This is a genomic window from Enterococcus sp. UD-01 (assembly GCF_044909655.1).
In the GTDB taxonomy this organism is placed as follows: Bacteria; Bacillota; Bacilli; order Lactobacillales; family Enterococcaceae; genus Enterococcus_L.
This window is the reverse complement of the sequence record NZ_JBIYEU010000007.1, coordinates 1-115,343: the sequence shown is the minus strand read 5'-3', so window position 1 is coordinate 115,343 and position 115,343 is coordinate 1. Positions and strand designations below refer to the sequence as shown.

The following is a 115,343-nucleotide window of genomic DNA, read 5'->3' as shown; positions in this document are numbered from 1 at the left end:
GAATCGACGGCGTTGTGATTACGCATGGTACAGATACGTTGGAAGAAACGGCTTATTTTTTAGACATTACGCTGGAAAATCGTTTGCCTGTAGTGTTAACCGGAGCGATGCGTTCAAGCAACGAAATTGGTTCTGACGGCTTATATAATTTCATCAGTGCCGTCTGGACGGCTTGTTCACCAGAATCAGCAAACAAAGGAGTACTGGTGGTGATGAATGACGAGATTCACACCGCACGCTATGTAACCAAAACCCATACCACAAATGTAGCTACGTTTCGTACACCCACCTTTGGCCCAATTGGTATGATTGCCAAAGAGAAGACCTTTTTTGCCAGTGAAGTAAGTCCACAAAAGGTTTGCGACATCCACACAGTTGCTGGAAACGTACCTTTAATTAAAGCTTATGCCGGTATGGATGGTAGTCTGTTTGATTTGATTGCTAATGATCAAACGGACGGGGTAGTGATTGAAGCACTGGGTGCTGGCAATCTGCCACCGGAAACACTGCCGGCAATCAGTCGATTGCTAGAAAGAGCCATCCCTATTGTTTTAGTCTCTCGCTGCTCCAACGGCATCGCTGAGGATATTTATGATTATGAAGGCGGCGGCGTAAATTTGAAAAAAATGGGCGTTATTTTCTCTCGCGGTCTAAATGGACCAAAAGCTCGAATTCGCTTAATTGTTGCTTTAAATAGTGCGCTTAGCTTGAAAGAACGTCATGAATTTTTAAGTGAATAGAATAAAATCAATAAAATTAAGATAGACGAGAAGCTGCGGAAAGTTATGTTTATACAAATGACTTTTGGACGCATTTCTTGTCTATTTTGTTTTAAAAACAACTGTTGCAATCAAAAAAAGAATGCTATAATTAAAAAATAAAAGGAGTTTCTCGTTATAATTTAATTTTACAGATCGACGGTTTAGTGCGCATGGACGTTTCTTGGTTTTTTTGTTGAAAAGATGAAAGTAAAATGAGAAAAATGTTGCATGAGTGAAGTGGCTGGCTTTTAAAAAGAACGAGAGTTATTGAAAGGAGAAATGTATGAAAAAAGGTAAGGTTTTTTATGGCTGGAAAATTCTAGTTGTGTGCACCTTGATTACGTGTTTGATGGTTCCGCCAGTTGTCGGAGTCGCCAGTCGTTTTGTCGTACCAGTGACGGCGGATCTAGGCATTTCCAGAAGTACCTTCGCGATGAGTAATACAATCGTGCAGGCAATCGGAATATTCTTATCTCCGTTGGTTTCAAAAAAATTAGCTGCGGGAGATTTAAAGAAAATTCAAACGCTTTCGATTGCCGGCTTCGCAGTAGCTTTGGCTTCCTATGGCTTTGCGCAAAATGCGATTAGTTTGTATATCTCATCATTTTTTGTCGGGTTGTTTTATATCCCGTCTACTTTTTTACCAGTAACCTTTGTGATTACCAACTGGTTTGAGTTGCATCGCGGCTTAGCGATGAGTATTGCCATGGCTGGGATTGGCTTGGGCGGATTTATCTATAGTCCCGTCGTGACATTTTTACTGACACAGGTCGGCTGGCGGGGAACCTATCAGGTGATGGGCGCTGCGATTGCGGTGATTGTTCTGCCTTCCGTCTTTTTTATCATTAGAAAAAATCCTTCTGATCTGGGCATGGAACCATTAAAAGGCACAGCATCTGCAAAAGAAGAAGTGACTGTTTCAAAAGCAACAACGATGACCATGCAGACTGCCCAAAAGAAATCATTCTTTTTCTTATTTTTAATTGGTATGCTGCTTAATGGCATTATCAATAACGGCGCAATTGGAAATTTTGCTCCGGCGATGGAAGATAAGTTTGGTATTGGCGTTGCGACTGCCGTTGTTTCATTGTATTCATTAATTGGTGTTGGCGGGAAAATCTTTCTTGGCTGGCTCAATGATAAATTTGGCTTAGCTGTCAGCATTATTTTTGGCTGTGGAGCATTTGGCGCCTCGTTTATCTTTTTAACTTTAGGCAACGGCATCACTTCTGCCTATTTGATGGCGCTAGCCTTTGGATTAGGCTTAGGAATAGGAACCGTTACACCGCCGTTAGTGACCTCGGCTGTTTTTGGTCAAAAAAATTACGCGCAGGCTTACGGAATCGGCAACAGCTTCCTGCAAATTGGGATGGCAGTCGGGTCGTTGTTAATCGCGTTTTCCTTCGACCAAACAGGCTCCTATGATTTCGGTTGGTTTTTACTGTTGGCACTAACGATTTTAACAGCTATTTGCTGGTTGTATGCATATAATCGCTCAAAGATTTTTCAAGAAACGACAGGTGAGCTGCAGCAAACAAAAGCTGTAGAGGTAGAGTAAAAGAAAGGATGAATCAGATATGTCATTGAAAGAAAAGCTATTTCAGACATTGAAACAAAAAGAACCGCGCATGATTGAAATTAGACGTTATCTTCATGAAAATCCTGAACTTTCATTTAAAGAATATCAGACGGCCAAGTATATTGCTGATTTTTATAATGGCAAGGATTGCTCGGTTCGAACAGGTGTTGGCGGCAATGGCGTTGTCGTCACGATCGACAGTGGTAAACCAGGACGTACCGCGGCTTTAAGAGCGGATTTTGATGCTTTACCTATTCAAGAGGATACAGGTCTGCCGTTTTCCTCAAAGGTGCCGGGCGTTATGCACGCATGCGGTCATGATGCACATACTGCATATATGTTGATTTTAGCTGAAACCTTGATTGAATTAAAAGATGAATGGTCTGGAAAAATTGTTATTTTACACCAACATGCCGAAGAGCTTCCACCGGGTGGAGCAAAGAGCATGATCGCTGATGGTTGTTTAGATGGAGTAGATAATGTGTTTGGGCTGCATTTGATTAGTAATCTAAAAAACAGTACGGTGTATTATCACGCTGGTGCTGTTCATACTGGACAATCAAGCTTTAAGATTGATCTTTACGGCAAGGGCGGTCATGGTGCGATGCCGCAAGATACGCATGATACGATACTAGCTGCATCTGACTTAGTGGTGAGCTTACAGTCTATTGTTAGTCGCAGAGTAGATCCTTTTGATATGGCGACACTTACCGTTGGTCGTTTTGAAGCATCCGGTGCGCCGAATATAGTGAATGCGCACGTCCTGTTGGAAGGCGATATCCGTACCTTGTCGGCTAAGGTGCAGCAGCTGATTGAAGTAGAGTTTAAGCGTGTGCTTGAAGGAATCGCTACAATGTATAATGTGACGTATAACTTGGATTATCGGCATAATTATCCGGTGACGGTTAATGATGAAAAGCTGACGGCTTTTGTCGAACAAAGCTTGAAGTCTGCAAATATTCCTGAGATTGAAGCTGTTTTGGATTCTGGAGCGCAGGGACCTTCGGAGGATTTTGCCTATTATGCGAAAGAGCGGCCAAGCTGCTATTTTCATGTAGGTGCAGCGGCAAAAGACGGTACCTTTTATCCGCATCATAACCCTAAATTTATGATTGATGAAAATTCAATGCTGATTGCAGCAAAAGCTATGGGGAATGTTGTTGTTGATTATTTAAATGAATAATTAGAAAAAAGCGTGAGCTTCAAGTCAAACCGACTCAAGGCTCACGCGCTAATTATTTTTGGTTTCTTGTTTTTTACCGGTAATTTGTAAATTGTAAATCAATTGGCAACTCTAATTTTCTTAGTAAGGCAATAACGCTTTGAAGATCATCGCGGTTTTTACCAGTTACGCGGATTTTATCTTCTTGGATTTGCGACTTTACTTTCAAGCCGGAATTTTTGATCGCTACGTTAATCTTTTTAGCATTGTCTTTATCAATGCCGCTGATGAGTTCACCATATTGGCGGGCGGTTCCGCCAAGCGCTTTTTCACTGTCTGAAAACTGAATATTTTTGATTGGTACGCCTCGTTTGACCAGTTTGCTAAATAAAACGTCTTTGACTTGCTCTACTTTATAATCATCTTCTGCAACGACCACTAATTGATTGTTTTCCAGCTTAATGTCTGCAATGGAGCCTTTAAAATCAAACCGATTCTTGATCTCTTTCATGGCGATCTGCATAGCATTTTTAACTTCTTCCAGATTTAATTCAGATGTTACATCGAAACTCGCTTCTTTTGCTGCCATTCGCTAACCTCCAGTATTATTTCTTACTTTTATACTACCATTAAATAATAAAGAAACAAGTCTAAACTGCTGATTTTTCCACTGCTCTACAAAAGATAAAAAAAGGCAGCGAAATTCATTAAAAAGCTCCTCATTTAAAGGACTTTTGCTTTTCTTTTTAGAAGGAAGCTGTTATTCTAATTCGGGGTCTTTTTTATAGAAAGAAACGATGGGGAAAATGGAGGAGTCTAAATGAGCAGATGGATGCTTTCGTATAAACAAAGTGAAACAGTAAAGAAATTCATTGTTATTTTTATAACCGGAATTCTGGTTGCTTTAAGCCTGAATTTTTTCTTAATTCCAGCCAATGTTTTTTCTGCGGGAATGAATGGCGTAGCACAGGTGATTGCGGCTTTATTATATACGCATTTGGGCATTACCATTGACACGGGCTTATTTATTCTTTTATTGAATTTACCAATTTTTCTGTTAGGGTTTCTTAAGCTGGGCAAAGAATCAACGATTTACAGCTTTTTAAATGTCGCTTGGGTCTCTATCACCACGATAATTATTCCGATTCATGTAGTAACTGAAAATCCGTTGATGAATGCCATTGCCGGCGGGGTGCTGATCGGTATTGGTGCAGGCTTGTCTTTGAAGCTGGGCTTTACTACAGGCGGAATGGACATCGTCTCACTGGTTCTTTCGAAAACAACAGGGAAGACAGTGGGCAATTATATGTTTATGCTAAACGGCATTATTGTATTGATCGCAGGCTTTGTCTTTGATTGGGAAAGTGCGTTGTATACGATTATTTCGATTTATTGTATGACACAAGTGGTCGATATGATTCATACCAGTCATCAAAAGGTGACGGCGATGATTGTCACTGTGCAGCCGGAAATCGTTACTCAGGCGATTTCTGAAGAGTTAGTAAGAGGAATGACGCTACTGCCGTCAGTAGGTGGTTATTCTGGAGCGCAAGGTCAAATGATTATGATGGTGATTACGCGCTATGAATTATATGATTTGGAGCAAATTGTTCATGAGGTCGATGAGAATGCCTTTATGAATATCGTTCCTACTCATTCCGTTTTAGGACGCTTTGCAAATGAGGATGAACAGCGCATGCTGAAAAGTACAGGGAATTTACCTGAAATAAAACAGCCGAAAAAAAAGCAGCGATAATGTTAGGCGTTCAACAAAATCAAAGCAGTTTGTTCCTAAATATATAGGACAGACTGCTTTTTTGTAATAAGATAAACAAGCATTTTTTATACAAAAAGCAGCATGTGTCAGTAAAATTGTGAAAGCTTAGACAAAAATTTTCTGAAAAAAGGAATTTTAGTAGAAAAGTACTAAAAAGTCTGCTAAAATATAACTGTTGGTTAAGGATACCTTAACAAATAAAGTTTTTTTAAAACTTAGGAGGAATTTTATTATGCCATTAGTATCAGGAACAGAGTTTCTTAAAGCAGCTCGTAAAAGCGGCTACGGTGTTGGCGGATTCAACACAAACAACCTAGAATGGACAAAAGCGATTTTGACAGCTGCAGAAGCGAAAAAAGCGCCAGTTTTGATCCAAACTTCTATGGGTGCTGCTAAATACATGGGCGGATACCAAGTATGTTACGATTTAGTGAAAGACTTAGTTGACTCTATGGGAATTACTGTACCAGTAGCACTTCACTTAGACCATGGTGAGTACGAAGATGCATTAGAATGTATCGAAATCGGCTATACGTCAGTAATGTTCGACGGCTCTCATTTACCATTTGAAGAAAACATCGAAAAAGCGAAAGATGTTGTTGCTAAAGCACACGCTAAAGGCGTTTCTGTTGAATGTGAAGTTGGTTCAATCGGCGGCGAAGAAGACGGCATCATCGGTTCTGGCGAATTAGCTGACATTAACGAATGTGTACAAATGGTTGCAACTGGTATTGACTACTTAGCTTGCGGTATCGGTAACATTCATGGCGCATACCCAGACAACTGGACAGGATTAGCTTTTGACCACTTACAAGCAATCTCTGAGGCTGTTGGTGATATCCCATTGGTATTACACGGCGGATCAGGTATTCCTTTAGAACAAGTTCAAAAAGCTATCTCAATGGGCGTTTCTAAAATTAACGTGAACACTGAATGTCAAGAAGTATTTGCAGCAGCAACACGTAAATACATCGAAGAAGGCAAAGACCTTGAAGGTAAAGGCTTTGACCCACGTAAATTATTAGCCCCAGGAACAAAAGCTGTTACTGAATTAGTAGAACAACGCATCGAATGGTTCGGTTCTGCTAATAAAGCATAATGAATTTCTAATAATTAAAAAACTGTCTGCATAATACATGCGGACAGTTTTTTTGTGTTGCAAATAATAAGTGCTCTTTGCTACTAATAGTCATTTATTTTTACTGATTCACCGTTTTTATGTTTTAAAAACATTAGTTTTAGACAGAAAAATGAAAAAAGCCTGAAAAGAAAACGTCTGTTACCTTTTTTATTAATCTTTAATGTGTTAGAATAGTCTGGGTATATTATAAAAAAATAAAACTATTTGTTTTACATAGATAGGTGAGAAATTTAAATGAAAAAAATTGTAATTAACGGCAATCGTCCGTTATCAGGGGAAGTTTCTATCAGTGGTGCCAAAAATAGTGCAGTTGCCTTGATTCCAGCCGCTATTTTAGCTGATTCACCAGTAACTTTAGATGGTGTACCTGATATTCAAGATGTTCACTCTTTAATCGAGATATTAGAAATTATGGGTGCCAAAACCACCTTTAAAGAAAATACGTTAGTCATTGATCCAACAGAAATTGTTTCTGTACCAATGCCTAAGGGCAAAATTAACAGCTTGCGGGCTTCTTATTATTTTATGGGCTCCTTATTAGGAAAATTCGGCGAAGGCGTTGTCGGACTTCCAGGCGGCTGCTATTTGGGACCACGTCCGATTGACTTGCATATCAAAGGCTTTGAAGCGCTAGGTGCTACGGTGACGAATGAGCATGGCGCGATGTATTTAAGAGCAGAAGACGGTCTTGAAGGAACCAGAATCTTTATGGACATGGTTTCGATTGGCGCCACCATTAATGTCATGCTGGCGGCAGTCAAGGCCAAAGGAAAAACGGTTATCGAAAATGCGGCTCGTGAGCCTGAAATTATTGATGTAGCTACTTTATTAAATAATATGGGTGCCAACATTCGCGGTGCCGGTACGGATATTATTCGGATTGAAGGCGTGGAAAAGCTGCATGGCTGTCGTCATTCCATTATTCCCGATCGTATTGAAGCAGGGACTTATTTAGCTCTTGCCGCGGCTATCGGCGAAGGTGTTAAAGTCCGTAATGTTATTTTTGAACACCTTGAAAGCTTCATTGCCAAGCTACAGGAAATGGGCGTAAAAATGACTATTGAAGAAGATACAATCGAAGTTCATCCGTCTCATGACTTAAAAATGACCACCATTAAAACCTATCCTTATCCGGGCTTTGCTACGGATTTACAACAGCCGATTACGCCATTACTATTAAAGGCTAAAGGAACAGGTGAGGTAATTGACAGCATCTATACACAGCGGACGAAACATATTCCCGAGCTTGTGCGTATGGGTGCCGATGCTTCGATTGAAGGAAATATGATTGTTTTAAACGGTCCAGCTAAGTTGCACGGTGCAGAAGTGGTTGCTTCTGACCTTCGCGCAGGCGCGTGTTTAGTGACTGCGGGTTTAATGGCTGAAGGGACAACAACGATCTACAACGTGGAATACATCTTACGCGGGTATGACCATATTATCGAAAAATTAACTGCGTTAGGCGCAGATATTGAAATGATCGAAACAGAAGAAACAGAGGTGACTAAATGAGCGACTATTTAACAATGGCCGAGCTTGAAAATAGTACGTTGAAAGACATTTATGCTTATGCAAAGGAATTCAAGATCCCTTACTATAGTCAAATGAATAAAAAAGAGTTATCTTTAGCTGTGATTCGGGCTCAGGCTGAAAAGCAGGGCTTCTTCTTCATGGAAGGGATTTTGGATATTGTTTCTCAAGACGGCTATGGTTTTTTGCGTCCAATTAATTACGGACCTAGTGCAGAGGATATTTATATTTCTTCTTCTCAAATCCGTCGTTTTGGGCTGCGTAATGGGGATAAGGTAGCTGGTAAGGCTCGTCCGCCCAAAGAATCAGAACGTTATTATGGCTTGATGCACGTTGAAAGCGTTAATGGCAAAGATCCGGAAGAAGCAAAAGAACGTCCGCATTTTCCAGCCTTAACACCGCTTTACCCCGATAAACAAATCAATTTGGAAACGACACCTGGTCGTCTGGCTACGCGCATGATTGATATTTTTGCACCGGTCGGCTTCGGTCAGCGCGGCTTGATTGTAGCTCCACCAAAAGCCGGTAAAACAAGTGTTTTAAAAGAAATTGCTAATGGCATCACAGAAAATCATCCCGAGGTTGAATTAATTTTGCTGCTAATTGATGAACGTCCGGAAGAAGTAACGGATTTAGAACGCAGTGTTAAAGGTGATGTTGTGTCTTCTACCTTCGACCAGCAGCCGCAAAACCATACTCGCGTATCTGAATTGGTTTTGGAAAGAGCGATGCGCTTGGTTGAAGACAAGCGTGATGTGGTTATTTTAATGGACAGTATCACGCGTTTGGCGCGTGCTTATAACCTAGTGGTACCACCGAGCGGCCGTACGCTAAGCGGCGGGATTGATCCAGCAGCCTTTTTCAAGCCGAAGCGCTTTTTCGGTGCGGCCAGAAATATTGAAGAGGGCGGCAGCTTAACTATTTTAGCGACAGCTTTGGTTGATACAGGTAGTCGGATGGACGATGTCATTTACGAAGAATTCAAGGGAACTGGCAACATGGAGCTGCACCTATCACGTGATTTAGCGGAACGCCGTATTTTCCCTGCGATTGATATTAAGAAATCAGGCACCAGAAAAGAAGACCTGCTGATGTCAGCGACTCAGCTGGAAGAAATTTGGAAGCTGCGTAATCATATGACAGGCGATTCTTTAGAATATACAGAGCAATTTGTCAAATTTTTACGCAAAACAAAGAGCAACGAAAAATTCTTTGAAGACTTTCAAGATGTTTCTTTTAGTAAACAACCAAAAAGAAATCTAAAAAGATAATTGCATCGATAATCAAATCATGCTATTATATTACTGTTGTATACCGACAAAATAACTCTGATGCAGCAAATGGATCAGGGCAAAGGAGCGAAAAGACTATGAAACAAGATATCCATCCAGAATATCACCCAGTCGTATTTATGGACTCAACAACTGGTTTTAAATTCTTATCAGGTTCTACGAAACATTCTGAAGAAACAGTTGAATGGGAAGACGGCAACACATATCCTGTGATCCGTGTCGAAGTTACATCCGACTCTCATCCATTCTATACTGGACGTCAAAAATTCACACAAGCAGACGGACGTGTGGACCGTTTCAACAAAAAATACGGTCTCAAAGACGCAAACGCTGCGGAATAATCAAAACATTGTTTTTAACAGACTGCAATTATTTGCAGTCTGTTTATTTGTTATTTTTGAGTGATAAAGAGGGATCTTGCTTTCTTTTATGAAAGAATTGTAAGTACCAACCGTTCGCCGAAAGCAGGTAAAAGACTGGTAAATATTGAATTAAGTAACGCGATCGTCCACCTTCAAAAAGCAATAAATATAAAAAGCTGCCTAATACTGTTAATTTTAAGGTGAAAAGGAGTGGGCTACATTTAAGCCAGCGATCTTTTTTTCGGATTGTAAAAAGCAGACCGATTAGGGTGATGATCCACAGTAAATGCATGAATAATCTCAGCATTTTTACTCTTTCTCCTTGTTGATAATAGGAGTCTCTCAAAAAAAGAGTAAGCGGGTTTTTTGAGGCTGGTGCAACTTGTGGCGTGCCATCGCGTCCCCAACTGAAATCGCCTCTGCTTGTATTGAGAAGGTGCTTTTGCGATAAAAATTTTAAGTAACCAATAAAACCATATTTTTCTAAGCGACTGATAATTTGTTTTTTGGCATAGGCTACTTTTTCTTCTTGTGTTGAAAATCCATTCGTTGCATCGGTATCGGCCTGATTAAAACCACCGGTTCCTTTTAGTCCCATCATAACAAAATGCTGCCACGGCTTGGCTTTATTCTTATCAATAATGACAATCGTTTGTTTACTTTCAAAAAAAGAAAATGCTTTTAATGTTCCAGCGAAAACAAGAAAAAAGCAAAGCACAACAGTCAATAATGGAAGTATTTTTTTTCTTGAAAAAGTCTGTAAGGGATCAAGGAACACAATGATTAAATAAGCAATCAGAAAAACAACAGACGAAGGTTTTAGTAAAAAAGCAATAGCAGTCATTATACTTAATATGGGAAATAAAATAAGCTGTTTTTGTTTGCGAATATAAGAAAATAAATAAAAAATTGAACTGATAATAGGCAACATAATTGTGTCTGTATAAGGAACCAAAATCCATGGAGACAAGCCCAAAGAAAAAATAGCTAAATAAAATGAAAGATAACCAACTTTCTCATTAAATAAATTTTTACCAGCTAAATAGATAAAGATAAAACCAAGATCCATAAAAATAATATTAAGTGATTGCCAATAAAACCAAGAAGTTCCTATAGTTGGGTGAATTAAATTTCCTAACTTGCTGAGCATCAGCATGAAAAAAAAGAAAAAGCTGTTATTAGGATTGGTTGATAAATAGTCACTGGCAAGTGTTGTTTGCCCCAATTCAGCCACCCCATTATGAATTCCACCAACATCCCAGGAAATGGGTACACTGATAAAATAAAGAATAGAAAATTGAAGAATGACTATTAAGACAAAAATCCACTTAGCAAGAGAATCATAATGGTTTTTTAGCCAGAGAAATATTTCTTTTAATTTTTGAAGCACCCATTGAGGGGAACGCCATAAACAAAAAATACTGCTGACTATTACGAAGAAAACGAACAGTTTAAAGACTAATGAGCCCAAAGAAGCAAAATCTAAGATTTTACTCTTAAATGTTCCGTATAAAGTATAGAGAATGACGACAAAGAAAATATAATTTAATAATTTAAGTAACTGTTTTTTCATGTTATACTCCTTTTTGATCTGTTACTTTTTAGTATAATTCAAGTTTATTAAGAATCAAACTAGTTTTACTGTGCAAGATTATTTTAGTTCGGTATTTATGGACTAAGTTTAGCAGCAAAGCAAAGAAACAGACAAAATAGAATGAACATGTTATGATAATTTCACTTACTAAAAGTTAGTTAAAAAGATGAAAACAGGTGAGAATATGCATTCTATTTTTCAAGAGGGTTCAAAAAAAGGTAAAAAGCTGATTTTACTGCACGGCACAGGCGGCGATGAGACTTCATTAATGGATATTGGACGTTATTTAGATGAAGAAGCCACTTTGCTGTCATTCCGCGGTACCGTTCAGGAAGAAGGCATGAATCGTTTTTTCAAAAGAAACGGCTTAAATCAGTTCGATTATGAGAGCTTGGAACAGGAAACGGATCGCTTGCTCCGGGAAATTCAGCAAATTAGTCAGGAAAAAGCAATTCCGATTAGTGAGTGGGTAATGGTTGGTTACTCTAACGGTGCCAATATTGCTGCGCATTTGTTATTGGAAAGAACTGCGGCTTTGAGGCAGGCGATTTTGTTTCATCCAATGTCGTTAGGAGTGGATTCTCAAGATTTTTCATTAAAAGACAAACAGGTCTGGCTATCAGTTGGTGCTAATGATCCGATTGTTCCAAAAGCTTCAGTAGATAAACTGGTTGAGCAACTGAAAAAGCGTGATGCTAGGGTTTCTATTTTTAAAAGTCAACAAGGACATCAAATAACGCTGGACGAATTGAACGATGCGAAAAAGTGGTTGAGCCAGATGAAGTAATTTTTAGAAGCGGAATATTTGTAGCGGTATAAAAATGGTGATATGCTTTCTATGTAATATAAAATTATTAGGAGGGATTTCACATGGCAGATTTAGACGGACGCATCAATGATGCAAAAGATAAGGTTGAAGGAACAGCAAAAGAAGCACACGGAAAAGTAACGGACGATAAAAGTAAAGAGCTTGAAGGCAAAGCACAATCAACTTTCGGTGATGCAAAAGGCAAAGCTCGTGATGCCGGTGATGATATCAAAGAAGGCGCTGAAAAATTAGGCGACAAAATCAAAGAAGGCTTTGAAGATATCAAAGAAAAATTCCAAAAACATGACGATAAATAATAAAAATAGAAACAAGAAATGAGCGGTCACATTCAAGTGACCGCTCGTTTTTTGTTTTTTAATGTAAGGAAGAAGTCATTAATTCTTTTAAAGTCGGCATGTCATGCACTTCGTATTTTTCTTTGAAGGCTTGAATTTCGGCTTCGCTGAATTTTTCCGGATCTAATACCAGCTCTTCAACTGGCAAAGGTCTAGCGTTTTGGATTTTAATGTCAATGACTACTGGACGTTCGCTTTTTTTAGCTGCTGTAAAGGCTGGCTCCAGTTGCGGATATTCTGTAATCGTAAAGCCCAAAGCTCCCAAAGCCTCACCTGCTTTTCCATAGTCAGCTCCTTGTAAAAAGACACCGAATTTTTTCTGTTCCGTATCCTCTTGCTCCGCTTCGATAAAGCCAAAAGAATCGTTTGAAAAAACAACGTTAATGATCGGTAGCTGATATTTGACTTGTGTGATGATATCCTGCATGACCATTGCAAAGCCACCATCTCCACTTAAAGTAAAGACCTGCTGATTAGGATAGCTAAGCTGAGCGGCGATCCCGCCTGGAATTCCGTTGCCCATCGTAGCGAACCAGCCAGAAGTCGTGAACTTTTGGTGTCCGTTTAAATCAAGTAGACGAATCGCATGAATGGTTGTATTACCTACATCTGTGACAAAAATCGCATCCTCTTCGGCAATCCGCTTAATTTCTTTAAAGACAGGCTCGGGACGTAAAGGTTGATCTTTCCTTTCGTTAAAGCCTTTTAGCCAGTTCACCCAATTTTCTTTATTTACCTGATTAGCATGAAGCCACTTGTCGGCAGGACGGGCTTCACCTAGATCAACCATGCGTTTCAACGCTTCTTTAGCATCACCTAAAATAGCGACGTCCGTTTTGTGACGACGGCCAAGTTTGGCTGAATCAATATCAATTTGAATAAATTTAGCGGTTGGATTGAAAAAGTTTGCGGCAAAGGGAAAGTCACTGCCGGCAAAGACAATGAGATCCGTTTCCGCTAACACTTCGTTGCCGGGTTTAGTCGCAACACGTCCGGCAAAGCCAAGGAAATTTTCATAAGCATCGGGCACAATTCCTTTGGCTAAAACGGCGGCAACTATCGGCATAGAGAAATGTTCAGAAAAGGCTTTGATTTCCGGCCAAGCACCGCGAGTTCCTTGTCCAATGTAAAGCACTGGTTTTTCAGCAGCTTCAATTAGAGGAACGGCTTTTTTTATGTCTTCATATTCCGGCATGACTAAACCAACCCGGTGATTCTTAGCGGTCGAAATTTCCTGCAGCGGAATATCCTTTGTGCCAAAATCAACCGGAATCGTTACTACTGCCACGCCTTTATATTGATAAGCAGCTTTAATTGCTTCATCAACGATGTGGGGCAGACTTTCAGGAGTCATAACGGTACGGTTATAAACACTGACGTCCGCAAACATTGGATTTTCATTGAATTCTTGAAAAGAATTATAATTCATGGCAGTCGAAGCTACCTGTCCCAGCAGAGCTAAAACCGGGACGTGATCCATTTGCGCATCATACAATCCGTTAATTAAATGCGTTGCTCCCGGACCGGCTGAACCAAAGGCCACACCGATTTTTCCCGTTAATTTGGCATCAGCAGCAGCGGCCAGCGCTCCGACTTCTTCATGCCGAACTTGGATATATTTAATTGTTTCACGCTCCTGATATAAGGCATCCATCGTTGAGTTGAAGGAACCGCCGGGAATCCCGTAAAGGTGGTCCACACCCCAACTTTCCAATACTTTGACCATTGCAATGCCTGCATTGATTGTTTCTGTCATTAGGCTCACTCCGTTTCTTTATTCGCTTTCAATTTAAGTATACTCTTTCCCAACAGCTGAACCAAATGAAAGCATTCTTAAGTTTAATATAGTCATAAAATCATGAATATGATACAGTTGTTATAGAATGATTGTCGAAGGAGAGGAAAATGGATGTTTAGTGACTGGCTCTTATCTTTAGAAGCTTGGCAGCAGGCGTTGGTCGGAACTGGTTTTACTTATTTGATGACTGCGTTAGGTGCAGGTTTAGTTTTTTTCTTTAAAGAGATTAAAAGGGATATTTTAAATATGATGCTGGGCTTTGCTTCTGGTGTGATGATTGCGGCCAGTTTTTGGTCTTTGCTGGATCCGGCGATAAAACAAGCAGAAGAAAACGGTAGTATTGCTTGGCTTGTGGTAAGTTTTGGCTTTGGTCTCGGCGGATTGTTTCTGTACATCGCTGATAAAACCTTACCGCATATGCACTTTGGACCAAATCATGAAAAGGAAGGCTTGCCCAGCCATTTAAAGCGTACGATTTTATTAGTTTTTTCAATTACCTTACATAATATTCCGGAAGGCTTAGCAGTTGGCGTGGCTTTTGGCGCAGCCAATTCTGCAGAGGATCCTCAAAAAGCAGTACTGGCCGCCATATCAGTAGCTTTAGGAATTGGCATCCAAAATTTTCCGGAAGGTGCGGCAGTTTCGATTCCACTTCGTCAGGAGAGCTTAAGCCGGAAAAAAGCGTTTCTATATGGTCAAGCCTCCGGTATCGTGGAACCGATTGCAGGGATCTTAGGAGCGGTTTTAGTAACGAAGGTAACCATCATGCTGCCCTATGCATTAGCTTTTGCGGCCGGAGCCATGATTTACGTTGTGGTCGAGGAATTAATTCCGGAAGCACAACAAACCGCCAGCAGTAAACGACATTTCGCTGTGTTTGGTGTTATGCTAGGCTTTATCATTATGATGATTTTAGATGTTGCTTTGGGTTAAATAAAAAAACGAGAAACTGTTGGCAGCAGTTTCTCGTTTTTTTGATTAAAGGATGCGTTCAAAAGGATCTAAGCTGATGCCTTTTTCTAAAACGATTTTTGCATATTCTTGTGCAGAAAAGAGTGAATGATCTTTATAATTTCCACATTCTTTGGCAGAAACAGCAGGAACAAAATCTGTTTCTACAATGAAATTCAAGACCTTCACTAACGCGTCACGGATTTCTTTTGGCGAATGCTGATTCCACATAATCATGTAAAAACCAGTCCGGCAGCCCATTGGTGAAATATCAATGATGCCTTCCAAATGATCTCTTAAGTTGACCGCTAATAAATGCTCCAATGTATGAACGGCAGCTGTGGGTAATTCATCTTCGTTAGGCTGTAAGAAACGTAAATCATATTTCTCAATTAAGACATCGCCATTTTTTTCAGTACCGGCTAGACGAACATATGGTGCTTTAACTGTATTGTGGTCTAATTCAAAACTTTCAACACGTGCCATGTAAATTCACTCCTTCAATTTAAGTAAACATCGTTATTAACTATAACAAACCCTTTTTAAAAGTCAATAGACTTGAATAAATGAGGTGAGTAAGTAAATTGATTTTATTAACTTATTGTTAAAAAGACTTTTGAAAAAGGGTGCTAAATGTTATTATATAACTAATAAAAGTTAAAAGGGAGTTAATTTATTATGAAAAGAAAACTACTATTTACAGTTTTTGTCTTATCAACAATTATTTTAATAGTTTACAAGATGACTTTTAATACTTTACCAGCATCTTCTGTATCTGCAGATGAAAAACAACTTAATTCAAAAAAAGTAAGTAGTGTACCTCTCTCAAAAAATGTTTCACAGGATAAAACGTTATCTTTAAAAGAAATGACCGCTGAAGAATTGTATAATTTTTTCGAACGTATGGACTTGGAAGGAATGATGAAACAACTGGAATTGTATGATGACTCCGATGTGGTGGTTGCCTTAAGCGATAGAACTTTACTTAAAGGAGAGGCTCTAGCTGAAGATGGACAAATCATTCGTTCAGAGACTAGCATAAATAGAATAACAATCAAAGAAATAAAGCAGTTGCTATTGTCTCATCAAAAAGAATTGGAAGCATTAGTTGAAAAGGAATTTTAAATAATTGTATTGAAAGATTTATTTTTATTTTAAATAATTAATATAACAAGGACTTGCCAATCCACGGTAAGTCCTTATTTGACTATTTATTAAATAAAGCTAAAAGATAAACACTATACATATTTTTTGTTTATGAAAATTTTATAATCGTTTTATTTGTAAGAAAGAAAAAAATCTGCGAAACTCTAAAGTAGATTGATCAATCAAAAAAATTCTGAGGAGGCATTGTAGTATGTTTTATCACAAAAAAGAATTACAGTTTGAAGCAAAACCTGAAAAGCCCAACCCGCTAATCGCTAAGTACTTGCAAGAACTGATTGGTGGTCAATACGGAGAAATGAGTGTCGCCATGCAGTATTTGTTCCAAGGCTGGAGTTGCCGCGGAGAAGAAAAATACAAGGATATGCTGATGGATGTGGCAACTGAAGAAATTGGCCACGTGGAAATGCTGGCAACGATGGTGGCACGTTTACTAGACGATGCACCAGTGGAAGACCAAGAAGCAGCGATGGCGAAAGACCCAACAATTGCCGCTGTGATTGCTGGGATGAATCCGCAGCAGGCGATTGTCGCAGGCTTAGGACCAAGACCGGCTGACAGTATGGGCAATCCATGGAGCGGTGGCTATATTGTAGCTAGCGGTAATTTATTAGCGGACTTTAGAGCTAATTTAAATGCAGAATCACAAGGACGTTTACAAGTAGCAAGAATTTATGAAATGATTGATGACCGAGGAGTGAAAGATTTACTTTCAGTATTATTAGCTCGCGACAGCTATCACCAAAATCTTTGGGCTTGTGCAGTTAAAGAGCTGGAAGAAGCAGAGGGGTCTATTTTGGTACCGAGCACCTTCCCACGTGATAAAGAAAAATTGGATATTGCTTATGATTTCTATAATTTATCCGAAGGTGAAGATAGTAAAGAAGGCTCTTGGGCAAAAGGCAAAGCGCTTGATGGAGAAGGCGAATACAATTATGTGTCAAAACCTGAACCAGAAGCTGAGGCACCAAAATTAAAACCAGCACCACAAGCAATGCATGGCACACCGCCAATGAAATAAAACAAAGTCACTTAATTTTGGAGAAGAGGGCGGAACAGAGCTGTTCACAGTTTTGACCACTCTCTTTTCCTCAAATCTTTACGAAAAAAGCTGAAGGGATTTAATTATATGAAAAAGAAAATAGGATTTTTGTTTGTGTTCTTCTCGCTGATTTTGGTACTTGCTGCTTGTGGTAGTGGTAGTAAGGACAATAAGAAAACAGGGGCAAAAGAAGAGGAGAATGGGCGTGTGACTCTAGATTTTTGGTCATTTTGGGGCTCTGGGGCACGCAAAGAGGTAATTGAAGACATTATTGACGATTTCAATCAGTCACAAGATGAAATTACAGTGAAGTATACGTATCAGCCATGGGGCGATATTTGGACAAAATCATTGTCAGCGATTACAGCCGGAAATCCACCGGATGTCATTGTACAGGATATTAACTCTGTCGCACAACGAGCAGAAGCCCAACAGGCAACTTCACTGGAAAAATATATTGATGACGATACGAGTAAGCAGTTTTATCCGCAATTATGGGAAACAACCTTATACAAAGACCAATCTTATGCACTACCGTTTAATACGGATACTCAGGTCATTTTTTACAATAAAAAATTATTGAAGGATGCGGGCATTACAGAAGAAAATTTGCCGCAGACCTGGGACGAATTAGAAACAGTAGCTCATAAGCTGGATCAAAAAAAAGGCACTGACTTTAGCCGAATTGGTTTTTATCCTTTATGGAATCTAGGAATTGATGTATGGGCGCTCAATGCTGACAACGGCGTAAGCTGGTTTGATAAAGACGACAAAGTAAAAATTGATACACCGAACAAAGTAGAGGCCTTAGAATGGATTGAAAAGTGGCAAAAATTCTACGGCAAAGACACGATCAATCGTTTAGAAGCGGATTTCGGTTCTGGCGTTTCTGATCCATTTTTATCAGGAACCGTTGCAATGAGAGCACAAAATATTAATTATTATTCAAATCTAATGGAAAATGCACCAGAGGATTTTGATTTTGGTGTGATGCCTTTACCTGAAAAGGAAAAAGGCTCAGGGCACTGGTCATGGGGCGGCGGTTTTGTTCTGGAAGTTCCTTACGGCGCAGAGCATCCGAAAGAATCCTATGAATTTATGAAATATTTAACCTCTGAAAAGGTTCAGGAAAAATTCGGCGAAAAAAGCTTTGATATCATGGCCAATAAAACGGCCAATGAAAATTTAGTAGATAATAAAAACTTGTCTGAAAAAGGACAAATGATTTATAAAATGGCGGATGACAACTTCCCGAATACCGTCATTACACCAGTGCCACTAACGGCACCGGATTATGATTCGTTAGTAAAAGAGCAGTTGGATCAAGCCATGATGGGCACCAAATCTCCAAAAGAAGCATTGGAAGATGCTCAAAAAGCAGTGACGGATTTAGTGAAACAAAACGAAGGAAAATAAAAACTAGAATGAGTTAGTGAAAGGGGACAAGTATGAAAGTTAAAAAAACAACCATGCGCAAAAAGAAAGAAATGCTATGGGGCTACTTTTTTATTGCCCCTTTTCTTTTGGGGTTTATCTTTTTTATGTTGGGGCCAATGCTTTTTTCTTTTGTTGGTAGTTTTACCGATTATAACTTAACGTCAAAAATGAACTTTATCGGTTTGGCGAATTTTAAGCGTATGTTTTTTCAAGATCAGTTGTTTTGGAAGTCATTGTATAATACCGCTTATTTTGTTTTATTTAATGTTCCGCTGACGACAGCGTTTAGTATTTTTTTAGCAGTCATTCTGAATCAAAAACTGCGGGGAATTTCATTCTTTCGGACGGTTTTCTTTTTACCTGCTGTGTTGTCGGGCGTCGCTGTTTATATTTTATGGATGCAATTATTATCGCCTTCAGCAGGACTGATTAATACGATTTTAAGCTGGTTTCATATTAAAGGACCAGCCTGGCTGTTTGATCCGGCTTGGACAAAACCAGCGCTGATTTTAATGAAGGTTTGGGGTTCAGGTGGGGCAATGCTGCTGTATTTAGCCACTTTACAAAATGTTTCGCCGGCACTTTATGAATCTGCAGAGATTGATGGTGCGGGCACCTGGCAACGTTTTAAAAATATAACTTTACCGTTAATTACGCCGATTATTTTTTATGATGTGATTACGTCAACGATTGGTTCTTTTCAAATTTTCCAAGAGGCCTATGTGATGACAAAAAATGGGACAGGCGGGCCGTCAAATTCCTTGCTGTTTTATAATCTACATATGTGGAATAAAGCCTTTGTTGCTTTTGACATGGGGTATGCCATGGCCATGTCGATGATTTTGTTTTTCATCGTTATGCTTTTAACCTTTATCAATTTGAAATTAGCCCCTAGATGGGTTTACTATGCAGGAGGCGAAAAGCAATGATTCAACCTATCTCTAAAATCAAGCAAACGCCTGCTACCAAACAATTTCGCAGTCAGAAAAAGATGGATCGAATGAAAAAAATCATCAGCTATGTGTTGTTGACAGTCGTTAGTGTACTTTTAATTACACCGCTGCTTTGGATGGTGTTCACTTCGGTAAAACCGATGGAAGAAATTGTTCGTTTTCCACCGACCTTCTTTCCTGAAACCTTTCATCTTGATAATTATTTGCAGGCGATTCAGGCGTTTCCTTTTTGGCAGTATGTGAAAAATACGCTGTTTATTACTGTTTTAGTAGTAATAGGAAATGTTCTTTCCAATTCCTTTATTGCTTATGGGTTTGCAAAATTATCTTTTCCAGGCAAACGCTTAATGTTTGCTTTAGTGTTGTCAACGATGATGGTACCGGGATTTGTAACGATGATTCCTCAATATGTACTGTTTTCTAAAATCGGCTGGGTAGGCACGTATCTCCCTTTAATTGTACCGGCGTTTTTCGGTAATGCCTTTAATATTTTTCTGATGCGCCAATTTTATTTGTCCATTAATGACGAGCTGATCGAAGCAGCAGAAATTGATGGTGCCAATCATTTATATATTTGGAGCCACCTAATGCTTCCGTTAACCAAGCCTGCGTTAATTACAATTGCGATTAATTCTTTTAATGGCGCTTGGAATGATTTTTTAGGACCGTTACTTTACATTCAAGATCAAGAAAAATATACGCTGCAAATTGGTTTGCAGGTTTTTCAAAATCAATCCACCACACAATGGAATTATTTAATGGCTGGTGCTACGTTAGTTCTTTTGCCGACGATTCTTCTCTTCTTTTTTGCACAGCGCTACTTTATTGAAGGAATGGATTTAACGGGTGGATCGAAAGGGTGAGAGCATGGCTAAAAAAGTGAATCATTGGCTTTATAAAGGAACCTTGTGGCTTCCCAGAATTATTTTGCTAAACGGTTTGTGGCTGCTTGGAGCGCTGCCTTTGGTAACGGTGGCGCGCGCTACCCGAGCGGTTGTACAGCTCGTGGACAGCTATTTATATGAGGAATTTAACACTCCTTCTGTCTGGCAGGATTTTTGGACGATATATCGCAAAGATCCTTTTGGCATAAAAAGATTAGACGGGCTTTTCTCAGCTTATTTTGTTTTAGCGTTAGCAAATTTGTGGTTTTTTGGTCATTCAAGCGGAACGTTGGCTGCCTTTGTGTGGGCATTTTGCCTTTTTCTGGTGATTATTGGTAGTACACTTTTTATGGTTCAGGCCGTTTTAGCTAACCGCTCTAAACAGCCAGTTCGTTTTTTTACGGCTTTTATTTATGCAGGACATCATAGTAAAAGACTGGTGCTTCATTGGCTGGTTACTGTAGCCTTTTGTTTTGGGCTTTTTATTATCGGGAAGCTGTTTTTAGTATTGGGCGGCGTGCCACTAATTATTTATCTTAATTTGAGCCTTTTAAAAAATAGACCAAAAACAGCAATAGTAACGGAAAAATCATAAAGGGAGTGGAGCAATGATTACCCATTACAAAATTACCGAAAGAGGCGTTATGCAGGGAGAAGAGCAGAATTACAATTGGCTCTTGGTTGAAAGTCCTTCGGAGCAAGAAATCGCTATTTTGAGAAAACAGTTTGATTTACCAAAAGATATTTTTGAAGCCATTCATTATCCGGAAGAGGTTTCCCGTTTCGAATATTTGCATTCTCGTGTATTAAATGATGCTCTCTCACTGATTGTATTAGATTTACAAAAGGAAGCAAAAGGCTACGTGGAAGAGCGGCTGCAACCAGTGTCATTTGTTCTTTCAGAAAACATATTGATTACGATCACCAGCGGGCAGTCTGATTTGGTGCAGCGAATTATTGCGTATGAAGAAAAAGAGATTAACAATACAGCGAAAATTGTTGCGTTTTGCTTGCTGTTTATCTATTCAGATTACGTCGCTGAATTAAGAGCATTGAAAACTGTGATTGATGAGTTGGATCAATCAGCGCGAAAAACGACGGAAAATGAAGAATTATTTCGCTTGGCTGATTTAGAACGCAATATAATTTATATTCAGCGAACGGTAGATGATCAGCATGAAACCATGCAAGAGCTTTGGCAAAATGAACTATTTATTCAACGAGTGGCTGATCCGGAGTTGATTTATGATATTCAAATTAAAAATCGTCAGGCGAGTAAGCTTTCGCATATCTATCGGGATTTAATTGAAACGGTAGGTGGCTTGTTTACGGATATGATGGATAATAATTTGAATCACTTAATGAAATATTTGGATTCCGCCGCGCTGGTCATTTCTATTCCTGCTTTGATTGCGGGGATTTGGGGCATGAATACGGGCGGTTTACCGGGTGAAGGCTCAGCTGTCGGTTTTTTGCTGGTGATTGGTCTTGCATTGGTGCTGGCCATTATCGCTGCTGTTTATTTGAATAAAAAAGACTTTACCAAGTGAAAACTGTGAATGGCTAGGACATAACTTATAGAGGTTATAGCCTAGTCTTTTTTTAAATTTTATTATTGGTCTATGCGTGCTAAAATAAGAAAGGCAAATCATGTCAAACGGATTTTGGAGGATTAATAATGGAAGAAAAGAAAATGAACGGTATGTTTGCCGTCCTTGCTGCCTTAGCAGCAAATATATTAGTTGCTATCAGTAAATTTGTCGGTTACGCCTTTAGTGGTAGTGCTGCTATGCTAAATGAAAGTATTCATAGTGTAGTAGATTGCGGCAACCAGATTTTGCTTTTATTTGGGGATAAACGAGCGAACCGCGGACAAAGTGAGCTTCATCAGTTTGGTGAAGGTCGGGCGAAGTATTTTTTCAGTACCATTGTGGCGACAATGTTGTTTTTTGGCGGTGGCGCATTAGGGGTTATGGAAGCAATTGAAAAAATCCTGCATCCTGCTCATGAGGTAGAAAATGTTGGACTGGTGATCGGTATTTTACTTTTTGGCTTAGTGGTTGAAGGCACTTCATTGCGTGTAGCGTTAAAGGAAATTCGCGAACTAAACGTTGAAAAGCTTTCGATCCCTCGTTTTCTTCGGGAAAGTCGCCATAGTGAAATCTTAATTATTTTTACTGAGGATTTTTGTGCAGTGATTGGCTTGCTGCTTGCGCTGGCGGGAACGCTGCTTACTATGGTGACGGGCAATGCATTATTCGATGCGGTCAGCGGCTTGTTGATCGGTTTATTATTGATGTTTGCGGCAATCTTTTTAGCAAGAGAATTTTACAGCTTAATTGTAGGTGAAAGTGTGACTGCTGCTGATTTAGCCAAAATTAAGCAGGCTTTTCAACGGGAAGAGGTTGCTCGCTTAATTGATTTAAAAACCATTCATTTAGGTCCTGAAGAGATTTTAATTGCCGGTAAAATTGACGTAGCAGCTACCTATGAACCGGTTGCTTATGATGTGATTAATGCGATTGAAAAGACCATTCGCCAAGTGCTACCGTATAAAAAAATGTACATTTATATTGAAGTGGATGAGTATGACAGCCAGTATAAAAAGAATCAAACCAATTAAATAAGCGTGTTCAACTAAAAGCAAAATGCAAACGAAGCGTCGGCATAAGTATGCTATAATGCTACTTGGCAGATAGAGTGCCAAGGAAAAGTAGACAGCAGAGGAGGAATTTCTTATTGGACACAACAATAGAAATCTTTGGACATAAATTAGCAAGTGGTTTAATGAATGCATCTGGCGTTCATTGTATGACTCTAGAGGAATTAGATCAGCTGGCGGATTCGCAGGCAGGCGCCTTTATCACTAAAACCGCAACACTTGCACCGCGCCAAGGCAATGAAGAACCGCGCTATTTTGATACACCATTAGGCAGTATTAATTCTATGGGCTTGCCGAATTTAGGGATTGATTATTATCTTGATTATCAGATCGATAGACAACGGCGTTTTCCGGAAGAATTGCATTTTTTATCTGTGGCTGGTATGAATTACGCTGAAAACCTCGCTATTTTAAAAAAGGTACAGGCAAGCGAATATACAGGAATGACAGAATTTAATTTATCTTGTCCTAATTTGCCTGGCAAACCGCAAATTGCCTATGATTTTGAACTAACAGAGCAGTTATTGACGGAAGTTTTCGGCTTTTTCACGAAACCATTGGGAGTCAAATTACCACCATATTTCGACTTGGCTCATTTTGACGATATGGCAACAATTTTGAATAAGTTTCCACTAGCTTATGTTAATTCAATTAACAGCATCGGCAATGGCTTGTATATTGATGTGGAGCAGGAAGAGGTTGTTATTCGTCCGAAAGGCGGATTCGGCGGGATTGGCGGCGAATATGTTAAGCCGACTGCACTGGCCAATGTACGTGCCTTTGCACAACGCTTGAAGCCTGAGATTAAAATTATCGGGACTGGCGGGATTCTTACCGGTAAAGATGTTTTTGAATATTTTCTATGTGGGGCTTCCTTAGTGCAAATCGGGACACAGCTTCATCAGGAAGGCCCAAAAGCCTTTGAACGAATCAATCAGGAGCTGCTGGCTATCATGAATGCTAAAGGCTACCAAACAATAGAAGAATTTAGAGGAAAACTAAAAGAAAAATAATAGTAAATATATCAAAACAGCTGTCTTTTCGAGACGGCTGTTTTTTTATTAAAAAAGGTAGTTTGAGTAAAACAAGGAATTACTATATAATAAGTTAACTTTAACAGACAAAGAAAAAGAAAGGCGCGAAATGAAAAGAAGAAGCAAATATGTGGCACTTATCAGTATTTTCTGTGTGGTAGGATTTTGGTACCTGCATAGAAATCCGCAGGCTGCCGTTCGTACGACGCTTTTTTCAGCTGGCTTTTTTAAAACTAGTTGGCAAGCGGACATAAAAAGAGCGCAGGGCTCCTGTTATCTGGTAACGCCGGCACCAATTGAGACAGAAACCAAGGCAGCATTAGTCAGCTATCAGGTAAAAAAAGTTGGCTGCTTTTATTTTGCGGAATATTATGGAGAAGCTTAGCCTAGATTGTGAGAGAATGAATGTCGAAACTTGTTTTTAGCATACGTCATTTTCGTTTCTAATAAAGGAAAAACCTAAAAAATCATTTTACTTCCTATGTAGTAATAATCAATACTATGGTAAAATAGAAAAAGCAACTTTCTTCAGGAAGATGAGAGGAGAACATAAGTATGAAAAAGTATAATGTTGCCGTGGTAGGCGCGACAGGTGCAGTGGGCACAAAAATGATTGAGATGCTGGAAGCAACGACACTCCCTTTAAATCAAGTGAAGCTTTTGGCCTCTAAACGTTCTGCGGGAAAAGAACTGACATTTAAACAACAAACACTTACAATTGAAGAGCTTGTGCCGGAATCTTTTGAAGATGTGGACATCGCTTTATTTAGTGCGGGCGGCAGTATTTCAGCCAAGTTTGCCCCGGAAGCTGTCAAACGCGGTGCAGTGGTTATTGACAATACAAGTCATTTTAGAATGGATCCGAATGTACCGCTGGTTGTTCCGGAAGTGAATCCTCATGCGTTGAAGCAGCATCAGGGAATTATTGCTAATCCTAATTGCTCTACCATTCAAATGATGGTGGCGCTTGAACCAATCCGCAAGGTCTATGGCTTAGAACGTGTTCTTGTGTCTACCTATCAAGCAGTCAGCGGCGCAGGCATCAAAGCAATCGAGGAATTAAAAACACAAGCGACTGCCTATATTAACGGAACACCGGCAGAAGAACTGCAGGCAGATATTTTACCTTGCGGCTCAGATGAAAAGCATTTTCCGATTGCGTTTAATGCTTTGCCTCAGATTGACGTATTTTCAAAAGATGATTATACGTATGAAGAATGGAAAATGGTTAATGAAACGAAAAAAATCATGGAAGATGATTCAATTAAGGTTTCAGCAACTTGTGTGCGAATTCCAGTTCTTTCCGGTCATTCAGAATCTGTCTATATTGAAGTCAAGGAAGCTGGAGCAGATGTTGCCAAGATCAAAGAGTTAATCGCAGCAGCATCGGGAGCGGTTTTACAGGATGATCCGAGCCAGCAGCTTTATCCGCAGGCTTTAAACAGTATTGGCAGAAAGGAAACCTTTGTGGGACGGATTCGTCAGGATCTGGATATTACAAATGGATATCATCTGTGGGTTGTTTCCGATAATTTGTTGAAAGGTGCAGCATGGAATTCTGTTCAAATCGCTGAAACCTTGCATGACATGGACTTAGTAAGAGTATAAAAAACTGGAGGTAGGTATGTATGGATTTAAAAAATGCAACGATCATTACGGCAATGGTGACACCTTTTGATGAAAGTGGCGCAATTGATTTTGCCAAGCTGCCTCAATTAGTGAAGCATTTGCTGGATAATCATACAGAAGGCATTATTTTAGCGGGAACGACGGGCGAGTCGCCTACGTTAACTCATGACGAGGAAATTGAATTATTTAACGAAGTGATTCGGTTAGTCGACGGACGAGTACCGATCATTTGCGGCGTTGGAACAAATGATACGCGTGATTCTGTGGAATTTGTAAAAGAGATTTCAGCTATTCGTGGCATTGACGCGGGGCTGGCAGTGGTTCCTTATTATAACAAACCCAATCAAGAAGGCTTATATCAGCATTTTAAAGCCATCGCAGAAGCGAGTGATCTGCCGATTATTTTATACAATGTTCCTGGCAGAACTGTAGCGAGCCTTGATGTAGCAACGGCTTTACGCTTAGCTGAATTGGAAAATATCATTGCAATTAAGGAATGTTCCGGTCTTGATGAGCTGACTGAGTTGATAGAAAAGGCGCCAAAAGACTTTTTAGTGTATACTGGAGATGATCCGTTAGCTTTTACAACGAAAGCTTTAGGCGGACAAGGGGTTATTTCAGTCGCCAGTCATCTTTTTGGTACACAAATGTATGAGATGTTCCAATCCTTGGAGCAAGGCGATGTGAAAAAAGCGGCGGCTATTCAGCGCCAATTACTGCCTAAAATGAACAGTCTGTTTTCAGTACCTTCACCGGCGCCTGTAAAAGCCGGTTTGAATCAGCTGGGCATTGCTGTCGGTGGTTTACGTTTACCTCTTGTACCTTGTACACCTGAAGAAAAAGCGAAAATTTTAAGCATATTAGATCTTTGATCTGATGATGAGAATATAGAGAGGTGAAGTAAGTGAGTACAATAAAAATCGTTCCATTAGGCGGCGTTCGTGAAAATGGTAAGAATATGTACATCGCAGAAGTGGAAGATGAAATTTTTGTACTGGATTGTGGATTAAAATATCCAGAAAATGAATTATTAGGTATTGATGTGGTCATTCCGGATTTTACGTATTTGGAAGAAAACATTGATCGAGTAGCAGGAATTTTCCTGACACATGGTCATGCGGATGCTATCGGAGCGTTACCCTATTTATTGGCCAAAGTTCATGTACCGGTTTTCGGTACAGCTTTAACGATTGAGCTGGCAAAATTAACTGTCGGCGATCATGCAGACTCTAAGGATTTCGATGATTTTCATGTGGTGGATGCGCACACAGAGATTGATTTTGCGAATGCAACGATCAGTTTTTTCCGTACGACGCATTCGATTCCGGATTCTATCGGGATTAGTTTGAAAACCAAGGAAGGCTCAATTGTTTATACCGGGGACTTTAAGTTTGACCAAAGTGCGATTCCGATGTATCAGACTGATTTTGGTCGTTTGGCTGAGATCGGTAACGAAGGCGTATTGGCTTTATTAAGCGACTCTTCAAATGCGGAAAATCCAGCGCAAGTGGTTTCTGAATTACAGATTGCCGACGAAGTTTTTGATACGATTCGTTATTGGGAAGGTCGCATCATTGTGGCTTGTGTTGCCAGCAATTTGCAAAGAGTTCAGCAAGTGCTGGATGCAGCACATCGTTCTGACCGCAAAATTGTTTTAACTGGTCAGGATTTCCAACGTATTATTAATACAGCCATCAAATTGGACAAATTAAAATTACCAAGTGAAGACTTGATTATTCCTGTCAAAGACATGAAAAAATATCAAGGGGATCAATTGGTGATTTTAGAAACCGGAACGATGGGTGAGCCGATTAAATCTTTACAAAAAATGGCAAATCGCACACATCGCGTAGTAAAAATTCAAGAAGGCGATTTGGTTTATATTACGACAACTCCAACCACGGCAATGGAAACTGCTGTTGCCAAAACAGAAGATATCGTGTACCGGGCAGGTGGTGTAGTCAAACAAATCTCTGACAACATGCGCGTTTCCGGTCATGCGAATCCTAATGATCTACAGCTGATGCTGAACCTGATGAAGCCAAAGTATTTTATTCCAGTGCAGGGCGAATATCGCCAGTTAGCGGCTCATGCTGATTTAGCCCATGAGTTAGGCATTGCTTATAAGAATATTTTCATTACAGGACGCGGCGATATTCTAGAGTATAGTAAGAAGAAAATGACGGTTGCTGGTAGCACAACGGCTGACAATATTATGATTGACGGGATCGGTGTGGGTGATATCGGCAATATAGTGTTACGTGACCGCAGAATCTTATCTGAAGATGGGATTTTTGTTGCCGTAGTGACAATTAATCGTCGTGAAAAACGAATTGTTTCGCCTGCAAAAATTACGTCAAGAGGCTTTGTCTATGTGAAAACAAGCAAGGATCTAATGAAGGAAAGCAGCAATATTGTTACGGAGATCGTGTTGAAGCATCTTGAAAGCAGTGATTTCGAATGGAGCAAGCTAAAGCAGGACATTCGTGAGCAGCTAAGCCGTTATTTATTTGAACAAACCAAACGTCGTCCGGTGATTCTCCCGGTTATTATGGAAGCAACACAGCGTAAAGGACGTAAAAATAATTAATAGTTGATAGAAATAGTGTGCCGGCAACTTTTTCGGCACGCTTTTTTATATAAAAAAACACTATTTTTTACAGAAGCAGCTTTTTTAGATACAATGAAATCAATAGAGTAAGGAGGTATCAAAAATGAATAAAGAGCACGAAACTCGTTGGATTCGGTTTCTTGGGGGCAGAAATTTGTTGTTCACGCTAGTGGCATTGACGCTGCTGGGCGTGGTTATTTTTATTTTCCACCAAGTTGGCTTTATCTTTGAACCGATCGGAGTTGTCTTTAAAACAATTATTGGACCAGTTATTTTAGCAATGATTTTATATTATTTATTTAATCCGCTGGTCAATTGGCTGGAAAAGCACAAAGTAAAAAGAATTTACGGCGTTTCAGCTATTTTTATTGTCTTGATTGCTTTGATTGCGGTAGGAATCGTATTAGTTGTACCAATTTTACAAAAACAGGTGGAGGGCTTGATTCAAAGCTTTCCGCAATATATGGATGATTTGAACAAAATGGTGAGCGATCTTTTCCATAATTCGGCTTTGGAAAAACCATTGGCCAATACATTAAGCAATATTCAAAAATGGTTTGATCATATTTCTGATGGCATCGGCAGCTATCTAAGTAAAGCAGTCGAAGGAGCATCCACTGTCTTTTCCACCTTGACAGGCTTTGCCTTGGTGATGGTGACAGCGCCGATTATTACTTTCTTTTTATTAAAGGATGACCAGAAGTTTTTTGCTTTCGTGTTAAGTATTATTCCGCCGCGGTTTAGACAAGATGCTAAGGAGATCGGAGCGACGATGAGTAGTCAGGTAGGAGCCTATTTAAAGGGACAAATTTTGGTATCCATTGCTATTGGTATTTTAACCTTTATTGGCTTTTGGCTGATTAAAGTACCATACTCTGGCACATTATCGATTATCGTTGGTGTGACTGCGGTTATTCCTTATATTGGTCCGGTGATTGCCTTTATTCCGGCGGCGATTGTTGCTTTGATGGTTTCGTTTGGCATGTTTATTAAAATGACGATTGTCTGGATGATTGTGCAGATGTTAAATGGTCATTTGATTGCACCGCAAGTAATGGGAAAACGCTTAGTTGTTCATCCGTTGACGATTGTCATTGTGTTGCTTGTAATGGGCGACCTATTAGGCATGTTTGGGCTGATTTTCGGTATCCCGATTTATGCCATTGCTAAAGTCTTAGTCACGTATCTTTTCCGGAAATTCAAGCAGCGCTATAACCATTTTTATGGTGACAGCGGGGAATATGAAGATACTAAATTTTCCAAAGAAGAATATTTGGACGAGTAAAATAACTGTTTATCTGTCACTACAGCATTTGTAGATGGCGGATAAGCAGTTTTTGCTTTTAAATGAAAAAAATGATTCGTATCTTTTGTAATACTTTTTTGTAGGCGTTACAATTTAATTAAGGTACAAGATTAAGTTAGAGGGAGGGAAGCAAATGAAACGATTTGCGAAGGTTATTTTAGCATTAGTGATTTTGGTGCTTTTTTTAGGAACATTGGGCTTACTGAGTCAATTAATTGAGATACCCGGGGTTTCTATGACCGTAGATCAGCTGTTATTTGATTATCCGTGGCTGTTTTACTTCTTTGAAGGCACCTTGCTCATTTTAGGTAGCTTGTTGGTTATTTTATTAGTGGTTGCTTTATCTGTTTCTGGACAAAGAAATCGTTTGATTTACAAAGACGGTAAAAATCGTATTGAAATCCCGAAAAGTACCATTAGAAAAATTGTGGAAGATACGTATGCCAAAACGATTCATCCAGATAAAACCAAATTAAAGATTAAAATAAAACCGCAAAGCGTCTATGTTGATTTAAAGGTCGGTGTCCGTAGTAAAGAACGTTTTCAGCCGATTGCCGAAGATGTGAAGGAGCAAATTCAGCTGGCACTTGCCGACGCTTTAGAAACGGTTGAGTCTCACGTTGCAGTTCATTTAAGCGAAGAAGAATCAATGCAAAGCAGTAACAGATCACGAGTAGTGTAGGAGGTGGCAGCAATGAATTCAGATAAAAAGCAATGGCTAAACAATCTTAAACCGTACCGCTTCCGGATTATTTGGACTTCTTTATTTTTCCTGCTGGCGTTACTATTTATATCGATCGGCTTTTGGAAAACAATCGTATTACTTATTTTTGCAGCAATAGGCTATATCATCGGCAAAATGCGCGATGAAGATTTAGATATTTATTCTTTATTGGATTCCGTTCGAGCAATTCTAGGCAATTAATTATTTTTGTAAAGGGGTAGATAGTTATGGCAGAAGAAGTACAAAACAATGGAGCAGGATTAAAAGCAAAATTGACCTTTGATGATGTTGTATTGAAAAAAATCGTAGGTATTGCCATCTCTGAAGTAGACGGCATTTTAGGCTTAAGCGGGAATGTCTTTACCGACTTTGCCGATCGTTTCAGAGATAACGAAGATATTACGAAAGGCATCAATGTCGAAGTCGGTACCAAACAAGCCGCTGTTGATGTTTCTGTAATTTGCAAATACGATGTGGATGTTACACGAGTGTTTGAGCAGTCCGTTCAAAAAGCCAAAGAAGCTATTGGGCATATGACTGGTTTAGAATTGGTAGAATTCAACATGACCGTTGATGATGTCATGACTCGTGAACAATATTTAGAAAAATATCGCGGCAAAGACAGTGACGACAAGCAATAATTATTCATTCGTATCCCTCCAGATCCGATAGAATAAACAAGTGAGGTGTCCTTTACTTAAAAAGTGAAGGGCATCTCACTTGTTTATAGTCAAATAAATGAGTAAAGCGCCGGTTGATTAAAAGCAATGTGCTATAATAAACATACTATTTAAATCATAAAAACGGCTTTTCAGCAGAGCGCTAAGCGTTGCTTAAAGAGAGAATTGAGGAGGGAAGAGGATGGAAGAAATCGTTATCCTTCATACGAATGACCTGCACTCGCATTTAGAGAACTGGCCAAAGATAAGGCGCTACTTAAAAAACCAAAAACAACAATACACACAAGAAAATAAAACCGTCATAACCGTTGATTTAGGTGATTTTGTGGATCGCTGGCATCCACTGACAGAAGCCACTGATGGGCAGGCGAATGTTGCATTGATGAATGAAATTGGGTATGACGCAGCCACAATCGGCAACAATGAAGGCGTAGGTAATTCCAAAGAGCAGCTGAATCATTTATATGATAAACGGAATTTCGATGTGCTTTTAGGAAATTTATTTGATCTTGAGACAGGTGATTCCCCCAATTGGGCACTGCCTTATAAAATTATTGAAACGAAAGAAACCACAGTTGGCTTGCTGGCTTTGACTGCTCCATTTCCGCTGACCTATCGACCAAACGGCTGGGATATTCGGTCGGTGGATCAATGCTTGCCGCAACTGATCCAAGAGGTACGTCCTAAATGTGACATTTTAGTTTTATTAAGTCATTTAGGGATCGATACAGACCTTAAAATTGCCAACGATTATCCTGAAATCAATGTGCTGCTGGGCTCTCATACTCATCATTTATTCCAACACGGAGAAAAGGTGAATCAAACCCAGCTGGCTGCTGCTGGAAAATTTGGCTATTACGTGGGTGAGGTTCATTTACAAGTGGCGAATGGTCAGCTGCGGCATAGTGAAGCAACAGTGACCGCAACCAGCAGCTTACCTGAATTAGAGCAGGATGCTGCAGAAATTCAAAGCTACCTTACATCAGGCCATCAATTGCTGCAGGCCAAAAAAATAGCGCGGCTGCCTTATGATTTAGCGGTTGATCTGAATGACGAGCATCCGTTGATGATCACTGCGTTAAAGGCCTTAGAGGAAAAGGGTCGAACAGAAGCTGCTATCTTGAACAATGGTTTATTTTTAACGAATATCCCTGAAGGACTTGTTGATCAGGATCAGCTGCATGAAGCCTTACCGCATCCGATGCATTTAATTCGAGTGACCTTGTCCGGAGCAGATTTACAACGCTTGTTACAGGAAATGGAAAAAAACCGGCACTTTTTACGAAAATTTTCAATTAATGGGATGGGCTTTCGCGGGAAGGTTTTCGGGGAATTGTATTATGACGGTCTTGCCTACGATCGAATCAAAAAATGCGGTACTTGGCTAGGTCAGCCGATTGATCCTGTGAAGAGCTATACGTTTACGACAGTGGATCATTTCATGTTCATTCCATTTTTTCCGACGATTGAATTGGCTGGTGCTGTAGAATTTATTTTTCCCGAATTTATCCGTACCGTAGTAAGTGACTATTTAAGCGCATACTACCCAATCCAATAAAAACAAGGTATAATAAAACAGTAGGCGGTGAAAAAATGACAGAAAAAACAAAAAAAACACAGAAATCAACCAAACCGGTTAAAAAAGAAGAAGCAGATTTAACAGCAGAAATTACCGCTGTTTTAGAAGAAATAAAGGATGAGCCTGTTAAAGAAAAGAAAAAGGGCGAAATTGTCACTGTTTTAGATGATAGCCATTTAACAATTGGCGATCGTCAATATCTTTTAGTAAAAAATCATCGGGAAGCATTTGATGCAGAACGATTAGGGGAACGTTTTAGTGATGTTCTTTCAAAATATGATTATATTGTGGGCGATTGGGGCTACGATCAGCTTCGGCTAAAAGGCTTTTTTAATGAAACAAACCGCAAAGCTGCTCCTGATCAAAGAATTGATACGCTGGAAGATTATTTATACGAATATTGTAACTTTGGCTGTGCTTATTTCGTTATTGAACGAATTGGCGGCAAGCGTGAAAAGCAGCAAACTCGCCGCAAAAAGAATCACAAAAAGACGGGAAATCGTCAGCAGGCGCATACTGATGAAAAACGAGCGCCGATAACCAATAAACCAAAACCAGTAATTAAAAACCGTAAAGACAACGAACCAAAAAAAACGGTAGACAAAAAGCCGAAGACTGAAAATAAAGGGCGTTCTTTCACGATTCGCCAACGTGAGGAGTAATAAACTGTGAAGCAATATCAAGGCTATTTAATCGATTTAGATGGAACTATTTATTTAGGAAAAGAAGTCATACCAGCAGGGAAACGCTTTGTAGAGAGGCTTCAAGCCCAAAATCTTCCCTTTTTATTCGTGACAAATAATACAACTAAAACACCTGCCGCTGTAGCTAAACGTCTGGCGGATGAATTTGATATCCATGTTTCTGATCAAGCCGTTTACACAGCAAGCTTAGCAACGATTGATTTCATGAAAGAAACCAATAAAGGAAATCGTGTCTTTGTCATCGGCGAATCAGGTCTAATTGATTTGATCCTCTCTGCCGGCTTTGTTTGGGATGAGCAGCAGCCTGATTATGTAGTCATCGGCTTAGATACTGATGTTACCTATGAAAAAATGGCGCTGGCAGCTTTGGCTATTCGCAAGGGTGCGCTGTTTATTGGGACGAATCCTGATAAAAGTATTCCGACCGAGCGCGGTTTGCTTCCCGGTGCCGGTTCTTTTATTTCCTTAATGGAAACTGCAACACAGGTTAAGCCGATCATGATCGGTAAACCTAATGCAGTTATCATGAAAGAAGCATTGAAGGTACTTGGAAAAAATAAAGAAGAAGTATTAATGGTCGGTGATAATTATGAAACGGATATTCAATCCGGCCTTCAAAACGGTATTGATACTTTACTTGTTTTATCAGGCTTTACAGCGAAAGAAGCGGTACCATCTTTACCGAAACAGCCGACGCATATCGTTGATTCTCTCGATGAATGGACGTTTTAAGATGAAAAACAAATGGATTTGGGGAGAACGTGTCGGTTTTTTGTGCTTGTTCCTGACTATTTTAAGCTTAACTATTACCATTACAATCAATTTTCGGCCGTTATATCTTTGGGATATCAATCAACTGCATCTATTGGATTATGTTGCTATGGATCGCGCTACTTTGGTGAAAAACTTTGGACAGCTGATGAGCTATTTGAATAATCCTTTTAATCAGACCTTAACATTGGCTGACTTTCCAGTTTCGGCCAGCGGTGCCTTTCACTTTTATGAGGTGAAACGTCTTTTTCTACTATGCTATGGCGTTTTGTTTGTGACAATTATTCCCAGTATTTATTTCATCTTTCGTCTGATGAAAACCAATCGTCTTTGGCGCTTGATTCGCCCTTTTGAATGGGGAATGATGATACCGATTCTTTTTGCCGGCGTAATGGCACTCGGCTTTGATCAATTTTTTGTTGCCTTCCACAAACTTTTTTTTAACAATAATGATTGGTTATTTGATCCAGTTACTGATCCGATTATTAATGTATTACCGGAAGAATTTTTTATGCATTGCTTTATTTTGTTTTTTGTTTTGCTTGAATTATTCTTTTTCGTAGGGATTGTAGTGGGAAAACGGTCGTTGAAGAAATTATAAGTCAAAATGTAATAAAGAAAGACTGCGGCATTTAAGTGTTTTTACACTGAATGTCGCTTTTTTGCGTAAAGAGATTAGGCGCCTTTTGAAAAAGTAAATAGAATTTATAGTTAATGATTGACATTATTATCAGGTACCTTTATAATAGTTTGTAAGGTACCTGTTAAATAAACCAATGGAGGAATTTTTTATGGAAGAACAATCATTAATGGAACAGTTTCAACGGTTACAAGGACGGTTGCATCGGTATTTTATGAAACGTCGCAGAGAATATGGTCCGTTTGGCAATCCCCATAGAGGACAAGGACGCGTGTTGAATTTGTTAAAGCTAAAGCCTGAAACCACTCAAAAAGAATTATCGTATTTATTGGACATGCGGCCTCAATCGCTAGGAGAGTTGTTGGGAAAACTGGAAAAAAAAGAGTATATTATTCGAGAACCGCTTGAAAGCGATCGTCGCGTGATGGTTATTCGTTTGACAGAAGCAGGCAGAGCAGCAGCAGATACTAGTCAAAAAGATGAAGAAACGCTATTTGATGTGTTGTCAGAAGAAGAACAAGTCTTTTTAAAAGAAGTACTAAATAAATTGTTGCAGGCTTTGGAAGAGGAACTACCGGAAGACGAGCATTTTCATAAAGACTTCCGTCACTCACGTGGACCTGGCGGCGGCTTTCAGCGCGGCGGTCGAGGAGGATATGGCAATTTTGATCCAACGAAGGACCCTAGAAGAGGAAAATTTGGATTTGGTCCCTTTGATCGACGATTTGATGATGAATTTAGTGACTTTTAAATAGTTCACTTTACTTTGGCTAAAATAATTGAATAAGCATTCAAGAAGAAAACTGTAGACAAGTACGTTCAACATTCAGAAAATAGAGTGTTGAACGTCTTTGTCTACAGTACGGGATAAATTATGAACTATTTATTGGGAAAATAGCTGATTTTTGTCAATTGCATTGTGAGAATTACCAAGTAAAACACACTTAGAAACGAACGATCGACAATGCTAGGTAATGATCAAATTCAAAACAGCGAATTATAGGTCAAGAATGATAAGAGGGGATATATTAAAGGTTAGTAATAAGAGTAAAAAATAATGGTTTTGTAGAAAAACACTTATGTTTCAGTGATAACTCAGAGAAAACGTGATAAAAAAGTATTTTCAAAACTAATTTTGGGCAGTATGTATACTAACGAGAAAAAATATATTGTTTAACAGATAATGTAGAAAGATGTGCATAATTCTATGACCTAGATAAAAGTATGTTATTAGAGACCTAGGTATTAATCAAACAATAGAAAGAAACATTTACGTTATTGGACTGGACATAGGAACCGGGTTGGATATTATTAGTGAAATTCTATTCTTAAATGCTTATTTACTTCTCATGCAATGGTAGATGTATCTTTAAGTTTAGGTCATCCTTCTTTTCATTTTAATTTTACCCAAATGTACATAGAAAATATTTTTTTACCGATATATTAAAAAGGATGCGTAATATATATAGCATATCCTAAGGTTTTTAATTTATTTTAAAAAAATATCATTCATTTTGTGGTAAACTATTGTAAAAAAAGAAGGTGAGTAGTATGAAAATTAACAGTAGTTTAAGTGTCGCCGGTGGTGTATCAGCTCAGATGAACAAAGCTGCAAGTGGCTTTTCTTCCGTGGCTGCTGCGGCTACAACCGCCAATAGGACAAGTGTTTCTGGTAATACTAATGCAAAAAATAGTATAACAGCTGTTCATAGCAGGGGACAACGCTTGGCCAATGCAATTGCTCGTGATGGCAATAAGATTCATTCTGTGGCCAAAGAATTTGCGGCGATGGATCAAAAAGTAAAATTCAACATTAGCAGTTCCTCTTTAGGAGGAAAATTCTAATGAAGCAAGTGGATAGAGAAGCAATAATCAAAATGGAGTTAATGCAGTTAGAAATAGCGCAAGAAAGCAATCAAAGAGAAATTCGTAAGCTTGATGAAGCTGAGTATGAGTATAATAGGATTCAAAATTTAGAACGGCACTTTTACCAGGAACTTCTTCAAGCCAACCAAGGAGCAGAAAAACAGCACTTATTTGCTAACTTGGAAGCAGAATCACGCTATTTACAACAAAAGCAGCAGCAACGACTTCAGGAGCGACAAGCTGAACTTCTAGCGCAAAAAAAGGCATTAATAACGCAAGAAGACCAGCTATATATGGAAAGAAGAAAGCTGCTGGATCCGGAAGTAGGTGCTGATCAATGAGCATAAATTTTTTTATTGGTGAAGTAAATAGCCAAAGTGCCGCTGCAAAGAAAATGGCGAATGAATATATCCAGTTTTGTGGTACATTAAAAGATAGTGTCAGTCATTTTATGAGTGCGCCTTTATCCGGTAAAACCTATGATTCTGCTAAGCGATACTTTTCAGCTGTTTATCCTTCATTGGCCAGTAGCTTTATTCTGGTTTGTGAAGCATTGATTGAAGCGCATAGCAAGTTTCCAGCGGAATTTCAATCGCAAGTGGACACATGCGATGTCATTGAGGATCAGCTAAAAGCAGTAATTAATCAAGGACAACTAACGCTGCAGAACATGGCACAACGATTGGATCGAGAAAAAGAACCGAATCCATTTTTAGAACAACGGTACATGCATGTGCAAGCAGCGATAAGGGAGAGTGAAGAAAAGCTACAACGGTTGTATGCTTTTCATGCCAGCTCTCCGGGACTGTTTGCTGAATTTGAAGCACAACTGGCCAACCTAGATGCAGGTCTGGCTGAAGTAGAAAAAGGAGCGGCTTGGAACGCTTCTTCTGGTACGTTTGATCTTGGACGTATGAATTTATCATGGACAAAACCAATTACTAAAGCCTGGGATAAACGACAGAAAAAGATAGATGCGAAAATCAAAAAATTTAAGGAAGAAAACGAACAAATCGGTTATCAATTTGATGAAGCTGGTAATTTAATTGGTGTTTTTGTAAATGGTGAATTTGATCCGGAACGAACCAGGCAAGTACAGGGCTTAATCCAAAAACGTGATATTGACAGTTTAAGAGGTCTGGGATCGGGTTTCATTGACCAATGGGCGAATAACAATGGAAAATCTATTTTGAATGAGTTATTCGGTGAACGACAAGTGAATCCACATTTGGCCGATACAAGCGGTTATGCGACCGGGCAATTCATTGCGGATTTAGTTTCTATGGCACAAGGCGGTGCCGAATACGTTGGCGGCTTTTTATGGATGTTTGGCGGAACTTCTGCCAGTTTGGCCGGCGCACCTGTTACCGGTGGCGCAAGTACAGCTACTATTCCAGCTATAAACACAAGTGGCTTGGCATTATCCGGACATGGTGCAGGTGTATTAAGGAGTGCTTGGGATAGTTTAGGTAAGGGATATCTTGGTAATATGAACCATATGGTTGGTGAAAACGGCACTCAAACAACCAGTAAGACAACCTGGAAAAATGGTAAGACAGAAAGAATTGATGTTGAAAATCCTAACCCAGGCAAACGTCCAGGAGAAGTCCATTATCATGAACCAAATAATAAAAAGTGGAGATTTGACATTGAATCAGGAACTTTTGTAGATCCTAAAACAAGAGTTCCTGCACCACCTAAAATTCAAAAAAAATTAAAAGATAAAAACATTATAAATGGAATAAGAAAAGGATTGGACGTGCTTGGAGAATGAAAGAAGTATTAAATACAAAAATGCATATGGTTGCAAGAAACGCTAAGTTATCAGAAAATAATCATATTACTTTTTCACTGAATAAATTAGATCAATTTTTCAATATAAAAATTCAAAGTATTTTTGATTGCATATTAATAGTTGATGATGAGGAAATCGTATTAGATAAAGAACAATTCACAGAAGTAATTAAAATGTATGGCGATAAAACGGGGTACGAAGCTTCGAATAATGAATTAAGAATAATTGATTATATTGATGATAGAAATATTTCTAAAGAAAGCCAATATCTGCTTGGAAAAAGTTTTATAAAGAATTTAAGTAATAGGATTTCTAAAAAAATTGTCTCTTATTTCAGTTTTGACGATGAGCTTTTAACAATAAGATTTCATATATTCAGGGAAAAAGATGGTTTATGGCTCAATGAAGATTTGGAACAATTTGAAGAAGCTACAGGCTATTTCATTTCGGACTGAGCCTGTTTAATCAATTAGCGGAAAGAATATGCCAAAACATGATTTTAAAGTGGTTCCTTATAAAGCAGATTTATCTTTTGAAGAGATCAAATTCACGGAAACAGTAACAGTTGATGATGACATTATCTTATATACAATCGATACATTAAACTGGATTAAAGCTGCTTGGAATTCAATAGATAACCTGCAAGTTGGTTTAAACTATTATGGTGGCACATTTTTTTATAGTGACTCACTTGTAACGTTTAAATCAATACTGACAGGTTGGGTTTCAATTTTTGAACATGCTACTGAAGAATTTAAATTAGCAAATTCAATGGAGCCAGAGAAACTATTTAAGAAGCAAATAGTACTTGAAGAATTCAACAGTGTAATTCATTTATGTGATGAAGCTTTAAAAGAAGAGAAAGTTTTAGTTCATTATGGAATATAGAAGTATTAACAGTAGGATTTCTTGAATCCAGGGAAAACGATGGTTAGCAACTTTCTGACGGTTAAGAATGGCATGTAGAGGTTACTAGCTACTCATTTTTGTCTGAGCATAATATTTAATTGAACTCTAGAGATATATGATTCTCTAGAGTTTTTTTCGGGTTATCGCTAAATCTTCTTAGTTGAAATAAATGTAGTCCAGAATTTCAAAAAACTATATTGTTTAGATAGATATGAAGTTCAACTAAATAAAGAATAATATACTGCTTACAAGACGTCATGATGTTAATCATGGCGTTCAGATTTCGTCTACAGTCTGCAAGTGGCTAGGACAAGCGTTTAACTCCGAGAACCAAGAGAAGGTATGTTCATCATCGAATCACTACGATCTTCGTAGACAACCGCACCAAGTAGGTACTGTCAAACATCGAATCGCTTTGCTCTTCGTGGTTGTCAGCAATTTCGGCTTATTTCCGAAGGCCTTCAATTCTTAGTGCTTTAGCACATAGAGATTGATGCGATCGACGCGTAGCTAGAGTTGCTTTTGCTTCCGCCATTTATTCGCTCTCTTTTTTTCGTTCTATCTAGTTACTAAAACTAGTTTGTATAATTTTGATAAAAGTGTTAAACTGTTTTTGTAAAAAGAAGGAGGAGCAATATGGACGAAATAAAAGCCTCTTTAAAAAGCTGGGGAACAGAACTAGTTGATGTTCATTTGCCAAGATGGCATGAGCTGCCTGAAATCGAGTTGTATATGGATCAGGTAATTACCTTAGTGGAGCGATATCTATCTCCTATTATTCCAAAAGAAAAGCATACTTTGCTCACTTCTTCAATGGTAAACAATTATGTAAAGCTTGATTTGATTCCTGCACCAAAAAAAAAGCGTTACAATCAAAAACATTTAGCTTTTTTAATTGCCATCACTTTATTGAAGCAAGTATTGACCATTCCGGAAATTAAACAAGGCATTTTATTCCAAGGTGCAGCAGTAGGCATCCGTGAAGCTTATAACTTGTTTTGCGATGAACAAGAAGCGGCGTTGGCTGTCGTCGTTGCTCAAGCATTGGAAACTGAGCCGGTTGCAACATTTGATCAGCCGATTCCTATTGCTTATATGGCTGTTAGAGGCGCCACGATATCTTTTGCAACAAAGCTGTTTGTAGAAAAAGTGATTGAATTGGAACAAAAATATTTAGAAGAAAATGGAGAGCAAATAAATGAATAAGGCAAAGATTGCACTTTTAGTAGATTCAGGAACGGATGTTCCAAATGAATTAATTGAACAATATGGCATGTATATGATTCCCTTACAGATTATCTATAAAGACCGGATTTATACGGATAAGGTGGATATTACGCCGGAAGAAGTTTATGAACGGTTGTCAGAAGAAGTTCCAAGTACATCTTTACCGGATGGTGAAACGATTACTAGAATTTTTGAGCAAATCAAACAAGATGGTTATGAGAAGGTAATAGCCGTTACTATTTCCAGCGGATTAAGCGGAACTTTTAACGTGGTTCGTTTGATTGCTGAAGAATTCACAGACTTGGATACGTTTGTACTAGATACTAAAAATATTGGCATCGGCAGCGGACTGCAGGCCATTGAAGCAGCAAAGCTAGTTGAAGCGGGTGTCCCTTGGGAAGAACTAAAAGAGCAGTTATCCAGAAATGTTGCGAAGGCCAAGGTATTTTTCAACGTTGCCACTTTAGAATACTTGCAAAAAGGCGGCCGTATTGGTTTAGTGGCTTCAATTTTGGGGAATGCCTTAAAATTAAATCCGATTATCTCGTGCAATGACGAAGGGATTTATCATACCGTTGCTAAAGCGCGCGGACGTAAAAAAAGCTTAGAAAAAACCTTTGAAATCGTCAAAAACTTTATTGGTGAACATCAAAAATTTTCATTAGCTGTTGCACATGGACAAGCGCTGGAAGAAGCAGAAGCTTTTTTTGCTAAGTTAAAAGAACATTTTCCTCAAGCTGAGAAGATTTATTTTGGCACGATTAGTCCAGCACTCGTAGTGCACACAGGACCGGGTCTGCTGGGGATTGGGATTCAGTTATTAGATTAAAGAAACGTAAAGAGATCGAGTCAAAACTTGAGGTGCGCCCTAAAAGTTGTACGTAGATTAATCTGTTATTCGGCTGGTATGAATTCGGTATTGAACCGGACTCATACCAGTCAATTTTGCTTTTACTGCACGAAAGCAATTATTACTTGAGCTTCGTGAAACGATTGTTATGGAATTTGAAAAAGTAAAAAATCATTTAGAACTTTTAGATAATAAAATTTATTTGTATGAACAACTTGAAAAAGAACAGTGAGGGTAAATCAAGAATCCTAAAAAAGTGTAATGCTTTTGGGTTAAAGATGAAACAGTGGACAAAATGAGGTATAATAAGGGAGAATATGGATAAATAAAGAAAAAGAGGAGTTTCTTATATGAAAAAAATTCTAGTTGTAGATGATGAAAAGCCAATTTCAGAAATTGTAAAATATAATCTTACAAAGGAAGGCTATGAAGTTTTTACTGCTTATGACGGCGAAGAAGCGGTTGAGCAAGTGAAAGAGGTAGAGCCAGACTTAATTATCCTCGATTTAATGTTGCCCAAAAAAGACGGTTTGGAAGTGGCCAGAGAAGTCCGCAAAACCTATGATATGCCAATTATTATGGTAACGGCGAAAGACTCAGAAATTGATAAGGTTTTAGGACTTGAACTCGGCGCAGACGATTATGTGACAAAGCCCTTTTCGAATCGGGAATTAGTTGCCAGAGTCAAAGCTAACCTGCGCCGCGGGGCTTCAAGTGTCAAAGAAGCTGAAGCGAGTGCGCAGACAGAACTAACGATCGGTGATTTGACGATTCATCCAGATGCGTATATGGTATCAAAACGCGGCAGTAAAATTGAGTTGACGCATCGTGAATTTGAATTACTCTACTACTTGGCAAAACATATCGGTCAAGTAATGACGCGGGAGCATTTATTACAGACAGTCTGGGGCTATGATTATTTTGGCGATGTCCGTACAGTGGATGTGACTGTTCGCCGCTTAAGAGAAAAAATTGAAGACAGTCCGAGCCATCCAACATATCTCGTTACACGCCGCGGAGTGGGCTACTATTTGAGAAATCCTGAACAGGAGTAGTGATCTATGAAGAAAAAAGTTCACTTTTTTCAATCGGTAAATTTTAAAATTGCTTTATCCTTTATTTTGCTGTTACTGATTACCATACAAATCATTGGTGGTTATTTTATTCGCGAAATGGAAAACACCACGATTATCGACTATAAAAACACCGTCGATTCTCAAGTAAAACAGCTGGCTAACACCTTGAGTACAAAGTTGAGTGCGAAAGATCGGGACAGCACCGAAATTGATGCCGACTTAAAAAAGACATTAAGCGATTATTCTACTGAGGAAACAATTGAAGCTCGCGTGGTTGATGACAAAGGAATTGTGAGAGCAACCAGCGACTTGAACAAGCAAGGAGCAGTCAGCAAGAAGAATGATTACCGTGATCTAAATGATTTTACCATGAAAAAATATCCTGCCATGGATAATGATAAACGCGTATATATCAATGTTCAGCCTATTCAATCCCCGACCGGCGAAACAGTCATCGGGGTTCTTTATGTTAAAAGTGACATTGAAGGCAAATATCAGGAAATTACAGATACCGCCAGAATTTTCTTCACGGCTTCTTTAATTGCTGGAGCGATTTCGATCATTGTTACCTTATTGATTGCCCGTTCAATTACGCAACCGATCGGTGAAATGAAGGAACAAGCCCTGCGCATTGCCAAAGGGGATTATACCGGCAAGGTTCAGATTTACGGAAAAGACGAGCTGGGACAGCTTGCGGAAACCTTTAATCAGCTATCCGAGCGTATCGAAGAAGCACAAGAAACGATGGAAGCAGAACGAAATCGTTTGGATAGTGTGTTGGCTCATATGACGGATGGCGTCATTGCGACGGATAGACGCGGCAAAGTCATTACGATTAATGAAATGGCGTTGTCTTTATTGAATGTAAAGGATGAAGATGTGATCGGAACGTCACTACTGGAATTATTGGACATTGAAGCAGATTACACCTTACGTAAGCTTCTGGAGGAACCCGAAGAGATTTTAATCGATCGTTCCTTGTCCTCTCTTGAGGAAGACCAGATGATTATTCGCGTAGATTTTGCAATGATTCGGCGTGAATCCGGCTTTATTACCGGACTTGTATGCGTCCTGCATGATGTTACCGAGCAAGAAAAAAATGAACGAGAACGCCGAGATTTTGTATCAAACGTTTCTCATGAATTAAGAACGCCGTTAACCAGCATGCGCAGCTACATTGAGGCGTTAAGTGAAGGAGCGTGGGAAAATCCTGAAATTGCTCCTAACTTTTTAAAGGTCACTTTAGAAGAAACGGATCGCATGATTCGGATGATTAATGATCTGCTAAATCTTTCCCGCATGGATTCCGGCAATAGTGAACTGCAACTGGAATACGTAAACTTCAATGAACTAATCAATTTTGTGCTAGATCGTTTTGACATGATGGTAGAAGCCAACGAGAAGAAATATACGATTCAGCGTGAATTTACCAAACGTGATTTATGGCTGGAATTGGATACAGATAAAATTATTCAAGTACTGGACAATATTTTAAATAATGCAATTAAATATTCTCCTGATGGCGGAAAAATTACCTGCCGTTTATTGGAAACCCACAATAACGTGGTTTTTAGTGTAACGGATGAAGGGTTAGGGATTCCTAAAAAGGATATTAATAAAGTCTTTGATCGCTTTTATCGTGTAGACAAAGCCCGCGCTCGTGAACAAGGGGGAACAGGACTTGGGCTGGCGATCTCCAGAGAAGTGGTTAAGGCTCACAATGGAACAATCTGGGTGGAAAGTCGCGAAGGTCAAGGGTCTACCTTTTATATTTCCTTACCTTATGAACCGTATGAGGAGGATTGGTGGGAATGAAAATATGGGAAAAAATCATTCGCTTTGGCTTAGTTTTTCTGGTAATGCTTAGCCTTTATTTTTCAGTGAATATCTGGATTAGTCCTTCCAAAAAGGGGCAGACCTTAAAAAGTGATTCACAAGTGGATACAACGGTTGTCAATGAACGAATGGATACGGATGTCTTTCTGCCGTTAAGCTTAGTACGCATGCAAGACGGCAAAGCAGAGCTTAACAATAGTGAAAATTTGATAACCAATATTCAAAATGAAATTAAGAAAAGTCATTTTGATGCGTTGACGCAAGTCGTTAATGGAAACGCCGAGCAATTTGAAAAGTATTTAAGCATGGAACGCGGTTTTGAGCTGTTGTATGAAGGTCCCTTGTTGCTTAGTGAATATGATAAAATTTATCATTTGGAATTAACATTAAGCAGTGAACTTAGAAATAAAGAGATCATTTTCACCTGCATACAGGTCGATCTGACGCATAATAAATTACGCTTTTTAGATTTTGAGCACAAAAATATTTATGAAACAGCCATCTCAATTGATATTGAAAAAGTCTACAATCTAATGAATAAAGTCGGGACACAATATAATCAAATATATACCCAAGAAACACTGCAGAATCACCACTATTTTTTAACAAATGAGTTGAAAATGAAGAAATACAGTTATATTTTGGCCTCACAGCCTGTAACGAAGTTTCGTACGGCGTTTTTCTCCAACACAAAAAATGTGCAAACGAATGAAGACAGCAAGGATCTCTCTTATTCTAACGGAAATGAACGTTTAACGGTAAACGATGAGTTAAAAACGGTTCGCTTCAATGGTACTCTGGAAAATCGCAAATTAACGGCGACTATTTATTCGGACAGTTTTAATTATATAAAAAAATTAGGCACCAGTATGGGCAATCTGCGCTATTTTGACCGTACCAAGACGGAAATAAATTACCGGACATTTGTAGAAGGTTATCCCGTTTTCAGTGAGAATGACAAAGGTCAGGTTAGTGTCACAATTGGCGCTGATAAGGCGGAAACCTCCAGCGTTTCTATTAGAACCAGTGTGGATACGATTCAAGTACCAATTCCTTCAGAAGAAGAAGTGACATTGGCAAGTACGGAAAGTGTGTTGGATCAATTGGTTTTATATGGTGCTGATCAAAATAAGATTGACTCAATGGTTATCGGTTACACTTGGCAAAAGATTGAAGAAACGACTCAAGTAGTTGATTTAACTCCAGAATGGTACATTCGCTATGATGACAAGTGGTATCCAGAGCGTGAATTACTGGAAAAACTGGCGAATTTGGAGGTGGAATAATGGACTTCAAACGAATTGAATGGATCTTTTTTGTAGTTTTTTTATTCTTGAATGTCTTTCTATTCGGCATTTATCAAGCTGGAGTTAAAGAAGAAAACAGCGTAGCTTTTTCTGATCAGACGGACAGTATTGAAAAGCGTCTGGCTAAAGATGGCATCACTTACAAAGGACATCTTTCTAGTCAAAAAAAAGAAGGCTATTATTTGAGTGCCGAACAGACGAATTTTTATGAAGCCATTCAAAAAGAGCAAGAAACCAGAGACCGTAATTTTTTTAAATCAGGCATTGAAATTGTTGATAACTCTTTGACTGTTTATCCGCAAATGAATACTGCCAAAACAAGCTATTTTATTGATGAAAAAAATATCGATAAATCCTTAGAAGCTTTTTTCCAAGATCACGATAGCGTTCTTTATGGTAATGAATATGTTTATATGCCTAACTTCTCTACAGTTGAAGGGGAATTTCCTGAAATTATTGCTTCACAAAGCTATAAGAATATTCCTTTCAAAGATGATACTGCGCAAATATCTTTGAAGCTTGAAGATCCGGGAGAATCAGTGGGTATTCGCAAAATATACAAATATACGCAAACCCATATTGAAGCGATTGAAGAGCTGCGTGATAAAATGGATCTCTATTCTCAACGCGATGCGATTGAAAATTTATATGTTAATAATAAAATTCCAAGTAACGCAAAAATTACCTTCATGGATTTAGCTTATGCAAGGATTTATAAGATACGAGAGAAGAATGTTTATGTACCTGTTTGGTTTATTGGCATTAAATCCAGTGAAAGTAATTTGCAGATTGAACAGGTGAATGCTATGAATAATACAATAATTACAAATAATACGGTACCAAAGGTGGAAAATCACTAAGCTTGGTTGTATAATAAGTAGCTGTAATGAAATGAAGGGAAGAGATGAAACAATGAGTCAAGAAAAGGCTTTTAACATTAGCATTCTTGCTAGCGGCAGTACAGGAAATTCCCTTTTTATTGAGACAGAGAACAAAAAGCTGCTTGTCGATGCCGGCTTGAGCGGGAAAAAGATCACTTCCTTGTTGGCAGAAGTAGGCCGTAAGCCAGAGGAATTGGATGCGATTCTTGTCACTCATGAGCACCGCGATCATATTCATGGAGTAGGAGTTTTGGCACGAAAATATAAACTGGATGTATATGCCAATGAACAGACTTGGTCTGCAATGGATCCGATGATTGGCAATGTGGCGGTTGAGCAAAAGCATATTTTCGAAATGGGTAAGGTTTTAACCTTGGGAGATATGGATATCGAAAGCTTTGGTGTATCTCATGATGCAGCTGCGCCGCAGTTTTACCGTTTTTATAAGAATAACCGCTCCTTTGTCATGTTGACAGACACGGGCTATTGTAGTGATCACATTCGCGGAACGATTAAAGACGCAGATGCTTATTTGATCGAAAGCAACCATGAATTGGAAATTTTGCGTATGGGGCCGTATCCATGGAGTCTAAAACAGCGGATTTTAGGCGATAAAGGACATTTGTCCAATGACGATGGGGCTTTAACTATGGCAGAGGTTATCGGGAATCATACTAAGCGAATTTACTTAGGCCATTTAAGTAAGGAAAATAATACCAAAGAACATGCGCGCATGGCTATGGAATCTATTTTGACTGAAAAAGGATTAGGGGTAAATGTTGATTTCAATGTTTACGATACAGATCCGGACGCAGCATCGGAATTATTTTCAATTTAATAAAATATTGGGGAAGAATGGAAGACATTGGTTTTCTACTTCCCTTTTTTAGTGCAATCTTATGGATACCTTAATAAAAATTACCTTGTAATTTTAAAACTAGTGCAGTATAGTTAACTATATTTTTGAATGTTGGGTTCGTATTTATCTATAGATACGACAGTGCGGGAGGAATTCGATGTTTCAGTTTTTACCTCATTCTGTTTTACAGATGGGCACCATCTTTTTATCTATTGTTATTGAGGCCTTGCCGTTTGTCATGCTGGGATGTGTTATCTCGGGCGCGTTACATGTTTTTTTAACGCCGGAACGCGTAAAGAAATTATTGCCAAAAAATAAATTATTATCTATTTTAGTAGGTAGTACACTCGGCTTCTTCTTCCCATCATGTGAGTGTGGGATTGTGCCAATTGTGCATCAATTTGTAAAAAAAGATGTGCCGACCTACACGGCATTTGCCTTCATGATTACAGCACCGATTATTAATCCGATTGTACTTTTTTCAACCTATATTGCTTTTGGGAATACGGTGAAATTTGTAATTTGGCGCGTTTTAGGAAGCTTGCTGGTTGCCTTAGTGGTTGGCATTTGGCTAGCCTATATCAATAAGGAATCAATCTTGCGTAAAGAAGCTTTTCAAATAGATTCAGCACAAGAACATGAGCATCACCACGAGCATGCGCATAAAAAAGCAAGCTTTTGGCATAAATGCTGGTCAGTGTTGACCCATGGAATTGACGAATTTTTTGATACCGGTCGCTATTTGATTTTCGGTTCATTTTTAGCAGCGGCTATGCAGACCTATTTGCCGACCGGAGCTATTCTACAATTAGGCCGGACGAAGCTTTTAGCGATTCTAGTGATGCTGATTTTAGCTGCAACATTGTCTCTTTGCTCTGAAGCGGATGCCTTTATCGGCTCTTCTTTATTAAGCTTGTTTGGCAATGGACCGGTTGTCGGCTTTTTGGTTTTCGGACCAATGGTAGATATCAAGAATTTATTGATGATGAAACGCTATTTTAAAGGAACATTTATGTTGAAATTTGTGGGCATTGTAACCCTGGTTGTCAGCTTATACGCCCTTTGTGTCAGTTAGGGGCTCATTTTGCTGTGAAGTGCAGCAAAAGAATCAAGCTTCACAGGTCATTTTTTAGAATAGAGGTGTTTCTATGTTACGTTTTTTGATTTTAGTGGGGTATACGATCTTAATGATGTTTTTACAGGTTTCAGGTCGGTTGAATCAATATATTAATGTGCATTATCGGTATTTAGCCATTCTGTCTATGGTGATTTCTTTTGTTTTGGCGCTGGTTCAGCTCATTCTTTGGAATAAAGAAGGAGCAGAGGAATCTCATGACGCCCATGAGCAGCACGAGGATCACGATCATGGATTGAATAAGCCTTATCAGCGGGGAATGGCGTATCTTTTGCTAGCGCTACCTTTAGTGGTTGGCTTTTTGTTTCCGACGGTTAGTCTGGATACTTCAATTGTTGAGGCTAAAGGGTTTAATTTTCCCTTAAGTAAAGAATCGGTCGGAGATCCGGAAATGAAAACACAGTATTTAAAACCGGATACCAGCATTTATTTTAATAAAACAGATTATGATCAGCAAATGAAGCAAGCCTTAAAAAAATATATTAAAAACGATCATGTAACTATTACAGATGAAAATTATTTAGAAGTAATGGAACTAATTTACAATTATCCAAGTGAATTTATTGGAAAAACAATTACGTACAAAGGCTTCATTTTTAATGCTGAAAAAGATGGAGAAACGGATCTATTTGTCTTCCGCTTTGGCATTATTCATTGCGTGGCTGATTCTGGCGTATTTGGGTTATTAACACATATGCCTGAAGGTCAAAGCTTTAAAAATAACGAGTGGGTTGAGGTAACTGGAACTATTCAATCCGATTATTATGCGCCCTTTAAGCGAGAATTACCAGTGGTAGATGTAACAAAAGTCAAATCCATGACAGAACCAAAAAACCAATATGTCTATCGTTCCTTTTAGTATAAATAAAAGGATGAGCCAAAAGTCGTTAAGGCTCGAGCAATAAAAGAACAGACAAAACTAATTTTTTAGTTTTGTCTGTTCTTTTATTATTATTGTGTCCACTGAAGGAGGTATTCGAGTTCGCCTGTTTGATCTAATTGTTCTGCTGTTTTCCTGAATCCTTGATTAAAATAAAAATGAACGGCTTTTTCATTTTTGGCGTAAACCGTCAAGGTTAATTGGGAACAATCCTGTTTTGCCTGCATTAACAGTTGTTGACCAATCCCTTGACTGCGATGTTCCTTTTGCACGAAAATCCCCGCAACAAAGGTGTCGACTAGTCCTAAAAAACCAAGAATCTGCTCTTCTTTTAGATAAACGTAAAGATCAGCTTGAGGTAATTCTTCTTGAACAAGTGCCAGTTGTTCCTGCCAATAGCTAGCTGGAATAAAGGAATGAACTTCAACATTTGCCTGAAGCCAAATCTCCAGCAGTTTTTCCATTTCTGGTTCAGTTATGGAACTTAATTTTTTAATCATCCTGCTGCTCCTCTTTTTGACGTAAAAGACTGGTAATATCGCGCTTTTCGCGGAAATTACGAATATTATGATTTAAAACCTCGGAAAGGACTAGACCCAAGGCGATAGCGCCAGCGATCATAATTGCTTGAACCGCTGAATAAATCGCTGTTTGATAGTTGCCGTTTACCAAGTTTCTAACGGCCTGATAAGCTAAACCGCCGGGCACTAACGGGACCATTCCCGGGATATTGAAAATAGTTACCGGTAATTTCAGCGTTTTTGAAAAAATAAAACTCACGGCTGCCACACTTAATGCACCCAATAAAGAACCTAAAGCGGCATTAGCACCTATTTGACTACTGATCCAATAAACCATCCAGCCGGACGCACCGGATAAGCCGCAGGCATATAATGAGCGTCGTGGTACATTGGTAATAATTGCGTAAGCGGCAGAAGCTAAAAAGCTAAATACAAAATGCACACCTAATTGCAGCATCATAATCATCATTCTCCTTAAAGTAATTGAAACACAAAGGCAATCCCAAAGCCGATCATACAGGAAGTCATCATTGCCTCTGTACCTCTGGAAACACCAGATAGATAATGACCGGCAAGTAAGTCGCGCAGCGCATTGGTCATTTGCACACCTGGAACAAGCGGCATAACGCAGCCAATGATAATCATATCCTGATTCACGCCTAATCCGGCTTTGGTACTAAGTAAAGCGGCACAGCCGATAAACAAGGCCGCTAAAAATTCAGATAAAAACTTAATACGCAATATTTTTAAGCTGAAATAATACAGCATATAACCTAAGCCGCCAATCGCACACGTCAGCAGTAAATCAGACCAAACACCGCCAAATAAAATCATGATCGTTCCGCTAACAACGGCAGCACTGACAAAGCGCAGCCACAAAGGAAAAAACTTTTTCTCCTGCTCCAGTACTTTCAAATGCTGTAAAAGCTCTTCAAGAGTTATTTTTCCCGCTACGTATTCTCTTGAAAACTGATTAATGTTGGAAACTTTTTCAAGATCAATCGAACGATTGACAATTTGTACCATGCGAATCGTTGACGTCCCGTCCAGACCTACGAAAAGCCCAGTCTGTGTTACATAGCTGACCAGCTGATAATTACCAGAAGCTAATGCAATCCGACTCATTGTATCTTCCACCCGGTACATTTCGGCATCACTTTCCAGCATAATTTTGCCGGCCAAAAGACAGGTTTCCAAGACTTTTTCTATAGCTATATCACTCATTAGACATTGCCTCACTTTTTGATTCTCTCTATGCTTTAGTATAGAGGAAAATTGGCGGAAAAAATAGCAGAAAACAATAATTATTCAGCAGGAATATTTGAAAGCAATTGTGAGAATTTTTTGAAAATAATCATATCTCTTTAACGATACTTGTCGTATAATAAAAAATAGAACGTAAAAAAGGGGTGTTGCTAATATGATTTTATTAGGCTCGTTTGTCAATGGTTTGACAATTTTCGTAGGCAGTTTACTTGGAGGTGTGTTAAGAAACATTTCCGAGCAAATGAAAGACACAGTAACCAAAGGAATTGGATTAGGCGTTACAGTGCTAGGCATTCAAATGGCGCTTAAAACTTCTTCTTTTATTGTTATTTTAATTAGTCTTTGTTTAGGAGCCATGGTGGGTGAGGCTTGTAAAATTGAAGATCGAATGAACGCATTTGGATTGAAGCTGGAAAAACGCTATGCTAAACCTGGCAGTAATTTTGCGGAAGGCTTTGTGACAGCTTCTTTGATTTTTTTGATTGGCTCAATGGGCATAATTGGCGGCATCGAAAGCGGCATTGCCAATAATCATCAGACCTTGCTTACAAAGGCAGTAATGGATGGCTTTATGTCTATTATGTTGACAGCGACCTTAGGTGTGGGCGTTTTATTTTCTGCTTTTCCTGTTTTTATTTATGAAGGAATAATTGCTGTTTTAGCGAGTGTTTTAATGCAATATGTGCCTAAAGAATTACTTGACCTGCTACTCACCGAAATTACTTCAATCGGCGGTCTAATGGTTTTAGGAATTAGCCTGAACGTAATAGGTATAACTAAAATTAGGGTTTCTAATTATTTACCTGGGCTCTTAATTTTAATTGGCGTTGTAACTTGCCAGTACTACTTTTTTTAAATAAATAAGTCAAAAGATGACAGACAGCTGTCATCTTTTTTGTGTTAACCTGTTTTTACCATAGGAGAAGGAGTGACATACATGAGTATTCAATTAACAGAAAAAGTAATTAACGGAAAAAAGATTCGAACCAATAATCAGCGTACAAACGAAATTGCTACCTTATGGAGTGAAGTTCCAACCATGCAACTTCAAGGAGAACTATTCGCTGTCTATTCTAACTATACGAGTAATCATACAGAAGATTATGATTTGTTGGTTGGAAATGAGCAGGCGAAATTTGAAGAAGCAATAATTATAAAAGCTGGAGATTATCTGAAGATTCCGGTGTCAGATCCGACCCCAGCTGGAGTCGCTCAGGCTTGGCAAACGATTTGGTCAGATGTAGCTGTGGAACAAAAACGGACCTATCAGACTGATTTTGAGCATTACCGCGAAGACGGAACTATTGTTATTTATCTTTCGATTTAAATACTTAAGCAGCATAAAACAGTAGCCTGTTTTGTGCTGTTTTTTATGCAAAAATAAACATAAAAATCTGTATAAAATGTATAAAAATTAGTTTTAGTTGGGTATTTTTAATAAAAAACCGTTGACTTATCAAAAAATAACTTTTATAATGTGTAAAACAAAGCAAACATGGCTAAAGAAAAGGTGGGAAAAGAATGAAGGTATCAATTATTGGCGCAACAGGCTATAGTGGGTGTGAATTAATCCGCTATCTTCGTTATCATCCAGAAGTTGAATTGACCTCAATTCATAGTAGTTCAACAAAGGATGAAGCTTTTTCAGCCTTCTATCCACATGCAAAGCAGCTTTGTACATTGCCTTTAGAGACCATTGACCCGGAAAAAATAATGACTGTCAGTGATTTGGTATTTTTTGCAACGCCGTCTGGTATTGCCAAAGAGCTGGCGGCGTCATTTGTCAGAGCTGGTTTTCCAGCTATTGATTTATCAGGGGATTTTCGTTTAAAAACTCAAGGTGCCTACGAACGATGGTACGGTCATAGGGGAGCACCTTATGAGCTAGTACAGTGTTTTGATTATGGACTGGCTGAATTTCGCCAGCACAAGCAATCTAAATGGGTGGCTAATCCAGGCTGTTATGCGACTGCTGCTGAGTTATCCTTAGCGCCTTTACTCAAAGAACAGCTGATAGAGCTGGATTCGATCATTATTGATGCTAAGTCAGGTTTTTCTGGTGCGGGGAAGAATTTAACACAAGCCACTCATTTTACCGAAGCACATGACAATATGACGTTATACAAAATGAATCAGCATCAGCATATTCCAGAAATTATCCAGCAGCTTAAAAAATGGGCACCTGAACTTGAGGCGATTCAGTTCTCAACTTCTTTGATTCCTGTAACCAGAGGAATTTTTGCAACAACGTATGTGAAGGCGAAGCAGCCGATTTCTGACGAGGAATTGATTGCTGTTTATAGGAATTGCTATGACGATAATCCTTTTGTCCGCGTGCAAGCTGTTGGCGTTTATCCCACTTTAAAACAAGTCGTCGGCTCAAACTATTGCGATATTGGTCTCGCCTATAATCCGGCAACAAATATGATTACAATAGTAACTGTTATTGATAATTTAGGGAAAGGCGCGGCTGGGCAGGCTATTCAAAATTTGAACCTTTTAGCGGGTTTTCCGGAAGTATATGGACTGGATCAATTACCGCTGTATCCATAAAAATGAAGGAAGGTAAAACAAATGCAGGATGTTATTGTCATTAAACTTGGGGGAGTTGCCAGCGATAATTTAACAGAAACATTTTTTAAACAAATTTCCGCTTGGCAAAAAGAAGGGAAAAAGATTGTCGTAGTTCATGGCGGTGGTCATTATATTTCTGAAATGATGGAGCGTTTAAAGCTTTCAGTTCAAATTAAAGCTGGTTTGCGTGTGACCACAGAGGAAGCCTTGACGATTACTAAGATGGTGCTGTTGGGACAGGTCCAGCCGATGATTACCGCCTATTTTCAGCAAGCGGGGTTTTCAGTGGTCGGTTTAAATGCTTCCAGCAGTCAGTTAATCACAGGCGAATATATTGACCAACATACTTTAGGTGCGGTAGGTGAGGTGGTGGAAATTGATACAGGGTTACTTGATGATCTACTTAGTACGGCTCATCTGCCTGTAGTGGCTCCGCTTGGCTTAACAAAAGCTGGCGAATGGCTGAATATCAACGCTGATCATGTAGCCTGCAAAATAGCGGAAGCGATGGAAGCCGAGGCTTTGTACTTATTGACGGACGTACCAGGGGTGAAAAAAGCAGACACTTGGCTGAAGCAGCTAACCCCTGTGGAAATTACCCAGCTTAAAGCAGCTGATGTGATCAAAGGCGGCATGCTGCCTAAAATAGAAAGCGCCCAAACTGCTATTGAAAGTGGTGTAAAAAAAGTCCATATTACCAACCAAATCAACAAAGCAGGAACAATCATCCGAAAAGAGGAGGTACAGGTATGAGCTATTTATTTCCCAATTATAGTAGAAAGTCGATTGAATTAATTAAGGGCAAGGACAATCTACTTTTCGATCAAAACGGTAAAGAATATCTTGATTTTACCAGCGGCATTGGTGTAATGAATTTAGGCTACAACGATGCTGAATTGAATCAGATTTTAGCAGAGCAAGCAGCCAAAATCTGGCATACACCGAATCTATATACAAACCAGCTTCAAGAAAAACTTGCGCAAAAGCTGGCCAATAATCAGGAATACGTCGCGTTTTTCTGTAATAGCGGCACAGAAGCGAATGAAGCGGCAATCAAATTAGCCCGTAAGGCAACAGGAAAAAGTAAAATCATTACCTGTATCAACTCTTTTCACGGTAGAACCTATGGGGCAATGAGCGCCACTGGACAAGAGAGTATTCATCAAGGCTTTGAACCGTTAGTTCCTGATTTTGTTTATGTTCCGTTTAATGAACTGGCGCCACTCACTCAGGTTTTAGATGATAAAACAGCCGCTGTTATGCTTGAATTAGTCCAAGGAGAAGGCGGCGTTCTACCGGCAGAACAAGCGTGGGTGCAAAAGGTTGCTGGTTTGTGTAAAGAACAGGGGATCTTACTAATCATAGATGAAATTCAAACCGGTATTGGGCGCACAGGCAGTTTTTATGCATATGAGCAATATCAAATTGAACCGGATATAGTTACGCTGGCAAAAGCGTTGGGAAATGGTTTGCCGGTTGGTGCGATGCTGGGTAAGAAAGCGTTGGCACAGGCTTTTGCGCCAGGTAGTCATGGCTCAACCTTTGGCGGCAATAAACTAGCGATGCAGGTCGCTGAAAATGTCGTGACTCGTATTAACACGAAAGAATTTTTGCAGCAAGTACAGCAAAAAGGCACATTATTATTAAACGGTTTAAACCAAATTGCAGCCCAAAGCACACAGGTGCAAGACGTTCGCGGAATTGGATTAATGCTTGGTATTGAGCTAAGCAGTTCCGAACTATTGACCGAAGTGATGACGCAACTGGAAGCAGCCGGCCTATTAACGCTGCGAGCTGGGTCAAAGGTATTGCGATTATTGCCGCCTCTAACCATTAAAGAAGCGGAAATTGAACAAGCATTGCAGCTATTTTCAGCTGTTTTGACTAAGGAGGGATAACATGAGTCATTCATTATATGGAAAAAGCATTTTGGATTTAACAGAAATGACCAAAGCAGAGCTGCTGTCAATTATTGAGTTAGCCGTGGCAATTAAAGCGCAGCCGGACGATTATCGGCAGGCCTTGGCTGGTAAAATTTTAGCAATGATTTTTGAAAAAAACAGTACGCGAACTAGAGTATCTTTTGAAGCTGGAATTATTCAACTAGGCGGGCAAGCGATTGTATTAGATTCCAAAAGTACGCAAATGGGACGCGGAGAACCAGTGAAAGATACTGCGAAGGTTTTATCCGGCTACGTGGATGGTATCATGATTCGGACGTATTCTGATCAAATGGTGCAGGAACTGGCAGCTCAAGCAACGGTTCCTGTAATCAACGGCTTAACCGATCACCATCATCCTTGTCAAATTCTAGCTGATTTTCAAACTATTTATGAAGTGAAAGGTAAATTAGAGGGCTTAAAATTAGCTTATATCGGCGATGGGAATAATATAGCGCATTCCTTTCTGATTGGTGGTAGTCTCGTTGGAATGGATATTGCGATTGCAACGCCAAAAGGCTATGAACCTAAGCCGGAATTTATTGAAATCGCACAAAAAAATGCAGCTGTTAGTCAAAGTAACATTGAGATTAGTCATAATCCGGTCAAAGCAGTTGAACAGGCAGATGTTTTAGTGACGGATGTTTGGGCGAGTATGGGGAATGAAGCAGAGCAAAAGGAACGTGAAGCCGTGTTTCAGGAGTTTCAAGTCAATCAACAGCTGGCTGCTTTTGCTAAAGAGGATTATCTCTTTTTACATTGCCTTCCGGCTCATCGCGGAGAAGAAGTAACCGCCGAAATCATCGACGGCACTCATTCCGCAATTTATCAGGAAGCAGAAAATCGCCTGCATGCGCAAAAAGCTTTATTAGTTACTTTAATGCAAAAATAATTCGTATAGATACAAAAAAGTGAGACAAAAGCAGTTAGCTTATCTCACTTTTTTGTGCCTTCTGAAAGCTGTACATCGTCCACTGATTTGTCGTGTGGTGTTGTTGCAGTCCCAAGTCGAACTGTTTCAAATGTGTGTAAAAAGCTTCCGAATCGCGATATTCCGGCAAATAATAATTGATTTTTGTTGTTTCACAGGCTAAAAGTAACAGCCCTTTAGTCTTTAAAATACGTGAAATTTCTGTCAATGCTTGATCTAAATCCTCCCAATGAAAATGGGTTTGAAACGCCGTAACTAAATCAACACTTTCACTTGAAAAGTCTAGCTGCTGCACATTCATCACTGCAAATTGTAGGTTGGGATAGTGTTTTCCAGCTTCCTTTATGGCTGTTGGAGCAAGGTCAATTCCGGTGATTCGTGCTGGCCGAAAGGTCTGATGCAAATAATTTGTAGAAGCACCATTGCCCACTCCAATATCAAGGATGACCAATTCTTTTTCCAGCGAAAGAAAGTGAGTGCTCCATTGAACCAGAGGCAGATATACCTTATTCCATAAACGCATCATCATAAGGCCAAGACGACCGCTTGGCTTTTTTGATTGACGAAGCAAAATAAAAAACAAGCCAATAAAGAGAATGAAAAAGCTGCTAACAATAAAATACATAAAAACTCCTTTACTCTTACTATACCACAAACTCTCCAAAGAGAAATAGAAGGCTATGTAGGTATTAATTTTAGCAATATTCCAGTTTTTCACTCGATTTAAGAGAATTTTAAATTTTATAACAGAAAATGTTAAGTTTTGTTTGTAGTTTTGGTTAGTTTTTAGTAGAATGAAGCTGTATGAATAGAAGAAAAGTGAGGTGTAGATAAATGGGTTTTACAGATGAAACTGTACGTTTTGATTTTGATGACAGTCGTAAGAAGGAAGTAAGTGAGACTTTAGCTACTGTTTATAGGGCTTTAGAGGAAAAAGGATATAATCCGATCAATCAGATTGTGGGCTATTTACTTTCTGGAGACCCGGCCTACATTCCTCGTTATCAAGACGCTCGAAATTTGATTCGTCGTCACGAACGGGATGAAATCATGGAAGAGCTGGTTAAATTTTACTTATCCAGTCAGGGAATTACCATTCGATGAGAGTAATGGGACTAGATGTCGGTTCAAAAACAGTCGGAGTGGCTGTTAGTGATCCGTTTGGCTGGACCGCACAAGGTGTGGAAATTATTCGAATTAATGAAGAACAGGAAGAATTTGGCTTTGACCGTTTACAAGAACTCGTGAAAGAATACGAAGTTACTCACTTTGTCGTCGGATTACCTAAAAATATGAATAATTCGATCGGGCCTAGAGCGGAAGCATCTATGGCTTATGGTAAACGAATCGAAGATTTATTTCAGATTCCAGTGACGTATCAGGATGAACGTTTAACGACAGTTCAGGCAGAACGGATGCTGGTGGAACAAGCCAATACTTCAAGAGGAAAACGGAAAAAAGTCATTGATAAAGTAGCTGCTGTCATGATTTTGCAGAATTATTTAGATGGAGCCGCCAATAAAAAATAAATGACTTATAATAAGTGAACATAAAAGGAGAGCAAAAGAATGGCAGAAGAACATAACCATACTCACCACGATCACGACCACGATCATGAAGGACATGAACATATTACTTTGGTGGATGATCAAGGCAATGAAACACTATACGAAATCCTATTAACCGTCGATGGACAGGAAGAATTTGGTAAAAACTACGTATTGCTTTATCCAGCTGGCGTGCCGGAGGACGAAGACGTGGAATTACAAGCCTATGCTTACATCGAAAATGATGAAGGAACTGAAGGCGAGTTGCAACAAATCGAAACAGACGCTGAATGGGATATGATTGAAGAAGTCTTTAACACCTTCATGGCTGAAGAAGAAGAATAGAGTTTAAAAGTGAGCTAAGTCCTTGATATATAAGGACTTAGCTTTTTCTTTTGTTTTAATAAATGCCACCCGTTAAAAATTTAAGTGTTTTACTGTCTTTTCTTTTGATAGATGGCTGTATGTGTCCATACTCGTTTTTATTGAAGCGTGGCGCAATCCGTCGTGCTTGCACTAGCTTTCAATAAGAGGTTGGGTATGTCCTGTGAACACCTATAAACGATATATCGCATTTTTCTATGATCGTTCACAATCTTTGATAGATACTTTGATGAGTAACTATTTGATTGTAGCCATCGCAGAAAATAAGTTTTGGATCAGTAATTCCAATAGTTAGCATATATTTGCGTTGGTTCATTTGTTATTTCCTAAGAATTTTCAGTGTTGTATCATCAAGAGTGAACTTTGTTAAATTGTATTTGTTTTAGGATCAGAAATTTTATAGCCATGTTTTGTTTGGCTTAATATTTTATTAAGATATTTAATCTGCAACAAACATTATAAAACATGAATTGAAGCGGATTGAAAGGAATTTAGGTTCATTTATTCTTGAGTATAAAGATCAAAAAGAGCAAGAAGAAGCTGAAAGTAATTTTGAGCAATTAAAGAAAATCACGCTCAATAAGCTTGATAATTATGATGAGCGAGCTATTTTAAGTAAAGAGTTTAAGAGATTGAACGATTACGATTGAAAAAATAGATGGCTAAAAGGAAATAAAAAATCAAAAAAATGCAGATTAATTTTCACAGAATCACAAGCCGTAGTAAAATAAAAACAGCCTCATTGATGTGGGGCTTTACATAGCACTATGGGAGAATATCTGAAGAAATCAAGGAGACAAAAGTAACCGATTTCTGTAATAATAAGAAATATCTTGCTATTTAATGTAATAAATAATATACTAAGAATTATTAACAAATTATTGACATTTGGAAGTTGGGTGTTTAGTATTAAGCAGATAGCCAGTTGTGATAAATCGATCCCTATAGGAATTACTAAACCAGTTTTGGTTCAATCGGAAAATGGCGAACATTTTGTTATGAAGTATATTCATGATGATTGCTCTGGTAAAATATTATTTAATGAGCTGGTCGCTTATAGATTAGCTTGTCTGCTTGGAGTACCTATCCCAGAATCACATTTGGGAGAACTGAACTTTAATAATGTTAGGCATTCTGAGATTTTACGCCCTTCAATAGGAAAAGAATCAACTGTTTTCTTAAGTAGTTATATAAAAGGAAATACAGATATAACGCCTGTTATTTTAAAATATATCAACAATCAAGAAGATATTCCCAGGATAATTCTATTTGATCAAATTATACAGAATGAAGATAGAGGATGTAATAAAGGAAATCTGTTTTTTGATAGAAAGCAAAAAAGATTGGTAGCAATTGATCATTCGCACGTATTCAAACTTGGAGAGATATGGGATGAAAAAAGTCTTAACAAATTAAGCAATAATTCTCCATCACTTGTTGACACAGTTCAGTATAGGGGGTATGGTATGTTAATTCCTTATATCAAAGGACACAGTCCATTTTATACAGTAGAGAACAGAATAAGGTCTTTGTCAAGAAAAGATGTAGATGATGTTTTTAAGGGAATTCCTAGCGAATGGGGCATTTCTGATAGCGAAATAGATGCAGTAAAAGGTTTTATTGTTACCCAATTTGATCGTGTACATGATATAATTGTGTTGATAAAGAACCAATTTAACTTATAGATGAGGAGTTGTTGTCACATGAAAAAAGTAAATCTATTCTATTCAGTTTGTCAATATATTCCGAGTCTTATTAGACAAGAATCTATTAATTTCGGAATTGTTGTTCATTGTCCAGAATCTGAATATAGTGAGTTTTATAGAACGAAGAATTTTAATAGAATCAAGCATTTTGACGATGAATTTGATATTGATTATTTAAATATGATGGCGGAATCGTTAGACTATACATTTAGTATTGATCGTTTACACGAAGACGAATTCCAAGATGCTAGTTTGTTTAATGATATTAGAGACAGTTCCTTCATTGATGAAAGAACAAAGTTCTATGCAAATGAATTCAGATTTTTACCTACGCAACACCTCTCAACGACTCAAGAAGAGTTGTGTCAGGATATAGAGGAGTTGAAACAAACATTTCTATACTATGATCAACCTAAAGGTGAAAGAATATCAACTCAAGAAGTTAGAAAACTACTTTCTAAGCAGTATAAGATTGTGAAGTTAAACAAGTATATAAGTAAAACTACTTTTAAAGATTTCGCTGACGAACCGGTATTTGATTTTTGTTATAACGATACTGTGATTAAGGCTTTGAGTTTTGACTACGTCCGTGGTAGAGACTTGATTAAGCAAACAAAAATATTATCACAAGATATAATTGATAACATTGAATATTTGAAGGGAAAAATGGTACAGATTGTTGTTGACAATGAAGTGAATACAAATGAAGAAACGATAGTAAAATCAATCAATAAATTTTATAGCATTAGTAAAAAATACAATATAGATATTGAAGTTGTGCCCTTAGCAGAGTATTCAAATATGTTAATTAGTAATGGTTTGAAGTGATGTTTCACACCGACCCTAACCGGTCGGTATTTTTTATGCAAAGAGCCCGCCACACAGTGAGCTCTTGGTAGTGAAGGAGGGCTGTTGGCTCAAGAAATGAAATTCAGTCCGTTGGGAATGGAGTAAATGCTGGAATGTTTCATCATTTAATTTGGTATATAGGTTATAAATAAATTATATTTAGTGGTATTTTTCAGATTGACTTAATATAGATATTTTTGCTTATCATTGGTATGATTAGATAAAAAAGGAACTGAACTTAAAAGGCTAATGAAAGCGAAGAATCAACATGCCAGGAATTAATTATGCGCACGTAATTGAATTACCTCAAGCATGGATTGCAAAGGATGAAGCCATAATCTATTTTAAGTATAAATTACATCGACTATTGTTTCAAAAGTTGTTAAAGGAATTTAAAGATGGTTCAGGCTATAGATTGGTAACGTCAAATATGTCTATCATAAATATCAAATTGTTTGTCGAATTTTTAGTAGAGTTTGACAAGAATAAATATAGCGCCTGACGCTAATGAGAATATTAGTGAATGCCATTAAGAAAATGTTTAATGATATACGATGATTGTCTATGAGTATTTTCTTCTTGCAAGTCACTAAATGACGATAGATAAAACATTATGAAATGTTATCCTCATTCATGAATGAGGAAGAAGATTAAATGAGAGCTTGAAGCACAATATATTAAGAGTTTAGCTCTTTTTATTAATGATTTTTGTCGAGCTAATTATAAAGTATTAGTTAAGCTGGTAATAAAGAAGATTCACTTACATCAACTATTCAAAAATTGAATATGTCTACAGATTTAACTATTGCAGTCATCAACTGTCTTTAAATCTACATATTAGACTAACGTTAATTCCATGAGCGAATGAATTGCATGATCGCTCGATCAGGCGTAGGATAAAAATGTAAACGTTATCTTATTGGAAAGCTGGGATGGGCATGGAAAAAATTTATCAAGCAAGTACGGCAGAAGGCGCCATCGATTTTATCAATATGCGTGATTTGGAAATCGCGGCAGAAGAAGTAATTCCCAAAGGTGGTTATGGATATATCAGTAGTGGTGCGGGAGACATTTTTACTTATCAGGAAAATGAACGCGCCTTCAATCATAAACTTATTATTCCTCATGTCTTAAAAGACATAGAATTACCAGATACATCACTGACCTTTGCCGGTGAGACTTTGTCAGCACCGATTATTATGGCACCAGTGGCCGCTCATGGGTTGGCTAATGTCGCAGCGGAACGAGCGTCAGCAAAAGGTGTTGCACGTTTTGGCACGATCTATACGGCGAGTTCTTATGCTTCTTGTACGCTGGAGGAAATTCGCGAAGCTGGCGGGCAAGAAGCACCACAATGGTTCCAATTTTATATGAGTAAAGACGATGGTATCAATAAAGAAATCTTAGCGATGGCTAAACGCAATGGAGCAAAAGCAATTGTTTTGACAGCGGATGCAACGGTGGGTGGCAATCGTGAGACGGATCGACGCAATGGCTTTACATTTCCCTTGGCGATGCCAATTGTTCAAGCTTATCAATCCGGAATCGGTCAAACGATGGATGCTGTTTATGGTTCATCAAAACAAAAATTAAGCCCACAGGATGTAGCGTTTATCGCTAAAGAATCAGACTTGCCGGTTTACGTCAAAGGCGTTCAATCAGAGGAAGATGTGGAACGAGCTTTAGGTGCTGGCGCGCAGGGAATTTGGGTTTCTAACCATGGCGGACGTCAATTGGACGGCGGTCCAGCAGCTTTTGATTCTTTGCAAATTGTGGCAGAAGCAGTGGCAGGTCGAGCACCGATCGTCTTTGATAGTGGCGTACGGCGGGGACAACATGTTTTCAAAGCGATTGCATCTGGAGCCGATCTGGTAGCGATTGGTCGTCCGGTGATCTATGGCTTGGCCTTAGGAGGAGCGACCGGTGTACAGCAAGTCTTTGATTTCTTTAAAAAAGAATTAGAGATGGTCATGCAATTGGCGGGCACTCAAACAGTCGCAGACATCAAAAAGGCTGTTTTGCGTGGGAACCATTATTTATAAGACTAACGGAAGAGAAGCGTTGGAGCAGTTTGCTCAAGCGCTTTTTTATTTGATATAACAATCAGTAAAAAAGTGTATATGATTTTATAATTGTTTCAAAATCATATACACTTAAAAAAGATCATAAGAAAAAGGAGCGGATTTGATGATTCCAAAAATCATTCATTATTGCTGGTTTGGCGGCAATCCATTAGGAGAACAGGAAAAGAAATACATCGATACCTGGAAGAAATATTGTCCGGATTTTGAGATTAAGCGCTGGGATGAATCAACGGTTGACTTGGCAAAATTCGGTCCCTATCTAAAAGAAGCTTATGAACAAAAAGAATGGGCCTTCGTCTCTGATGTGGTACGATTGTATGCTTTAGTCACTGAAGGCGGTATTTACATGGACACTGATATCGAAGTCGTTAAACCCTTAGACGAGCTATTGACATTGGATGCCTTTATGGGCTTTGAAATTGAAACCAAGATTTCTACCGGAATTATTGGTGCAGTTCCTCATCATCCGTTTATGGAAGAATGGTATCACGACTACGATGATCGCAAATTTGTGCGGGCGGAAAAAACAGAAGATGTTGTTACAAACGTGATTCGAGTAACGGAACTTCTCCAAAATCACGGACTGAAATTGAACAATCAGCGGCAAAATATTCAAGGCGTAGAAATTTTCCCGCAGATGACTTTTTCTCCAAAAAGCTACATCACTGGAGAAGTGCAGGAAGATCCAAGTACGATGGTGATTCATCAATTTTCAGGATCATGGTTATAAAGAGCATAAATCAAAGGGCATGGCGGTGTAAGACTGCTATGTCTTTCTTTGATTTTGCAAGTGATTGTCGAGGCGTGGTAGAATATTAAGAAGACAAACAGGCACTCAAGGAGGTTTCTTATGAAATATGAATGGCGCAAACAAGAAAAAGATTTTTATCTTCCAAAAAAACCAACAGTGATTACTGTACCAACCTATCAATTTATCAGCTTAAGCAGTAATGGTGATCCGAATCGTCCGGCTTTTGGCGAGGAAGTGGCCGCTTTATATGCAATTTCCTATGCTTTGCGGATGGGACTGAAAAAAGGCATCTTAGGTACAGAACCTTTTGAGTACACAGTCTTTCCTTTAGAAGGTGTGTGGACTTCAGTCAATAAACCAGACGGGTTGCTCAATAAGGATGAGCTTATCTATAAAATTATGATCCGCCAGCCTGATTTAGTGACAGAAACAATGTTCCAAGAACAACTTCTAGCAGTCAAAAAGAAAAAAGATAATCCTAATTTAGATAAACTAATTTTTGAACGCTATGAAGAAGGCTTGTGTCTCCAAGCTTTGCATGTTGGCTCGTTTGATACAGAAGCAGAGACGTTTGCCAAAATGAGTGAAGTTTTAAAACAAGAGCAGCTTGTAATGCGACCAACGATGGATAACTTTCAACATCGGGAGATTTATTTGTCCGATCCGCGTAAAGTAGCGCCGGAAAAAGCCAAAACAGTTTTGCGCTGGACAGTCGAATAGGGAAAGGAAATAAATTTTGAAAATCGTCGTATAAATTACCAAAGAAACTGATTTTTGTCTAGCTACACTTTTTTGGTCAACATATTAGACTTTGTTTAAATAGGAATGGATTAAATGTCTTTTAAAATGTTTTTTATTAAAATAGCTAAAGCTGATAAATGTTTTTTTGTTAAAAAACATTTATTTTTTTTGTTCTTTTAAAAATTATTTGAATAGTTTATAGTTGTAATAGCAAAAAATGAATATTTAGGAGAGCTATTATGTTATTACTTTTTTCAATGTATGTTTTATTAATTCCGTTTTTTATTCTTGAATTATCCCCCATATTTATTTTTTTAAAGAAGACCTTAACCAAAAGGGAAGTCCTTATTCTAATTTTATGTAAGCTGGGATATGAATTATTTTTACTTGCGCATTATCATCTGCCTTTATTTGAATCATTTCCTTTTGCGCACAGTATTTATATTTTTGTATTGTTAATACCACTCTATTACTTTACTAAAAATCTAATTTTGGCAGCTTTGCTAGTAGATTTGAGTTTACTGATTAAAGATGTTTGCCAAGCTATTTATGAATATTTTGATCACATTTTTTATGGTTTTATTTCTACACAAATCCCATCAGAAAGAATTTCTTATTATGTTTATTCAATTAGTTGGCGCTTATTAGTAGGTGTGAGTATTATTCTTTTTTCCTTAGCTTTAATGAAATTATTGAATTATTTTGAAATTATAAAAAAAATACGTGAGATACCTATGGATATTATCAATATTTGTGTCGGAAGCATTGTGATTTTGTTAACGATTTGTATGGTTGAAATTGGTGTTTTCTTTATATTTACCGATTATAGATATTTATTATGGCAGCAGTTGGTAGGAAGCTTAGCTTATTTTATTGTTCCTTTGCTGGTCATTTGGATTAGTGTTTATTCAGGTAAATATTTTAATGAAAGACAAACGAGTAAGCAAGCGATCATTCACGCGCAGGAACTTGAACTAGCAAGTTTGGAACTAAGAAAATTCAAACATGATTATACGAACATGCTAGTAGGCATGCAGGAGTATATTAAACAAGGCAATATCGAGGGCATGAAGGAATTTCACGAAGCGATTAAAGAAAATCTGAATCAAATAGAAGTTCAAGAATCATCCTTATATTTTCAATTAACGAATATGGATTCGGCAGGAATGAGAGGCGTTGTAAGTAATAAGATAGCTAGAGCTAAAGAAGATAATATCTCAATTTCTTTGCATATTCCAGAAAAAGTAAAGATAATCAATAGTAAAGATGAATTAAGATTAGTACGCTATTTGGGTATTCTTTTGGATAATAGCATTGAAGCTGTGGGGAAATATACTGACGGTCGGATTTCTTTGGGCATTTTTCAGGAAGAGGAAAAATTGGAGATAGTAGTTATAAATAATCATATAAAACAAGAAAATTTTATAGCTATGCAGCATGGTCATTCAACTAAAGGCAAAGGACGTGGCTTGGGTTTAAAAAGTATTATGGATTTTTTCCGAAAAAAGAAAAATGGCTATTTGGAAATTGATATAAAAGACGATACATGTAAAATTACTATGGTCTATTATATGCAAGAAAAAAAGAATTTAGGGGAGAACAAATGAGTCTTTGGAATGTGTATATCATTGAAGATGATTATTTTCAAAAAAAGAGGTTAAGTCAAGCAATTATGGAATTGTATGGCGATAAATGTAACATTTGTGATGATATTGATTTTAATCGTTTTGAAGAATTTATACAGGGGCAAGTATTTACTAAGCAAGATATCTTTTTTTTCGATATCGATTTTAGTGATTTAATCACAGGCATTGATTTAGCTGAAAAATTGAGAAAAAAGAGCTTGGATTGTTCCATCGCTTTTTATACAGCTTATCCTGATAAAAGTTTGGAAATTATTTATCGGAATATCTTGCCGGTAGGTATTATTTCAAAAGAACACCGAAATATCAGTAATGATCTTAAATCGATTATGGACAAAATTAGTTATTATAATTATCAACAAGAAAGCGACTACTTATCTTTTTGTCTCAATGGGAGAACACTTAGAATAAAAACAAATGATATAAATTATATTGAGACGAACAAAGAAACAAGGAATTGGGTAACTTTCAAACTAAAAAATAGTGAAAAAATGATAAATATAACAATGAAACAATTACGTGATGAAATAGACAAGAACTTTTTTTATAAAGATTTGCGTTCTTATATAATTAATTTTAAAGAAATACAAGAGATTCATAAAAAATCAGGATATATTCATTTTATTGATGATCAAAAACTTTATGTTGGAAATAAGATTATTCAAAAAGTGATAAAAGCTTTCGATCTTTGGTTAACAACCAATTCATAAATTTGAGGAAAGATCTTTTGTAAAGAGCTTGCTTAATAGGCAGGCTCTTTTTTGTTGTAAAAATGACTGAGAGATTTTCTCTGAAAAGGTAATAAATATTTTGAAAACATCATGGTTAAAAAGAAGCAAATAAATAAAAATAATTAATATTAATTAATATTAATGAAAAAAATGAGTGAAAGGTGTCAATTTATGAGTGAAAGGTGAAAAAATATCGTGAAAAAAATTATATTATGTATATACCAAAGCAAGACAGGAGGAATAAACGAATGCTATTAAGAAAAATAACTAAATAATTTCAAATTGATTGTAATAAAAAATAAAAAGTGCTGAATTTTCTTAATTAAAAACAGAAAAGGAGGGAAAAGGATGTGTAAAATCAGTGTCGTCAATATATCTGGTGCAATAAAAGAACCATACATAGAAGCGTTGCAAAAAGATAACAATGAAGTTGTTTTAGTAGATTTTTCAAAAGATAGAAGTACTTTTCTATCAGAAGCTGATGTGGTGATTATCTATGATGAGTTTCAAGAAAGAGTGAGCGAGACCTGTAAATTAATCATGTCTATAAAAGAAAAAAAAAACGTATTTATTTGGACGCTTTCACGAAAGCTCAATGAAGTAAACAGCCTGGTTTACTTAGAATTAGGAGTAAATGGCAATCTTAAAGAATGTGAGAATCCAACAGAGCTGCAACTAATCATTCGTAATTTGGTAAAAAGACAAAATGCGGCTACTCCGTCTGCGGATTTAAATTATTCAAAAAATCTACAGATCAATGAATGTAATCAGAGTGTGACGATTTATGGAAAAAAGGAAGTTAGTCTAACTAAATTAGAATTAAAAATTTTACTTGTTTTATATAGAAAAGCTGGTAGAACAGTAGATTACGAAATCCTGTCAGAAATCCTTTGGAGAGAAAAAGGGTGTGATTTAAATAAGGCCGGCATCGCCAATATCATTTGTCATTTGAGAAATAAAATAGAAATTGATGTTAAACATCCTCAATTTATTTTAAATGTTCGATCAAAGGGATATATGTTGAGATTATCGTAATCATATAGCTCATTAAACAAGCTTATATTTATTCAGTTTAAATATAAAAGGGATATTTTAAAGATGAATCGAGATAAAAGTAAGGAGGATCATCTTGAGAATAAAAAGGAGAGTATTATCATTTTTAGCATTAATTATATTCGTAATTGCAGGTTTGTGTATCTATTTAAAGAGCACTTCTCCTATTTCAGCTGAAGGAGGGCTAAACTTACAACAGGATTTTTTAATCTACAAGGAAACCGCAAGCACAAATTTACAAACGGCTAGGTTTTATCAACCAATGGCTTCAGGCTATCGCAGCTTGGCAGGGGCAGGCTTACAAATAACGACAACAAATAGTGGCTGGACTGAACTTCCCGGAGCAAGTGGAGAGCCTTTTGACGGAATTCTTGGAGCGGTAAATAAATATAACAGCAGTAAAGGTTCTTATATGTTTACTTTTAAACCTCAAGCATCAGATGTTATAGAAATTCGTTATAATGGTGCTGGAGAAATTAATGGTCAAAAAGTGGATATTACAGTCAAGTTTTACGATTTTAATATGACAAATACACGTACCGATACTGGCGTCGGAATCGAAATTGCCAAAAACCTCTTCAACGGATATACGTTTTGGAATATTCGGGAATTTACACAGGAATGGGTATTTTTTAAAGCAGGAACGGATACACCGCTGGGGGTTACCAACAATAGTTACATCACTATGAATTCATTAAATCAATACGAATATGTGAAACCACTTAGCAATCTTACGAATCCTTCCTATGATACTGCGACAAATATTAGTTATGTCACAAGTGATGTTACTTCTCAAAGTGTCTATCGCGGAATGAACGAAAATTTTGCAGATCAATTGGGAGCCGATACCTTTACTAGAAATTCTGTTCAGTTTCAAATCCAGCAGGGAGCTCCGTTTTTTGTTTTACGTGTTGGAACAGATAAGCGTATTGGAACAACCCCAGGCACTTCTGAAGCATGGAATGCTCCATCAAGTGGAACGATTCGTATGCCAACACCGAAAACTCCTTCTAAAAGGGTCTCTGATAATGATCAATCTTTAGTATCAGAAAATACATTGAGCACAATGACAGAGTCTTTCAAATATACACTTTATCAACCGACTCATAGTTTAGGAAATGAACTGCTGACTTATTACTCAGCTTTTGAGTTTACCGATACTATAGATCCAGCTTTGACGCTGAATCGTAGTGGAATCAAGGTATACAATACTGCTAATCAAGATTTAACCAACTATTTTTCGATTTCTGGAACCGGTAATAACCTTAAAATGGTAGCCAATGCTAATTTATTGAATTCGTTGAACTTGTATAATACCGTGATTAGAATTGAAATTCCGGTAACAGTAAATCAAACATACTACACTGCGAATAAATCCAGATACGTAAATGGGAAAATACCTAATATTGGCACTTTCAAGGTTAACGACAACAATACGAATACAAATCAGGTTTTAACCTTACCGCCTAAAAGTGCATTTAATAGTTTTGAACTAAAAAAGGTAGATGCTACTAATACCAGTCTCGGGCTTAATGGAGCAGAATTTATTATATATTTAGCAGATAATAACTGGAAAAAGCAATTAACTTCCGGAAACTTGACAACGGTTGGAGGGAAAATAACTTTTTCTAGTGATAGATTTTCTGAATTTACTAACTACATCCTCTATGAATCGAAGGCGCCATCAGGCTATCAAAAAAATCCTACAGAATACCGTATAACAGTGTCCAAAATAGGGACAGTTACGGTTCTTAATGGAGATTCTTATATTAGTGCAAGTAATGTAAACAGCTCAGGTGTTATTAGCATCACTATGAAAAATGAAAAAAGAGTACCTAAGCTTGAACTGACAAAAGTAGATGAGACCAATACGAGTACGTTGTTGAACGGAGCTAGGTTCTATTTATATAATGCAGATGATAGCTGGAAAGCAGTTAGTACATTTGGAACGAAAATTACTGAAAGCGGCAAAATCACTTGGAATTTAGGGAGCGGGAAAAAATTTCTTTTAAAAGAAGTTGCTCCGCCTAATGGTTATAAAGCGAATGCAACGATTTATCGAATATCCGTATCGGATACAGGTGTTGTGAGCATCTTAAATGGGGATAGTTATATTAGTTCTCAGAATGATGATGGGACTGGGTTGATCAAGGTTACTGTTAAAAATAGACGGAATATTTATAATATTCGGGCAATAAAGAAGAATTCATTTGGAGCCAGTCTCGAAGGTGCTCGTTTTCAACTCTATTCTGTAGTTGACGGTATAGAAAAAGCTTTAGGATTGCATGCCACAAATGCAGAGGGAAAGCTTACGGATATTAATTTAGGACCTGGTACGTATCGAATTCAAGAGACCTTGGCTCCATCTGGTTATGCATTGAATAACAAAAAATATGAATTTACAATTTCAACTGTTGGGAAAATTACGTTTAGTAATAGTGACAGCTACGTAAGTGAAATAACAGATGCAAATAGTAATAATGTGATTAGCTTTACGATGAAAAATCAGCGTGATAAGTATCATATTAAATTAACGAAAACAGATTTAAATGGAACGAAATTGGCCGGTGCTTCATTCAAACTAGCCGACCGCTCCAGTGGAGACAATGTATGGATTGGCACACATACGATCGGCAGCGACGGAACCGTTCAAATTAATAACTTAGCACCGCGGGAATATGCGCTGCAGGAAACCAGTGCGCCCACAGGCTACAAATTAAATAACAAGATCTATATATTTACGATCAAGGAAGACGGTTCTGTTGTATTTGACAATGCAGATGAGTATATTGGCGAAACAAAAAATACAGATGTCAATGGCGTGATCGGGATTACTGTTAAAAATGAAGAAAAAGTTTTTAATATACAAGTAATCAAACAGGAGCCTTCGGGTACTGGATTATCAGGAGCGAAATTCCAGATGTACTCCGTTGTCGATAATGTTGAAAAAGCGTTAGGAAAACATACAACGAATGCGGAAGGGAAAATAACAAATATTAATCTAGGTATAGGTACCTACCGCATCCAAGAAACAACGGCTCCGACAGGCTATCAATTGAACAATAAAAAATATGAATTTACGGTAACAGAGGATGGAAACATTCGTTTCACCAACGGTGACAGCTATGTAACAGGAATAACGAATGCCAACAGTGAAAATATCATTCGCTTTACAATGAAAAATAATCGTGAAAAGTACCACCTAAAACTCACAAAAACCAATATGGGAAATACTAAATTAGCCGGCGCATCGTTCAAACTGGCCGACCGCTCCAGCGGAAATAATGTATGGATCGGTACACACACGATTGGTAGTGAAGGAACCGTTCAAATTAATAACTTAGCACCGCGGGAATATGCGCTGCAGGAAACTAATGCGCCTACAGGTTACAAATTAAATAACAAGATCTATATATTTACGATCAAGGAAGACGGTTCTGTTGTATTTGACAATGCAGATGAATATATTGGCGAAACGAAAAATACAGATGCTGATGGCGTGATTGGGATTACAGTCAAGAATGAGAAAAATGACTATGATTTGGAAATTACTAAAATAGATAAGGCTGATCCAAGTAAGAAATTGGCTGGAGCTGAATTTGTATGGTATACCCACAACGGAACGAACTATGTGCATACATCTGTTGTTAAAACAGACGCATCTGGAAAAATAAAGATTTTAGATTTATCTCCAGGCAAATATAAACTTTATGAGTCTACTGCACCAGAAGGCTATCAAACGCCTAAAGGGAAATTTATAGAGTTTGAGATAAAGGAAGATGGAAAAGTCGTTTTATTATCGTCGCAGGATGATGTAAATGCAACAAATGCCAATAGTAATCGAGTCATTGGCTTGACAGTCAAGAATAAGAAAATTCAGGAATTACCGAAAACTGGAAGTATAGCTCTTTCGGTAGTAATTACTCTTGGTCTGTTATGTATATCAATTGGGTTTTACTATTTTTACAAAAAAGTAGAAATTGAAAATAATTATATTTGATAAGGAGAAATACAAATGAAAAAAAGCAAAAATTACAAAAAATTAATGGTAACCTTGGCAACGACAACAATGCTGCTGCCACTTACCACAGTACCAACACTTTTCGTAGGAAATGCTACGATTGCTTATGCAGAGGAAAGTACCGCTCCAACCGTACAAAATTTAACGATTCAAAAGGTAATGTATACAGGAGCAAAGCCTGATATCAATAATACTGGTGAAATCATTTCATCATTACCGACTGGCGTAACTAAATATCAGCCTCAAAAATATGGAGACGTAGAATTTACCGTTGTGAACATTACTGAGTTTGTCCAAGGGAAAACAAAAGGAGAAGTGCAAACGATTCTTAACAACCTTACACAAGAAAATTATTCTGAATGGATCAATACGAATAGAACAACAGTCCATGGCTCCGGAATAGCTAAGGCACTGGTTAACAGTGAAGGAACTGCAGTCGTAAATGGATTAAAAACTGCATCAGGCGGACACAATTCTGTATTTGCAGTGTTTGAAACAAAAAGCTCTAAAGGTTTAATCGGCCAAATTGCACAGCCGATGGTTATCACATTGCCTATTCAAAATACAGCTGGAGACGGATTTAATTCAAATGTATATGTATATCCCAAAAATGAAGTAAAAGATTTAGAGCTTGAACTTGTGAAATATAGCGAGAAAATAGCAGCTGGAAACAAACTGGCGGGTGCAGAATTTGATGTTTACCGAGGTACTCCAGGCAGCGGCACAAAAATGAATACAGCACCATTAATTTCAAATGCAAATGGAAGTGTTAAAGTAACTGGGTTAACGATTGGAGATTATTATCTGGTAGAAACAAAAGCACCGGCAGAGCACGCGATCAGTGGTTCTGCATTGAATAATACAAATAACAAATTAACCTTCTCAATTGGCGCAAATGGTGTTGACGAATCAACGCTTCATATTGATTATATCAACTACAAAAAGCCGAAAAGTGAAAAACTTGTTGAAAATGGTACAGCTCCGCAAACAAATGAATCATCATTTAATATCGGAGATGCAGTAGAATATTCAAATACTATCAATGTACCCACTGATATTAATGGCGGCAGTTTAATGAACATCGGTTCAGAAAAAACAACATTACCTTACCACATTTTCAATTATACGGATAAACCTGGAAAAGGCTTGACTTATTATGGTACGAAAAAACCAACCAATAAAGTGACAAATACTGGAACAAATGCAGGAATCACAGTTGCCGGAAAAGATAAGGACGATAAAGCAGTGACGCTGGCATTAGGAACGGATTATACGTACAAGGATATTGAAGAGAACGGAAAAGTTACAGGATTTACGATTGACTTCATCATGACTAACGGAAAAGTCAGCGACAACGTAGCAAAGCTAGCTGGCGGTAGTATCCGAATTGATTATACGATGATTTTGAACGAAGAGGCTGAAGTGGGCAGCGCGACAGGATTACTGAACCATTATGATCTTGCGTGGAATAATGATCCAACATCAAATGCAGATACAGATACAAAACACGAAGAAGGAGAAGTACCAGTTCACACTGGCGGAGCGAAATTCGAGAAAGAGGATAGCTCCACAAGAACAAAGCTAGCGGGTGCAGAATTTGTGTTAATTAAAGAAGGGAAATATTTTGCGGGATTCACAGAAGATACTGACCAAGACGGAATCAAAGAAGCCAAGTGGGTAACCGCAATCGCAGACGCTCAAAAGCTGACGTCAGGCTCAGACGGTTCATTTGAAGTTGCAGGCTTGGAATACGGAACATATAGCTTAAAAGAGGTGAAAGCACCATCCGGCTATGCGTTATTAACAACAACGAAAGATTTTACAATCAGTAAAGATACTTATGTAGGTACCGTCGCGACAATCACCAATACGAAGCAGTCAGAACTGCCAATCACGGGTTCTACACAATTAATCATTGCAGTCGTTGGTGGTGTGCTGATGGTCACAGTTGCGGGAATTTATTTCAAAAAACGCCAAGAAGCCTAATCAATTGCGCGAATAGTATTAATGATGAAGATAGTTAGAATGAGAGGGAAAAAAATGAGCGCAAAGACAAAGAAAAGAAAGAAAAAAAGAAAGCCGAATAAGCGAAAAAAACGAGTGCTGGATGTGTTTTTTCTATTATTTACTTTAGTTGGTATTGCCATGTTGTTATATCCCTTTTATTCTGACTATCAATTGAAAAGATCTCAAACACTAGAAATCCGTTCTTATGAAAAAAATATTCATTCGTTAAGTAAGTCGGAAAAAGAGCAAAGAAAAAAAGAACTAGCTTCTGAGGACCAGCAAAAAAAAGATGGAAACGCAGAGGTTACTGATCCTTTTAATGATGGATCAAATACCTTCGATTTAAAACAGTCAATGCTGCCTGAGATTGTCGGTGTGTTGGAAATCCCCAGAATCAACTTAAAGGTTCCAATATATCCTACTTCAAATGAACTGGCGCTAGAAAAAGGTGTTGGCGTTCTTGAAGGAAGCTCTTCACCACTGGGGGGAAAAGGGAATCATTCAGTTATTACAGGGCATAGAGGGCTTTCTTTGGGCCAAATGTTTACAGATCTACCTGAATTAAAAAAGAAAAATCAATTTTATATAAAAATTTTAGGCGAAGTGCATGCTTATGAAATCGACAAAATAACAACGATCATACCTACTGACCTAAGCCAGTTTAATAAGGAAGAAGAAAATGATTTAATCACTTTAGTGACCTGTACACCGCTGGGAATCAACAGTCATCGTTTATTAGTACGAGGTCATAGAGTACCGTACAATCCGAAGAAAAAAGATGCGCCTTATTTCTGGACATTAAAAACTATTTTAATCTGTGCTGGAGCTGGACTGCTCGTATTATTTCTATTAATAATTCTTGTTTTTAAACGTGGAAAACGAAGAAAAGCGAGATCTTTTAAAAAAGGAGGGAGGAAACATGCAAAGAAAATTAAAAGGTAAGTATTTTCTATTGTTGCTTTTTTGCTTCATTAGTATAATTCCCTTTGCTCAAGAAACTTATGCGAAAGAAACTAGCGATTCATTACAAGTCGTTCTTCATAAATTAGTCTTTCCCAAAAATACAGTTGTCATTAATCATGAAGGAAAAAAGCTTCTCAAAGAGGATTTACCAAAAGCGGAAGGACTAGATGGCGTTCAATATAGTGTGTATGATATTACTAGTGAATTGAATCAGGTACTTCAAAAAGGTGAAACTAGTTTGGAGAATGCTCATAAGGCTTTAATTATTCGTGATTATAATTTTTCTTCATTAAAACTAATTGGAACGATGATAACAAATCATGTCAATGGAGAAGCTGGAATTGCCATGTTGAAATTGCCGGTACAAAGTGATAAACAAGCATTTCTAATTGCGGAAACCATGACACCGGAGAATGTAGAGGTTGTTTCAGATCCATTGATCTTGATTACACCAGTTTTTGATCAGTATGGGACTAAAATGTCGGAAATTCATCTTTATCCTAAAAATATTTTTAGCGAATCCTCTGCGAAGCCAAAGTTACCTTCAACGAACGTCAACAATTTTGATGATACAGAAACAACAATGAACAGGCAGAGCATTTTTCCTTCAACAGGAGAAATCATTCAGTCACCGATCTTTATTATGGGTATGTTGTTGCTTTTAATGTCAGTTGGTCTAAGTATCGTAGTAAAAAGAAAGCACAATAAATGAAGAATTAAGGAAAAATTCGGAATGTAAAATATATAAGGACGGTCTCTCTCTATTATGAGAGTAGGACTGTCCTTATTGTTGTAAATAAACAGAAGTAAACTATTGAAGATTCTGTTCCTGCGTACACAAGCGGAGCACGTTTTTAGAAATAGCCTGCAACGATATAAGCTAATGCACAAAAATTGGTATCAAATGAATAGTAATTAAACTGGTATAGAAAAAAGGCGATGATCCTTTAACGAGTGTTTGAAGAATCACTGCTTTTAGTTTGATCAGCTTTTTTATTTTCCCGCCAACTTTTTCGCTTTTTCCGTATTGGCAAAATGAAGCTTGGCATATTGGCTAAGTAATTCTATTCCGCCTTTTTTTAGCAGCTGTGCTGCGACTTTATCAGAGGCAGTACCGGCACCGGAAGGGACCGTTACTCCCAACTCCTTGGATTCTTTATCCAGCTCTTCTAAAAAAGCAGCGCGGCTAATAATCGAAGCAGCAGCTACAGCGACGTGATATTGCTCGCCCTTTGTAACAAAATAAAGCTTTTCACTTACTTGATTTCGTTCGCTTTTTACGTATTTTTTATAGTTCGCTTCCGGCGTAAATTGATCGATTAAAATCGCTTCTGGCTTTACCGGTGCTAGCTCATTTAATAGTAGATAGATTGCTTGATTATGTAAAGCGACCTTCATATGAACTGCATTATATTTAGGTTGAATTTGATTATACTTTTCAGGCTCAACAATCAGTAATTTATAGGGAATTAATTTTTTGATAACCGCTGACAACTGGCGGATTTGAGGATCTGTCAGCTCCTTAGAATCTCTAACACCAAGAGCTTTCAGCTTTGCGATCATGGTTTTGTCCACATAAGCTGCGCAAACAGTCACTGGTCCAAAATAACTGCCGTTGCCTACTTCATCACTACCTAAAACAGAAAGCTGACTAAAATTAGCGGGTAATGTGGTTGACTTTTTGGACGTTCCTGCTGTCTTGCTTTCAGCAGTTCCCCATTTTGCGGCTTCTGTTTCTGCCGCGGGTCCTTGAAATACAACTTTACCTGAGGTATAGGCAGTGATGGTCGTGCTACCGACTTTTGCTGCAAATTGAGCGTAAGGAATGGTTTTATTTAGCTGATTTTTAGTATAATAGGCCTGCATTTTTGCCATCGTGCTTTTATTGACTTTTATCACTTGAACCTGTGCCATGAAATAGCTCCTTTCAACGTTTCCCATCTATAGTAAAACAAAAAAAACGAAAAAGAAAGCAGGAAATAAAAAGAATTATGCAAGAAAAGCAGTGATTACTAAAGAAAAATTGCGTAAATTTGAGTTTTCTGAAAATCTATGATAAGATAGACAATAAGTAATGATACTAGTCGGAGTGAGCGGATTTCTGCTCACTCTTTTTAATGGAGTTGGGTGAAAGAACCTGCTTTATTAACCTAGTCCTCATTCATAATTTCTCGAAGGAGGCGAAAATTTTGAGTAGTGTTGTGGAAACTGTTACCGAGTTAGTCACACCAATCTTAGAAAAACAAAATTTTGAACTTGTGGAAGTCGAGTTTGTCAAGGAAGGAAAAAGCTGGTTTTTGCGTGTCTTTATTGACAAGGAAGGCGGCATTGATATTGAGGAATGCGCGTTTGTCAGTGAACAGCTGAGCGAGCGGCTCGATAGCATTGAGCCCGATCCGATTCCGCAAGCATACTTTTTGGAAGTGTCCTCTCCGGGAGCTGAACGTCCGTTGAAAAAAGAACGCGACTATGAACAGGCAGTGGGACAGTACATTCATGTTTCTTTGTATCAATCAGTTGACGGTGAAAAGCAATTTGAGGGTACCTTGAAATCAGTAGATGCAGACCAGCTGACTTTAACTGTAAAAATTAAAACCAGAGTCAAAGAGTATACATTCGAGCGCAAGAATATTGCCAAGGCTCGTTTGGCCATTCAATTTTAACCATTAAAAAACGACACAAAACTTTTAGCTTTTGCTTGTCACGAGCTGTACAAGTTAATCATCAAACGATTAACCAGCTACGTTCAACGTTCATATAAATAGTAGGAGGAAATAATAAAACCATGAGCAAAGAAATGTTGAATGCATTGGATGCATTGGAAGCCGAAAAAGGGATTTCTAAGGAGATTGTGATTGAAGCACTGGAAGCAGCTTTAGTTTCCGCATACAAAAGACATTATGGGCAAGCCCAAAACGTTGAGGTAGAATTTGACGGGAAGAAAGGCAATATCCATGTCTATGCAGTAAAAGAAGTAACAGAAGAAGTAATGGATTCTCAATTGGAAGTATCATTGAAAGACGCTATGGCAGTCAATAAAGCCTATGAATTAGGTGACAAAATTCGTTTTGAAGTAACACCGAAGGACTTCGGTCGGATTGCGGCGCAAACAGCTAAGCAAGTCATTTTACAGCGCGTACGTGAAGCGGAAAGAAATATTATCTACAACGAATTCAGTGCCTATGAAAATGACATCATGCAAGGTATCGTGGAAAGACAAGATCGTCGCTACATTTACGTGAATCTTGGTAAAATCGAAGCTGTTTTGTCTAAACAAGACCAAATGCCTAATGAATTTTATCAACCGCATGATCGGATTAAGGTCTATGTTTCCCGCGTTGAAAATACGTCAAAAGGGCCGCAGGTTTTCGTAAGTCGCAGCCATCCGGATTTATTAAAACGTTTGTTTGAACAAGAAATTCCGGAAGTTTATGACGGCATCGTTGAAATCGTCAGCATTGCCCGCGAAGCAGGAGACCGCTCAAAGGTATCTGTCCGCTCAGCTGATCCGAACATTGATCCGGTAGGTACCTGTGTAGGACCTAAAGGACAACGGGTGCAAGCGATTGTCAATGAATTAAAGGGTGAAAATATGGACATCGTTGAATGGAACGAAGATCCAGCTATTTTCATCAGCAACGCCTTAAATCCGGCACAAGTAGTTGACGTAATATTCGATCCTGAAAATCACAAAGCCTGCACGGTCGTTGTACCAGACTATCAATTATCATTAGCGATTGGTAAAAGAGGACAAAATGCTCGTCTTGCAGCAAAACTGACAGGCTTTAAGATTGACATCAAACCAGAATCAGAGATGGAAGAATTTTACGCACAGCAAGCAGAAAACGAGGCGGCAGCTGAAGAAACTTTTGAAGATGTGAATACAGATACTGTTTTAACTTCAGATGAATATGAAAATATTGAGTTCGAAGATAAATCAGTGGAAGAAGAATTCTAACGTTTTGGAGGTATACAATGAAAAAAAGAAAAATCCCAATGCGTAAATCTGTTGTTTCGGGTGAAATGAAGCCCAAAAAAGAATTAGTCCGGATTACTCGTTCTAAAGAAGGAGAAGTCGCGATTGATCCCACTGGTAAATTACCGGGACGAGGTGCTTATGTAGCACTTGAACCACAGGAAGTACAAGAAGCCTGGGACAAGCATGTACTGGATCGTGTCTTAGAGACAAAGTTATCGGATGATTTTTATCAAGAATTACTAGATTATGTTGAACACCAAAAAGCACGTAAAGAGCTGTTTGGCAATGAATAAAGAGAAAGTTTTACACTTATTAGGTTTGGCTATGAGAGCTGGAAAGTTAGTAACAGGAGAAGAGCTGACAGTCGCCGACATCCGCAAAAACAAAACCAAATTTGCGTTTGTTGCTTCTGATGCTAGTGAAAATACAAAGAAAAAAATTAAGGACAAATGTTCTTATTATAACGTTTCTTGGAACGACTCATTTGCACAGTCGGAGATCAGTCAGGCGATCGGCAAAACGCGGATGGTCATTGGCATAAACGATGCTGGCTTTGCAGCGAAGTTTCGGGAATTAATCAAAGGTTAGGAAGGTGATTGCATGGGGAAAAAAAGAATTTATGAATTAGCAAAAGAAATGAATCAATCAAGTAAAGACGTGGTAGAAAAAGCACATGCACTAGGTATGGATGTGAAAAATCACATGGGCGCGATTTCTTCAGAGGATGAATCAAAACTTCGTCAAGCATTTGGAGGAAACAAACCGGCAAAACCACAGTCAAAACCAGCAAATCCAAAACCAGCTAACCAGAATGGCAATAAATCAAACCAAAATCAACGTGGACAGCAAAATAACGGACAACACAATCGCCCACAGCACAATAATCAAAATCAAAACCGTCCGACACAACAAAGACAGCAAACGAACCAAAAACAGCACAACCAAAATCGAAACATGCAAGGAAGCAGCCAAAATATGACCCAAAACCAAAATCGTACAAATCAAGGACAAAACCGTCCGCAGCACAATCAAGGCAATCAAAATCGTCCACAATCAGGACAACAAACGAATCAAAACCGCAACAATAACCAAAATCAAAATCGTCCAGCGCAAAATAACAGCCAAGGAACGAATAACCGGCCTGCGCAAAGTAATACGCAAAATCGTTCAAACCAAGGGACGGCTCAAAATCGCAATAACAACCAAAGCCAAAACCGCAACAATAACAACGGCAATCGCGGCAATAGTTTTGGTGGCGGACAAAACCGTAACCGTAATGGCTACAATAATCAAAACCGCAACAAATTCAATAAAAAAGGCAAAAAAGGCAAGTACCAAGAATCAACTAAACCAGCAGTACCAGCACGTAAATTCCGTGAATTACCAGATGTTTTAGAATATACTGAAGGAATGAACGTGGCGGATATCGCGAAAAAGATTCACCGCGAACCGGCAGAAATCATCAAAAAATTATTCATGATGGGTGTAATGGTGAACCAAAACCAATCATTGGATAAAGAAACAATTGAGTTATTAGCTGTTGATTACGGCATGGAACCACAAGAAAAAGTGCAAGTGGATGTAGCAGATATCGATAAATTCTTTGAGCCAGAAGCAGTGATCGAAGAAAATCTAGTGACTCGTCCGCCAGTTGTTACCATTATGGGACACGTCGATCACGGAAAAACAACCTTGCTTGATACTTTGCGCAATTCTCGTGTAACTTCCGGCGAAGCTGGTGGTATTACCCAGCATATTGGCGCTTACCAAATTGATATCGAAGGCAAACCAATTACCTTCCTTGATACACCAGGACATGCGGCCTTTACCAGTATGCGTGCCCGTGGAGCCGGCATCACAGATATTACCATTCTGGTTGTCGCAGCCGACGATGGCGTAATGCCGCAAACGATTGAAGCGATCAATCACGCCAAAGCAGCTGAAGTTCCGATCATCGTAGCAGTAAATAAAATTGATAAACCAGGTGCCAATCCTGATCATGTGAAACAAGAACTAAGCGAACATGGCTTGATTCCGGAAGAATGGGGCGGCGACACTATTTTTGTTAACATTTCTGCGAAGTTTAACCAAAATATTGATGAGCTATTAGAAAATATTCTGTTGATTGCAGAAGTAGAGGATCTAAAAGCCGATCCAACTCAACGTGCGATTGGTACAGTTATCGAAGCACGTTTAGATAAAGGGAAAGGTCCTGTTTCCACTCTTTTAGTACAGCAAGGAACCTTAAAAGTCGGTGATCCAATCGTTGTCGGTAATACCTTTGGCCGCGTGCGGGTAATGACCAATGATATTGGTCGTCGTGATAAAACCGCTGGACCAGCTACACCAGTAGAAATTACCGGTTTAAATGATGTACCGCAGGCTGGTGATCGTTTTGTTGTCTTTGAAGATGAAAAAACAGCGCGTCAAGCTGGGGAAGAACGTAGCAAACGTGCAGTATTGGAACAACGTTCTGCCAATAACCGTGTAACCCTAGACAACTTGTTTGAAAGCCTGAAAGAAGGCGAACTGAAGGATGTTAATGTTATCATCAAAGCAGATGTTCAAGGAACAGCTGAAGCCTTGGCTGCTAGCCTTCAAAAAATCGATGTGGAAGGCGTTCGCGTGAAAATCGTCCATTCCGCTGTTGGAGCAATTAATGAAAGCGACGTAACACTTGCCGCAGCAAGTAATGCGATTATCATCGGCTTTAATGTACGACCTACACCACAAGCTAAACAACAATCAGAACAAGAAGAAGTGGATATTCGTTTACACCGCATCATCTATAAAGCAATCGAAGAAATTGAAACAGCGATGAAAGGCATGCTTGATCCTGAATTCGAAGAAAAAATCACTGGTCAAATGACAGTGCGTGAATTATACAAAGTATCAAAAGTTGGTACAATTGCCGGCTGTTATGTTACAGAAGGCTCTATTTTCCGCGACAGTGGTGTCCGTGTGATTCGTGATGGTATTGTTATCTTCGAAGGTAAACTTGCCAGCTTGAAGCGTTTCAAAGATGATGCGAAAGAAGTAAAACTTGGTTTTGAATGTGGCGCAATGGTGGAAAACTTTAACGATCTTAAAGTGGATGATGTCATTGAAGGCTTCGTAATGGAAGAAGTTAAGCCGAAATAATAAAACGAAAGAAGGAGAAACCACATGGCAAATTATCGTGACCGTCGAGTAGGTCAAGAAATCCTGCGTGAAGTCAATGATATTTTGAGAAAACGCGTGAGAGATCCTCGTGTACAGGATATTACGATCACTGATGTCCGTGTGACAGGCGACCTACAGCAAGCGACGATTTATTATAGTTTATTATCTGATCTGGCTTCCGAACAAACAAAAGCTCAACAAGGGTTAGATAAAGCCAAAGGATTGATCCGCAAAGAGCTAGGACAGCGTTTATCATTGTACAAGACGCCTGAACTGATTTTTGAAAAAGATGAATCCATTCAATATGGCAATCACATAGACGACTTGATTCGTAAATTGAATCAAGGAGAATGATTAAGAGCGGTTGAGCCAAAAGTCGTTTAGGTTCGAGCAATTGGAGTAAAAGACGAACAATATGTTTTTTATATTGATCGGATTTTATGAAATTGCCGAAGAACCTGACTTTCGGCCGCCGTTTATTCGTAAGTAGTGGGCGGGACAAAACTGTTTTTTAGTTTTGTCCCCCCACTTTTTTTGTTGCGCTGAATAAAAGTAATGTTTGTAACAATAAAAGCGTTTTGTAACTAAATTGAAAATAATTGTAACCATTTTAACGTTTAGAGCATAGAAAATTATGGTAGGATTGATATGGTAAGATTTTTATGAGTAACTGGAGGGGTATAAGTGAAGCACAAAAGTCTAACATTATTAATCACAGGGATGATGACGGTTTCAGCTACAGTAGCACCAGCTTGGGCGCTGGCCGAATCCGCTGATAAAAAAATAGAGCAACAAGATAAAGAAATTACGACATTAAAAGATAAACAAAAAGGCATCAGTGCGCAAATCAGCAGCTTGGAAGAAGAAATATCTTCTATTTATGACAAAGGAATTGAGCTGAATCAACAAAAAACTACTTTAACTAAAGAAGCACAACAATTAAAAAAAGAAATCGTTTCTTTAACAGAACGAATTAATAAACGAACAGATGCCATTCAAAAGCAAGGTAGAAATGTTCAAGTGAATGGTCAAGGTTCTCAAATTCTTGATATGATTTTAAATGCAGATTCGATTACCGATGCGGTCGGTCGTGTACAGGCGATCTCTTCAATTTTAACTGCAAACAATGATTTAATTGAACAACAAAAAGAAGATAAGCAACAGGTCGAAGATAAAAAAGCGGCAGTCCAAAAGAATCTAGCGGCTGTTGAAAAAGCAACCAAGCAGTTGGAAGAAGAAAAGTCTACGTTAGTTGCTAAACAAGCGGATCTCAACGTTTTAAAGGCAGAAGTTGATTCTGAAACTGCTAGCGCTGAAAATTCAAAAAGCGAATTAGTGAAAAAACAACAGGAAGCATTGAAAAAAGAGCTGGCTGCCGCAAAACAATCAGAAAAACAACCAGCATCTAGCAGCAAAGAAGAGAAAAAATCAGCAACAACTGAAACAACAGAGACTAGCTCAGAATCGGCCTCTCAACCTGCTGACCAAGCGCCTGCTGAATCGGTGCCGGATAGTTCTCAACAAAGCACCGATCAGAGCAACACAGGTAATCAAGGCAGTACGACACCATCAGATACACCTGAAACACCCGTAACGCCCCCAGCAACGTCTGGAGACGATACTTTCCAAGCCTTAAACGCGTTACGTGTCGCCAACGGCTTAAATCCTGTCAGCTGGGATGCTGGTCTAGCGGCAGCAGCCAGCAGTCGAGCAGCAACTATGCTGGACTATCAAGTACCAGCGGATCACTGGAATAGAGGAGATGAAGTGATCGCCTTTATGTTTGCGCCGGGCAACTCGGTGATTATGGCTTGGTACAATGAAACCAATATGATTTCGCCGTCCGGAGCAGGACATCGAAATTGGGAATTAAACCCAAGCATGACACGTGTTGGCTTTGGCTATGCAGGTGACGTAATTGTCGGCCGTTCGGCTTAAGCAAAGAATAAATGGATTTACAAAAACAGGGTGAGCCAAGAATAGGCGCACCTTTTTTGTGTCTTAAAATACGTAGCAAATACTTGATGCCCGGCTGTTTCTCTATAGCGGACCCTGAAAATATGAATTTTCATTTCGTTCTGTGTTATAATAACCAAGTTAGCAATTTTAGCAGCGGAGGTCTAAATAGATGGATGGTATTTTACCTTTATGGAAAGAAGCAGGCATGACAAGCCATGACTGTGTTTTCAAATTAAGGAAAATTTTACATACAAAAAAGATTGGTCATGGCGGTACGTTGGATCCGGATGTATCAGGAGTATTGCCGATTTGTGTCGGTAAAGGAACCAAGGTCATCGAATATATGGTGGATTCTGGAAAGACTTACGAGGGTGAAATTACCTTGGGCTTTTCTACGACTACAGAAGATGCCGGCGGTGAAATTGTTGGAAAAACAGCATTAACGACTCCTTTTTCTGTTGAGGAAATTGATCAGGCGATGGCGAAAATGACGGGGGAGATTACGCAAATTCCGCCGATGTTTTCCGCGGTAAAAGTAAATGGCAAGCGACTTTACGAATATGCAAGAAATAATGAACAAGTAGAACGTCCTATACGTAAAGCAATGATTTATTCCTTTCAGCGAACCAGTGAGCCTGTCTTTGATGCAGCTAATGGAACCCAGAGCTGGCGCTTTAAAGTGGTTTGCGGCAAAGGAACTTACGTTAGAACCTTATCCGTTGATACAGGTGCTTTGTTAGGGGTGCCTGCACATATGTCTTATTTGACGCGTACAGCCAGCGGTGGTTTAAGAGCAGAGCAATGTCTGACGTTGGAGCAAGTAGCGGAAAAAATGGCTGATAATAGCAGTGAAGAGCTGTTATTGCCGATTGAAATTGCCGTAGCACAATTTCCGCGGATTGATTTATCAGAAGCTTTATATCAGAAGGTTAAAAATGGTGTTTTCTTAACGCTCAAAGAGCTTTCTTTAACCGAACAGCCGGAAACGTTGGTCGCCTTGTTTTATCAGGATCAGGTTGTGAGTTTGTATATGATGCATCCAACCAAAAAGAATGTGTTGAAACCAAGTAAAGTATTAAGAAATAACTAAAAGAAAGAAGATTTTACTATGCAAATTATTTCAATTAGACATCCTTTTCAGAAAGAGCAAATCCCTGCCGATGATGTAGTAATGGTTCTGGGCTTTTTTGATGGAGTCCACCGCGGACATCAAAAGGTTATCCAAACAGGCAAGGAAATCGCAGAAAAGCAAGGATTAAAGTTAGCTGTCATGACCTTTAATCAGCATCCGTCAATTGTTTTTCAAAAAATTGTTCCTGAAAATATGAAATATTTGAACAGCTTGGCACAAAAAGAACGATTAATGGCTGATTTAGGTGTGGATATTTTATATGTTGTCGATTTTACCTCTGCGTTTGCTCATTTAGCGCCGCAAGAATTTGTCGATCAATATATTGTAGGGTTAAATGCTAAAGTTGCTGTTTCTGGCTTTGATTATACCTATGGACCAAAAGATATTGCCGATGTGGCACATTTACCGCTTTATGCAAAGGAACGTTTTGATGTCGTAACGGTAAGTAAAGAAGAATTGGACGGCGTTAAAATTAGCTCAACGCGCATTCGCGAGCTAATGGAGCAAGGTCGGATGGAAGCAGTCACCGAGTTGCTCGGCTACGTGTATGAAACAGAGGGAACGGTGGTCCATGGCGATGCCAGAGGCCGTTTGCTTGGATTTCCTACAGCAAATATCAAAGTCAAAAGCACTGTACGTTTGCCAAAAGTAGGTGTTTACGCGGTTCAAATCCAAATCGGCGATACATGGTACGTCGGCATGGGTTCGATTGGACACAATGATACCTTTGGCGAAGGGCGGGAATTAACGGTTGAAGTCTATATCTTAGATTTCCATCAAGATATTTACGGAGAGCAGGTAGTTGTCCGCTGGAATCATTATTTGCGCGATCAGGTAAAATTCAATGGAGCTGAACCACTCATTGCACAATTGAAGCAAGATAAAGCAGATACGGCCGCTTATTTTGCGTAATTAATAATGAATAAAGCTGTAGTCCTCGGAAATGCAAAGAGCCGACTACAGCTTTTTCATTTTGAGTATGGAATGTTTGAAAAAATTTAGAGAAATTATTAAAAAATCAAATTTTCTATTCTTAAAAGTGATGGAAAACGGTATACTAGTAAGAAATAAATGAAATGGGTTTAAAGGGGAGCTGTATGGAACAAAAAAAGAAAAAAGCAAAGTTGACTCGTCCTTCCAGTAAAAAGGAGCTTAGAATATCAACGGTCTGGTTCTTTTTGTTAGCTGCTTTTGGTGGTGCAGCATGTGCTTACTGGTTATATTGGTCCTGGGATTATCAAGACAACTCTGCTCCGTCATATGAAGGCTACCATTTGACTGAACAGACTTTTGATTCATTGATAAAAAAGCAATTTACGTCAGCCGAACCAGTAGTAAAAGGAGTGAAAGTGAATGAGCGATTTGCAGAAGGTGAACTAGCCTTAGCTGCTCGCCAGCGTTATCTGAAAGCGCCAGCCCAGCTACCTTTTTTTAAACTGACAGATGTGGCCCAAAAACAAACAACGTATACTGCAATAGCGGATTTATCCAGCTTGAAGCACGTAGAAAGGGTAGAGTTTCCAGTTTGGGGTGATCCAGACGGAACGAATGATTTACAAATTTATCAAGGCAGCTATGAGCTAGCCACAAATACTTGGCGGTGTGAAATTCCGATTAAGCAGCATAAAGAAGCTGGTCATTATCAGGTGAAAATTAAAGTCACTAGAAAAAATGGCGCTACTGAACAGACAGACTTTGGTGAATTTGTGATAGAACAACCAACAATCACTGCAACAGTAGATGGCGCGCGTGCGGAAAAGGGTCAATTTGATATTATTGGAAAGGCCACAACAGCGGCTGATATCGAAAGTTTGTCTGTACCTGTATGGACAAAGGAAGATCAAAGCGATACGAAAGCCTACCGTGCTAAAATTAAAGCAGACGGCACATATAGTGTGCATGTTGACTATGAGGACTTCGATTTCACAAGTGGTCTTTATTATGGCAAAGCAAAACTATTGAGTGCTAATGGATTAACAGCTGAAGGTGAAGCCGGCTCGGTCGCCATTGAAGTCAGCCGACCAGTGCGGATGCGTCTTTTACATGATGCAACCTTGTTTAAGGATCGAACCCTTGCTAAGGCAATCAGAAAGCTTCCCGTTAATAGTATGGCTTATGTCAAAGGAATTGTTTACAATGACAATCAGAAAATTTATCGCACAACAGATGGCTATATTTCTGCTGAAAACATCGATGTTAACGAGATGATGGAAGATATTCGCACGATTTCTCATCGTGGAAATCACCAAGTAGCACCCGAAAATACAATCCCAGCTTTTCAACAATCCAACGGTTGGGGAGTTGAAACAGACATTCGTTTAACCAAAGATAAACATTGGGTTGTTATGCATGATGCAACAGTTGATCGCACAACCAATGGTAAAGGCAAGGTTAGAAATTTAACCTTGGAGCAAATTAAAAAATTGCGAATCGATCAGGGAGCCAATAAAGAGAAATACACAGCAGAACAGTTGCGAGTTCCAACGCTGGAAGAATATTTGTCAGTAATAAAGATGAAACAGAGTGTTCCCTTTATAGAAATCAAAGACGAAGAGATCGCTGCTGCTGATTATGATCGATTAGCCGAATTAATTCGAGCCTATGATTTAGCTGATCGGGCAATCATCATTTCTTTTGGCTATAATAATCTAGTCGAGATGCGTAAGCGTCTGCCCGAAGTGCATGTTCAGCTCCTCGTTAGAGATCTGACAGATCAGTTGATTGATCAAGTGAGTACTTTTGGTGAAAATGCTGGTTTAAACATTAATTATGCCAGCGTTGCCGGCAGAAATGATTTGATTGCTAAAGTGCAAAGTAAGCACTTAGCGGTCAGTCTTTGGGGTGTTCCTCAAAGTGAATTTAAAAAGATGGAAGCCTTAGGTATTAATAACCTGACCACCGATTATGAATAATTACCGGATTTCACTGGATTAGCTAGTAGCTATCATTCAGTGAAATCTTTTTTTGTTGAGATCAATCATCATACGTTACTCCTTTTTGAAAAAATTTATATTTAATAAAAAGTGAATGATACCAAAGGTCTAATTGAGAAACATTCTCATTCTAACACAAAAATAAAAAAAATCAATCTTGAATTTATCAATATGTGGTAGTAATATTATTCCTGCAACACAATATATAGTGTTTGCGAAGGAGGCAGCTTATGGACAATTTAACCATCATCTATATTAGCTTAAGTGGAAATACGACAGATTTTGTTGAACGCTTGAGTAACTATTGTAAAATGGAGCGCGGGATCAACGTGACATCCATCAATATAAAAGAATACAAGGGAGAATATTTGATTCGCGAGCCTTTTGTAAGTATTCTTCCATCCTATCTGGAAGGCGGCAACGGTATTCACAATGGCTATCAAGAAATCCTAACCACAAAATTAGGTGATTTTATTGCAGCGAATGATAATGCTCAATATTGCTACGGCATTATTGGTAGTGGCAACCGCAATTTCAATAAACAGTTTTGTTTAACTGCTTATCAATATGCAGAGCGATTTCAGTTTCCAGTAATCGATGAGTTTGAATTACGCGGGAGCGATGACGATATTATTCGCATAGCAGACAGCATTATTACACAGCGCAATGCATTTATTGACAAGCAGGAGGCAGAGTAATGGAGAAGGCAACAAACAGAAAAGAATACTTTTATCTAAATAATTTGGTCAATATTCCGGTAGATGGAAAAATTCAGCTACAGCATGATCAAGAAGCACTCAACGCTTATTTTTCTGACGAAATTTTACCTAAGACCGTGACCTTTTCTACGTTAAAGCAAAAGCTGACTTATTTAGTAGAAAATCAGTATATTGATTTGGAGGTGTTAAAGCTTTATCCAAGTCAAAACATAGCGGAGGAGTATGATTTTGATTTTATCAAAGCCTTATTTCAACGCATTTACAACGCCGGTTTTCAGTTCAAAAGCTTTATGGGCGCCTACAAATTTTACTCCCAGTATGCTTTGAAAACAGATGACCAGCAACAATACTTAGAGCGCTTTGAAGATCGCATCGCTTTCAATGCCTTGTACTTGGGCAATGGCGATCGTACGTTAGCTTTGGAATTGGCGGATGAGCTGATTCACCAGCGCTACCAGCCCGCGACCCCAACCTTTTTAAATGCTGGTAAAAAACGTCGTGGCGAAATGGTTTCCTGCTTTTTGATTGATTTTGCAGATTCAATGTTATCTATCGGCCGCGGTGTCAACGCTGCGTTACAGCTTTCTCGAATTGGTGGGGGAGTCGGAGTGAACTTAAGTAATTTGCGAGCTGCTGGAGATCCGATCAAGGAAATCATCAATGCATCGTCTGGTGTTTTACCTGTAATGAAAATTTTAGAGGATTCATTTAGCTACAGTAATCAGCTAGGGCAGCGCAATGGCGCTGGTGTGGTCTACTTAAATGTCTTTCATCCCGATATTTTAGCCTTTTTAGCTACAAAAAAGGAAAATGCTGATGAAAAAATTCGAGTAAAAACCTTATCATTAGGCTTAGTAGTTCCGGATAAATACTACGAATTAATTAAAACCAACCAGCCAATGTATTTATTCAGCCCTTATTCCGTTGAAAGGGAATACGGTCAACCATTTTCTTATATTGACGTCACCAAAGAATATGACAACTTAGTGGCAAATCCTAATATTACTAAAACAAAAATCAACGCCCGCGAATTAGAGCAAGAAATATCCCGATTACAGCAAGAATCTGGTTATCCTTATATTTTAAACATTGATACAGCGAATCGAACCAATCCGGTTAACGGTAAAATTATCATGAGTAATTTATGCTCTGAAATCCTACAGCCTCAAGAGCCGTCTACGTTAAATGAAGATTTATCCTATGACCGAACAGGAACAGACATCAGCTGCAATCTTGGCTCAAGCAATATTGTAAATATGATGAAGTCAGCTGATTTTGGTAAATCCGTAGAATTAGCTATTCGAGCATTGACGACTGTCACAGATTTAAGCTCTGTCAAGGAAGTTCCAACTATTCAAAAAGGGAACGATCTATATCATACTATTGGTTTAGGTGCGATGGGTCTGCATACTGCATTGGCACTGGAACAGATTGAATACGGCTTGCCAGAATCCTTAGAATTTGTTGAAGCGTATTTTTTAGCAGTCAATTATTATTCATTAAAAGCAAGCAATCAAATTGCACGGGAAAAAGAAGCAGTATTTCACGATTTTGCGAAATCTACTTATGCGGACGGCACTTATTTTGATTCTTATTTGGAAAGTGAATTTGTGTTTCACAGTGATAAAGTAAAACAACTCTTCCGTCATGTGAAATTACCTACAATCAATGATTGGCAAAGCTTGAAAGAAGACATTCAAAAAACGGGCTTATATCACCGCAACCGCTTAGCAGTAGCGCCAAACGGCTCAATTTCTTATGTGAATGAAACGAGTGCTTCTTTGCATCCGATTACTCAGCTGATTGAAAATCGTCAAGAGAAAAAAGTGGGTTCTATTTTCTATCCGGCACCTTACTTGTCGAACGAAACAATTGATTTTTACAAAACAGCGTATGACTATGATCAACGAAAAATTATTGATGTCTATGCAACAGCGCAAAAGCATATTGATCAAGGGATGAGCTTAACACTCTTTATGCGTTCAAAGCTACCGGCAGGTCTTTATGAATGGAAGCAACCTGATCAGCCTAAGCTAACAACCAGAGATTTAAATCGTTTGCGCAACTATGCTTGGAAGCAAGGCATTAAATCACTTTACTACGTGAGAACCTATACCGAAGACGATGAATTCAGCAGTGTCAATACGTGCGAAGCATGCATGATTTAATGGAGGGAAAAAGATGAGCTATCTACATTATAAAGCAATTAACTGGAATGAAATCGAAGACGAGCTAGATCATGCTACTTGGGAAAGAGCGACTTCTTTATTTTGGCTGGATACACGAATTCCTGTGTCCAATGATTTAACCGACTGGCAGGCATTGACAGCGAAAGAACAAGAAGTATTAAATAAAAATGCCGCAGCGCTGGCCACCTTAACGACATTTCAATCATTGAACGGGTATAAGGTAATCAAAAATAGTCCGCATACCCAACAAGAATCGGCGATTTACAACAATATTCAATTTATCGAAACAGTTCATACCAAAACCTATAATGCCTTATTAATGGCCTTTAATTCATCTGAAAAGGTAGAGGAGCTGCTGCAGTGGGCAGATGAAGAGACTCAGCTGCAAAAACGACTAGACTTAATTCATGATTTATATGCTGAAGAATCTATTTTGAAAAAACGCCTGGCTAACCTGTGCTTGGAAGGAATTTTAATGTATAGCGGCTTGTATTTGTTCCTGCATTATTGGACTGAAAAACGTTTTACGAATGTTGCGGAAATGATCAAATTAGTCGTGATGAATGAATCTCTCCATTGCCAATATTTGGCCAATAAGCTGCGAATTTCTTTACAAAAGCTGGATGAAAAAGAGCAAGAGACGTTTAAAGAATGGGCGTATACAACAATTAATTATTTTGTTATCAATGAATTAGATTTGATTGATATGCTTTATGCTGAATCGGAGTATGGAAACGAAGCAGAAATTTTAGTCCAGCAGGCTGCGAATAAAGTCTTGACAAATCTTGGTTTTGAACCTTTGTTTGCAGGTGTAGAGTCAGAATTGGCGACTATCCAAAATCTGTTGAGTAAGCTTACAACGCATGATTTGGAACCGCGTAAAAGCTTAGCTAACCAAGTTGAAACTGATCAAATGTCTGATGAGGACTACGATTTTTAAAAAGGAGAAGATAATATGCAGCACCGTGTAATGAACTGGAATAAAATAGAAGATGAGCTTGATGATTACGTTTGGGATAAAGCAACCTCCCAATTTTGGCTGGATACGCGTGTACCGATTTCCAATGATTTAGCTGACTGGCGCAAGCTGTCGCCGGTTGAGCAGGAAGTCATCAAAAAAGTCGTTGGCGGCTTGGCTTTATTGGATACCTTACAGTCCGAAGAAGGTGTCAACGCTATGCGGGATCACGTAAGAACCAGAAAAGAAACAGCGATTTTGAATGACTTTTTGTTTATGGAATCTATTCATGCCAAAAGCTATGGCACAATCTTAATTTCACTGAATACAATGAAGGAAATTAACGAAGTGTATGATTGGATGAATAATGATCCTAGAATGCAATACAAAGCGAAGCGCATTAATGATATCTATCAGTCAGGCTCACCGCTGCAAATTAAAATTGCCAGCATCTTTTTAGAAGGTATCTTATATTATAGTAATTTCTTTACGCCGCTGTGGTATCGCGGTTCCAATCAGTTAGCAAATTTAGCTGAGCTGATTAAATTAATTATTCGCGATGAATCGGTTCATGGCACGTACCTTGGCTATAAATTCCGGTTAACGTTTAACGAATTATCAGAAGTTGAGCAAAACGAATTAACCACTTGGATGTACGAATTACTGGATGACTTAATGGAAAATGAGCTGGCATATACAGAAGAAGTCTATAGTCCAATTGGATTAGCCGAAGATGTGAAAACTTTTGTCCGCTATAATGCCAACAAAGCTTTGCAAAACATGGGCTTTTCCCTATACTATGAAAATGCCAATGTAGATGATGTGAATCCGATTGTGATGAACGGCATTTCAATCGAAACCTCAAATCATGATTTCTTTTCACAAGTTGGTGCCGGTTATCTAATGGGCGATGCCGAAGCCATGGTTGACGACGACTACGATTTTTAAAAACGAAAGGTTTTCCTTCCCAAAAAAGAGGTGAGTCGAAAGTCGTTGAGGTTCGAGCAATCGGAGTAAAAGATGAACAAGATGCTTTTTATATTGAACGGATTTTATGAAACTGCTGAAGAACCTGACTTTTGTCCACCGTTTGTTAGTAGGAAGAGGACAAGACAAAACTGTTTTTTTAGTTTTGTCTTGTCCTCTTTAAGTAGTTTGAAAACTAATCAAACATTTTCTTAGCAGCACGTGCTAAGGTTGGTAAATCCTTGTCGTAGCGGGGTGTTTTTACTAAACGCGACATTGGGATGCCGGCAAAGTGAAAAGCAGCAATCTCACCGGAACGAACAGCACTTTGTTCGGTAAAAATCATTTGATAAGGCTGTTCTACAAATTCGCCAGTGAAGGCTAAATTTGTGGAATGCTGTGGGATCACTTTTGGTCGATCAGTTTTAGCCCGATTATTGAATAAAGCGGAAGCATACGGCATATAAACCGGTATGTTATTAATGACACTGTCATAGATTTCCGTTTCCTTTTCTCGAATATTGCCTGGGCCCGGATCGACTTTTGAAAGCTGTCCGATTAATTCCTCCAGCATTTCTTTCCCAGTCATTTTAATGTATTGTTTGTCAACAAATTCACCGCGACGTCTAGGATAAAGGAAGTAGCCCCAGATTACTGTTTCATTTGGCTTTTGCGAAGTGAAATGTGGTTGGTGGTGCACCACGATGGACATATTGACATCCTTTTGTCCTAAAGGCGTAATTGGCATTGTTGAAATAAAGGAATTCAACGCATTACCGGGAACCTGTGTCGTGATTCGAGTAATTTCATTTAACAGTAAATGATCCTTTGTTGTTAACGTAAAGCTGACCCATTCACTGGCATCACGATCGGCAAAGAATTTATCTGGATTGCCCAAATTATAAAAGCGTTCAGTTGCTTTTTTCCATAAACCGGAAGCAGCACCGTAATCCATATTTTCAGGAGCCGGTGTATGATAGTCGCCTAAAGTAGCGGAGTCAGTAATCGATCCGTTAGTAAAAATAACAGCAGTATCTTCATCAACTACCACGTGTTCTTCTTCTTGAGTAAGCGTATTGGTCATTTTTAAGCCAGTTACAGTAATTTCATCCTGCATCGCTGTTTCTTTAAATTCCCAATCTGTAACACGGCGATTTAAGACAATCTTACAGCCTTGCTCTTTTAGATAATTAATTAGCGGCAACATAATACTTTCATATTGATTGTAACGTGTCCGATTGACTCCGACTAAATGTTCAATTTGCGTAAATTCATAGATCATTTGATGCATGTAGCGGCGTAGCTCTTGCGCGGAACTGCGTGTCCGAAAAGCAAAGGTCGTTTCCCACATAAACCAGAAATTCGTTTCAAAGAAGTGCGGATCGTCTTTAAAATAATCAGCGATTGTCACATTGTCCAGCTTTTCTTCTTCAGAGTCCGGCATTGCAATTAGTTTCGTTAAAAGCAGACGGTCTTTATTGTTAAAGCCCAGTTTGCCGCCATCAATAATGCCTTTGCCGCCTTCCATTAAACGTGCTTTGTCAAAGGTACGGTGTTTTGCATCAAAGTCACGGGTATCCTCTTCAGCAGTCATACCCGGCTCAGTTGCAGAAGGAATTCGGCTTAACAAATCCATCAGGTCGACGTAAGTTCGGTAATTTAGCATCCGGCCGCCGCGGGCAATATAGCCCTTTTGGTTTTCTAAGGGATGATTTTTGTTCCAGTATTCATCAGTGACGGTGTCTGTAGGTGCTCCATCGTTGGAACCATGATCATCTAAGGAATAAAAGGTAATTTGCTCTCCCTGCCATTTGCCTTCTTGAATCAAGTAAACTGCGGCGGCCATGTTGGCGATGCCGGCACCGATCATAATTGCTTTCTTTTTTCTCATGATAATCCCTCCAATTATTTGGCTGTATATGTGTTGGTGTAGTGACTCATTTAAATTGATTCGTATTCGTCATAGAGATGACTGTCATCTTCAAGTAAGCCAGTTTTTTTGCCAAGATACACAGCTCCTAGTACGACAAGACCTAAACCAATACCAAATTTCATCATTTTTTTGCTCATGAAAATCCATCCTTTCAATTTTTTTAAAACGAACTTTATACTTAAAGGATAGTTTCTTTTTCAAGGAATGCCAAATAAAAAGGTGAAGGGAAAAGGGAAAGTTGGACAAATTGAATGGAGTGTCTAATTTTTAGAAGGAGTCAAAAAGCTACTATAGATAAATAGCAGAAATTTCAAGAATGTGTAACTTTAGCATTTTTTTATAGCTTTATTTGTCAAATACGTTTAGTATGCTTATAGAAGCTTAATTTTTTACATTGAATGCTATATTCATATAGTTGAACCAGACCCTAAAACAGCCGTTTATTTGGAGGAAAGCTAATCCATGAAAAAAAGTAATACAGCTTTTGATAACAAGGTGTCCGCTTATATTCATATTCCCTTTTGCGAACATATTTGTTATTATTGCGATTTTAATAAAGTCTTTTTAGAAGGACAGCCGGTAGACGAATACATTCAAGCGTTACTAACGGAAATTCGTCTGACTAAAGAGCAATATCCTAGTAAGGATACAGAAACAATTTACATCGGTGGCGGAACACCGACCTCGCTGTCGGCTAAGCAGCTGGCAGTGTTGCTAAAAGGCGTGCGCGAGCTATTGCCTTTTGATGATACACATGAGTTTACAGTAGAAGCCAATCCGGGTGATTTAACGCAGGAAAAGCTGCGGGTAATGAAAGAGTTTGGTGTGAATCGCCTTTCGATGGGAGTTCAAACTTTCGATGATCGTTTACTGAAAAAAATTGGACGCAAGCATACGGCTGCTGATGTTTACGATACGATGAAATTTTTGGAAAAAGAACAGTTTTCCAACGTTAGTATAGATCTTATTTATGCCTTACCGGGGCAAACCTTAGCGGATTTTCGTGATACGCTTAAACGAGCAATTGAGCTTGATTTGCCGCATTATTCGCTATATTCTCTGATTCTTGAAAATAAAACCCTATTTATGAATCTGGTTCGACAAGGACGTCTTGAGCTGTCGGATCAAGAAATTGAAGCGCAAATGTTTGAAGAAACCATCACCGCGATGGAAAAAGCAGGACGGCATCAATATGAAGTCAGTAATTTTTCTTTAAAAGGAATGGAAAGCCAGCACAATCTTGTCTATTGGGACAATGCTCATTATTATGGATTTGGTGCGGGGGCAAGCGGCTATTTAGGTCACACTCGTTATCGCAATCACGGACCGATCCAGCATTACTTGAACCCCTTGCGTAAAGGGCAGCTGCCAACGTTAGAAACGGAAAGCCTGACCTTAAACAACCAAATTGAAGAAGAAATGTTTTTAGGTTTAAGAAAAAAAGCAGGCGTTTCTAAAGCAAAATTTGCTGCAAAGTTTGGTCGTCCGCTAACGGAAGTTTATCAAGAAACAATTCCGGATTTAATTCAAAAAGGTCTGCTGATTGAAAATGAAGAGACCTTCCAATTGTCAGAAAAAGGCCTGTTTGTCGGCAACGATGTTTTTGAAGCTTTTTTATTGGACAAGGAATAAAATAGTATGTGTAATGACCTGAAAGGCGGCAAAAATTGCTTTTTTTCAGGTTTTTCTATTTAGTTAGCACTCTGGATAGGAGAGTGCTAAAAAAGAAGTTTTTCTCTTGACATTAATGGAGGGAGTTGGTATATTTATAATTGTATTAGCACTTGAACGTTATGAGTGCTAATGGAGGGTGGTAATTATGTTAACTGAAAGACAAAAGAATATTTTGCGTCTTATCATCCAAGAATATACAAATACGGGTACGCCTGTAGGCTCTAAGAAGCTGATGGAAGACGGTATTAAGTCGAGCTCAGCCACAATTCGAAACGATATGAAAACATTGGAAGAATATGGTCTTTTGTTAAAAACCCATTCTTCATCCGGCAGAATACCTTCGATGAGCGGATACCGCTATTATGTGGATCATTTGCTCAGTCCGGCGGAGATTGGTCAGGAAGAGCTAGAGCTGATTCGGCAATCGTTCGGCAAAGAATTTCATGAGATTAATGATATCATTGAACAGTCGGCCGAAATTCTATCAGATTTGACCAGCTACACAGCTTTTTCGCTAGGACCGGAAGTGAAAGAACGCAAGTTGACTGGTTTTCGGATTGTTCCTTTAAATGAACGTCAAATCATTGCTATTATTGTAACCGATAAAGGCAATGTAGAAAGTCAGGTGTTTGCTGTTCCGGCTTCGGTATCCAGTCAGGATTTAGAAAAAATGACACAGATCATTAACGACAAGCTGGTAGGTCAGCCGTTATTGACGGTCTATCATCGACTAAGAACAGAAATTCCGATGATTTTGCATCGTTACTTCCAAACCCCTGACGGTATGATGAAACTATTCGATGCAATGCTGGGACATGCCTTTGAGGAAAAGGTCTTTGTCAGCGGACGGATGAATGTCTTGGATTTTGGTATGAAGCAGGATCTTGATCAAGTAAAATCGGTTTACTCCTTTATGCAGAATACAGATGCACTGACCCACTTGTTAAGTGTAGGCGATCAAACAGATACACCGATCGCTATACGGATTGGAACGGAAATAGGAAATGACTTATTGGAAAACATGAGTATGATTACAGCAACCTATGAAGTAACTGGACATGGAAAAGGAACCATTGCACTTTTAGGACCGACCAGTATGCCTTATTCAAAGATCTTCGGTCTGGTTGACGTGTTCCGCCATGAATTAGCTTCTAAACTTGGCGCTTACTATCGCTTTTTAGATGAATAAGCAAGAAGTTACTATATAAAACTACAAATCTACGGAACCGAGAAGGGAAGTTGCAAGAGTGACCAAAAAAGAAGAAACAAATGAAGAGCTTACGGATCAGCAAGTGGAAGAGGTTGATGCTGTTGAGCCTTCAGATGTTCCAGAAGAAGCTGAAGTAACAGAAGAACAGCGCTTAGAAACAGAACTTTCTGAAATGGAAGACAAATTCTTAAGAGCACGCGCAGAAATCGCCAACATGAACAATCGTTTCAAAAACGAACGGGAATTACTAGTGCGCTATCGCTCACAAGATTTAGGCAAGAAGCTGCTGCCTTCGATTGATAATTTAGAACGAGCAATGGCCATTGAAGTAGAAGGAGAACAAGGTGCCAGCCTGAAAAAAGGCGTAGCGATGGTTCTTGAAAGCATTCAAGGCGCTTTGAAAGAAGAAGGGATTGAAGAAATTCCTGCGAAAGGTGAAGTCTTTGACCCGAATTTACATCAAGCGGTTCAAACGATTCCGGCAAGTGACGAAACACCTGCGGATACTATCGTAGAAGTTTTACAAAAAGGCTACAAACTGCACGATCGCGTTTTACGCGCAAGTATGGTTGTTGTTGCACAATAAGCAGCAAAACAAAAACTTGCATTCTAATAGAAAAAGCAAAAATTAAAAAGAAGATAGGAGATCATGAACTATGAGTAAAATTATCGGTATTGACTTAGGAACAACAAACTCAGCTGTCGCAGTTTTAGAAGGCGGCGAAGCAAAAATTATTGCAAACCCAGAAGGAAATCGTACGACTCCTTCCGTAGTTTCTTTCAAAAATGGTGAAATTCAAGTTGGGGAAGTAGCAAAACGTCAAGCAGTAACGAACCCGCACACTATTTCATCTATTAAACGTCATATGGGCGAAACGGGCTACAAAGTAGATGTCGACGGTAAATCTTATACACCACAAGAAATTTCTGCAATGATTTTACAATATTTAAAAGGCTTTGCGGAAGATTATTTAGGTGAAAAAGTAGACAAAGCAGTCATCACTGTTCCTGCTTACTTTAACGATGCACAACGTCAAGCAACAAAAGATGCTGGTAAAATTGCCGGTTTAGAAGTAGAACGGATTGTCAACGAACCAACAGCAGCAGCGTTGGCGTATGGTTTAGACAAAACAGATAAAGACGAAAAAGTTTTAGTTTTTGACCTTGGTGGCGGTACTTTTGACGTATCCATCCTTGAACTTGGCGATGGGGTCTTTGATGTATTATCAACTGCAGGCGATAATGAGCTGGGCGGGGACGATTTTGACAACAAGATCATCGATTACATGGTAGCAGCATTCAAAAAAGAAAACGGCGTAGATTTATCTCAAGATAAAATGGCTGTGCAACGCTTGAAAGATGCGGCTGAAAAAGCGAAAAAAGATTTATCAGGTGTAACATCAACACAAATCAGCTTACCATTCATCACTGCTGGCGATGCTGGTCCATTGCACTTGGAAATGAACCTAACACGTGCGAAATTTGATGAATTAACAAGCGATTTAGTTGAACGGACTAAAACTCCTGTACGTCAAGCCTTAAAAGATGCAGGCTTAACTCCTTCTGAAATTGATGAAGTTATTTTAGTTGGTGGTTCAACACGTATTCCTGCAGTTGTGGAAGCTGTGCGTAAAGAAACCAACAAAGAACCAAACAAATCAGTGAACCCGGATGAAGTAGTGGCAATGGGTGCTGCGATCCAAGGCGGTGTTATCACTGGTGATGTGAAAGACGTTGTTTTACTGGACGTAACTCCATTATCATTGGGAATTGAAACAATGGGCGGCGTATTTACTAAATTGATCGACCGCAATACAACTATTCCAACAAGTAAATCACAAGTCTTCTCAACAGCAGCAGATAATCAGCCAGCTGTAGACATTCACGTACTACAAGGTGAACGTCCAATGGCAGCGGACAATAAAACATTAGGTCGCTTCCAATTAACAGATATTCCAGCTGCTCCGCGTGGTGTGCCACAAATTGAAGTAAGCTTTGATATCGACAAAAACGGGATTGTTAATGTTCGTGCGAAAGATTTAGGTACACAAAAAGAACAAACGATCACAATCAAATCTTCATCAGGCTTATCAGACGACGAAATTGAACGTATGGTGAAAGATGCTGAAGCAAATGCTGAAGCAGATAAAGCTCGCAAAGAAGAAGTAGATTTACGTAATGACGTGGATGCTTTATTATTCACAGTTGACAAAACTTTGAAAGAATTAGAAGGCAAAGTTGATGCAGATGAAGTGAAAAAAGCAGAAGATGCTCGCGACGAATTAAAAGCGGCTGTTGAAGCAAACGATATCGAACAAATGAAAGCTAAACGTGATGCATTAAACGAAATCGTTCAAAACTTAACAGTGAAACTTTATGAACAAGCAGCGCAACAACAAGCACAAGAAAATCCGGAAGCTGCACAAGGCGGAGCAGATGACGTTGTAGATGCTGACTTTGAAGAAGTAGAAGGCGACGATAAATAATCATCGCTCATAAGTAGCCGATAAAATAGTCAAAACAAAAGAAATGAATCTGTTTCACCGATTGTTCGGCTATAGGAGGAGGGTGTGGCATAAAAGTATTTTTACTTTTGTTCCACACCTTTTGCCTATCTATAGTCATCGCAGCAGGTTACGCCAAATTTAGAGAAGCTATTTTGCTTTTACATAATTTGTGGTATGATTACAACGATGTTTTGATGTGAATCAGTTATGTTGGTTCTTGGATAAAGGAATAGATAGTTGGAGGGGAACGAATGGCTAAAAGAGATTATTATGAAGTGCTAGGTTTGTCTAAAGGTGCTTCAGATGATGAAATAAAAAAAGCGTACCGCAAGCTTTCAAAGCAATATCACCCGGACATTAATAAAGAAGAAGGCGCCGAGGAAAAATTTAAAGAAGTTTCTGAAGCTTATGAAGTCTTAAGTGATCCACAGAAGAAAGCGGCTTATGATCAATACGGTCATGCAGGAACGGACCCTAATTACGGCGGCGGAGCTGGTGGCTTTGGTGGTTTTGGCGGCGGCTTTAGTAGCGGCGGCTTCGGCGGGTTCGAAGATATCTTTGATTCCTTCTTTGGCGGCGGCGGACGTAGTGTTGATCCAACTGCACCAAGACAAGGGGCCGATCTTCAATATACAATTAAGCTTAAATTTGAAGAAGCGATTTTTGGCGTAGAAAAAGAGATTAAATATAATCGTGAAGACAATTGTGCTACCTGCGGCGGCAGCGGTGCAAAACCAGGTACACATCCTGAAACTTGTCACAAATGCCACGGCTCAGGAACGATTAATGTGGAACGTCAAACGCCGCTTGGCCGCGTTATGAGTCGTCAAACCTGTGATGTTTGTCATGGAACCGGAAAAGAAATTAAAGATCCATGTCCAACTTGTCATGGAACCGGTCATGAGAAAAAAGCGCATAAAGTAAAAGTAAATGTGCCGGCTGGTGTAGAAGACGGACAACAAATGCGTTTGGCAAACCAAGGTGAAGCTGGTACAAACGGCGGACCTTATGGCGATTTGTATGTGGTGTTCAATGTAGAAGAAAGTGATATTTTTGACCGCGAAGGCTCAGAAATTTACTATGATCTGCCATTAAGCTTTGTGCAAGCGGCATTGGGAGACGAAGTGAAGGTGCCAACCGTGCATGGCGATGTAAAATTAAAAATCCCGGCAGGTACTCAAACAGAAACCAATTTCCGTTTACGCGGCAAAGGTGCGCCACGTTTACGCGGCGGTTCAACAGGAGATCAGCATGTCAAAGTGAAGATCATTACGCCGAAAAACTTAAATGAAGAGCAAAAAGAAGCATTGCGGGCCTTTGCAAAAGCAGGCGGTCAAACAGTAGATGAACAACAAGAAGAAGGCTTTTTCGATAAAATGAAAGATGCCTTTGGTGGTAAAAAGAAAAAATAAGCAACATAGTCTATCTTAGACAAGGAAAAAATTTAGGAAAGAGACAATAGCGAATGCTGTCGTTTCTTTCCTTTTTTATTTTTGGTAAAGAGCAGCCAGCTCCATAATTCTTCGGCTTAACTCTTTACGAACATGTGCAGGAGCCAGACACTCACAGTTATTACCAAAGCCTAAGAGCAGATTATAACCATATTCATCCTCCATAAAAGACAATTCGACTAAAAGAAACGCTGGATCAGAATGCTCTATAAAAGTCAGCTTGCCAAATTTATCAATCAGCTGATCCTTAAGACGGCGTTTAAGCTTTAATCGAATTTTGGTAAAGTCCCCTTGAACCCACGGCGTACTTCCCAAAGGAGACGGTGTGAATGGGCGAGGTGTAAACGCCTCGTCCAATAGGGTTAAGTTGGTTATTCGGGACAGCTTGAATGTCCGGAATTCCTGCTTTTCTGTACAATAGGCTTGCAAGTACCAGCTGATCTCTTTTAACACTAAGCGATAAGGCTCAACCTTGCGCTGACTCAAAATCCCTTGATTATTTTCGTAATGAAAGGCTAATAATTTGGAACGATCCAGTCCAATTTTTATTAATTCTAAAAAGGGTTGAACAGTCGTATTACTGGTCCATGGCGTTAAATCGATGGCAATCTGGTTAGTTTTCAACTCGATTTCCTCTAGATAATGAGCGGGCACTAAGGTTTTTACCTTTTCTAAAATCTGATTCAACTGAATGGGTGAAACATTCGTGGCTAAGCTTTCCAGTGCAATTAGTAAGGACGTGATATCTGCTGCCGTGAAAAATTGCTTGTCAATTTTGTAATTGTCCATAATTTGTATACCGCCATTGACGCCGGGCGTTGTAGAAATTGGCACCCCAGCCTCACTTAGTGAAATGACGTCTCGGTAAATCGTTCTGACGGAAACCTCCAGCATTTCCGCTAGCTTGGTTGCGCTAATTTGCTTTTTATCCAGTAAAATCATAATCATAGTCAATAGTCGTTCTGTTTTCAATATTATGCCTACTTTCTTAGAGAGCTTGTCCTTTTATTATAACGAAAAACTTGGACTTTGCGCAGAGATCTTGTCAAAAGCTGTTCTTTATCGTCATTTTTGATATAATAAGTGTCGTTACTTAACTTGCAGGAAAGGGGCTTTGCAGTGAAACCGTCTTTTTTTAAAACCGTTCATCCGTTTGTAGCCGCCTGCTATTATTTATTAATGCTTTTACTTACCATGAGTACGGACAATCCTGTGCTTCTTTCCAGTATTTTTTTCGGCTGCCTTAGCTTACGTCTATTTTATTTAGCGGGCAAAAGTAAACGTTCAATTATTTATCCGCTGATCTTTATGCTGGTGATCGGGCTTACAAATCCCTTGTTTATCCATCGGGGCGCAACGGTTTTGTTTTTTTTAGGACGGCAACCGATCACTGCCGAAGCAGCAGTATATGGCCTGTTTATGGGGATGAAGATAGCTTCCGTCATCTATCTTTTTCAAAATATGCAAAGTGCGGTTGGGATGGAAAAATTCTTTTACTTATTTGGCAAACGACTGCCTAAATTGACCGTCATTTTAGCGTTGATTTTTCGATTTATTCCGTTATTTCGGTATTATTTCACAGAATTAAATCAGGTTCAGCAAACCTTTCAGCAAACGCGTAAGCTGCGGCTGCGAGAAAAAGCTACTTACGGCTTGGATCTGTTTGGTCATTTATTTACTTGGCTGTTGGAAAGCTCAATGGATACGGCAGATGCCATGAAGGCTCGCGGTTATACGACACAGCGCAGTAGTCGACTGGTCTTTAAGTGGCATTTTTACGATACACTGGTCATTCTGCTGTTAGGCGGCAGCGGTCTTTTTTATTTGTCTGTATTTTTGCCTGAAGGAGCCGCTTATACTTTTTATCCTTATTTAGAAGCGGTAGGACCATTTATCCAGCAGCAGGCATTTTATTATCTCTTTTTTTTCATTTTCGCTTGTTTACCGACATTTAATAAACTAAGGGAGGGAATTACGTGGCTTATCTTGCAGTTGAGAATTTAAGCTTTCGTTATGCGGGAGCAACACAACCTGCATTAAAGCAAGTTTCCTTTTCAGTTGAAAAAGGCGCTTTTTATTTAATCTGCGGGGCTTCCGGCAGCGGCAAGTCAACCTTGTTAAAGCTGTTAAAACCACAGTTAGCACCGACCGGCGAGCTGCGAGGTACCCTCACGTTGGCAGGAGCACCACTCAGTGACTTTCCCGCAGACAGCATTGGCTATGTGATGCAGCATCCGGAAAGTCAGTTAATCACGACGACTGTTTGGCAGGAATTAGCCTTTGGCTTGGAAAATATCCGCGTTCCTGCTGCGGAAATCAAACGTAGAATTGCTGAAATGGTCAGTTTTTTAGGGATTGATGATTTATTGGAGCATCCGACGGCAAAGCTGTCTGGGGGCCAAAAGCAATTAGTAAATTTAGCCGCTGTTTTGGTGATGCGTCCGACCATTTTATTGTTGGACGAGCCGGTTACACAATTAGATCCTTTGGCAGCACAAAGCTTTATGAATCTGTTGGTTCGGTTAAACCGCGAATTGGGGATGACGATTTTAATGGTTGAGCATCAGTTAGAATCGCTTTTTCCTGTGGCTGACCGTGTGTTGCTATTGGAAAAAGGTCAATTGCTTTATGCGGAAACACCTGCTCAGCTTGTAAAAGAAGTGAGGCAAAATGGGGTGGGACTGCAGCGTTTTATTTTAAGTCTGCCGAGTGCAGCCCAGATTTTCCTTGGATTGGATGATAAAGAGGATTGTCCTTTAACCGTTATGGAAGGGCAGCGCTTTTTGCAGCGGCATTTTGCTAAAGAAACATTGGAGCGACCAGCTGCTCGAGCAGAACAGCTGATTTCCAAGGAACAGATTCGCTTACAATTGAAAAATTGCTGGTTTCGTTATGAGAAGTCTGGCATGGATGTTTTAGCTGGAGTAGATTTAACCTTAAAAGCGGGGGAAATTTTTACTTTAGTTGGTGGAAATGGAACTGGGAAAACAACGTTGTTAAAGGTCATTGCCGGAATCTTGACCTGTTATCGTGGTAAGATACAGGTTTCTGGTGAAGTGTTGAAAAAGAAGCAGGCAGCTGTCGGTTATTTGCCGCAAGCGTCACAGCTGGTTTTTATTAAAGAAACTGTCGCGCAAGAATATTTGTCTTATCTAACCAATCAGGGCTGGGATCAGGCTCAAAGTCAACAGCGAATCGAAGCAGTCGCTGAATTATTGGACATAGAAGCCTGTTTAGCGCAGCATCCCTTTGATTTAAGCGGTGGTGAAGGACAGCGTGCAGCCATCGGCAAGCTTTTATTAACCGATCCGGAAATTCTTTTACTGGATGAACCGACAAAAGGTTTGGATAATTTTGCCAAGCCAGAGCTGACTGCACTTTTAAAACAATTGGCTCGAACCGGCAAAACGATTTTAACCGTCACGCATGATTTGGATTTTGCCGCTGAATTAGCGGATCGTTGCGGCTTGTTTTTTAATAACACAATCTTAGCAGAAGCCGAGCCAAAACGCTTCTTCAGTGAGCACACCTTTTATACGACCACAGCCAGCCGCATTTCCAGAGGTGTGTTTAATGAATTAGTGTCAACGCGTCAAGTGATTGAACATTGTAAGGAAGCGGTGAAAGCTAATGAGAGGAAAAGTTGATGGCAAAATAATGCTGATGCTAGGCGTACTAGTGCTGTTTTTTTTAAGCTGGCTATTGTTTAACAGAAATCAATACCAAGCAGTTTCATTAGGCTTGGCAACTGCCGCCTGTCTGCCCTTTTATTACCGCTACGAGAAAAAGCAGCTAAATATCAAGGAGCTGGTGCTGATTGCGGTTTTAACAACGACCGCAGTATCGGGACGAGTCGTTTTTTATCTGATTCCGGCCGTTACGCCTATGACTGCGCTGATTATTCTGACCGGTATTTGTATGGGCGCGGAGGTCGGTTTTCTGGTGGGCTCACTATCCGCTGTGACGTCCAATATTTTATTTGGGCAAGGTCCTTGGACACCGTTTCAGATGTTTTCTTGGGGCGTCATTGGCTTGCTTGCCGGACTTCCATTCGTTCGTCATCAGCTACAAAAGCATTATTGGCTGTTGAGTGCCTACGGGATTTTCGCGGGTTTGTTCTTTTCGTTTTTTATGGATGTTTGGACAGTCTTTTCGCTTGATCATGCTTTTTCTTGGCCACGTTATGCCGCTTTATTAGTCACAGCGGCGCCGTTCACACTGACGTATTGTGCAGCAAATGTCTTTTTTTCTTGTCTGCTTTTGCGCACCTTTCAGAGCAGATTACAGCGTATTTTAATAAAATATAATATAAGAGCAGAAATGGAGAGGAAAAAATGAAAAAAAACATTTATGGTTTTTTGATACTACTGGTCATGTTAACATTAGGAGCCTGTACGCAAAAAGCTGAGCCGGCTAAAGAAAAAGCGCAGGATCAGCTTAAAATCACTATCATTTTAAAAGAAGACAAGCAAGAGTTTGATAAAAAAGAGCTGACGGTAAATAAGAAAGAATCCTTGCAGACGATTATGGATCAACAATTCAAGCTTGAAATGGATCAGGATTTTATCACTGGAATTGACGGGCATAAGCAAAATGCGCAGGAGAATAAATATTGGCTGTACGATGTCAATGGTAAGCAGCCGGATGTTGCGGCAGTGGACTATTATTTAAAAGATGGTGATGTAGTTACTTGGACGCTAAATAAATTAGAGTAAAAATTTGGACACTTATTGAAAAAAACTAGTAAAACCCTGACACATAGTTGTCAGGGTTTCTTTGCTACAATAAACATGTTAGTAAATAAAGGAACAATAAAGGAGAAGGTAGTATGACAATCAAAGAAGCTTTTAGCACGATAATGAACGAACAAGAGGAAATTGCTTTAGCAACCAGTGTTGGGGAACAGCCCAATGTCCGAATCGTCAATTTCTTTTATGACGAGAACAAAAAATGTTTATTCTTTTCAACCTTTAAAGGTAACAACAAAATCGCTGAATTTAATGCCAATGCAAGAGTTGCCTTTACGACAATTCCTAAAAATGACACCAGTCACGTCCGCGTTCGACATGGATTAGTTAAACAAAGCGCCCAAACGGTTTATGACGTAGCTGATCAGTGGATACAAAAGATTCCCAGCTATGCGGAAAATATTAAACATGCTGGAGACATGCTGGACTTATACGAAGTTCATTTCACCCAAGCGACGGTGACTTTAGGCATGGACACGACGGAAACCATCATTTTATAAAAAAAGGAAGTGAACACATGAATTATTGGATCGGTGTTGCTTCAAAGGATCACGTTCAGTTGGGAAAAAAAGATGGTTTTTGTCAGCTGTGTCATGGAAAAGCTGCCCCTTTAAAAAGAATGAAGGAGGGCGATTGGCTAATCTATTATGCGCCTAAAATGAGTTTGAAAACCAAAGAGCCTTGTCAAAAGTTTATCGCTGCTGGTCAAATTTTAAAAGGAGAGGCTTATCCCTTTGAGATGTTTCCAGGCTTTATTCCATATCGGAAGGACGTGGCTTTTCTAAAGGATTTGAACGAGCTGCCGTTAGCTGCTGTTTCTGAGGATCCATTATGGGCGGAATATCGTTCTCGTTTAAGATTTGGACATTTCCAGATCCCTTATGAATTATTTGCGACAATCCTTTCAGGAATGAAAAAATAAAAAATGAGCGGTAAAAGAGAAATTTTCTTTTTACCGCTCATTTTTTATTCATATCGTAAGGCTTCAATCGGATCCAATTTGGCTGCTTTTCTCGCTGGATACACTCCGAAGAAAATTCCGATAGCACTTGAAAAGAGTAAAACTGCAATGATTGAACCTACAGTGAACTGTGCCGTAATGTCTAAAGCACTTGCTACAGTAACCGCTAGAATAGCGCCTAAAGTCAGACCGATCAAGCCGCCGATTAAGCATAAGATAACAGATTCAGTCAAGAACTGAAATAAGATATTGCTATCTGTAGCACCCAAGGCTTTTCTTGTTCCGATTTCTCTGGTTCGCTCGGTAACGGAAACCAGCATAATATTCATAACGCCGATACCACCAACGATTAAGGCGATTGCTGCAACCGCTGCAATGAAATTAATGAACAAGCCCAATACATTATTTACCTGATCCAACGCCTGCAAGAAGTTCGTTGCAGTATAGACTTTTTCGCCGACTGTGTTATGGCGAACGGATAAGATATTTACAATCTGTTTTGAAACAGAATCAATATCGTCTTTTGATTTAGCAATAACCGTTAAGCTGGTAATTTTCGTAGCATCCGGATTTAAAGTATCCGCTGTCGTTAATGGCAGAGAAATATACCCCATCATTTCTGCTTCATCAAATGAACCAACCATTTTTTCAACGGTACTTTTGGTTACGCCGATAATGCGGACGCTAACTTGTCCTTTTTGCGTACGCAGACTAATTTTTTCGCCGACTACATTTTCTTGTCCTTTGAAGAAGTAGCGTGCGGTATCAGCACTGATCACCGCCACTTTACTGCCCTCGGAATATTCCGTTGTGTTGAAATAGCGGCCATAAACAATTTCTTTATCCATCGTCTGGTTCGTGTATTGTAAATCCGGTGTTCCGGCCATAATCAAGGTGGCTTTTGACTGATCATTGACTGCACCAACTGATTGGATGGAAACAGCAGGTGAAACATGGTCAATTTGTGGAATGCCGTCTTTTAGTGCTTTAATATCCTGACTGGTTATTTTTTGACTATCTGTGGCATCCCGACTTGTAGAAACAGAAATCGTTGATGCACCTAAGTCGCTGAAGGTTCCGGTAATTTGGCTGGTAGCCCCATTTCCGACAGCTAAAATTGCAATAACAGCAGCAATCCCGATAATAATTCCCAGCATGGTCAAAAAAGAACGCATTTTATTGGCTAAAATACTGTCAACCGCCATTTTAAAACTTTCAATAATACCCATGAATGCAGCTCCTTTCTATAATGTTTTTCGATCTGTAACAGGATTATCATCGATAATTTCACCGTCTTTAAATGAAACGATCCGTTTTGTATATTGGGCAACATCCGGTTCATGTGTGACCATGACGACGGTTGTACCATTATCATTTAAATCTTGAAAGATCTTCATAATTTCAAGTGTTGTTTTAGAATCCAAATTTCCAGTAGGCTCATCCGCCATTAAAACCGCCGGCTTATTCACGATAGCACGAGCGATTGCTACTCGCTGCTTTTGTCCGCCGGAAATGGCATTGGGCCGGTGATCTACTCGATCAGCCAAGCCAACTTTAGCCAATGCTTCTAAAGCCCGTTCTTTTCGTTCCTTAGCAGAAATCCCGGAATAAACCATTGGTAAGGCGACGTTGTCTAAAAGCGTCATTCTCGGCATTAAGTTGAAGGACTGAAAAACAAAGCCGATTTCACGATTTCTTACCCTGGCACTTTCATTGCTAGTTAAATTCGATACGTCCTGTCCGTTTAAATGATAGCTTCCTTCGTCGAAACGATCCAGTAGACCGAGAATGTTCATCATCGTTGACTTTCCTGATCCGCTCGGGCCCATAATAGAAGTAAACTCGCCTTCAGCAATATGTAAGGAAACATGCTTAAGCGCCATTAATTCTTCTGCGCCTGTTTGATAGATTTTTACGACATCTTTTAAATCAATCATTTGCTTTCACCTTCTATTCTTTGGTTACTTCAGTGTTGTTCTTCACGTCAGAGCTTGGTGAAAGAATGACTGAATCGCCAGCTTTTAAGCCGCTTTTTACTTCGACTAATTTATCTGATTGAATCCCGACGTTGATTTTTGTGACTTTGGCTTTGCCGTCCTTAATGGTATAAACGATTGGTTCATTTTTATCATTATACGTTAAGGCTTCAATAGGTAAGGCCAAGGCATCCTTTACACTGTTTGTGACAATATCGACATCTGCATCGAAACCGGCAAATAGGTTCTCTGGTGCTTTGTCAAAAGTAACTAAAGCTTTCAAACTAGCTGTTGTGCCTGTGGCAGACTGGCTGCTGATGGCAATCGGATCCTTTTCAGCAACTTTTCCGGCATAGGTTTGATTATTGCTGGAAATTTCAGCTTTTTGATCGACTGCAACGGAAGCAGCTTCTGAATTAGATAGGGCTAATTGAACCTTTAATGTAGACAAATCATCGACTTGAATAGAAGGTTTGCCTTGTTGCGCATTGGCATCCGCTTGTTTCGCTTTAATATTTACTTGAGTAACTGTTCCGCTAAACGGAGCTTTTAATTGTAATCCATTATCGTAAGTAGCCAAAACCTTATCCTGATCTACTTTATCACCAACGGACACATTCATTTCAACGACATTGCCGCTACCCATCAAGGCTTGGCTTTGATTAGGAATTAAGGTGCCTGTAGTGGAAAGTGTTTCTACAATCGTTTCTTTTTTTATTTCGCCGCTGCGAACAGAAACTGCCTTGGTTTTACTTGAGTTTTCTTGAACAGCTAAGAAAATGAGTACTGCAATTAAAATAACTGCAATAATTCCAAAAATTGTTTTCTTTTTCATGAATTTCAGCTCTTTTCTATTAAATTATGACAAGGTGTCATGTAAATAAGTTTACTCTCTTTTTCATGAAAAGTCTAAGAATAATTTCAACTTTTTAAGGAATCCTAAATAATAGCGGAATATTTGTTTTTTTCAGGAAGGAGCCGCTTGCTTGCGTTATAATAAGAAAAACAAGACGGAAAAAGGAGCGGTTAAAAATGAAAGAGTACGTGTATGCGATTAGCGATATTCATGGAGAATTTGAGCTGTTCGAAGCCCTTCTTAAAGAGTTTGACCCTAAAAAGCATCAACTAGTATTAATTGGAGATTTGAATGACCGCGGCCCGAAAAGTAAAGAGAGCTTTTTACTTGGCAAGCAATTAGTTGAAACATATGGAGCGATTTATTTGCGTGGCAACCATGAAGAATATTTTTTACAGTTTCTACATAATCCGGAAGATTGGTACCCGAGCTATCTTAAAAACGGCGGCAAGGAAACCTTGGAAAGTCTGTTGCATAAAGGCGCTACCGAGGAATATTCGCCAACGGAAATGGCTTTAATGATCCGCAGCCGCTATCGAGATCTTGTCGATTTTTTAACGGATCGACCACTGTATTTTGAATGGAAAAATTATCTCTTTGTTCATGCAGGTGTTGATTTAACGAAGGCAGATTGGCGCGATACCTCGCCTCATGATTTTATTTGGATTAGAGAGGCGTTTCATCAGGGCAAAAACAAGACCGGCAAAACGATTGTCTTTGGTCACACCATTACCCCGATGCTGCACGGCGATATGGAAACAACCGATCTGTGGCGTTCGGACAATAAAATCGGCATTGATGGCGGCGCAGTCTTTGGCGGCTCAGTACACGGCGTCATTTTTGATGAAAAGGGAATTGTGCAGGATATTGAATATCAAAATATGCATGGTCCTTGGCAGCCTGATTTTTAACAAATAAACGTTTGTCCTTTAAAACGGGCAAAAGATCTAGCCTATATTTCAATAGGGAAATATGCTAAAATAAAAAAGGTATGTTAAGGAAAAGAGGTATAAAAGAATGGCAGAAGCTTATAATCAAGAGGTAGTGACATTACTGCAAAAAGAACTAACAGGCTACCGTCCCAAACAAATTACAACAGTGCTGACTTTATTACATGAAGGCAACACTGTTCCTTTTATTGCCCGTTATCGGAAAGAAATGACCAACAGTCTGGATGAAGTGCAGATTCGTGAAATTGAAGAACGCTATAACTATTTAAGCAATCTTGAAAAACGTAAAGAAGAGGTTTTGCGTTTAATCGAAGAGCAGGGCAAGTTAACGGATGAATTAGCAAAATCAATTCAACAAGCCACTAAAATGCAACAAGTGGAAGATCTGTATCGGCCGTATAAACAAAAACGCCGCACGAAAGCAACCATCGCTAAGGAAAAAGGTCTGGAGCCATTGGCTGACTGGCTATTGAGTTTTCCGGCAAAAGCAGATGTGACTGCCGAGGCTGAGCAATATATCAATGCTGAAAAAGAAGTCGCTTCTGCCGCCGAGGCCTTGCAAGGAGCGCATGAGATTTTAGCAGAACGCATCAGTGATGAACCGAAATTTAGAACTTGGATTAGAGATTATACATTTAAGCACGGTGATTATGTCAGTAAAGTCAAAGATGCGGAAAAGGATGAAAAATCTGTCTATGAAATGTACTATGATTTTTCAGAACCCGTCAGTAAAATGGTTTCTCACCGCGTGTTGGCAACCAATCGAGCTGAAAAAGAAGACATTATCAAAGTCGCTATCGTTGTCGATGAAACAAAAATCAATGATTATTTTGCACGTCAGTTAATTACATCAAATCAATCGCCAACAGCTTCTTACGTAGAAGCCGCCTATCTGGATAGTTACAAACGATTTATCGGTCCTGCAATTGAACGTGAGCTGCGAAATGAATTGACCGAAAAAGCAGACGAGCAGGCGATTACTATTTTCGGTGAAAATCTGCGTAATTTATTATTACAGCCGCCGTTAAAGGGCAAGGTTGTTTTAGGCTTTGACCCGGCGTATCGTACAGGCTGTAAGCTTGCTGTAGTGGATGCAACCGGTAAAGTATTGGCGATCGAAGTAATCTATCCGCACAAACCAGCCTCAGGCGAAAAGCGTGCGGCAGCTGGACCAGCGTTTAATCGTTTGATTGAAACCTATCAAGTCGAAATGGTGGCTATCGGAAATGGTACGGCTAGTCGTGAATCGGAGCTGTTCGTCGCAGAGCAATTAAAGCAAAGCAAGCGTGAAGTGTTTTACGTGATTGTTAATGAAGCCGGTGCATCTGTTTATTCTGCCAGTGAAATTGCCCGCACGGAATTTCCGGAATTACAAGTAGAAGAAAGAAGTGCTGTCAGCATCGCTCGCCGCCTACAGGATCCGTTGGCGGAATTGGTAAAAATCGATCCTAAAGCAGTTGGCGTAGGACAGTACCAGCATGATGTCTCGCAAAAACGCTTGGCTGAACAGCTAGACTTTGTGGTTGAAACAGCCGTAAACCAGGTTGGAGTGAATGTAAATACAGCGAGTCCTCAGCTATTACAGCATGTTTCTGGTTTAAACAAAACCACTGCTCAAAATTTGGTAACCTATCGTGATGAAAACGGCGCCTTTACTGCCCGTAACCAAGTGAAAAAGGTTCCTCGCTTAGGCCCTAAAGCCTATGAACAGGCGATTGGTTTTTTACGAATTCCAAATGGAAAAAACATTTTAGATAATACCGGTATTCACCCGGAAAGCTACGCTGCAGCAAAAGAAATTTTGGCTAAGGCCAATGTATCTTTAGCAGAATTAGGGACAACGGAAGCCGCGCAAAAGCTTAAAGCCTTATCCCTGACTACGCTGGAGCAGGAAGCAGCAGTCGGTGCTGAAACCTTAAACGATATTATTCAAGCCTTGGTTCAGCCGGGTCGCGATATGCGGGATGAAATGCCGGCACCCCTTTTAAGAAAAGATGTTCTATCAATGGAGGATCTCAAACCGGGAATGGAGCTTGAAGGAACCGTCAGAAACGTGATTGATTTTGGCGCTTTCGTTGATATCGGCGTGAAGCAGGATGGCCTTGTGCATATTTCCAAGCTAAGTCCAAAATTTGTCAAGCATCCGACGGACATCGTCGCAGTTGGGGATGTCGTGACTGTTTGGGTTGAAGCTATCGACTTGAAAAAAGGTCGGATCAGCTTAACTATGCTGCCTTATAACGAAAGGAAAGACTAGTTTTGACAAGCGTTTCTAAACAGAATCAATCAGCGGAAACAACAATATCCGATGAACAGCTACAGCTCTTAGTAGAAGAAATCTCTAACTGCTTTTTTCACAAAAAATTTCAGCACCAGGCTTTTTTCAATCGGAGCTTAAAGACAACGGGTGGTCGTTATCATTTGCGTTCTCATAATCTTGACTTTAATCCGAAGGTCTTTGAGCTTTATGGTCAGGAAGAGCTGGTAAAAGTGATCAAACATGAACTATGTCACTATCACTTACATTTATCCAAAAAAGGCTACCAGCATAAAGACGCTGACTTTAAGCAGCTATTGAAAGCAACCGGCGGCAGCCGCTATGTTCGTCCTTTAGTTGAACAAAAGCCGCAGTCTTATCATCAATACCAATGTGAAAAATGCCAAACGCTGATTTTAAGAAAACGGAAAGTGAACACAGCCAAATTTGTCTGCGGCAAATGTCAAGGCAGATTAATTGAAGTCAAGTAGTAAAAAATCTATTAGAAGAGCAGGATAGAAGCGTTATTGACTTTTGTCCTGCTCTTTTTAGATAAAGGAGATCAAGCATGAAGGAACAATGGAATAGGGTCATTACTTATTTAGCTGAAAAAGAAGAGCCTGCAGGTCATTATGATTTAGCGATTTTGGCTGGAAACAGTCTCCCTTATTTAGCAGATGAGCTTGTTCAGCTTTATCAGAAAAAGAAAGTTTCAGCGCTGCTGCTGACTGGAGGTGAAGGACATGCGACCGCTCATTTAAGAAGAAATTTTCGCCGATTGGGCTATAATGTATCCGGTCAAAGTGAAACAGAAATGTATCTTAGTTATTTTAAAGAAAAATACCAATTGGCGGCAGATCTATTTCTTACCGAAGCGTGTTCAACGAATTCAGGTGAAAATGCTAGATTTTCATTAGGAATTATCAAAGCTGCACGACTTGAACCAAAACGAGTACTGCTTTTACAAGATCCCTTGCTGCAGCGCCGTCTTAAAGCAACCTTTGAGAAAGAATGGCGGGAACTATCGGTAGAATTTACAAATGTTGTTCCACGAATTCCCTTAGTACATTCAGTTGAAGAAGCTGTTGTATTTGAAGATCAACGTTTTAATGGTTTGTGGAGCAAGGATTATTTTGTTTCATTAGTACTTGGTGAAATCAGGCGACTACGAAATGATCACTTTGGTTATGGCCCTTTAGGCACAGGCTATATTGCTGCCGTTCAATTGCCGAAAGCTATCGAAGCAGCTTATGAACAGCTCAGCCGTCAGTATTACATTTCGGAAAAGCGTTGAACGAAAAGCAGCGGCTCATCTTGACAATCAATTCTGGCTATTTTATACTAAAATGGCTTGAGATGTTCAATACAGGCGGTCATGGCGGAATGGCAGACGCGTCAGCTTGAGGGGCTGGTGGGAGTACTCCCGTGGAAGTTCGAGTCTTCTTGGCCGCATATATAATGAATGAAAGAGGTTGAGCCAAAAGTCGTTTAGGTTCGAGCAATTGGAGTAAAAGACGAACAATATGCTTTTTATATTGATCGGATTTTATGAAATTGCC

At 38.9% G+C, this 115,343-nt stretch carries 113 protein-coding genes and 1 tRNA gene (1 of these 114 running past the window's edge); 99 read left to right on the top strand and 15 right to left on the bottom strand.

The features are described 5' to 3' along the window. The 3 genes from ABH902_RS08250 to ABH902_RS08240 all read left to right on the top strand — a co-directional run. Positions 1-740, top strand: partial view of an asparaginase gene (locus ABH902_RS08250; protein ID WP_404590233.1) — the 3' portion only. It extends 226 nt beyond the left edge of the window; 740 of the gene's 966 nt are visible here — the last part of the coding sequence; its start codon lies beyond the left edge, outside the window; the stop codon is at positions 738-740. Positions 741-1,044: 304 nt separating this feature from the next. Next, positions 1,045-2,319, top strand: a complete 1,275-nt coding sequence (locus tag ABH902_RS08245) for an MFS transporter (RefSeq protein ID WP_404590232.1) — start codon at positions 1,045-1,047, stop codon at positions 2,317-2,319. Between the two features lie 19 nt (positions 2,320-2,338). Beyond that, a complete protein-coding gene (locus tag ABH902_RS08240; protein WP_404590231.1) occupies positions 2,339-3,523 on the top strand; it encodes an amidohydrolase in 1,185 nt (394 codons plus the stop codon). Positions 3,524-3,596: 73 nt separating this feature from the next. Here the strand turns inward: ABH902_RS08240 and ABH902_RS08235 are convergent, their stop codons facing one another. Next, positions 3,597-4,091: a YajQ family cyclic di-GMP-binding protein gene (locus tag ABH902_RS08235; protein WP_404590230.1), complete on the bottom strand. Its 495-nt coding sequence runs from the start codon at positions 4,089-4,091 to the stop codon at positions 3,597-3,599. Between the two features lie 231 nt (positions 4,092-4,322). Here ABH902_RS08235 and ABH902_RS08230 point away from each other — a divergent pair, with 231 nt between their 5' ends. The 5 genes from ABH902_RS08230 to ABH902_RS08210 all read left to right on the top strand — a co-directional run bounded on the left by ABH902_RS08230 (position 4,323) and on the right by ABH902_RS08210 (position 9,583). Then, entirely contained in the window at positions 4,323-5,258 is a 936-nt protein-coding gene (locus ABH902_RS08230) for a YitT family protein (protein WP_404590229.1), read from the top strand. 253 nt (positions 5,259-5,511) lie between these two features. Then, positions 5,512-6,378, top strand: coding sequence for a class II fructose-bisphosphate aldolase (locus ABH902_RS08225; protein ID WP_404590228.1), 867 nt, complete (start codon positions 5,512-5,514; stop codon positions 6,376-6,378). Positions 6,379-6,654: 276 nt separating this feature from the next. Then, on the top strand, positions 6,655-7,932 hold the full coding sequence (locus tag ABH902_RS08220; protein ID WP_404590227.1) for a UDP-N-acetylglucosamine 1-carboxyvinyltransferase: 1,278 nt from the start codon (positions 6,655-6,657) through the stop codon (positions 7,930-7,932). Next, positions 7,929-9,221: a transcription termination factor Rho gene (gene rho, locus ABH902_RS08215; RefSeq protein ID WP_404590226.1), complete on the top strand. Its 1,293-nt coding sequence runs from the start codon at positions 7,929-7,931 to the stop codon at positions 9,219-9,221. Before ABH902_RS08220 ends, rho begins: the two co-directional genes overlap by 4 nt. Before the next feature lie 98 nt (positions 9,222-9,319). Continuing rightward, on the top strand, positions 9,320-9,583 hold the full coding sequence (locus tag ABH902_RS08210; RefSeq protein ID WP_069661962.1) for a type B 50S ribosomal protein L31: 264 nt from the start codon (positions 9,320-9,322) through the stop codon (positions 9,581-9,583). A 43-nt stretch (positions 9,584-9,626) separates the two neighbouring features. Here ABH902_RS08210 and ABH902_RS08205 read toward each other — a convergent pair whose 3' ends face one another. Continuing rightward, a complete protein-coding gene (locus tag ABH902_RS08205) occupies positions 9,627-11,177 on the bottom strand; it encodes a glycosyltransferase family 39 protein (protein WP_404590225.1) in 1,551 nt (516 codons plus the stop codon). A gap of 205 nt (positions 11,178-11,382) precedes the next feature. On the opposite strand from ABH902_RS08205, the gene ABH902_RS08200 reads away from it, so the two are divergent. Continuing rightward, positions 11,383-11,985, top strand: a complete 603-nt coding sequence (locus ABH902_RS08200; protein WP_404590224.1) for an alpha/beta hydrolase — start codon at positions 11,383-11,385, stop codon at positions 11,983-11,985. Between the two features lie 83 nt (positions 11,986-12,068). After that, a complete protein-coding gene (locus ABH902_RS08195) occupies positions 12,069-12,323 on the top strand; it encodes a CsbD family protein (protein ID WP_404590223.1) in 255 nt (84 codons plus the stop codon). 58 nt (positions 12,324-12,381) lie between these two features. On the opposite strand, the gene spxB is transcribed toward ABH902_RS08195, so the two are convergent. Continuing rightward, complete coding sequence (gene spxB / locus ABH902_RS08190; RefSeq protein ID WP_404590222.1) at positions 12,382-14,118, bottom strand: pyruvate oxidase; 1,737 nt, start codon at positions 14,116-14,118, stop codon at positions 12,382-12,384. Positions 14,119-14,271: 153 nt separating this feature from the next. On the opposite strand from spxB, the gene ABH902_RS08185 reads away from it, so the two are divergent. Continuing rightward, positions 14,272-15,093 carry a ZIP family metal transporter gene (locus ABH902_RS08185; RefSeq protein WP_404590221.1) on the top strand — a complete coding sequence of 274 codons (822 nt, stop codon included), beginning with the start codon at positions 14,272-14,274 and terminating at the stop codon, positions 15,091-15,093. 45 nt (positions 15,094-15,138) lie between these two features. Here the strand turns inward: ABH902_RS08185 and ABH902_RS08180 are convergent, their stop codons facing one another. Then, positions 15,139-15,597 (bottom strand): S-ribosylhomocysteine lyase, encoded by a 459-nt coding sequence (locus ABH902_RS08180; RefSeq protein WP_404590220.1) that lies wholly within the window; start codon positions 15,595-15,597, stop codon positions 15,139-15,141. 192 nt (positions 15,598-15,789) lie between these two features. Between ABH902_RS08180 and ABH902_RS08175 the strand changes: the two genes are divergently transcribed. The 36 genes from ABH902_RS08175 (at position 15,790) to ABH902_RS08000 (ending at position 49,531) form a co-directional block, all read left to right on the top strand. Next, positions 15,790-16,236 carry a hypothetical protein gene (locus ABH902_RS08175; RefSeq protein WP_404590219.1) on the top strand — a complete coding sequence of 149 codons (447 nt, stop codon included), beginning with the start codon at positions 15,790-15,792 and terminating at the stop codon, positions 16,234-16,236. A 232-nt stretch (positions 16,237-16,468) separates the two neighbouring features. After that, on the top strand, positions 16,469-17,296 hold the full coding sequence (locus ABH902_RS08170) for a manganese catalase family protein (RefSeq protein WP_404590218.1): 828 nt from the start codon (positions 16,469-16,471) through the stop codon (positions 17,294-17,296). Positions 17,297-17,404: 108 nt separating this feature from the next. Then, positions 17,405-18,733 carry an ABC transporter substrate-binding protein gene (locus ABH902_RS08165; protein ID WP_404590217.1) on the top strand — a complete coding sequence of 443 codons (1,329 nt, stop codon included), beginning with the start codon at positions 17,405-17,407 and terminating at the stop codon, positions 18,731-18,733. Between the two features lie 71 nt (positions 18,734-18,804). Then, the gene (locus ABH902_RS08160; RefSeq protein ID WP_404590271.1) at positions 18,805-19,683 is read left to right on the top strand and encodes a carbohydrate ABC transporter permease; all 879 of its coding nucleotides are present in this window, start codon (positions 18,805-18,807) and stop codon (positions 19,681-19,683) included. A 62-nt stretch (positions 19,684-19,745) separates the two neighbouring features. Then, positions 19,746-20,570, top strand: a complete 825-nt coding sequence (locus tag ABH902_RS08155; protein WP_404590270.1) for a carbohydrate ABC transporter permease — start codon at positions 19,746-19,748, stop codon at positions 20,568-20,570. A gap of 4 nt (positions 20,571-20,574) precedes the next feature. Beyond that, on the top strand, positions 20,575-21,186 hold the full coding sequence (locus ABH902_RS08150) for a hypothetical protein (protein WP_404590216.1): 612 nt from the start codon (positions 20,575-20,577) through the stop codon (positions 21,184-21,186). Positions 21,187-21,199: 13 nt separating this feature from the next. Beyond that, positions 21,200-22,141, top strand: a complete 942-nt coding sequence (locus ABH902_RS08145) for a magnesium transporter CorA family protein (protein ID WP_404590215.1) — start codon at positions 21,200-21,202, stop codon at positions 22,139-22,141. Positions 22,142-22,269: 128 nt separating this feature from the next. Next, the gene (locus ABH902_RS08140; protein ID WP_404590214.1) at positions 22,270-23,214 is read left to right on the top strand and encodes a cation diffusion facilitator family transporter; all 945 of its coding nucleotides are present in this window, start codon (positions 22,270-22,272) and stop codon (positions 23,212-23,214) included. A 116-nt stretch (positions 23,215-23,330) separates the two neighbouring features. Next, complete coding sequence (locus tag ABH902_RS08135) at positions 23,331-24,266, top strand: dihydroorotate oxidase (protein ID WP_404590213.1); 936 nt, start codon at positions 23,331-23,333, stop codon at positions 24,264-24,266. A 130-nt stretch (positions 24,267-24,396) separates the two neighbouring features. Continuing rightward, on the top strand, positions 24,397-24,672 hold the full coding sequence (locus ABH902_RS08130; RefSeq protein WP_404590212.1) for a hypothetical protein: 276 nt from the start codon (positions 24,397-24,399) through the stop codon (positions 24,670-24,672). A gap of 170 nt (positions 24,673-24,842) precedes the next feature. Continuing rightward, entirely contained in the window at positions 24,843-25,895 is a 1,053-nt protein-coding gene (locus ABH902_RS08125) for an aspartate-semialdehyde dehydrogenase (RefSeq protein ID WP_404590211.1), read from the top strand. 20 nt (positions 25,896-25,915) lie between these two features. Continuing rightward, entirely contained in the window at positions 25,916-26,788 is an 873-nt protein-coding gene (gene dapA, locus ABH902_RS08120; RefSeq protein ID WP_404590210.1) for a 4-hydroxy-tetrahydrodipicolinate synthase, read from the top strand. 32 nt (positions 26,789-26,820) lie between these two features. Then, positions 26,821-28,506 (top strand): ribonuclease J, encoded by a 1,686-nt coding sequence (locus tag ABH902_RS08115; RefSeq protein WP_404590209.1) that lies wholly within the window; start codon positions 26,821-26,823, stop codon positions 28,504-28,506. Between the two features lie 124 nt (positions 28,507-28,630). Continuing rightward, the gene (locus ABH902_RS08110; RefSeq protein ID WP_404590208.1) at positions 28,631-29,812 is read left to right on the top strand and encodes an AI-2E family transporter; all 1,182 of its coding nucleotides are present in this window, start codon (positions 28,631-28,633) and stop codon (positions 29,810-29,812) included. 154 nt (positions 29,813-29,966) lie between these two features. Further along, positions 29,967-30,515, top strand: a complete 549-nt coding sequence (gene amaP, locus ABH902_RS08105; RefSeq protein WP_404590207.1) for an alkaline shock response membrane anchor protein AmaP — start codon at positions 29,967-29,969, stop codon at positions 30,513-30,515. A 12-nt stretch (positions 30,516-30,527) separates the two neighbouring features. Next, a complete protein-coding gene (locus ABH902_RS08100) occupies positions 30,528-30,758 on the top strand; it encodes a DUF2273 domain-containing protein (RefSeq protein ID WP_404590206.1) in 231 nt (76 codons plus the stop codon). Between the two features lie 26 nt (positions 30,759-30,784). Then, a complete protein-coding gene (locus ABH902_RS08095; RefSeq protein WP_404590205.1) occupies positions 30,785-31,198 on the top strand; it encodes an Asp23/Gls24 family envelope stress response protein in 414 nt (137 codons plus the stop codon). A gap of 220 nt (positions 31,199-31,418) precedes the next feature. Next, on the top strand, positions 31,419-32,795 hold the full coding sequence (locus ABH902_RS08090; RefSeq protein WP_404590204.1) for a bifunctional metallophosphatase/5'-nucleotidase: 1,377 nt from the start codon (positions 31,419-31,421) through the stop codon (positions 32,793-32,795). Between the two features lie 35 nt (positions 32,796-32,830). Further along, the gene (locus ABH902_RS08085) at positions 32,831-33,478 is read left to right on the top strand and encodes a YutD family protein (protein WP_404590203.1); all 648 of its coding nucleotides are present in this window, start codon (positions 32,831-32,833) and stop codon (positions 33,476-33,478) included. A gap of 6 nt (positions 33,479-33,484) precedes the next feature. Beyond that, positions 33,485-34,252, top strand: a complete 768-nt coding sequence (locus ABH902_RS08080; protein WP_404590202.1) for a TIGR01457 family HAD-type hydrolase — start codon at positions 33,485-33,487, stop codon at positions 34,250-34,252. Between the two features lies 1 nt (position 34,253). Then, the gene (locus ABH902_RS08075; RefSeq protein ID WP_404590201.1) at positions 34,254-34,892 is read left to right on the top strand and encodes a TIGR01906 family membrane protein; all 639 of its coding nucleotides are present in this window, start codon (positions 34,254-34,256) and stop codon (positions 34,890-34,892) included. Positions 34,893-35,082: 190 nt separating this feature from the next. Continuing rightward, the gene (locus ABH902_RS08070) at positions 35,083-35,682 is read left to right on the top strand and encodes a MarR family winged helix-turn-helix transcriptional regulator (protein WP_404590200.1); all 600 of its coding nucleotides are present in this window, start codon (positions 35,083-35,085) and stop codon (positions 35,680-35,682) included. 800 nt (positions 35,683-36,482) lie between these two features. Next, positions 36,483-36,776, top strand: coding sequence for a TIGR04197 family type VII secretion effector (locus ABH902_RS08065; RefSeq protein WP_404590199.1), 294 nt, complete (start codon positions 36,483-36,485; stop codon positions 36,774-36,776). Further along, positions 36,776-37,138: a DUF3958 family protein gene (locus ABH902_RS08060; RefSeq protein WP_404590197.1), complete on the top strand. Its 363-nt coding sequence runs from the start codon at positions 36,776-36,778 to the stop codon at positions 37,136-37,138. The genes ABH902_RS08065 and ABH902_RS08060 overlap by 1 nt, the downstream gene beginning before the upstream one ends. After that, positions 37,135-38,571 carry a T7SS effector LXG polymorphic toxin gene (locus ABH902_RS08055; RefSeq protein WP_404590195.1) on the top strand — a complete coding sequence of 479 codons (1,437 nt, stop codon included), beginning with the start codon at positions 37,135-37,137 and terminating at the stop codon, positions 38,569-38,571. The genes ABH902_RS08060 and ABH902_RS08055 overlap by 4 nt, the downstream gene beginning before the upstream one ends. Continuing rightward, complete coding sequence (locus ABH902_RS08050) at positions 38,568-39,047, top strand: hypothetical protein (RefSeq protein ID WP_404590193.1); 480 nt, start codon at positions 38,568-38,570, stop codon at positions 39,045-39,047. Before ABH902_RS08055 ends, ABH902_RS08050 begins: the two co-directional genes overlap by 4 nt. A 28-nt stretch (positions 39,048-39,075) precedes the next feature. After that, the gene (locus ABH902_RS08045; RefSeq protein WP_404590192.1) at positions 39,076-39,480 is read left to right on the top strand and encodes a hypothetical protein; all 405 of its coding nucleotides are present in this window, start codon (positions 39,076-39,078) and stop codon (positions 39,478-39,480) included. A 657-nt stretch (positions 39,481-40,137) separates the two neighbouring features. After that, a complete protein-coding gene (locus ABH902_RS08040) occupies positions 40,138-40,707 on the top strand; it encodes a DUF1836 domain-containing protein (RefSeq protein ID WP_404590190.1) in 570 nt (189 codons plus the stop codon). Further along, entirely contained in the window at positions 40,700-41,557 is an 858-nt protein-coding gene (locus tag ABH902_RS08035) for a DegV family protein (RefSeq protein ID WP_404590188.1), read from the top strand. The genes ABH902_RS08040 and ABH902_RS08035 overlap by 8 nt, the downstream gene beginning before the upstream one ends. A gap of 371 nt (positions 41,558-41,928) precedes the next feature. Next, complete coding sequence (yycF, locus tag ABH902_RS08030) at positions 41,929-42,633, top strand: response regulator YycF (protein WP_404590186.1); 705 nt, start codon at positions 41,929-41,931, stop codon at positions 42,631-42,633. A gap of 6 nt (positions 42,634-42,639) precedes the next feature. Beyond that, the gene (gene walK / locus ABH902_RS08025) at positions 42,640-44,469 is read left to right on the top strand and encodes a cell wall metabolism sensor histidine kinase WalK (RefSeq protein WP_404590184.1); all 1,830 of its coding nucleotides are present in this window, start codon (positions 42,640-42,642) and stop codon (positions 44,467-44,469) included. Further along, positions 44,466-45,776, top strand: a complete 1,311-nt coding sequence (locus ABH902_RS08020) for a YycH family regulatory protein (protein ID WP_404590182.1) — start codon at positions 44,466-44,468, stop codon at positions 45,774-45,776. The genes walK and ABH902_RS08020 overlap by 4 nt, the downstream gene beginning before the upstream one ends. Beyond that, entirely contained in the window at positions 45,776-46,657 is an 882-nt protein-coding gene (locus ABH902_RS08015; protein WP_404590180.1) for a two-component system regulatory protein YycI, read from the top strand. The genes ABH902_RS08020 and ABH902_RS08015 overlap by 1 nt, the downstream gene beginning before the upstream one ends. Before the next feature lie 52 nt (positions 46,658-46,709). Further along, positions 46,710-47,516: an MBL fold metallo-hydrolase gene (locus ABH902_RS08010; RefSeq protein ID WP_404590178.1), complete on the top strand. Its 807-nt coding sequence runs from the start codon at positions 46,710-46,712 to the stop codon at positions 47,514-47,516. 178 nt (positions 47,517-47,694) lie between these two features. Next, positions 47,695-48,612 (top strand): permease, encoded by a 918-nt coding sequence (locus ABH902_RS08005; protein WP_404590177.1) that lies wholly within the window; start codon positions 47,695-47,697, stop codon positions 48,610-48,612. A 73-nt stretch (positions 48,613-48,685) separates the two neighbouring features. Continuing rightward, a complete protein-coding gene (locus ABH902_RS08000; protein ID WP_404590175.1) occupies positions 48,686-49,531 on the top strand; it encodes a TIGR03943 family putative permease subunit in 846 nt (281 codons plus the stop codon). A gap of 92 nt (positions 49,532-49,623) precedes the next feature. Here ABH902_RS08000 and ABH902_RS07995 read toward each other — a convergent pair whose 3' ends face one another. The 3 genes from ABH902_RS07995 to ABH902_RS07985 are packed head-to-tail and all read right to left on the bottom strand — an operon-like array spanning position 49,624 to position 51,297. Then, positions 49,624-50,052 (bottom strand): GNAT family N-acetyltransferase, encoded by a 429-nt coding sequence (locus ABH902_RS07995; protein WP_404590173.1) that lies wholly within the window; start codon positions 50,050-50,052, stop codon positions 49,624-49,626. Further along, positions 50,045-50,530 carry a threonine/serine exporter family protein gene (locus ABH902_RS07990; protein WP_404590269.1) on the bottom strand — a complete coding sequence of 162 codons (486 nt, stop codon included), beginning with the start codon at positions 50,528-50,530 and terminating at the stop codon, positions 50,045-50,047. The genes ABH902_RS07995 and ABH902_RS07990 overlap by 8 nt, the downstream gene beginning before the upstream one ends. A gap of 17 nt (positions 50,531-50,547) precedes the next feature. Further along, on the bottom strand, positions 50,548-51,297 hold the full coding sequence (locus tag ABH902_RS07985) for a threonine/serine exporter family protein (RefSeq protein ID WP_404590171.1): 750 nt from the start codon (positions 51,295-51,297) through the stop codon (positions 50,548-50,550). A gap of 196 nt (positions 51,298-51,493) precedes the next feature. Here ABH902_RS07985 and ABH902_RS07980 point away from each other — a divergent pair, with 196 nt between their 5' ends. The 6 genes from ABH902_RS07980 (at position 51,494) to argF (ending at position 56,745) form a co-directional block, all read left to right on the top strand. Then, the gene (locus tag ABH902_RS07980) at positions 51,494-52,195 is read left to right on the top strand and encodes a DUF554 domain-containing protein (RefSeq protein ID WP_404590169.1); all 702 of its coding nucleotides are present in this window, start codon (positions 51,494-51,496) and stop codon (positions 52,193-52,195) included. 81 nt (positions 52,196-52,276) lie between these two features. After that, positions 52,277-52,666, top strand: coding sequence for a GyrI-like domain-containing protein (locus ABH902_RS07975; RefSeq protein ID WP_404590168.1), 390 nt, complete (start codon positions 52,277-52,279; stop codon positions 52,664-52,666). A 194-nt stretch (positions 52,667-52,860) separates the two neighbouring features. After that, positions 52,861-53,892 (top strand): N-acetyl-gamma-glutamyl-phosphate reductase, encoded by a 1,032-nt coding sequence (gene argC / locus ABH902_RS07970; protein ID WP_404590166.1) that lies wholly within the window; start codon positions 52,861-52,863, stop codon positions 53,890-53,892. A 21-nt stretch (positions 53,893-53,913) separates the two neighbouring features. Continuing rightward, the gene (gene argB / locus ABH902_RS07965; protein WP_404590164.1) at positions 53,914-54,666 is read left to right on the top strand and encodes an acetylglutamate kinase; all 753 of its coding nucleotides are present in this window, start codon (positions 53,914-53,916) and stop codon (positions 54,664-54,666) included. Further along, positions 54,663-55,811, top strand: a complete 1,149-nt coding sequence (locus tag ABH902_RS07960; protein WP_404590163.1) for an acetylornithine transaminase — start codon at positions 54,663-54,665, stop codon at positions 55,809-55,811. The genes argB and ABH902_RS07960 overlap by 4 nt, the downstream gene beginning before the upstream one ends. A gap of 1 nt (position 55,812) precedes the next feature. Next, positions 55,813-56,745: an ornithine carbamoyltransferase gene (argF, locus tag ABH902_RS07955; RefSeq protein ID WP_404590161.1), complete on the top strand. Its 933-nt coding sequence runs from the start codon at positions 55,813-55,815 to the stop codon at positions 56,743-56,745. Positions 56,746-56,779: 34 nt separating this feature from the next. Here the strand turns inward: argF and ABH902_RS07950 are convergent, their stop codons facing one another. Further along, the gene (locus ABH902_RS07950; protein WP_404590159.1) at positions 56,780-57,409 is read right to left on the bottom strand and encodes a class I SAM-dependent methyltransferase; all 630 of its coding nucleotides are present in this window, start codon (positions 57,407-57,409) and stop codon (positions 56,780-56,782) included. Positions 57,410-57,618: 209 nt separating this feature from the next. On the opposite strand from ABH902_RS07950, the gene ABH902_RS07945 reads away from it, so the two are divergent. The 16 genes from ABH902_RS07945 (at position 57,619) to ABH902_RS07870 (ending at position 75,976) form a co-directional block, all read left to right on the top strand. Further along, on the top strand, positions 57,619-57,888 hold the full coding sequence (locus ABH902_RS07945) for an IreB family regulatory phosphoprotein (protein ID WP_154778295.1): 270 nt from the start codon (positions 57,619-57,621) through the stop codon (positions 57,886-57,888). Then, entirely contained in the window at positions 57,885-58,313 is a 429-nt protein-coding gene (gene ruvX / locus ABH902_RS07940) for a Holliday junction resolvase RuvX (RefSeq protein ID WP_404590157.1), read from the top strand. The genes ABH902_RS07945 and ruvX overlap by 4 nt, the downstream gene beginning before the upstream one ends. Before the next feature lie 39 nt (positions 58,314-58,352). Continuing rightward, entirely contained in the window at positions 58,353-58,676 is a 324-nt protein-coding gene (locus tag ABH902_RS07935; protein ID WP_404590156.1) for a DUF1292 domain-containing protein, read from the top strand. Positions 58,677-59,185: 509 nt separating this feature from the next. Beyond that, positions 59,186-59,365, top strand: a complete 180-nt coding sequence (locus tag ABH902_RS07930; RefSeq protein WP_404590154.1) for a hypothetical protein — start codon at positions 59,186-59,188, stop codon at positions 59,363-59,365. A gap of 249 nt (positions 59,366-59,614) precedes the next feature. After that, positions 59,615-60,400, top strand: coding sequence for a HipA family kinase (locus ABH902_RS07925; protein WP_404590153.1), 786 nt, complete (start codon positions 59,615-59,617; stop codon positions 60,398-60,400). Between the two features lie 18 nt (positions 60,401-60,418). Then, on the top strand, positions 60,419-61,249 hold the full coding sequence (locus tag ABH902_RS07920; RefSeq protein ID WP_404590152.1) for a DUF3037 domain-containing protein: 831 nt from the start codon (positions 60,419-60,421) through the stop codon (positions 61,247-61,249). Between the two features lie 959 nt (positions 61,250-62,208). After that, the gene (locus ABH902_RS07915) at positions 62,209-63,312 is read left to right on the top strand and encodes an alpha-hydroxy-acid oxidizing protein (RefSeq protein WP_404590268.1); all 1,104 of its coding nucleotides are present in this window, start codon (positions 62,209-62,211) and stop codon (positions 63,310-63,312) included. 145 nt (positions 63,313-63,457) lie between these two features. Continuing rightward, positions 63,458-64,084, top strand: a complete 627-nt coding sequence (locus ABH902_RS07910) for a glycosyltransferase family 32 protein (RefSeq protein ID WP_404590150.1) — start codon at positions 63,458-63,460, stop codon at positions 64,082-64,084. A 120-nt stretch (positions 64,085-64,204) separates the two neighbouring features. Beyond that, a complete protein-coding gene (locus ABH902_RS07905) occupies positions 64,205-64,825 on the top strand; it encodes a GyrI-like domain-containing protein (protein WP_404590149.1) in 621 nt (206 codons plus the stop codon). Positions 64,826-65,085: 260 nt separating this feature from the next. Continuing rightward, on the top strand, positions 65,086-66,453 hold the full coding sequence (locus tag ABH902_RS07900; protein WP_404590147.1) for a GHKL domain-containing protein: 1,368 nt from the start codon (positions 65,086-65,088) through the stop codon (positions 66,451-66,453). After that, positions 66,450-67,199, top strand: coding sequence for a LytR/AlgR family response regulator transcription factor (locus ABH902_RS07895; protein ID WP_404590145.1), 750 nt, complete (start codon positions 66,450-66,452; stop codon positions 67,197-67,199). Before ABH902_RS07900 ends, ABH902_RS07895 begins: the two co-directional genes overlap by 4 nt. A 369-nt stretch (positions 67,200-67,568) precedes the next feature. Beyond that, positions 67,569-68,255: a winged helix-turn-helix domain-containing protein gene (locus tag ABH902_RS07890; protein ID WP_404590144.1), complete on the top strand. Its 687-nt coding sequence runs from the start codon at positions 67,569-67,571 to the stop codon at positions 68,253-68,255. A gap of 94 nt (positions 68,256-68,349) precedes the next feature. Continuing rightward, positions 68,350-72,273, top strand: coding sequence for a SpaA isopeptide-forming pilin-related protein (locus tag ABH902_RS07885; RefSeq protein WP_404590143.1), 3,924 nt, complete (start codon positions 68,350-68,352; stop codon positions 72,271-72,273). A 15-nt stretch (positions 72,274-72,288) separates the two neighbouring features. Then, positions 72,289-74,280 (top strand): SpaA isopeptide-forming pilin-related protein, encoded by a 1,992-nt coding sequence (locus ABH902_RS07880; RefSeq protein WP_404590141.1) that lies wholly within the window; start codon positions 72,289-72,291, stop codon positions 74,278-74,280. Between the two features lie 54 nt (positions 74,281-74,334). Beyond that, positions 74,335-75,243 (top strand): class C sortase, encoded by a 909-nt coding sequence (locus tag ABH902_RS07875; protein ID WP_404590139.1) that lies wholly within the window; start codon positions 74,335-74,337, stop codon positions 75,241-75,243. Next, entirely contained in the window at positions 75,221-75,976 is a 756-nt protein-coding gene (locus ABH902_RS07870; RefSeq protein WP_404590138.1) for a pilin N-terminal domain-containing protein, read from the top strand. The genes ABH902_RS07875 and ABH902_RS07870 overlap by 23 nt, the downstream gene beginning before the upstream one ends. A 281-nt stretch (positions 75,977-76,257) precedes the next feature. Here ABH902_RS07870 and rnhC read toward each other — a convergent pair whose 3' ends face one another. Then, the gene (gene rnhC, locus ABH902_RS07865) at positions 76,258-77,178 is read right to left on the bottom strand and encodes a ribonuclease HIII (RefSeq protein ID WP_404590136.1); all 921 of its coding nucleotides are present in this window, start codon (positions 77,176-77,178) and stop codon (positions 76,258-76,260) included. Between the two features lie 275 nt (positions 77,179-77,453). On the opposite strand from rnhC, the gene rimP reads away from it, so the two are divergent. The 14 genes from rimP (at position 77,454) to nrdF (ending at position 93,243) form a co-directional block, all read left to right on the top strand. After that, entirely contained in the window at positions 77,454-77,927 is a 474-nt protein-coding gene (gene rimP, locus ABH902_RS07860; protein ID WP_404590134.1) for a ribosome maturation factor RimP, read from the top strand. A 122-nt stretch (positions 77,928-78,049) separates the two neighbouring features. Next, positions 78,050-79,222, top strand: coding sequence for a transcription termination factor NusA (gene nusA, locus ABH902_RS07855; RefSeq protein ID WP_404590133.1), 1,173 nt, complete (start codon positions 78,050-78,052; stop codon positions 79,220-79,222). A gap of 17 nt (positions 79,223-79,239) precedes the next feature. After that, positions 79,240-79,536, top strand: coding sequence for an RNase P modulator RnpM (rnpM, locus tag ABH902_RS07850; protein WP_404590131.1), 297 nt, complete (start codon positions 79,240-79,242; stop codon positions 79,534-79,536). Next, the gene (locus ABH902_RS07845; protein ID WP_404590130.1) at positions 79,529-79,831 is read left to right on the top strand and encodes a YlxQ-related RNA-binding protein; all 303 of its coding nucleotides are present in this window, start codon (positions 79,529-79,531) and stop codon (positions 79,829-79,831) included. Before rnpM ends, ABH902_RS07845 begins: the two co-directional genes overlap by 8 nt. A 12-nt stretch (positions 79,832-79,843) precedes the next feature. Beyond that, on the top strand, positions 79,844-82,384 hold the full coding sequence (gene infB, locus ABH902_RS07840; RefSeq protein ID WP_404590128.1) for a translation initiation factor IF-2: 2,541 nt from the start codon (positions 79,844-79,846) through the stop codon (positions 82,382-82,384). A 24-nt stretch (positions 82,385-82,408) separates the two neighbouring features. Then, positions 82,409-82,759: a 30S ribosome-binding factor RbfA gene (rbfA, locus tag ABH902_RS07835; RefSeq protein WP_404590127.1), complete on the top strand. Its 351-nt coding sequence runs from the start codon at positions 82,409-82,411 to the stop codon at positions 82,757-82,759. A gap of 330 nt (positions 82,760-83,089) precedes the next feature. Then, positions 83,090-84,343: a CAP domain-containing protein gene (locus tag ABH902_RS07830; protein WP_404590125.1), complete on the top strand. Its 1,254-nt coding sequence runs from the start codon at positions 83,090-83,092 to the stop codon at positions 84,341-84,343. Positions 84,344-84,533: 190 nt separating this feature from the next. Then, complete coding sequence (truB, locus tag ABH902_RS07825; RefSeq protein ID WP_404590123.1) at positions 84,534-85,454, top strand: tRNA pseudouridine(55) synthase TruB; 921 nt, start codon at positions 84,534-84,536, stop codon at positions 85,452-85,454. Between the two features lie 18 nt (positions 85,455-85,472). After that, positions 85,473-86,408: a riboflavin biosynthesis protein RibF gene (gene ribF, locus ABH902_RS07820; RefSeq protein ID WP_404590122.1), complete on the top strand. Its 936-nt coding sequence runs from the start codon at positions 85,473-85,475 to the stop codon at positions 86,406-86,408. A gap of 185 nt (positions 86,409-86,593) precedes the next feature. Beyond that, entirely contained in the window at positions 86,594-88,408 is a 1,815-nt protein-coding gene (locus ABH902_RS07815; protein ID WP_404590120.1) for a glycerophosphodiester phosphodiesterase family protein, read from the top strand. Positions 88,409-88,659: 251 nt separating this feature from the next. Further along, positions 88,660-89,127 (top strand): class Ib ribonucleoside-diphosphate reductase assembly flavoprotein NrdI, encoded by a 468-nt coding sequence (gene nrdI, locus ABH902_RS07810; protein ID WP_404590119.1) that lies wholly within the window; start codon positions 88,660-88,662, stop codon positions 89,125-89,127. Then, the gene (gene nrdE, locus ABH902_RS07805) at positions 89,127-91,316 is read left to right on the top strand and encodes a class 1b ribonucleoside-diphosphate reductase subunit alpha (RefSeq protein WP_404590117.1); all 2,190 of its coding nucleotides are present in this window, start codon (positions 89,127-89,129) and stop codon (positions 91,314-91,316) included. Before nrdI ends, nrdE begins: the two co-directional genes overlap by 1 nt. Before the next feature lie 13 nt (positions 91,317-91,329). After that, the gene (locus tag ABH902_RS07800) at positions 91,330-92,277 is read left to right on the top strand and encodes a ribonucleotide-diphosphate reductase subunit beta (protein ID WP_404590115.1); all 948 of its coding nucleotides are present in this window, start codon (positions 91,330-91,332) and stop codon (positions 92,275-92,277) included. Between the two features lie 15 nt (positions 92,278-92,292). Continuing rightward, positions 92,293-93,243 (top strand): class 1b ribonucleoside-diphosphate reductase subunit beta, encoded by a 951-nt coding sequence (nrdF, locus tag ABH902_RS07795; protein WP_404590114.1) that lies wholly within the window; start codon positions 92,293-92,295, stop codon positions 93,241-93,243. Positions 93,244-93,457: 214 nt separating this feature from the next. Here nrdF and ABH902_RS07790 read toward each other — a convergent pair whose 3' ends face one another. Both ABH902_RS07790 and ABH902_RS07785 read right to left on the bottom strand, forming a co-directional pair. Next, positions 93,458-95,152, bottom strand: coding sequence for an oleate hydratase (locus ABH902_RS07790; protein ID WP_404590112.1), 1,695 nt, complete (start codon positions 95,150-95,152; stop codon positions 93,458-93,460). A 50-nt stretch (positions 95,153-95,202) separates the two neighbouring features. Then, entirely contained in the window at positions 95,203-95,331 is a 129-nt protein-coding gene (locus ABH902_RS07785) for a methanol dehydrogenase (protein ID WP_404590110.1), read from the bottom strand. A 325-nt stretch (positions 95,332-95,656) separates the two neighbouring features. On the opposite strand from ABH902_RS07785, the gene hemW reads away from it, so the two are divergent. From hemW to dnaJ, 5 genes are all read left to right on the top strand, one after another. Next, positions 95,657-96,826 (top strand): radical SAM family heme chaperone HemW, encoded by a 1,170-nt coding sequence (gene hemW, locus ABH902_RS07780; RefSeq protein ID WP_404590108.1) that lies wholly within the window; start codon positions 95,657-95,659, stop codon positions 96,824-96,826. A 187-nt stretch (positions 96,827-97,013) separates the two neighbouring features. Beyond that, the gene (hrcA, locus tag ABH902_RS07775; protein WP_404590106.1) at positions 97,014-98,057 is read left to right on the top strand and encodes a heat-inducible transcriptional repressor HrcA; all 1,044 of its coding nucleotides are present in this window, start codon (positions 97,014-97,016) and stop codon (positions 98,055-98,057) included. A gap of 58 nt (positions 98,058-98,115) precedes the next feature. Then, positions 98,116-98,664 carry a nucleotide exchange factor GrpE gene (gene grpE / locus ABH902_RS07770; protein ID WP_404590105.1) on the top strand — a complete coding sequence of 183 codons (549 nt, stop codon included), beginning with the start codon at positions 98,116-98,118 and terminating at the stop codon, positions 98,662-98,664. A gap of 70 nt (positions 98,665-98,734) precedes the next feature. Then, positions 98,735-100,564: a molecular chaperone DnaK gene (gene dnaK / locus ABH902_RS07765; RefSeq protein ID WP_404590104.1), complete on the top strand. Its 1,830-nt coding sequence runs from the start codon at positions 98,735-98,737 to the stop codon at positions 100,562-100,564. 272 nt (positions 100,565-100,836) lie between these two features. Next, positions 100,837-101,997: a molecular chaperone DnaJ gene (dnaJ, locus tag ABH902_RS07760; protein ID WP_404590102.1), complete on the top strand. Its 1,161-nt coding sequence runs from the start codon at positions 100,837-100,839 to the stop codon at positions 101,995-101,997. A 75-nt stretch (positions 101,998-102,072) separates the two neighbouring features. On the opposite strand, the gene ABH902_RS07755 is transcribed toward dnaJ, so the two are convergent. Then, entirely contained in the window at positions 102,073-103,008 is a 936-nt protein-coding gene (locus ABH902_RS07755) for a helix-turn-helix transcriptional regulator (protein WP_404590101.1), read from the bottom strand. Between the two features lie 147 nt (positions 103,009-103,155). On the opposite strand from ABH902_RS07755, the gene ABH902_RS07750 reads away from it, so the two are divergent. The 6 genes from ABH902_RS07750 to ABH902_RS07725 all read left to right on the top strand — a co-directional run bounded on the left by ABH902_RS07750 (position 103,156) and on the right by ABH902_RS07725 (position 107,706). Next, positions 103,156-104,040, top strand: coding sequence for an energy-coupling factor transporter transmembrane component T (locus tag ABH902_RS07750; protein ID WP_404590099.1), 885 nt, complete (start codon positions 103,156-103,158; stop codon positions 104,038-104,040). Beyond that, positions 104,013-105,683: an ABC transporter ATP-binding protein gene (locus ABH902_RS07745; protein ID WP_404590097.1), complete on the top strand. Its 1,671-nt coding sequence runs from the start codon at positions 104,013-104,015 to the stop codon at positions 105,681-105,683. The genes ABH902_RS07750 and ABH902_RS07745 overlap by 28 nt, the downstream gene beginning before the upstream one ends. Further along, positions 105,667-106,374, top strand: coding sequence for an ECF transporter S component (locus tag ABH902_RS07740; protein WP_404590096.1), 708 nt, complete (start codon positions 105,667-105,669; stop codon positions 106,372-106,374). The genes ABH902_RS07745 and ABH902_RS07740 overlap by 17 nt, the downstream gene beginning before the upstream one ends. Then, the gene (locus ABH902_RS07735; protein ID WP_404590095.1) at positions 106,371-106,751 is read left to right on the top strand and encodes a DUF4430 domain-containing protein; all 381 of its coding nucleotides are present in this window, start codon (positions 106,371-106,373) and stop codon (positions 106,749-106,751) included. Before ABH902_RS07740 ends, ABH902_RS07735 begins: the two co-directional genes overlap by 4 nt. A 113-nt stretch (positions 106,752-106,864) precedes the next feature. Beyond that, positions 106,865-107,284: a pyridoxamine 5'-phosphate oxidase family protein gene (locus tag ABH902_RS07730; RefSeq protein WP_404590093.1), complete on the top strand. Its 420-nt coding sequence runs from the start codon at positions 106,865-106,867 to the stop codon at positions 107,282-107,284. 17 nt (positions 107,285-107,301) lie between these two features. Beyond that, positions 107,302-107,706: an EVE domain-containing protein gene (locus ABH902_RS07725; RefSeq protein WP_404590091.1), complete on the top strand. Its 405-nt coding sequence runs from the start codon at positions 107,302-107,304 to the stop codon at positions 107,704-107,706. Positions 107,707-107,750: 44 nt separating this feature from the next. Here ABH902_RS07725 and ABH902_RS07720 read toward each other — a convergent pair whose 3' ends face one another. The 3 genes from ABH902_RS07720 to ABH902_RS07710 are packed head-to-tail and all read right to left on the bottom strand — an operon-like array spanning position 107,751 to position 110,556. After that, positions 107,751-108,974, bottom strand: a complete 1,224-nt coding sequence (locus tag ABH902_RS07720) for an ABC transporter permease (protein ID WP_404590090.1) — start codon at positions 108,972-108,974, stop codon at positions 107,751-107,753. 15 nt (positions 108,975-108,989) lie between these two features. Next, complete coding sequence (locus ABH902_RS07715; protein ID WP_404590088.1) at positions 108,990-109,682, bottom strand: ABC transporter ATP-binding protein; 693 nt, start codon at positions 109,680-109,682, stop codon at positions 108,990-108,992. A gap of 13 nt (positions 109,683-109,695) precedes the next feature. Then, positions 109,696-110,556 (bottom strand): efflux RND transporter periplasmic adaptor subunit, encoded by an 861-nt coding sequence (locus tag ABH902_RS07710; RefSeq protein ID WP_404590086.1) that lies wholly within the window; start codon positions 110,554-110,556, stop codon positions 109,696-109,698. 197 nt (positions 110,557-110,753) lie between these two features. On the opposite strand from ABH902_RS07710, the gene ABH902_RS07705 reads away from it, so the two are divergent. The 5 genes from ABH902_RS07705 (at position 110,754) to ABH902_RS07685 (ending at position 115,236) form a co-directional block, all read left to right on the top strand. After that, on the top strand, positions 110,754-111,488 hold the full coding sequence (locus ABH902_RS07705) for a metallophosphoesterase family protein (protein WP_404590085.1): 735 nt from the start codon (positions 110,754-110,756) through the stop codon (positions 111,486-111,488). 106 nt (positions 111,489-111,594) lie between these two features. Then, positions 111,595-113,784, top strand: a complete 2,190-nt coding sequence (locus tag ABH902_RS07700; RefSeq protein ID WP_404590083.1) for a Tex family protein — start codon at positions 111,595-111,597, stop codon at positions 113,782-113,784. Between the two features lie 44 nt (positions 113,785-113,828). Further along, positions 113,829-114,275 carry a SprT family protein gene (locus ABH902_RS07695; protein ID WP_404590267.1) on the top strand — a complete coding sequence of 149 codons (447 nt, stop codon included), beginning with the start codon at positions 113,829-113,831 and terminating at the stop codon, positions 114,273-114,275. A 77-nt stretch (positions 114,276-114,352) separates the two neighbouring features. Then, positions 114,353-115,078: an ElyC/SanA/YdcF family protein gene (locus tag ABH902_RS07690; protein WP_404590082.1), complete on the top strand. Its 726-nt coding sequence runs from the start codon at positions 114,353-114,355 to the stop codon at positions 115,076-115,078. A gap of 75 nt (positions 115,079-115,153) precedes the next feature. Beyond that, positions 115,154-115,236 (top strand) — tRNA-Leu (locus ABH902_RS07685). Positions 115,237-115,343 lie beyond the last annotated feature (107 nt).

Excerpts from the sequence above, each read along its gene's own strand:
- ABH902_RS08175 (WP_404590219.1), top strand. The coding sequence starts at position 15,790 with ATGAAAAGAAAACTACTATTTACAGTTTTTGTCTTATCAACAATTATT.
- ABH902_RS07980 (WP_404590169.1), top strand. The coding sequence starts at position 51,494 with ATGATTTTATTAGGCTCGTTTGTCAATGGTTTGACAATTTTCGTAGGC.
- ABH902_RS07905 (WP_404590149.1), top strand. The coding sequence starts at position 64,205 with ATGAAATATGAATGGCGCAAACAAGAAAAAGATTTTTATCTTCCAAAA.
- ABH902_RS07975 (WP_404590168.1), top strand. The coding sequence starts at position 52,277 with ATGAGTATTCAATTAACAGAAAAAGTAATTAACGGAAAAAAGATTCGA.
- ABH902_RS08065 (WP_404590199.1), top strand. The coding sequence starts at position 36,483 with ATGAAAATTAACAGTAGTTTAAGTGTCGCCGGTGGTGTATCAGCTCAG.
- truB (WP_404590123.1), top strand. The coding sequence starts at position 84,534 with ATGGATGGTATTTTACCTTTATGGAAAGAAGCAGGCATGACAAGCCAT.
- ABH902_RS08125 (WP_404590211.1), top strand. The coding sequence starts at position 24,843 with ATGAAAAAGTATAATGTTGCCGTGGTAGGCGCGACAGGTGCAGTGGGC.
- rho (WP_404590226.1), top strand. The coding sequence starts at position 7,929 with ATGAGCGACTATTTAACAATGGCCGAGCTTGAAAATAGTACGTTGAAA.
- rnhC (WP_404590136.1), bottom strand. The coding sequence starts at position 77,178 with ATGGCACAGGTTCAAGTGATAAAAGTCAATAAAAGCACGATGGCAAAA.
- spxB (WP_404590222.1), bottom strand. The coding sequence starts at position 14,118 with ATGACAGAAACAATCAATGCAGGCATTGCAATGGTCAAAGTATTGGAA.
- nrdI (WP_404590119.1), top strand. The coding sequence starts at position 88,660 with ATGGACAATTTAACCATCATCTATATTAGCTTAAGTGGAAATACGACA.
- ABH902_RS08140 (WP_404590214.1), top strand. The coding sequence starts at position 22,270 with ATGGAAGAAAAGAAAATGAACGGTATGTTTGCCGTCCTTGCTGCCTTA.
- ABH902_RS07845 (WP_404590130.1), top strand. The coding sequence starts at position 79,529 with ATGAATAAAGAGAAAGTTTTACACTTATTAGGTTTGGCTATGAGAGCT.
- ABH902_RS08035 (WP_404590188.1), top strand. The coding sequence starts at position 40,700 with ATGAATAAGGCAAAGATTGCACTTTTAGTAGATTCAGGAACGGATGTT.
- infB (WP_404590128.1), top strand. The coding sequence starts at position 79,844 with ATGGGGAAAAAAAGAATTTATGAATTAGCAAAAGAAATGAATCAATCA.
- ABH902_RS08245 (WP_404590232.1), top strand. The coding sequence starts at position 1,045 with ATGAAAAAAGGTAAGGTTTTTTATGGCTGGAAAATTCTAGTTGTGTGC.
- ABH902_RS07730 (WP_404590093.1), top strand. The coding sequence starts at position 106,865 with ATGACAATCAAAGAAGCTTTTAGCACGATAATGAACGAACAAGAGGAA.
- ABH902_RS07870 (WP_404590138.1), top strand. The coding sequence starts at position 75,221 with ATGCAAAGAAAATTAAAAGGTAAGTATTTTCTATTGTTGCTTTTTTGC.
- ABH902_RS08020 (WP_404590182.1), top strand. The coding sequence starts at position 44,466 with ATGAAAATATGGGAAAAAATCATTCGCTTTGGCTTAGTTTTTCTGGTA.
- ABH902_RS07990 (WP_404590269.1), bottom strand. The coding sequence starts at position 50,530 with ATGCTGCAATTAGGTGTGCATTTTGTATTTAGCTTTTTAGCTTCTGCC.
- ABH902_RS08000 (WP_404590175.1), top strand. The coding sequence starts at position 48,686 with ATGTTACGTTTTTTGATTTTAGTGGGGTATACGATCTTAATGATGTTT.
- ABH902_RS07690 (WP_404590082.1), top strand. The coding sequence starts at position 114,353 with ATGAAGGAACAATGGAATAGGGTCATTACTTATTTAGCTGAAAAAGAA.
- rnpM (WP_404590131.1), top strand. The coding sequence starts at position 79,240 with ATGAAAAAAAGAAAAATCCCAATGCGTAAATCTGTTGTTTCGGGTGAA.
- ABH902_RS08210 (WP_069661962.1), top strand. The coding sequence starts at position 9,320 with ATGAAACAAGATATCCATCCAGAATATCACCCAGTCGTATTTATGGAC.
- nrdE (WP_404590117.1), top strand. The coding sequence starts at position 89,127 with ATGGAGAAGGCAACAAACAGAAAAGAATACTTTTATCTAAATAATTTG.
- ABH902_RS07945 (WP_154778295.1), top strand. The coding sequence starts at position 57,619 with ATGGGTTTTACAGATGAAACTGTACGTTTTGATTTTGATGACAGTCGT.
- ABH902_RS07915 (WP_404590268.1), top strand. The coding sequence starts at position 62,209 with ATGGAAAAAATTTATCAAGCAAGTACGGCAGAAGGCGCCATCGATTTT.
- ABH902_RS08050 (WP_404590193.1), top strand. The coding sequence starts at position 38,568 with ATGAAAGAAGTATTAAATACAAAAATGCATATGGTTGCAAGAAACGCT.
- ABH902_RS08005 (WP_404590177.1), top strand. The coding sequence starts at position 47,695 with ATGTTTCAGTTTTTACCTCATTCTGTTTTACAGATGGGCACCATCTTT.
- ABH902_RS07800 (WP_404590115.1), top strand. The coding sequence starts at position 91,330 with ATGAGCTATCTACATTATAAAGCAATTAACTGGAATGAAATCGAAGAC.
- ABH902_RS07710 (WP_404590086.1), bottom strand. The coding sequence starts at position 110,556 with ATGAAAAAGAAAACAATTTTTGGAATTATTGCAGTTATTTTAATTGCA.
- ribF (WP_404590122.1), top strand. The coding sequence starts at position 85,473 with ATGCAAATTATTTCAATTAGACATCCTTTTCAGAAAGAGCAAATCCCT.
- ABH902_RS08150 (WP_404590216.1), top strand. The coding sequence starts at position 20,575 with ATGGCTAAAAAAGTGAATCATTGGCTTTATAAAGGAACCTTGTGGCTT.
- ABH902_RS08085 (WP_404590203.1), top strand. The coding sequence starts at position 32,831 with ATGACAGAAAAAACAAAAAAAACACAGAAATCAACCAAACCGGTTAAA.
- dnaJ (WP_404590102.1), top strand. The coding sequence starts at position 100,837 with ATGGCTAAAAGAGATTATTATGAAGTGCTAGGTTTGTCTAAAGGTGCT.
- ABH902_RS07740 (WP_404590096.1), top strand. The coding sequence starts at position 105,667 with ATGAGAGGAAAAGTTGATGGCAAAATAATGCTGATGCTAGGCGTACTA.
- nrdF (WP_404590114.1), top strand. The coding sequence starts at position 92,293 with ATGCAGCACCGTGTAATGAACTGGAATAAAATAGAAGATGAGCTTGAT.
- ABH902_RS08130 (WP_404590212.1), top strand. The coding sequence starts at position 24,397 with ATGAAAAGAAGAAGCAAATATGTGGCACTTATCAGTATTTTCTGTGTG.
- ABH902_RS07785 (WP_404590110.1), bottom strand. The coding sequence starts at position 95,331 with ATGAGCAAAAAAATGATGAAATTTGGTATTGGTTTAGGTCTTGTCGTA.
- hrcA (WP_404590106.1), top strand. The coding sequence starts at position 97,014 with ATGTTAACTGAAAGACAAAAGAATATTTTGCGTCTTATCATCCAAGAA.
- ABH902_RS08040 (WP_404590190.1), top strand. The coding sequence starts at position 40,138 with ATGGACGAAATAAAAGCCTCTTTAAAAAGCTGGGGAACAGAACTAGTT.
- ABH902_RS08055 (WP_404590195.1), top strand. The coding sequence starts at position 37,135 with ATGAGCATAAATTTTTTTATTGGTGAAGTAAATAGCCAAAGTGCCGCT.
- ABH902_RS07985 (WP_404590171.1), bottom strand. The coding sequence starts at position 51,297 with ATGAGTGATATAGCTATAGAAAAAGTCTTGGAAACCTGTCTTTTGGCC.
- ABH902_RS08090 (WP_404590204.1), top strand. The coding sequence starts at position 31,419 with ATGGAAGAAATCGTTATCCTTCATACGAATGACCTGCACTCGCATTTA.
- ABH902_RS08235 (WP_404590230.1), bottom strand. The coding sequence starts at position 4,091 with ATGGCAGCAAAAGAAGCGAGTTTCGATGTAACATCTGAATTAAATCTG.
- ABH902_RS07715 (WP_404590088.1), bottom strand. The coding sequence starts at position 109,682 with ATGATTGATTTAAAAGATGTCGTAAAAATCTATCAAACAGGCGCAGAA.
- ABH902_RS08060 (WP_404590197.1), top strand. The coding sequence starts at position 36,776 with ATGAAGCAAGTGGATAGAGAAGCAATAATCAAAATGGAGTTAATGCAG.
- dapA (WP_404590210.1), top strand. The coding sequence starts at position 25,916 with ATGGATTTAAAAAATGCAACGATCATTACGGCAATGGTGACACCTTTT.
- ABH902_RS08240 (WP_404590231.1), top strand. The coding sequence starts at position 2,339 with ATGTCATTGAAAGAAAAGCTATTTCAGACATTGAAACAAAAAGAACCG.
- dnaK (WP_404590104.1), top strand. The coding sequence starts at position 98,735 with ATGAGTAAAATTATCGGTATTGACTTAGGAACAACAAACTCAGCTGTC.
- ABH902_RS07705 (WP_404590085.1), top strand. The coding sequence starts at position 110,754 with ATGAAAGAGTACGTGTATGCGATTAGCGATATTCATGGAGAATTTGAG.
- ABH902_RS07725 (WP_404590091.1), top strand. The coding sequence starts at position 107,302 with ATGAATTATTGGATCGGTGTTGCTTCAAAGGATCACGTTCAGTTGGGA.
- argB (WP_404590164.1), top strand. The coding sequence starts at position 53,914 with ATGCAGGATGTTATTGTCATTAAACTTGGGGGAGTTGCCAGCGATAAT.
- ABH902_RS08185 (WP_404590221.1), top strand. The coding sequence starts at position 14,272 with ATGTTTAGTGACTGGCTCTTATCTTTAGAAGCTTGGCAGCAGGCGTTG.
- ABH902_RS08100 (WP_404590206.1), top strand. The coding sequence starts at position 30,528 with ATGAATTCAGATAAAAAGCAATGGCTAAACAATCTTAAACCGTACCGC.
- ABH902_RS07995 (WP_404590173.1), bottom strand. The coding sequence starts at position 50,052 with ATGATTAAAAAATTAAGTTCCATAACTGAACCAGAAATGGAAAAACTG.
- ABH902_RS08010 (WP_404590178.1), top strand. The coding sequence starts at position 46,710 with ATGAGTCAAGAAAAGGCTTTTAACATTAGCATTCTTGCTAGCGGCAGT.
- ABH902_RS08155 (WP_404590270.1), top strand. The coding sequence starts at position 19,746 with ATGGATCGAATGAAAAAAATCATCAGCTATGTGTTGTTGACAGTCGTT.
- yycF (WP_404590186.1), top strand. The coding sequence starts at position 41,929 with ATGAAAAAAATTCTAGTTGTAGATGATGAAAAGCCAATTTCAGAAATT.
- ABH902_RS08200 (WP_404590224.1), top strand. The coding sequence starts at position 11,383 with ATGCATTCTATTTTTCAAGAGGGTTCAAAAAAAGGTAAAAAGCTGATT.
- ruvX (WP_404590157.1), top strand. The coding sequence starts at position 57,885 with ATGAGAGTAATGGGACTAGATGTCGGTTCAAAAACAGTCGGAGTGGCT.
- ABH902_RS08165 (WP_404590217.1), top strand. The coding sequence starts at position 17,405 with ATGAAAAAGAAAATAGGATTTTTGTTTGTGTTCTTCTCGCTGATTTTG.
- argF (WP_404590161.1), top strand. The coding sequence starts at position 55,813 with ATGAGTCATTCATTATATGGAAAAAGCATTTTGGATTTAACAGAAATG.
- ABH902_RS07890 (WP_404590144.1), top strand. The coding sequence starts at position 67,569 with ATGTGTAAAATCAGTGTCGTCAATATATCTGGTGCAATAAAAGAACCA.
- nusA (WP_404590133.1), top strand. The coding sequence starts at position 78,050 with ATGAGCAAAGAAATGTTGAATGCATTGGATGCATTGGAAGCCGAAAAA.
- ABH902_RS07720 (WP_404590090.1), bottom strand. The coding sequence starts at position 108,974 with ATGGGTATTATTGAAAGTTTTAAAATGGCGGTTGACAGTATTTTAGCC.
- ABH902_RS07735 (WP_404590095.1), top strand. The coding sequence starts at position 106,371 with ATGAAAAAAAACATTTATGGTTTTTTGATACTACTGGTCATGTTAACA.
- ABH902_RS08225 (WP_404590228.1), top strand. The coding sequence starts at position 5,512 with ATGCCATTAGTATCAGGAACAGAGTTTCTTAAAGCAGCTCGTAAAAGC.
- ABH902_RS07880 (WP_404590141.1), top strand. The coding sequence starts at position 72,289 with ATGAAAAAAAGCAAAAATTACAAAAAATTAATGGTAACCTTGGCAACG.
- ABH902_RS08160 (WP_404590271.1), top strand. The coding sequence starts at position 18,805 with ATGCTATGGGGCTACTTTTTTATTGCCCCTTTTCTTTTGGGGTTTATC.
- ABH902_RS08045 (WP_404590192.1), top strand. The coding sequence starts at position 39,076 with ATGCCAAAACATGATTTTAAAGTGGTTCCTTATAAAGCAGATTTATCT.
- hemW (WP_404590108.1), top strand. The coding sequence starts at position 95,657 with ATGAAAAAAAGTAATACAGCTTTTGATAACAAGGTGTCCGCTTATATT.
- rbfA (WP_404590127.1), top strand. The coding sequence starts at position 82,409 with ATGGCAAATTATCGTGACCGTCGAGTAGGTCAAGAAATCCTGCGTGAA.
- amaP (WP_404590207.1), top strand. The coding sequence starts at position 29,967 with ATGAAACGATTTGCGAAGGTTATTTTAGCATTAGTGATTTTGGTGCTT.
- ABH902_RS07910 (WP_404590150.1), top strand. The coding sequence starts at position 63,458 with ATGATTCCAAAAATCATTCATTATTGCTGGTTTGGCGGCAATCCATTA.
- ABH902_RS08170 (WP_404590218.1), top strand. The coding sequence starts at position 16,469 with ATGTTTTATCACAAAAAAGAATTACAGTTTGAAGCAAAACCTGAAAAG.
- walK (WP_404590184.1), top strand. The coding sequence starts at position 42,640 with ATGAAGAAAAAAGTTCACTTTTTTCAATCGGTAAATTTTAAAATTGCT.
- ABH902_RS07935 (WP_404590156.1), top strand. The coding sequence starts at position 58,353 with ATGGCAGAAGAACATAACCATACTCACCACGATCACGACCACGATCAT.
- ABH902_RS07900 (WP_404590147.1), top strand. The coding sequence starts at position 65,086 with ATGTTATTACTTTTTTCAATGTATGTTTTATTAATTCCGTTTTTTATT.
- ABH902_RS08230 (WP_404590229.1), top strand. The coding sequence starts at position 4,323 with ATGAGCAGATGGATGCTTTCGTATAAACAAAGTGAAACAGTAAAGAAA.
- ABH902_RS07920 (WP_404590152.1), top strand. The coding sequence starts at position 60,419 with ATGAAAAAAGTAAATCTATTCTATTCAGTTTGTCAATATATTCCGAGT.
- ABH902_RS07700 (WP_404590083.1), top strand. The coding sequence starts at position 111,595 with ATGGCAGAAGCTTATAATCAAGAGGTAGTGACATTACTGCAAAAAGAA.
- ABH902_RS08075 (WP_404590201.1), top strand. The coding sequence starts at position 34,254 with ATGAAAAACAAATGGATTTGGGGAGAACGTGTCGGTTTTTTGTGCTTG.
- ABH902_RS08095 (WP_404590205.1), top strand. The coding sequence starts at position 30,785 with ATGGCAGAAGAAGTACAAAACAATGGAGCAGGATTAAAAGCAAAATTG.
- argC (WP_404590166.1), top strand. The coding sequence starts at position 52,861 with ATGAAGGTATCAATTATTGGCGCAACAGGCTATAGTGGGTGTGAATTA.
- ABH902_RS07950 (WP_404590159.1), bottom strand. The coding sequence starts at position 57,409 with ATGTATTTTATTGTTAGCAGCTTTTTCATTCTCTTTATTGGCTTGTTT.
- ABH902_RS07875 (WP_404590139.1), top strand. The coding sequence starts at position 74,335 with ATGAGCGCAAAGACAAAGAAAAGAAAGAAAAAAAGAAAGCCGAATAAG.
- ABH902_RS07895 (WP_404590145.1), top strand. The coding sequence starts at position 66,450 with ATGAGTCTTTGGAATGTGTATATCATTGAAGATGATTATTTTCAAAAA.
- ABH902_RS08145 (WP_404590215.1), top strand. The coding sequence starts at position 21,200 with ATGATTACCCATTACAAAATTACCGAAAGAGGCGTTATGCAGGGAGAA.
- ABH902_RS08205 (WP_404590225.1), bottom strand. The coding sequence starts at position 11,177 with ATGAAAAAACAGTTACTTAAATTATTAAATTATATTTTCTTTGTCGTC.
- ABH902_RS07790 (WP_404590112.1), bottom strand. The coding sequence starts at position 95,152 with ATGAGAAAAAAGAAAGCAATTATGATCGGTGCCGGCATCGCCAACATG.
- ABH902_RS08015 (WP_404590180.1), top strand. The coding sequence starts at position 45,776 with ATGGACTTCAAACGAATTGAATGGATCTTTTTTGTAGTTTTTTTATTC.
- ABH902_RS07960 (WP_404590163.1), top strand. The coding sequence starts at position 54,663 with ATGAGCTATTTATTTCCCAATTATAGTAGAAAGTCGATTGAATTAATT.
- ABH902_RS07815 (WP_404590120.1), top strand. The coding sequence starts at position 86,594 with ATGGAACAAAAAAAGAAAAAAGCAAAGTTGACTCGTCCTTCCAGTAAA.
- ABH902_RS08110 (WP_404590208.1), top strand. The coding sequence starts at position 28,631 with ATGAATAAAGAGCACGAAACTCGTTGGATTCGGTTTCTTGGGGGCAGA.
- ABH902_RS08070 (WP_404590200.1), top strand. The coding sequence starts at position 35,083 with ATGGAAGAACAATCATTAATGGAACAGTTTCAACGGTTACAAGGACGG.
- ABH902_RS08220 (WP_404590227.1), top strand. The coding sequence starts at position 6,655 with ATGAAAAAAATTGTAATTAACGGCAATCGTCCGTTATCAGGGGAAGTT.
- ABH902_RS08180 (WP_404590220.1), bottom strand. The coding sequence starts at position 15,597 with ATGGCACGTGTTGAAAGTTTTGAATTAGACCACAATACAGTTAAAGCA.
- ABH902_RS08195 (WP_404590223.1), top strand. The coding sequence starts at position 12,069 with ATGGCAGATTTAGACGGACGCATCAATGATGCAAAAGATAAGGTTGAA.